The sequence below is a fragment of the Streptomyces sp. NPDC085460 genome (assembly GCF_044541975.1).
Classification (GTDB): domain Bacteria; phylum Actinomycetota; class Actinomycetes; order Streptomycetales; family Streptomycetaceae; genus Streptomyces.
Map to the genome: position 1 here is coordinate 309148 of NZ_JBITTO010000002.1, position 113715 is coordinate 422862.

General features: G+C 73.9%; 94 protein-coding genes and 2 pseudogenes (1 of these 96 only partly in view). 64 read left to right on the top strand and 32 right to left on the bottom strand.

Annotated elements, in window-relative coordinates; all coding sequences use genetic code 11:
* Positions 1-4: 4 nt before the first annotated feature.
* On the top strand, positions 5-670 hold the full coding sequence (locus tag ACIGHB_RS05710) for a hypothetical protein (protein ID WP_360308912.1): 666 nt from the start codon (positions 5-7) through the stop codon (positions 668-670).
* On the opposite strand, the gene ACIGHB_RS05715 is transcribed toward ACIGHB_RS05710, so the two are convergent.
* Positions 606-1787 (bottom strand): methyltransferase domain-containing protein, encoded by a 1182-nt coding sequence (locus ACIGHB_RS05715; RefSeq protein WP_399909771.1) that lies wholly within the window; start codon positions 1785-1787, stop codon positions 606-608. The two genes, ACIGHB_RS05710 and ACIGHB_RS05715, sit on opposite strands and share 65 nt — an antisense overlap.
* 127 nt (positions 1788-1914) lie before the next feature.
* Here ACIGHB_RS05715 and ACIGHB_RS05720 point away from each other — a divergent pair, with 127 nt between their 5' ends.
* From ACIGHB_RS05720 to groL, 4 genes are all read left to right on the top strand, one after another.
* The gene (locus tag ACIGHB_RS05720; RefSeq protein WP_399909773.1) at positions 1915-2829 is read left to right on the top strand and encodes a polysaccharide deacetylase family protein; all 915 of its coding nucleotides are present in this window, start codon (positions 1915-1917) and stop codon (positions 2827-2829) included.
* Positions 2826-2990: a hypothetical protein gene (locus ACIGHB_RS05725; protein WP_360308904.1), complete on the top strand. Its 165-nt coding sequence runs from the start codon at positions 2826-2828 to the stop codon at positions 2988-2990. The genes ACIGHB_RS05720 and ACIGHB_RS05725 overlap by 4 nt, the downstream gene beginning before the upstream one ends.
* A 177-nt stretch (positions 2991-3167) precedes the next feature.
* The gene (gene groES, locus ACIGHB_RS05730; protein WP_309053476.1) at positions 3168-3476 is read left to right on the top strand and encodes a co-chaperone GroES; all 309 of its coding nucleotides are present in this window, start codon (positions 3168-3170) and stop codon (positions 3474-3476) included.
* 105 nt (positions 3477-3581) lie between these two features.
* Positions 3582-5210 carry a chaperonin GroEL gene (gene groL / locus ACIGHB_RS05735; RefSeq protein WP_360308901.1) on the top strand — a complete coding sequence of 543 codons (1629 nt, stop codon included), beginning with the start codon at positions 3582-3584 and terminating at the stop codon, positions 5208-5210.
* Between the two features lie 102 nt (positions 5211-5312).
* On the opposite strand, the gene ACIGHB_RS05740 is transcribed toward groL, so the two are convergent.
* From ACIGHB_RS05740 to ACIGHB_RS05765, 6 genes are all read right to left on the bottom strand, one after another.
* Entirely contained in the window at positions 5313-6011 is a 699-nt protein-coding gene (locus tag ACIGHB_RS05740; RefSeq protein ID WP_399909776.1) for an ester cyclase, read from the bottom strand.
* A gap of 53 nt (positions 6012-6064) precedes the next feature.
* The gene (locus tag ACIGHB_RS05745; RefSeq protein ID WP_360308895.1) at positions 6065-7084 is read right to left on the bottom strand and encodes a hydroxyacid dehydrogenase; all 1020 of its coding nucleotides are present in this window, start codon (positions 7082-7084) and stop codon (positions 6065-6067) included.
* Between the two features lie 17 nt (positions 7085-7101).
* Positions 7102-7926, bottom strand: a complete 825-nt coding sequence (locus ACIGHB_RS05750; RefSeq protein WP_399910453.1) for a carbohydrate ABC transporter permease — start codon at positions 7924-7926, stop codon at positions 7102-7104.
* Between the two features lie 14 nt (positions 7927-7940).
* Entirely contained in the window at positions 7941-8831 is an 891-nt protein-coding gene (locus ACIGHB_RS05755) for a sugar ABC transporter permease (protein WP_360308892.1), read from the bottom strand.
* A gap of 6 nt (positions 8832-8837) precedes the next feature.
* Positions 8838-10163, bottom strand: coding sequence for an ABC transporter substrate-binding protein (locus ACIGHB_RS05760; protein ID WP_399909779.1), 1326 nt, complete (start codon positions 10161-10163; stop codon positions 8838-8840).
* A gap of 108 nt (positions 10164-10271) precedes the next feature.
* Positions 10272-11405, bottom strand: coding sequence for a substrate-binding domain-containing protein (locus ACIGHB_RS05765; RefSeq protein WP_399910456.1), 1134 nt, complete (start codon positions 11403-11405; stop codon positions 10272-10274).
* 352 nt (positions 11406-11757) lie between these two features.
* On the opposite strand from ACIGHB_RS05765, the pseudogene ACIGHB_RS05770 reads away from it, so the two are divergent.
* Positions 11758-13575: pseudogene (locus ACIGHB_RS05770) on the top strand (DUF2264 domain-containing protein); the annotation flags it as partial.
* Here the strand turns inward: ACIGHB_RS05770 and ACIGHB_RS05775 are convergent.
* The 3 genes and pseudogenes from ACIGHB_RS05775 to ACIGHB_RS05785 all read right to left on the bottom strand — a co-directional run.
* A pseudogene (locus tag ACIGHB_RS05775) lies at positions 13544-13633 on the bottom strand (hypothetical protein); the annotation flags it as partial. The pseudogenes ACIGHB_RS05770 and ACIGHB_RS05775 sit on opposite strands and share 32 nt — an antisense overlap.
* Positions 13634-13670: 37 nt before the next feature.
* On the bottom strand, positions 13671-14444 hold the full coding sequence (locus ACIGHB_RS05780; protein WP_360308880.1) for an SDR family oxidoreductase: 774 nt from the start codon (positions 14442-14444) through the stop codon (positions 13671-13673).
* A gap of 115 nt (positions 14445-14559) precedes the next feature.
* The gene (locus ACIGHB_RS05785) at positions 14560-15270 is read right to left on the bottom strand and encodes an MOSC domain-containing protein (protein ID WP_399909781.1); all 711 of its coding nucleotides are present in this window, start codon (positions 15268-15270) and stop codon (positions 14560-14562) included.
* A gap of 90 nt (positions 15271-15360) precedes the next feature.
* On the opposite strand from ACIGHB_RS05785, the gene ACIGHB_RS05790 reads away from it, so the two are divergent.
* Complete coding sequence (locus ACIGHB_RS05790) at positions 15361-16260, top strand: LysR family transcriptional regulator (RefSeq protein ID WP_360308874.1); 900 nt, start codon at positions 15361-15363, stop codon at positions 16258-16260.
* 64 nt (positions 16261-16324) lie between these two features.
* Here ACIGHB_RS05790 and ACIGHB_RS05795 read toward each other — a convergent pair whose 3' ends face one another.
* Positions 16325-16663: a WhiB family transcriptional regulator gene (locus ACIGHB_RS05795; RefSeq protein WP_360308871.1), complete on the bottom strand. Its 339-nt coding sequence runs from the start codon at positions 16661-16663 to the stop codon at positions 16325-16327.
* 437 nt (positions 16664-17100) lie between these two features.
* Between ACIGHB_RS05795 and ACIGHB_RS05800 the strand changes: the two genes are divergently transcribed.
* The 4 genes from ACIGHB_RS05800 (at position 17101) to ACIGHB_RS05815 (ending at position 21467) form a co-directional block, all read left to right on the top strand.
* Positions 17101-17712, top strand: coding sequence for a response regulator transcription factor (locus tag ACIGHB_RS05800; protein WP_003948568.1), 612 nt, complete (start codon positions 17101-17103; stop codon positions 17710-17712).
* A 278-nt stretch (positions 17713-17990) separates the two neighbouring features.
* On the top strand, positions 17991-18593 hold the full coding sequence (locus ACIGHB_RS05805; RefSeq protein ID WP_030494308.1) for a sigma-70 family RNA polymerase sigma factor: 603 nt from the start codon (positions 17991-17993) through the stop codon (positions 18591-18593).
* Between the two features lie 140 nt (positions 18594-18733).
* Positions 18734-20236 (top strand): IMP dehydrogenase, encoded by a 1503-nt coding sequence (gene guaB / locus ACIGHB_RS05810; protein WP_360308867.1) that lies wholly within the window; start codon positions 18734-18736, stop codon positions 20234-20236.
* Positions 20237-20342: 106 nt separating this feature from the next.
* Positions 20343-21467, top strand: a complete 1125-nt coding sequence (locus tag ACIGHB_RS05815; protein WP_360308864.1) for a GuaB3 family IMP dehydrogenase-related protein — start codon at positions 20343-20345, stop codon at positions 21465-21467.
* Between the two features lie 74 nt (positions 21468-21541).
* Here ACIGHB_RS05815 and ACIGHB_RS05820 read toward each other — a convergent pair whose 3' ends face one another.
* Positions 21542-22174 (bottom strand): hypothetical protein, encoded by a 633-nt coding sequence (locus ACIGHB_RS05820; RefSeq protein WP_399909785.1) that lies wholly within the window; start codon positions 22172-22174, stop codon positions 21542-21544.
* Between the two features lie 113 nt (positions 22175-22287).
* The gene (locus ACIGHB_RS05825) at positions 22288-23529 is read right to left on the bottom strand and encodes a nucleotide sugar dehydrogenase (RefSeq protein WP_360308858.1); all 1242 of its coding nucleotides are present in this window, start codon (positions 23527-23529) and stop codon (positions 22288-22290) included.
* Positions 23530-23803: 274 nt separating this feature from the next.
* Between ACIGHB_RS05825 and ACIGHB_RS05830 the strand changes: the two genes are divergently transcribed.
* From ACIGHB_RS05830 to ACIGHB_RS05855, 6 genes are all read left to right on the top strand, one after another.
* Entirely contained in the window at positions 23804-25540 is a 1737-nt protein-coding gene (locus ACIGHB_RS05830; protein ID WP_360308855.1) for a glycerol-3-phosphate dehydrogenase/oxidase, read from the top strand.
* A 197-nt stretch (positions 25541-25737) separates the two neighbouring features.
* Positions 25738-28170 (top strand): serine/threonine-protein kinase, encoded by a 2433-nt coding sequence (locus tag ACIGHB_RS05835; protein ID WP_399909788.1) that lies wholly within the window; start codon positions 25738-25740, stop codon positions 28168-28170.
* 54 nt (positions 28171-28224) lie between these two features.
* Positions 28225-31323: a protein kinase gene (locus tag ACIGHB_RS05840; RefSeq protein WP_399909790.1), complete on the top strand. Its 3099-nt coding sequence runs from the start codon at positions 28225-28227 to the stop codon at positions 31321-31323.
* A 145-nt stretch (positions 31324-31468) separates the two neighbouring features.
* Positions 31469-33184 (top strand): protein kinase, encoded by a 1716-nt coding sequence (locus ACIGHB_RS05845; protein ID WP_399909792.1) that lies wholly within the window; start codon positions 31469-31471, stop codon positions 33182-33184.
* Positions 33185-33465: 281 nt separating this feature from the next.
* Positions 33466-35130 (top strand): succinic semialdehyde dehydrogenase, encoded by a 1665-nt coding sequence (locus tag ACIGHB_RS05850; protein WP_360319816.1) that lies wholly within the window; start codon positions 33466-33468, stop codon positions 35128-35130.
* Positions 35131-35180: 50 nt separating this feature from the next.
* Entirely contained in the window at positions 35181-36986 is a 1806-nt protein-coding gene (locus ACIGHB_RS05855; protein WP_399909793.1) for a GMC oxidoreductase, read from the top strand.
* 701 nt (positions 36987-37687) lie between these two features.
* On the opposite strand, the gene ACIGHB_RS05860 is transcribed toward ACIGHB_RS05855, so the two are convergent.
* Positions 37688-37978 carry a chorismate mutase gene (locus ACIGHB_RS05860; RefSeq protein ID WP_360319820.1) on the bottom strand — a complete coding sequence of 97 codons (291 nt, stop codon included), beginning with the start codon at positions 37976-37978 and terminating at the stop codon, positions 37688-37690.
* 350 nt (positions 37979-38328) lie between these two features.
* On the opposite strand from ACIGHB_RS05860, the gene guaA reads away from it, so the two are divergent.
* The 4 genes from guaA (at position 38329) to ACIGHB_RS05880 (ending at position 42942) form a co-directional block, all read left to right on the top strand.
* Complete coding sequence (guaA, locus tag ACIGHB_RS05865; protein ID WP_360319822.1) at positions 38329-39921, top strand: glutamine-hydrolyzing GMP synthase; 1593 nt, start codon at positions 38329-38331, stop codon at positions 39919-39921.
* Between the two features lie 213 nt (positions 39922-40134).
* Complete coding sequence (locus ACIGHB_RS05870) at positions 40135-40923, top strand: class II aldolase/adducin family protein (RefSeq protein WP_360319824.1); 789 nt, start codon at positions 40135-40137, stop codon at positions 40921-40923.
* Positions 40924-41081: 158 nt separating this feature from the next.
* Entirely contained in the window at positions 41082-42332 is a 1251-nt protein-coding gene (locus ACIGHB_RS05875; RefSeq protein WP_399909797.1) for a hypothetical protein, read from the top strand.
* Between the two features lie 94 nt (positions 42333-42426).
* Entirely contained in the window at positions 42427-42942 is a 516-nt protein-coding gene (locus ACIGHB_RS05880; RefSeq protein WP_360319828.1) for a DoxX family protein, read from the top strand.
* A gap of 156 nt (positions 42943-43098) precedes the next feature.
* On the opposite strand, the gene ACIGHB_RS05885 is transcribed toward ACIGHB_RS05880, so the two are convergent.
* A complete protein-coding gene (locus ACIGHB_RS05885) occupies positions 43099-44466 on the bottom strand; it encodes a PspC domain-containing protein (protein ID WP_399909799.1) in 1368 nt (455 codons plus the stop codon).
* Between the two features lie 157 nt (positions 44467-44623).
* On the opposite strand from ACIGHB_RS05885, the gene ACIGHB_RS05890 reads away from it, so the two are divergent.
* Both ACIGHB_RS05890 and ACIGHB_RS05895 read left to right on the top strand, forming a co-directional pair.
* Positions 44624-45889, top strand: a complete 1266-nt coding sequence (locus tag ACIGHB_RS05890) for a PspC domain-containing protein (protein WP_399909802.1) — start codon at positions 44624-44626, stop codon at positions 45887-45889.
* Positions 45886-46638: a LuxR C-terminal-related transcriptional regulator gene (locus tag ACIGHB_RS05895; protein WP_399909805.1), complete on the top strand. Its 753-nt coding sequence runs from the start codon at positions 45886-45888 to the stop codon at positions 46636-46638. The genes ACIGHB_RS05890 and ACIGHB_RS05895 overlap by 4 nt, the downstream gene beginning before the upstream one ends.
* A gap of 135 nt (positions 46639-46773) precedes the next feature.
* Here the strand turns inward: ACIGHB_RS05895 and ACIGHB_RS05900 are convergent, their stop codons facing one another.
* Positions 46774-47943 carry an NlpC/P60 family protein gene (locus ACIGHB_RS05900; protein ID WP_399909807.1) on the bottom strand — a complete coding sequence of 390 codons (1170 nt, stop codon included), beginning with the start codon at positions 47941-47943 and terminating at the stop codon, positions 46774-46776.
* Between the two features lie 344 nt (positions 47944-48287).
* Here ACIGHB_RS05900 and ACIGHB_RS05905 point away from each other — a divergent pair, with 344 nt between their 5' ends.
* Entirely contained in the window at positions 48288-48641 is a 354-nt protein-coding gene (locus ACIGHB_RS05905) for a hypothetical protein (protein WP_376600519.1), read from the top strand.
* Between the two features lie 201 nt (positions 48642-48842).
* On the top strand, positions 48843-51314 hold the full coding sequence (gene pcrA / locus ACIGHB_RS05910) for a DNA helicase PcrA (protein ID WP_360319840.1): 2472 nt from the start codon (positions 48843-48845) through the stop codon (positions 51312-51314).
* A 135-nt stretch (positions 51315-51449) separates the two neighbouring features.
* Here the strand turns inward: pcrA and ACIGHB_RS05915 are convergent, their stop codons facing one another.
* Together ACIGHB_RS05915 and ACIGHB_RS05920 are read right to left on the bottom strand one after the other, a co-directional pair.
* On the bottom strand, positions 51450-53096 hold the full coding sequence (locus tag ACIGHB_RS05915) for a M23 family metallopeptidase (protein WP_399909811.1): 1647 nt from the start codon (positions 53094-53096) through the stop codon (positions 51450-51452).
* 354 nt (positions 53097-53450) lie between these two features.
* The gene (locus ACIGHB_RS05920; RefSeq protein WP_399909814.1) at positions 53451-54326 is read right to left on the bottom strand and encodes an esterase/lipase family protein; all 876 of its coding nucleotides are present in this window, start codon (positions 54324-54326) and stop codon (positions 53451-53453) included.
* Between the two features lie 303 nt (positions 54327-54629).
* On the opposite strand from ACIGHB_RS05920, the gene ACIGHB_RS05925 reads away from it, so the two are divergent.
* The gene (locus ACIGHB_RS05925) at positions 54630-55040 is read left to right on the top strand and encodes a cobalamin B12-binding domain-containing protein (protein WP_360319845.1); all 411 of its coding nucleotides are present in this window, start codon (positions 54630-54632) and stop codon (positions 55038-55040) included.
* Positions 55041-55184: 144 nt separating this feature from the next.
* Here ACIGHB_RS05925 and ACIGHB_RS05930 read toward each other — a convergent pair whose 3' ends face one another.
* Together ACIGHB_RS05930 and ACIGHB_RS05935 are read right to left on the bottom strand one after the other, a co-directional pair.
* The gene (locus tag ACIGHB_RS05930; protein WP_399909817.1) at positions 55185-56861 is read right to left on the bottom strand and encodes a DUF5691 domain-containing protein; all 1677 of its coding nucleotides are present in this window, start codon (positions 56859-56861) and stop codon (positions 55185-55187) included.
* 251 nt (positions 56862-57112) lie between these two features.
* The gene (locus tag ACIGHB_RS05935) at positions 57113-58453 is read right to left on the bottom strand and encodes an SWIM zinc finger family protein (protein WP_399909819.1); all 1341 of its coding nucleotides are present in this window, start codon (positions 58451-58453) and stop codon (positions 57113-57115) included.
* A gap of 175 nt (positions 58454-58628) precedes the next feature.
* On the opposite strand from ACIGHB_RS05935, the gene ACIGHB_RS05940 reads away from it, so the two are divergent.
* From ACIGHB_RS05940 to sucD, 6 genes are all read left to right on the top strand, one after another.
* Positions 58629-59051 carry a hypothetical protein gene (locus ACIGHB_RS05940; protein ID WP_360321643.1) on the top strand — a complete coding sequence of 141 codons (423 nt, stop codon included), beginning with the start codon at positions 58629-58631 and terminating at the stop codon, positions 59049-59051.
* A 120-nt stretch (positions 59052-59171) separates the two neighbouring features.
* Positions 59172-60413, top strand: a complete 1242-nt coding sequence (locus ACIGHB_RS05945) for an AAA family ATPase (RefSeq protein ID WP_399909823.1) — start codon at positions 59172-59174, stop codon at positions 60411-60413.
* Positions 60410-62926, top strand: a complete 2517-nt coding sequence (locus tag ACIGHB_RS05950) for a DUF5682 family protein (RefSeq protein WP_399909825.1) — start codon at positions 60410-60412, stop codon at positions 62924-62926. The genes ACIGHB_RS05945 and ACIGHB_RS05950 overlap by 4 nt, the downstream gene beginning before the upstream one ends.
* The gene (locus ACIGHB_RS05955; protein WP_399909827.1) at positions 62923-64158 is read left to right on the top strand and encodes a VWA domain-containing protein; all 1236 of its coding nucleotides are present in this window, start codon (positions 62923-62925) and stop codon (positions 64156-64158) included. Before ACIGHB_RS05950 ends, ACIGHB_RS05955 begins: the two co-directional genes overlap by 4 nt.
* Positions 64159-64576: 418 nt before the next feature.
* A complete protein-coding gene (gene sucC, locus ACIGHB_RS05960) occupies positions 64577-65755 on the top strand; it encodes an ADP-forming succinate--CoA ligase subunit beta (RefSeq protein ID WP_030750058.1) in 1179 nt (392 codons plus the stop codon).
* Between the two features lie 21 nt (positions 65756-65776).
* Entirely contained in the window at positions 65777-66661 is an 885-nt protein-coding gene (gene sucD, locus ACIGHB_RS05965; RefSeq protein ID WP_383815561.1) for a succinate--CoA ligase subunit alpha, read from the top strand.
* Between the two features lie 127 nt (positions 66662-66788).
* Here the strand turns inward: sucD and ACIGHB_RS05970 are convergent, their stop codons facing one another.
* Positions 66789-68138: a helix-turn-helix domain-containing protein gene (locus ACIGHB_RS05970; protein WP_399909831.1), complete on the bottom strand. Its 1350-nt coding sequence runs from the start codon at positions 68136-68138 to the stop codon at positions 66789-66791.
* Positions 68139-68257: 119 nt separating this feature from the next.
* On the opposite strand from ACIGHB_RS05970, the gene ACIGHB_RS05975 reads away from it, so the two are divergent.
* Positions 68258-69952, top strand: coding sequence for a DUF6350 family protein (locus ACIGHB_RS05975; RefSeq protein ID WP_399909834.1), 1695 nt, complete (start codon positions 68258-68260; stop codon positions 69950-69952).
* 30 nt (positions 69953-69982) lie between these two features.
* Here ACIGHB_RS05975 and ACIGHB_RS05980 read toward each other — a convergent pair whose 3' ends face one another.
* Positions 69983-70714, bottom strand: coding sequence for a hypothetical protein (locus ACIGHB_RS05980; protein ID WP_360312643.1), 732 nt, complete (start codon positions 70712-70714; stop codon positions 69983-69985).
* Between the two features lie 276 nt (positions 70715-70990).
* Here ACIGHB_RS05980 and purN point away from each other — a divergent pair, with 276 nt between their 5' ends.
* The 3 genes from purN (at position 70991) to ACIGHB_RS05995 (ending at position 74699) form a co-directional block, all read left to right on the top strand.
* Complete coding sequence (purN, locus tag ACIGHB_RS05985) at positions 70991-71620, top strand: phosphoribosylglycinamide formyltransferase (protein WP_360312641.1); 630 nt, start codon at positions 70991-70993, stop codon at positions 71618-71620.
* On the top strand, positions 71601-73160 hold the full coding sequence (purH, locus tag ACIGHB_RS05990) for a bifunctional phosphoribosylaminoimidazolecarboxamide formyltransferase/IMP cyclohydrolase (RefSeq protein WP_399909838.1): 1560 nt from the start codon (positions 71601-71603) through the stop codon (positions 73158-73160). The genes purN and purH overlap by 20 nt, the downstream gene beginning before the upstream one ends.
* Positions 73161-73259: 99 nt before the next feature.
* Positions 73260-74699, top strand: a complete 1440-nt coding sequence (locus tag ACIGHB_RS05995; RefSeq protein ID WP_399909841.1) for a DUF2079 domain-containing protein — start codon at positions 73260-73262, stop codon at positions 74697-74699.
* A 65-nt stretch (positions 74700-74764) separates the two neighbouring features.
* Here ACIGHB_RS05995 and ACIGHB_RS06000 read toward each other — a convergent pair whose 3' ends face one another.
* Positions 74765-75364, bottom strand: coding sequence for a hypothetical protein (locus ACIGHB_RS06000; protein ID WP_360312637.1), 600 nt, complete (start codon positions 75362-75364; stop codon positions 74765-74767).
* A gap of 284 nt (positions 75365-75648) precedes the next feature.
* On the opposite strand from ACIGHB_RS06000, the gene ACIGHB_RS06005 reads away from it, so the two are divergent.
* The 4 genes from ACIGHB_RS06005 (at position 75649) to ACIGHB_RS06020 (ending at position 79570) form a co-directional block, all read left to right on the top strand.
* Positions 75649-76509 (top strand): bifunctional methylenetetrahydrofolate dehydrogenase/methenyltetrahydrofolate cyclohydrolase, encoded by an 861-nt coding sequence (locus ACIGHB_RS06005; RefSeq protein WP_360312635.1) that lies wholly within the window; start codon positions 75649-75651, stop codon positions 76507-76509.
* A 1-nt stretch (position 76510) separates the two neighbouring features.
* Entirely contained in the window at positions 76511-76996 is a 486-nt protein-coding gene (locus ACIGHB_RS06010) for a DUF3017 domain-containing protein (RefSeq protein WP_360312633.1), read from the top strand.
* A 258-nt stretch (positions 76997-77254) separates the two neighbouring features.
* Positions 77255-78409: a DUF2690 domain-containing protein gene (locus tag ACIGHB_RS06015; protein ID WP_399909846.1), complete on the top strand. Its 1155-nt coding sequence runs from the start codon at positions 77255-77257 to the stop codon at positions 78407-78409.
* Between the two features lie 171 nt (positions 78410-78580).
* Positions 78581-79570, top strand: a complete 990-nt coding sequence (locus ACIGHB_RS06020; RefSeq protein ID WP_360312629.1) for a malate dehydrogenase — start codon at positions 78581-78583, stop codon at positions 79568-79570.
* Positions 79571-79641: 71 nt separating this feature from the next.
* Here ACIGHB_RS06020 and ACIGHB_RS06025 read toward each other — a convergent pair whose 3' ends face one another.
* Positions 79642-80145 carry a carboxymuconolactone decarboxylase family protein gene (locus tag ACIGHB_RS06025; protein ID WP_399909850.1) on the bottom strand — a complete coding sequence of 168 codons (504 nt, stop codon included), beginning with the start codon at positions 80143-80145 and terminating at the stop codon, positions 79642-79644.
* A 46-nt stretch (positions 80146-80191) separates the two neighbouring features.
* Here ACIGHB_RS06025 and ACIGHB_RS06030 point away from each other — a divergent pair, with 46 nt between their 5' ends.
* The 3 genes from ACIGHB_RS06030 to ACIGHB_RS06040 all read left to right on the top strand — a co-directional run bounded on the left by ACIGHB_RS06030 (position 80192) and on the right by ACIGHB_RS06040 (position 83600).
* On the top strand, positions 80192-81715 hold the full coding sequence (locus tag ACIGHB_RS06030; RefSeq protein WP_399909853.1) for a PLP-dependent aminotransferase family protein: 1524 nt from the start codon (positions 80192-80194) through the stop codon (positions 81713-81715).
* Positions 81712-82752 (top strand): RNA polymerase sigma factor SigJ, encoded by a 1041-nt coding sequence (sigJ, locus tag ACIGHB_RS06035; RefSeq protein WP_399909856.1) that lies wholly within the window; start codon positions 81712-81714, stop codon positions 82750-82752. The genes ACIGHB_RS06030 and sigJ overlap by 4 nt, the downstream gene beginning before the upstream one ends.
* An 89-nt stretch (positions 82753-82841) precedes the next feature.
* Positions 82842-83600 (top strand): NAD(P)H-binding protein, encoded by a 759-nt coding sequence (locus ACIGHB_RS06040; RefSeq protein WP_360312621.1) that lies wholly within the window; start codon positions 82842-82844, stop codon positions 83598-83600.
* Positions 83601-83641: 41 nt separating this feature from the next.
* Here the strand turns inward: ACIGHB_RS06040 and ACIGHB_RS06045 are convergent, their stop codons facing one another.
* The gene (locus tag ACIGHB_RS06045; RefSeq protein WP_399909859.1) at positions 83642-84508 is read right to left on the bottom strand and encodes a hypothetical protein; all 867 of its coding nucleotides are present in this window, start codon (positions 84506-84508) and stop codon (positions 83642-83644) included.
* Between the two features lie 151 nt (positions 84509-84659).
* Between ACIGHB_RS06045 and ACIGHB_RS06050 the strand changes: the two genes are divergently transcribed.
* Both ACIGHB_RS06050 and ACIGHB_RS06055 read left to right on the top strand, forming a co-directional pair.
* Positions 84660-84965 carry a hypothetical protein gene (locus tag ACIGHB_RS06050; RefSeq protein ID WP_360312617.1) on the top strand — a complete coding sequence of 102 codons (306 nt, stop codon included), beginning with the start codon at positions 84660-84662 and terminating at the stop codon, positions 84963-84965.
* 18 nt (positions 84966-84983) lie between these two features.
* Positions 84984-86165 carry a glutathionylspermidine synthase family protein gene (locus ACIGHB_RS06055; protein ID WP_360312615.1) on the top strand — a complete coding sequence of 394 codons (1182 nt, stop codon included), beginning with the start codon at positions 84984-84986 and terminating at the stop codon, positions 86163-86165.
* Between the two features lie 3 nt (positions 86166-86168).
* On the opposite strand, the gene ACIGHB_RS06060 is transcribed toward ACIGHB_RS06055, so the two are convergent.
* The 4 genes from ACIGHB_RS06060 to ACIGHB_RS06075 all read right to left on the bottom strand — a co-directional run bounded on the left by ACIGHB_RS06060 (position 86169) and on the right by ACIGHB_RS06075 (position 89854).
* Positions 86169-86864, bottom strand: coding sequence for a polysaccharide deacetylase family protein (locus ACIGHB_RS06060; protein ID WP_399909864.1), 696 nt, complete (start codon positions 86862-86864; stop codon positions 86169-86171).
* A 91-nt stretch (positions 86865-86955) separates the two neighbouring features.
* Positions 86956-88161, bottom strand: coding sequence for an ornithine--oxo-acid transaminase (rocD, locus tag ACIGHB_RS06065; protein ID WP_399909867.1), 1206 nt, complete (start codon positions 88159-88161; stop codon positions 86956-86958).
* A 249-nt stretch (positions 88162-88410) separates the two neighbouring features.
* A complete protein-coding gene (locus ACIGHB_RS06070) occupies positions 88411-89214 on the bottom strand; it encodes a hypothetical protein (RefSeq protein ID WP_399909870.1) in 804 nt (267 codons plus the stop codon).
* On the bottom strand, positions 89207-89854 hold the full coding sequence (locus ACIGHB_RS06075; protein ID WP_399909872.1) for an RNA polymerase sigma factor: 648 nt from the start codon (positions 89852-89854) through the stop codon (positions 89207-89209). The genes ACIGHB_RS06070 and ACIGHB_RS06075 overlap by 8 nt, the downstream gene beginning before the upstream one ends.
* Before the next feature lie 56 nt (positions 89855-89910).
* Here ACIGHB_RS06075 and trpS point away from each other — a divergent pair, with 56 nt between their 5' ends.
* Both trpS and ACIGHB_RS06085 read left to right on the top strand, forming a co-directional pair.
* Complete coding sequence (gene trpS / locus ACIGHB_RS06080) at positions 89911-90924, top strand: tryptophan--tRNA ligase (protein ID WP_360312605.1); 1014 nt, start codon at positions 89911-89913, stop codon at positions 90922-90924.
* Between the two features lie 208 nt (positions 90925-91132).
* Positions 91133-91714, top strand: coding sequence for a 2'-5' RNA ligase family protein (locus tag ACIGHB_RS06085; RefSeq protein WP_399909875.1), 582 nt, complete (start codon positions 91133-91135; stop codon positions 91712-91714).
* A gap of 33 nt (positions 91715-91747) precedes the next feature.
* On the opposite strand, the gene ACIGHB_RS06090 is transcribed toward ACIGHB_RS06085, so the two are convergent.
* A complete protein-coding gene (locus ACIGHB_RS06090) occupies positions 91748-92503 on the bottom strand; it encodes a decaprenylphospho-beta-D-erythro-pentofuranosid-2-ulose 2-reductase (RefSeq protein WP_360312649.1) in 756 nt (251 codons plus the stop codon).
* A gap of 39 nt (positions 92504-92542) precedes the next feature.
* Positions 92543-93904 (bottom strand): FAD-binding protein, encoded by a 1362-nt coding sequence (locus ACIGHB_RS06095; RefSeq protein WP_399909877.1) that lies wholly within the window; start codon positions 93902-93904, stop codon positions 92543-92545.
* A gap of 1089 nt (positions 93905-94993) precedes the next feature.
* Between ACIGHB_RS06095 and ACIGHB_RS06100 the strand changes: the two genes are divergently transcribed.
* Positions 94994-96022, top strand: a complete 1029-nt coding sequence (locus tag ACIGHB_RS06100; protein WP_399909881.1) for a hypothetical protein — start codon at positions 94994-94996, stop codon at positions 96020-96022.
* A 55-nt stretch (positions 96023-96077) separates the two neighbouring features.
* On the opposite strand, the gene ACIGHB_RS06105 is transcribed toward ACIGHB_RS06100, so the two are convergent.
* On the bottom strand, positions 96078-96953 hold the full coding sequence (locus ACIGHB_RS06105) for a LuxR C-terminal-related transcriptional regulator (protein ID WP_360312599.1): 876 nt from the start codon (positions 96951-96953) through the stop codon (positions 96078-96080).
* Positions 96954-97212: 259 nt separating this feature from the next.
* On the opposite strand from ACIGHB_RS06105, the gene ACIGHB_RS06110 reads away from it, so the two are divergent.
* The 16 genes from ACIGHB_RS06110 to ACIGHB_RS06185 all read left to right on the top strand — a co-directional run.
* Positions 97213-97404, top strand: a complete 192-nt coding sequence (locus ACIGHB_RS06110; RefSeq protein WP_399909884.1) for a hypothetical protein — start codon at positions 97213-97215, stop codon at positions 97402-97404.
* A gap of 61 nt (positions 97405-97465) precedes the next feature.
* Positions 97466-98806, top strand: coding sequence for a sugar phosphate nucleotidyltransferase (locus ACIGHB_RS06115; RefSeq protein WP_399909887.1), 1341 nt, complete (start codon positions 97466-97468; stop codon positions 98804-98806).
* Between the two features lie 63 nt (positions 98807-98869).
* A complete protein-coding gene (locus tag ACIGHB_RS06120; RefSeq protein ID WP_360312593.1) occupies positions 98870-99565 on the top strand; it encodes an SDR family oxidoreductase in 696 nt (231 codons plus the stop codon).
* Positions 99566-99930: 365 nt separating this feature from the next.
* Positions 99931-101172: an IS701 family transposase gene (locus tag ACIGHB_RS06125; RefSeq protein ID WP_399909890.1), complete on the top strand. Its 1242-nt coding sequence runs from the start codon at positions 99931-99933 to the stop codon at positions 101170-101172.
* A complete protein-coding gene (locus tag ACIGHB_RS06130) occupies positions 101169-102743 on the top strand; it encodes a maltokinase (protein WP_399909893.1) in 1575 nt (524 codons plus the stop codon). Before ACIGHB_RS06125 ends, ACIGHB_RS06130 begins: the two co-directional genes overlap by 4 nt.
* Positions 102744-102782: 39 nt before the next feature.
* Positions 102783-104342 (top strand): phosphomannomutase/phosphoglucomutase, encoded by a 1560-nt coding sequence (gene manB / locus ACIGHB_RS06135; protein ID WP_399909896.1) that lies wholly within the window; start codon positions 102783-102785, stop codon positions 104340-104342.
* A 131-nt stretch (positions 104343-104473) separates the two neighbouring features.
* Positions 104474-105166, top strand: a complete 693-nt coding sequence (locus ACIGHB_RS06140) for an EthD domain-containing protein (RefSeq protein ID WP_399909899.1) — start codon at positions 104474-104476, stop codon at positions 105164-105166.
* An 86-nt stretch (positions 105167-105252) separates the two neighbouring features.
* Positions 105253-106089 (top strand): type 1 glutamine amidotransferase domain-containing protein, encoded by an 837-nt coding sequence (locus tag ACIGHB_RS06145; RefSeq protein ID WP_360312583.1) that lies wholly within the window; start codon positions 105253-105255, stop codon positions 106087-106089.
* Between the two features lie 93 nt (positions 106090-106182).
* On the top strand, positions 106183-107832 hold the full coding sequence (locus ACIGHB_RS06150) for a thiamine pyrophosphate-binding protein (RefSeq protein ID WP_399909903.1): 1650 nt from the start codon (positions 106183-106185) through the stop codon (positions 107830-107832).
* Positions 107825-108424 (top strand): DJ-1/PfpI family protein, encoded by a 600-nt coding sequence (locus tag ACIGHB_RS06155; RefSeq protein WP_360312579.1) that lies wholly within the window; start codon positions 107825-107827, stop codon positions 108422-108424. Before ACIGHB_RS06150 ends, ACIGHB_RS06155 begins: the two co-directional genes overlap by 8 nt.
* A gap of 5 nt (positions 108425-108429) precedes the next feature.
* Positions 108430-110280, top strand: a complete 1851-nt coding sequence (locus ACIGHB_RS06160) for an AGE family epimerase/isomerase (RefSeq protein WP_360312577.1) — start codon at positions 108430-108432, stop codon at positions 110278-110280.
* Positions 110277-110618, top strand: a complete 342-nt coding sequence (locus ACIGHB_RS06165; protein WP_360312575.1) for an STAS domain-containing protein — start codon at positions 110277-110279, stop codon at positions 110616-110618. Before ACIGHB_RS06160 ends, ACIGHB_RS06165 begins: the two co-directional genes overlap by 4 nt.
* Positions 110615-112762, top strand: coding sequence for a glycogen debranching protein GlgX (gene glgX, locus ACIGHB_RS06170; protein WP_360312573.1), 2148 nt, complete (start codon positions 110615-110617; stop codon positions 112760-112762). The genes ACIGHB_RS06165 and glgX overlap by 4 nt, the downstream gene beginning before the upstream one ends.
* Before the next feature lie 52 nt (positions 112763-112814).
* A complete protein-coding gene (locus ACIGHB_RS06175) occupies positions 112815-113126 on the top strand; it encodes an STAS domain-containing protein (RefSeq protein ID WP_360312571.1) in 312 nt (103 codons plus the stop codon).
* A 10-nt stretch (positions 113127-113136) separates the two neighbouring features.
* Positions 113137-113646 carry an ATP-binding protein gene (locus ACIGHB_RS06180; RefSeq protein WP_360312569.1) on the top strand — a complete coding sequence of 170 codons (510 nt, stop codon included), beginning with the start codon at positions 113137-113139 and terminating at the stop codon, positions 113644-113646.
* 13 nt (positions 113647-113659) lie between these two features.
* Positions 113660-113715 carry the start of a SpoIIE family protein phosphatase gene (locus tag ACIGHB_RS06185; RefSeq protein ID WP_360312567.1) on the top strand. Its footprint extends 1255 nt past the window's final position, so 56 of the gene's 1311 nt are visible here — the first part of the coding sequence; it begins with the start codon at positions 113660-113662; its stop codon lies beyond the right edge, outside the window.

The following is a 113715-nucleotide window of genomic DNA, read 5'->3' on the forward strand; positions in this document are numbered from 1 at the left end:
CGGCATGTCTCCGCGTACGCCCCTGCCCCCGCCGCCCCCGCCCGTCGAGGTCCGGAGCTGGCCCGACCGGAGCGCGCTCCTCGCCGACCGGGCGCTGGCGCTGGAGGCGCTGGGGCGGCGGCTGCTCGGCGGCGGGCGGTTCGCGCTGTTCGCCGGCTCGGTGCTGCTGCTCCAGCTGGGCTGGGGCATGGTCGGCGTGCTGCTGATCGACGCGGGCGGGCCGCTCCTCGACCCGATCAGCCTCCTCATCGGGCTGGTCGCCGCCGTCCTCGGCCTCGGCGTGATGGTGCCGGGCGTCTGGCTCGTCGCGCGCGGGATGCGGCAGGACCGCGTGGTGCGGGAACGGTTCCTCGCCTGGGCCGAGCTGGACCGGGACCCGGCGGCGGACGCGCGGCTCCGCAGGCCCGTGCAGAGCGCCTGCTGGATGCTGCTCTCCGCCGCCCTGTGCGGCCTCGGGCTCTGGCTGGGCTTCGCCGTGCCGGCCGGGGCGACCCGGGAGGACGGGGGCTACTACTTCGTCGCGTACGGCATGGGCGTCGCGCTCATCCTCTGGATCAACGGCCTGATCGGCCTCTTCAAGGCCGTCGGGCACTACCGGACGGCGATCAGGATCGCTCCGCCCGCACGGGCCGGCCGATCAGCATCGTCGGGGCCCCCGCGACACGTGTGAGCAGCACCGTCGCCGCGTTCGGGCCCTTGGGCCGCACCCTCCGCCGGATCTCCTCCGGTTCGACGGCCGAGCCGCGCTTCTTCACCGTGAGGGTGCCCACCTCGCGTTCGCGCAGGAGGGCCTTCAGCTTCTTGAGGTTGAAGGGCAGTTCGTCGGTGATCTCGTAGGCGGAGGCGTACGGGGTGGGGGTCAGCGTGTCGGCGGTGACGTAGGCGATGGTCTCGTCGATCAGGCCGCCGTCCAGCTCCTGCGCGGCCTCGGCGACCAGGTGGGCGCGGATGACGGCGCCGTCCGGCTCGTAGAGGTAGCGGCCGACGGGGCGGACCGCCGGGTCGGGCAGGCCCCGGCCGGTGAGGGTCGCGCCGGAGGGCAGCAGGGTGGCGCGGCGGGCGCCCGGCTCCGTACCGAACCAGAGGACCGCCTCCTTGACGTCGCCGCCGTCCGAGATCCACTCCGCCTCGGCCTCGTCCGGGACGGTCTCGTGGGGGATGCCGGGGGCGATCTTCAGGGCCGCGCGCGGGGCCTTGCGGGCCGCGTCCATGGCCCAGGACAGCGGCGGCGAGTACGCCTCCGGGTCGAAGATCCTGCCCCGGCCTCCGCGTCGCGCCGGGTCGACGAAGACGGCGTCGTACGGGCTGGTGTCGATCTCGGTGACGTCGGCGCAGCGGACCTCGATCAGCTCGGCGAGGCCGAGGGCGGCGGCGTTGGCGCGGGCGACCTCGGCGGTGAGCGGGTCGCGGTCGACGGCGAGGACGGAGATGCCGGCGCGGGCGAGCGCGAGCGCGTCGCCGCCGATCCCGGAGCAGAGGTCGGCGACCGAGCCGACGCCGAGGGCCTTGAGGCGGGCCGCGCGGTAGGTGCCGACGGTGGCCCGGGTCGACTGCTCGACGCCGTTCGGCGTGAAGTACATGCGGTACGCCTCGGGCCCGAACTTCGCCACCGCGCGCTGTCGCAGCCGGGCCTGCCCGAGGGCGGCGGAGACCAGCTCGGCGGGGTGGTCGCGGCGCAGCCGGGAGGCGACCGCCAGTTCCTGGGCGGGGTCGTAGTCGCGCAGGGCGGCGAGGAGCGTCTGGCCCTCGGGGGTGAGCAGGGCGGTGAAGGCGGCGAGGTCGGTCACCGCTCCATTCTCCCTGTGGGCCGGGCGGGGGACGGTGGGGCCGGTACGGCGGTGTCGCGGCCGGACGGGCGGGGTCGCGCTGACAGGATGCGGCGCCATACAGCTCGTACGACAAAAGGAAAAAACTATGGCAAAGGGTCCTTCGCGTCGTGCCCTGGGGGCCGCACTCCTCGTCGCCGCGCTCACCTCCACCGCCGCCTGCGGGGGCGGCTCCGAGCCCGGCTCCTCCGGCGCCCCCGCCCCCGCCGCCGGCCAGCAGGCCCCGCCGAAGACCGCCGCGCAGCTGGCCGCGGAGAAGAAGGCCGCGCTGGCGGAGCGTCGGGCCGCACGGGCCGCCGCCGCGAAGAAGTGGGGGCTCAAGCAGACCCCCCTCGAAGCGCCCGCCCCGCCCAGGGTCAAGCCGAAGATCACCACCCGGAAGGGCTTCGAGACCGACGGCGAGGGGCTGCCGCCCGTCTTCACCACCGTCCCCACCAAGGAGAAGGTCGTCTTCCTGACCATCGACGACGGCGCCGAGAAGGACCCCGCGCTCATCCGGATGATGAGCGACCTGAAGATCCCGTACAGCGCCTTCCTCAGCGACTACGTCGTCAGCGACGACTACGCGTACTTCGCGCGGATGCAGAAGTCCCAGCCGGGCGGGGTCGCCCTCCACAACCACACCCTCAACCACAAGTACCTGCCCGGACTCTCCTACGCGCGCCAGAAGCGCGAGATCTGCGGGATGCAGGACGTCATCGAGAAGAAGTACGGCAAGCGCCCCGAGCTCTTCCGGCCCCCGTACGGCAACTACAACGAGGACACCCTGCGCGCCGCGAAGACCTGCGGCGTCAAGGCCGTCCCGCTCTGGGCCTCCGAGGCGTTCCCGGACCACATGGAGTGGCGCGAGTGGGACCGCGACCTGCACCCCGGCGACATCGTCCTCACCCACTTCCGCGGCGAGGAGGATTGGAAGGGCAGCATGCCGGACATGATCCGCCGGGTGATGAACGTGATCACGTCCAAGGGGTACGCGGTCGGCAAGCTGGAGGACTACGTATGAGCCGCCTCCGGCCCCTGGTGATCACGGCCCTCCTCCTCGCCCTCACCGGCTGCGCCTCCGCCGTGGACCCCCTCGAACGGCTCGGCCGCAAGGCGGTCGAGCGCGTCGGCGACGACGGTCCGGCCGGCCCCGGCGTCCGCGCGGAGGCCGCCACGGAGTGAGGAATTGGCACTCCGCTTGACCGAGTGCTAATCGCGGTCATAGTCTCGGCTCTGGCACTCCCCACTGGAGAGTGCCAACACAGCGACGGGCAGGTCCGGCACCCGCGACGACGGATCCACCTGGTCGCCACCCCAGACAGTTAACCCCGCGAGATCTCCGAAGGGGGAGGTCGGATCGTGACGACCGTCAGCTCCAAGGTTGCCATCAAGCCGCTTGAGGACCGCATCGTGGTCCAGCCGCTCGACGCCGAGCAGACCACGGCCTCGGGCCTGGTCATTCCGGACACCGCGAAGGAGAAGCCCCAGGAGGGCGCCGTCCTCGCCGTGGGCCCGGGCCGCTTCGAGAACGGCGAGCGCCTGCCGCTCGACGTCAAGGTCGGCGACGTCGTGCTCTACAGCAAGTACGGCGGCACCGAGGTGAAGTACAACGGCGACGAGTACCTCGTCCTCTCGGCCCGCGACGTGCTCGCGATCATCGAGAAGTAAGACGACGTACCTGCTTTGACCGCGCCCCTGACCCCTTGATCTCTTGGGCGTCCAGGGGCGCGGTTTGTTTTCCCACACGATTTCCGAGAGGGCTGAACCGCTCCCATGGCGAAGATCCTGAAGTTCGACGAGGACGCCCGTCGCGCCCTTGAGCGCGGCGTCAACAAGCTGGCCGACACGGTGAAGGTGACGATCGGCCCCAAGGGCCGCAACGTCGTCATCGACAAGAAGTTCGGCGCCCCCACCATCACCAACGACGGTGTCACGATCGCCCGCGAGGTCGAGATCGACGACCCGTACGAGAACCTCGGCGCCCAGCTCGTCAAGGAGGTGGCGACCAAGACCAACGACATCGCGGGTGACGGCACCACCACCGCCACCGTGCTCGCCCAGGCGCTCGTCCGCGAGGGTCTGCGCAACGTCGCCGCCGGCGCCTCCCCGGCCGCCCTCAAGAAGGGCATCGACGCCGCGGTCAAGGCCGTCTCCGACGAGCTGCTCGCCACCGCGCGCCCGATCGACGACAAGTCCGACATCGCCGCCGTCGCCGCGCTCTCCGCGCAGGACCAGCAGGTCGGCGAGCTCATCGCCGAGGCGATGGACAAGGTCGGCAAGGACGGTGTCATCACCGTCGAGGAGTCCAACACCTTCGGCCTGGAGCTGGAGTTCACCGAGGGCATGGCCTTCGACAAGGGCTACCTCTCGCCGTACATGGTCTCCGACCAGGAGCGTATGGAGGCCGTCCTCGACGACCCGTACATCCTGATCAACCAGGGCAAGATCTCCTCCATCCAGGACCTGCTGCCCCTCCTGGAGAAGGTCATCCAGGCCGGTGGCTCCAAGCCGCTGCTGATCATCGCCGAGGACGTCGAGGGCGAGGCGCTCTCCACCCTCGTCGTCAACAAGATCCGCGGCACCTTCAACGCCGTCGCCGTCAAGGCGCCCGGCTTCGGCGACCGCCGCAAGGCGATGCTCCAGGACATGGCCACCCTCACCGGTGCCACCGTCATCGCCGAGGAGGTCGGCCTCAAGCTCGACCAGGCCGGTCTGGACGTGCTGGGCACCGCCCGCCGCGTGACCGTCTCCAAGGACGACACCACCATCGTCGACGGTGGCGGCAAGTCCGAGGACGTCGTGGGCCGCGTCGCGCAGATCAAGGCCGAGATCGAGTCCACCGACTCCGACTGGGACCGCGAGAAGCTCCAGGAGCGCCTCGCGAAGCTGGCCGGCGGCGTGTGCGTGATCAAGGTCGGCGCCGCCACCGAGGTGGAGCTGAAGGAGAAGAAGCACCGTCTGGAGGACGCCATCTCCGCGACCCGCGCCGCGGTCGAGGAGGGCATCGTCTCCGGTGGTGGCTCCGCGCTCGTCCACGCCGTCAAGGTCCTCGACGACAACCTCGGCAAGACCGGCGACGAGGCCACCGGTGTCTCCGTGGTCCGCCGCGCCGCCGTCGAGCCGCTGCGCTGGATCGCCGAGAACGCCGGCCTGGAGGGCTACGTCATCACCTCCAAGGTCTCCGAGCTCGACAAGGGCCAGGGCTTCAACGCCGCCACCGGCGAGTACGGCGACCTGGTCAAGGCCGGCGTCATCGACCCGGTGAAGGTCACCCGCTCCGCCCTGGAGAACGCCGCCTCCATCGCCTCCCTGCTCCTCACCACCGAGACCCTCGTGGTGGAGAAGAAGGAGGAGGAGCCGGCGGACCACGGTCACGGCCACGGTCACGGTCACTCCCACTGACCCCTGACGTCCTGACGCCAGGAGGTCCCCGAGACCCCCTGGCGTCCTGACGCCACGAGGCCCGGTGCCCCCGTCGCGGGGGCACCGGGCCTCGCCCGTTCCTCAGCTCTCGACCGCGCCGAGCTGTCCCATCAGCCCCAGCAGGTCGTACTGCCACCAGCCCTCGACGATCTTCCCGTCGTCGCGGAAGCGGTGGATGGTGGTGCCGGTCATGGTGACCTCCATCCCCGTCGGCTGGAGGCCCATGAAGTCCCCGACGTGGGTCCCCTTCCAGGTCCACCGGGTGCACACGCGGTCACCGTCGGCGATCTGGTCCTCGATCGTGAACGCGAAGTCGAAGCCCGCGCGCCACTGCTCCACCTCGCGCCGGACCGCGTCCATCCCGAGGGTGTCCACCGGGTTGGTCGGGTCGTGGTCGTGGTACCCCTCGGCCAGCAGGTTGTCGAGCAGCGCCAGGTCGGAGCCGTCCGCCATCCGCTCGAACATGTGCCGCGCGTTCGCCTTGTACAGCGCCTCGTCCCGGACCACGTCCAGGTCGGTGAAGGTCGGCATCTCGTCACAGAGCGCGACCAGCTCGCGGAAGATCCGGTCGGTCTCCGGCAGCTGCGAGTTCCGCATGGCCACGTCGTACGAGGGGAACTCGACGATCTCCACGACGTGCTGGGCGTCGGACCGGTCGGTCCCGACGATGCTGTGGGTGGCCGTCCGTTTCCCCCGGGTCTGCTCGACCCACTGGTCCATGAGCCGGTTCAGCTCCTCGACCCGGCTCGTCCTGCAATCGATGATCTGCACGAAGGTCATGGCCGCCTCCGACCGGGCGAAGCCGCGGATGGACCCCTCCAGTCTAGGCCGGTCTACGCCGAGTGCGTCAGGTCGGCGGCCCTGACCTCCTCCGCGAAGGGCTCGCCGCGGGTGTAGCGGGCGATCTCGTCGAGCGCCTGGTCGGTCATGCGGTGCAGCTCGTTGCCGAGGGAGCCGGCGACGTGCGGGGTGAGCAGGACGTTCGGGAGCGTGTAGAGGGGGGAGTCCGGGGGCGGGAGTTCGGGGTCGGTCACGTCGAGGACCGCGTGGAGGCGGCCCGCGGTCAGATGGGGGAGGAGGGCGTCCTCGTCGATCAGGGAGCCCCGGGAGGTGTTGATCAGGGTGGCGCCGTCGGGCAGGGCGGCGAGCTGGCGGGCCCCGATCATGCGGTACGTGGACGGGAGTTGGGGCGCGTGCACGGAGACGACCGAGCTGCGGGAGCAGAGTTCGTCCAGGCCGGCGAGGACCGCGCCCGGCGGCGGGGCCGTCAGGTACGGGTCGTAGAGGAGCACCTCGACGTCGAAGGGGCGGAGGAGTTCGACGACCCGGCGGCCGATGCGCGAGGCGCCGACGATGCCGACCGTGCGGCGGTAGTTGCCCCAGGCGGCGGACTCGGCGAGCCAGGCGTGGCCGGCGCGGAGTCCGGCGTACCGCTGGGCCGAACGCAGCACCCCCTTCCCGGCGAAGAGGATCGCGGCGAGGGTGTACTCGGCGACCGGGAGGGCGTTGGCGGCGGCGGCGCTGGTGACCCGGAGGCCGCGCTCCCAGCAGGCGTCGGTGATGTGGTGCTTGACCGAACCGGCCGCGTGCACCACGGCCTTGAGGCGCGGTGCCCGGGCCAGCACCTCCGGGGTGAGCGGGGTGGCGCCCCAGCAGGTGAGGAGGAGTTCGGCCTCGGCGAGCGCGGCGGCGGTGCGCGGGTCCGGGTCGGTCAGGTCGTGGGCGACCAGGTGCGGATCGGTGCGGGTGAGGGCCGCGAGGCGGGTGCGGTGGACGTCGGCGAGGAGCCGGCCGGCCACGCCGGGGCCCATCGCGAGCAGGAGGGAGGGACGGGTGTCGGTGGCGGGACGCATGGGGGGACCGGGGCTCCTCACTTGACGCTGCCGGCGGTCAGACCGGCCTTCCAGTGGCGCTGGAGCGAGACGAAGGCGAGGACGAGGGGGATCACGGCGAGCAGCGAGCCGGTGACCACCAGGGGGTAGTAGCCGGGCTCGGCGTGGGCGTTGCTGTTCCACGCGTAGAGGCCGAGGGAGAGCGGGAAGAGCTTCTGGTCGGAGAGCATCACCAGCGGCAGGAAGAAGTTGTTCCAGACGGCGGTGAACTGGAAGAGGAAGACGGTCACGAAGCCCGGCATGACCGTGCGCAGACCGATCGACCAGAAGACCCGCAGCTCCCCGGCGCCGTCGATCCGGGCGGCCTCCAGGGCCTCGTCGGGGACGTAGGCGGCGCACAGCACCCGGGAGAGGTAGACCCCGAAGGGGTTGACCAGGACCGGGAGGAGCACGGCGGCGTAGGTGTTGACGATGCCGATCTCGCTGGCCAGCAGGTACATCGGCAGGGCGAGCGCGGTGGTGGGCATGAGGACGCCGAGGAGGACGAGGCCGAAGAGCTTCTCCTTGCCCCGGAAGTCGTAGACGTGGAAGGCGTATCCGGCGGCGACGCTGATCAGCGCGCAGGCGGCGGCGCCCACCCCGGCGTACAGGAGGCTGTTGAGGTACCAGCGGAAGTAGACGCCGTCGTTGTACTCGGCGAGCCGGGCGAGGTTGCCGCCGAGGTCGAAGCCCTCGAAGGAGAAGGCGTTCCCGGCGAGCAGTCCGCCGGCGTCCTTGGTGGCGGCGGTGACCAGCCACACGAGCGGGAAGAGCATGTAGCAGGTGGCGAGGAGGAGGACGCCGTTGACGGCGGTCTTCGACATCCAGCGGGAGGCGGTCACGCGGTCTTCTCCTTCCGGCCCCTGGTGAGGCGGGTGACGGCGAAGGAGAGCAGCGCGGCCGTCAGGGCAAGCAGGATCGAGGCGGCCGCGGCGAGGCCGTAGTCGTTGCGGTCGAAGGCGGCGGAGTACGCGTACATGTTCGGCGTCCAGGTGGAGGTGACGGCGGAGCCCGTGCCCCTGCTGAGGATCAGCGGTTCGGTGAAGAGCTGGAGGGAGCCGATGACGGTGAAGAGGCCGACCATCGCCAGGGAGCCGCGGAGCAGCGGGATCTTGACGGAGAAGGCGGTGCGCCAGGCGCCGGCGCCGTCGACGGTGGCGGCCTCGAGGACGGAGCGGTCGATGGCCTGGAGGGCGGCGTAGAAGATGATCAGGTTGTAGCCGAGCCACTCCCACAGGGCGATGTTGACGACGGACGGCAGGGCGCCCTCGGGGGAGAAGAAGTCGAAGCCGATGCCGCCGGCCTCCATCGCCTGGACGACCGGGCTGAGCTGGGGCGTGTAGAGGTAGACCCAGATCAGGGCGGCGATGATGCCGGGCACGGCGTGCGGCAGGAAGAGCGCGAGCTGGAAGAAGCGGCGGGCGCGGGCGAGGGCGCTGTCGAGGAGCAGGGCGAGGCCGAGGGCCCCGCCGAGCAGCAGCGGCAGGTAGAGCAGGCAGTAGCCGAGCAGGACGCCGAAGCCCTCGCGGAAGGCCCGGTCACCCAGCGCCGCGGCGTAGTTGCCGAGGCCGGTGAAGACGGTCTCGGAGCCGCCGAAGCCCAGTCCGGACTGCTTCTCGGTGAAGAGGCTGAGCCAGACCGCGTATCCGATCGGCACCACCAGCACCGCGGTGAAGAGCAGGAAGAACGGGGTCAGCAGGAGTGCCGCGGCACGGGTGCGGGCCTTCATGCGCTCTCAGCCCTCGACCTTCAGGCCGCGCTTGGTGAGCTCGGCGACGGTGGCGTCGTGGCCGGCCTTCACGGCGTCGGCGAGGGTGGGCCCGCCGGAGGCGACGGCGCCGAAGCGGTCCTTGATGGCGGTGTTGGTGGTGCCGGTGGTGGGGCCCCAGGACCACTGGGAGGAGATGGAGGCGCCGGCGGTCTCGAAGAGGGCGTAGATGTCCTGGCCGCCGTAGAAGCCCGCGTCGAACGCCTTCTTCGCGGCGGGGCGCAGGGCGGTGGCGGCGGGGAAGGCGCTGGAGGTGCCGGAGGCGATGCGGGCCTTGACGCCCTCCTCGGTGGTGGACATCCAGGTGGCGAACTCGACGGCCGCGGCCTTCTTCGTGCTGTTCTTCGGCACGGCGAAGGTGGAGCCGCCGAGCATGCCGGAGGCGGGCTTGCCGTCCCAGGTGGGCATGGGGGCGACGGCCCACTTGCCGGACTGCTCGGGGAGGGTGCCCTTGAGGACGCCCGCGCCCCAGGAGGCGCCGAGGTAGCCGAAGGTGGTGCCGTTCTTGAGGGAGCCGGTCCACTCGGGGCTGAAGGAGGCGTTCTTGTGGACGAGCCCGTCGTCGAGGAGGCCCTGCCAGTAGCCGGTGACCTTGGTGGTGGCCGGATCGGTGGTGTCGATCTTCCAGGTGTCGTTCTCGGCCTTGAACCACTGGGCGCCGGCCTGCCAGGCCATGGCCTCGAAGGTCGTGGGGTCGTCGGGGAAGAAGGTGGCGATCCGGGCCTTGGCGTCGGCCTTCCGCACCTGCTCGGCGGCCTTCCTGAAGCCGTCCCAGGTGGTGGGGACCTCGATCTTGTGCCGCGCGAAGAGGTCCTTGCGGTAGTAGAACGCCTGCGGGGCGGCGTCGAAGGGGACGGCCCAGTTCTTGCCGCCGAGGGTGGTCAGCTCGACGGCCTGGGGGAGCAGCCCGGCCCTGGCGGACTCGGGGAAGACGTCGCCGATCTCCTGGAGGGCGCCGGAGGAGACGAACTCGGGGAGCGAGGGGTACTCGATGGAGACGAGGTCGGGGGCGTTCCCGGCCTTCACGGCGTTGGAGATCTTGGCGTAGCCGCCGGCGTTGCCGGACGGGATCTCCTCGAACTTCACCTTGATGTCGGTGTGCGAGGCGTTGAAGGCGTCGACGACGTCCTTGGAGCCCTTGGTCCAGCCCCAGAAGGTGAGGGTCACCGGCTTCCCGGGCTCCCCGGCGGCGGAATCGGTCGCGTCACCGCCTCCGCCGCACGCCGTGAGGACGGCGAGGGCGGTGGCGGTACCGGCTATGACACGGGACGTTCTGCTCCAGCTGAGGCTCACGGCACGGCTCCTGATCGGCGGCGTGGAGGGGGTTGGCCGTGATCCTGGGACCGTTTCTGAACGAAGTCAAGAGCGAAAGATTGAATGATCGAAAAAAGATCAGATCGATCAGAGCGGGGGGACGGGCCGGGCCGCCCCGCAGGACGCCCGCACCCGCAGCCGCGGCAGCAGGCTCACGTGCCGGCTCGCCGGCTCCTCGTCCGCGCCCCCGGTCAGCCGCTCCACGAGGAGTTCCGTGGCGTGCCTGCCCACCTGGCGCTTCGGCGGGGCGACCGCCGTCAGCGGGGTGTCGGCCAGGGCGGCGACCTCGTCGTCGTACGCGATGAGGGCGAGGTCCTGCGGCACCCGCACGCCGAGCGGGGCGAGCCGCTGCGTGATCTCGATCGCGTCCACGTCGTTGTGGACGAGCGCCGCGCTCGCGAGCCCCGAGCGGACCGCCTCGTACAGCGCCCGCACGGCCCGCTCGAACCCCTCCGGATCCGCCTCGGCCGGTACGGAGTCGATCACCGGGCGCGGCGCCTCGAGGCCCAGCACGGCCAGCGCCTCCGTGTACCCGGCCCGCACCGCGAGCGCGGTCGGCGAGTCCCCGCGCGCCACGAGCAGCGGCGTCGCGTGCCCGAGCCCGATCAGGTGCCGGAGGGCGAGCAGCACCCCGTGGGCGTGGTCCGAGGAGACCCGGTCCAGCCCGTCGAGCGGGCTGCCCGGCTCGGCCCGCCGCTCCAGGAGCACGGCCGGCACCGGCAGCCCGGCCAGCCAGTCCCCGTACGCCGCCCGGTCCTCGGGGCCGCGCCAGCCCGGCGCGACGAGCACCCCCTCGGCGCCGGCCGCGAGCAGCCCCTCCGTGCGCGCCCGGTCCTCCTCCGGGCGGTAGTCCGAGATCCGCAGCACCAGCCGGGCGCCGGCCCGCGCCGCCGCCTCGTGGGCGCCCCGGATGACCTCGGCGAAGTAGTACGTGGCGGAGGGCGCGAGCAGGCCGAGCACCAGGCCCTCGCCGGCGCCGGGCCCGCCCGCGGGGGCACCCGCCGGTGCGCCCGCCGGTGCGCCCGGCCCGGTCGCGCGCGGCCAGGAGACCTGGCCGTGCACCCGGTCGAGCAGCCCCCGGGAGGCCAGCGCCTCCGCGTCGCGGCGGGCGGTGACGGGGGAGACCCCCAGGAGGCCGGCCAGCTCGGCGACGCGGACGGTGCCGCGCTCGCGCACCAGGTCCAGCAGTCGGGCGTGTCGTTCGGCGGCACTCTCGCGCACGTGCGGTTCCCCCTCGCGGTGGTGGTGGATCCCGGCCTGGGATGCACCGACCATAGACGAAATGATCGAACGGCGGGAGTTTCGATCATTCGATCCGGACCTCTTGACGATTCGATCGTCCCCCGCCGAGGATTCCGGCGACCGGCCGAAGCCGACGGAGACCCCGCCGGGGCTGGCGATTGGTCGAAGCCTGCCGGGGCCCGGTGGCGACCGGTCGAAGCCGACCGACGACCGGCGGGAAGCCAGTCGACGACCGGCCGAAGCCCGCCTACGACCGGCCCGAAGCACGCCGGACCCCGCCGGGGCCCCGGTGGCGCGGTCGTCATCCGTCCCACGGACCCCAGGGAGTATCATGCCCACGCCACCCGAGGACCGTGAGCTCAGCCCGTACACCGGCTGGACCCGCGCCCACTGGGAGGAGGCCGCCGACCGGCTCCTCCTCGCCGTCCGCCCGTACGCCTCCCCGCGCGGCGGCCGGATCGACCTCCCCGGCCCCCGCCCCAGCTGGTCCGGCGCCCGCTCCGACGGCCTGGAGGGCTTCGCCCGCACCTTCCTGCTCGCCGCCCTCCGCGTCGCCGGAGCCCACGGCGAGGACCCGCACGGCCACCTCGACCGGTACGCGGCCGGGCTCGCCGCCGGCACCGCCGCGCCCGGCACCGCCGCGCCCCGCGCCGGCCACGACCCCGACGCCTGGCCCCTGATCGCCGACATCCGCCAGGCGATCGTCGAATCCGCCTCGATCGCCCTCGCCCTGCGCCTCACCCGCCCCTGGCTCTGGGACCGCCTGACCGACCGCACCCGCCACCGCGTCGCCGACTGGCTGCGGCCCGCCCTCGCCCCGTCCCCCGTCGACAACAACTGGTGGCTCTTCGGCCTCACCGTCGCCGGCTTCCTCCAGGACGCCGGCGACGGGACCGACCGCGCCGCCGCCACCGTCGACCGCTCCCTCGCCCGCATCGAGGAGTGGTACCTCGGCGCCGGCTGGTACAGCGACGGCGACAACCGCGCCTTCGACCACTACAACTCCTGGGCCCTCCACCTCTACCCGGTGCTCCACGCCCACCTCGCCGGCGACCGCGCCCTCCTCGACCGCTACGGCCCCCGGCTCCACGCCCACCTCGCCGACCACGCCCGCCTCTTCGACGCGACCGGCGCCCCCGTCCCCTACGGCCGCTCCCTGATCTACCGCTTCGCCGCGGCCGCCGCCCCCTGGCTCGGCACCCTCACGGGCCACACCCCGCTCACCCCCGGCGCCACCCGCCGCCTCGCCTCCGGCTCCCTGCGGTACTTCCTCGACCGCGGCGCCACCGACGCCCGCGGCCTGCTCACCCTCGGCTGGCACGGCCCCCACGCCCCGCTCGTCCAGCCCTACTCGGGTCCCGGCTCCCCCTACTGGGCCGCCAAGGGCTTCCTCGGCCTGCTGCTCCCCGCGGACCACCCCGCCTGGACCGACCCCGAGGAACCCCTCCCGGCCGAACGCGCCGACTCCGTCCGCCCCCTCGGCCCCACCGGCCTGCTCGTCCAGACCACCGCCGCCGACGGCCTCGTCCGCCTCCACAACCACGGCAGCAACCACGTCGCCGCCGGCGGCGAGGACGGCGACGACCCCGGCTACGCCCGCTTCGCCTACGCCACCCGCACCGGCCCCACCGCGCCCCCCGACCCGGCCGACAACCACTTCGCGCTGCTCGGCCCCGACGGCACGGCCACCCACCGGGGCCCCGCCGAACCGCTCGCCGGCGGTCCCGACCGTGCCGTCTCCGCGCACACCCCGCTGCCCGGCGTCCGGGTCGTCTCCACCACCCTCGCCCACGGCCGCGCCGAACTCCGCGTCCACCTCGTCCTGGACGCCCCGGAGGGGACCCCCGTACGGCAGACCGGCTGGGCCACCGCCGGGGGCCCCGGCGCACCGGTCTCCCAGCTCCACCCCGTGCACGGTTACGGCCCCGAGGTCACCGACCTGGCCACAGGACCCACCCTCCAGGGCCCGGCCCCGACCCGTACCCCCGCCGTCCACGGCACCACCGGCGGCCCCGTCGCGCTCTTCGCCGCGCTCGTCTCGCTCACCGGCGAGCCCGGCCCGGCCCCGGCCGCCGCCCTCGCGGAGGTCCGGGTGGTCGACGGGACCGTACTCCACGTCAGATGGCGGGACGGCACCGTCTCCCGCGTCGCCGCCACCGGAGAACCGCCCTCCGGAGAACCGCCCTCCGGAGAACCGCCCTCCTGAGAACCGCCCTCCTGAGAACCGCCCTCCTGAGAACCGCCCTACTGAGGGCCGTACTTCCGTCCCGCCTTCGACGACACCCCGCCGAGCAGCGAGCGCGGCGCCAGCTTCACCACGCCCATCAGCGCCTTGTAGCGCGGGTCCGGGATCGACAGGGTCTTGCCCCGCGCCAGGTCCGACAGGGCCGCCGCCACCAGCTTGTCCGCGTCCAGCCACATCCAGCCGGGGATGTTGTCCGTCCCCATCCCGGCCCGCTCGTGGAACTCGGTGCGCACGAAGCCCGGGCAGAGCGCCATCAGCCGCACCCCGCTGCCCGCGAGGTCCTTGGCCGCGCCCTGGGTGAACTGCACGACCCACGCCTTCGAGGCGCCGTAGGTGCCGCGCGGCACGAAGGCCGCCACCGAGGCCACGTTCACCACCCCGCCACGCCCGCGTCCCCTCATCGCGCCGGCCGCGGCGGAGGTCAGCCGGAGCACCGCCTCGCAGTGCACGGTCAGCATCTTCAGCTCGTCGGCCATCGACACGTCGAGGAAGCGGCCCTTGTTGCCGAAGCCCGCGTTGTTCACCAGCAGGTCGACCGGGCGGCGCGGGTCGGAGAGCCGGGCCTCGACGGCGGCGATCCCCTCCTCCTCGGAGAGGTCGGCGGCGAGCACCTCGGCCTCCACCCCGTGCCGGTCGTGCAGCTCGGTGGCCTGCTCCCGAAGGCGCTTCAGGTCCCGCGCCACCAGGACGACGTCATGGCCGTCAGCCGCCAGCCGGCGGGCGAAGGCGGCCCCGATGCCGGCGGTGGCTCCCGTGATCAGTGCAGTGGTCATACCGGAACCGTAGTGCCCGGGACCGCGTCACCGGGCCGCCGTACGACGGGGGTTCAGCCGCCGTTCCCGCCCCCGCTTCCCGTACCCGGCCGCCGGTCCCGCCCCGCTCCCGTCCTCAGCCGTCGGCCCCGGCCCCGTCGCCATCCCCGTACTTCTCCGCGTACTGGCGGGCGAGCGCGAGGAGTCCGGACTCCATCCACGCGGCGGCCACCAGCGTCTCCGGCAGCAGGCGCCGCTCGGTGGTCGCCGCCCGGTGCAGGAAGGCGACCGTGACGCCGTGGTCCGGCCGGTGCACGACGGTGACCGGGTCGCCGGCCCGCACCTCGCCCGGCTCGATCACCCGCAGCAGCGCGCCGGGACCGGCCTCCGCCTGGGTGAACCGCCGGACCCAGCCCTTGGCGTCGACCCCCTTCTCCTCGAGGTGGCCCTGGAAGGTGCGGCAGGGGATCCGGCCGCCGGTGACCTCGACGACCACGTCCTCGCCGATCCGCCACCGCTCGCCGATCAGCGCCCCGTTCACGTCCAGGCCGCTCGTCGTCAGGTTCTCGCCGAAGGAGCCGTTCGCCAGCTCCCGGCCCAGCTCCCGCTCCCAGCGGTCCAGGTCCTCGCGGGCGAAGGCGTACACCGCGCGGTCGGCGCCCCCGTGGAAGCGCGGGTCGCACACGGTGTCCCCGGCGACGCCGCTCCCCCCGACCCCGCCGGGGTCCGGAGCCTGGATCCGTACGGGCCCGTCGACCGGGCGCTTGTCGATGCCCGTCGTCCCGGAGGCGGAGTCGGTGTAGCCGACGGCCTTCGCCCGGCCCGCGTTCACACTGAGTAGCGTCATGGGGGCAGCATAAGCGGACCTTTCCGACGCTTCCTCAAAGATTTGATCGAATATTCGCGCTCGCACCCAAGAATCGCTTATGCTCGATCCATGATCGAGGCACGCCACCTCCGCGTCCTGCGGGCCGTCGCCGCCACCGGCTCCTTCTCGGCCGCCGCGCGCGAGCTCGGGTGCACCCAGCCCGCCGTCAGCCAGCAGATGAAGGCCCTGGAGACCTCGGCCGGCACCCCGCTGCTCATCAGGACCGGCCGCGAGATGCGCCTCACCCAGGCGGGCGAGGTCCTCGTCCGGCACGCCGCCGGCATCCTCGCCGGACTCACCGCCGCCGAGGAGGAGGTCGCGGCCATCGCGGGCCTCCGGGCCGGCCGGGTCCGCCTGGTCTCCTTCCCCAGCGGCAGCTCCACCCTCGTCCCCACCGCGCTCGCCGCCCTGCGCGCCGCCCACCCCGGCACCCGGGTCTCCCTCGTCGAGGCCGAACCGCCGCGCTCCGTCGAGATGCTCCGCGAGGGCGACTGCGACATCGCCCTCGCCTTCCGGTACGGATCGGGCCAGACGGCCGGCGAATGGGACGACCTGGTGGTCCGCCCGCTCCTCGCCGACCGGCTCGTCGGTCTGGTCCCCGAGACGCACCCGCTCGCCGGCGCCGGCTCGGTCTCCATCGCCGAGCTCGCCGGGGACTCCTGGATCGCCGGCTGCCCCCGCTGCCGCCGCCAGCTCGTCGACGTCTGCGAGGAGGCCGGCTTCGCCCCGCGCATCGACTTCGCGACCGACGACTACCCGGCGGTGGTGGGGCTGGTCGGCGCGGGGCTCGGCGTGGCCGTCCTGCCGGAACTGGCCATCGAGTCGGTACGGCCCAAGGGGGCCAGGACCGTCGCGGTCGAGCCCGCCGTGGAGCGGGAGATCGTGGCGCTGACCCTGCCGGACCTGGCCCAGGTCCCGGCCGTCGCGGCCACCCTGGACGAGCTGACCCGGGCCGCCACGCGCGCGTAGCCCGCACCCGGACCGGGCCCTTCGGGGCCGGGGGCCGGGCCTCCGCTCGTGAGGAAACGTTCCTTCAGGCGTGCCCCACGATCGATCGGCCGGCGGACGTCGCCGGCGCCGCCGTGATCAGGCGGTTGCGCGCGCGTCCCATGAGTTCCTCGCGTTCGTCCTCGGTGAGGCCGCCCCATACGCCGTAGGGCTCCCGCACGGCGAGTGCGTGTGCCGCGCACTGCGCGCGGACCGGGCACCGCATGCAGACCTCTTTCGCCGAGTTCTCACGCGCACTCCGTGCCGCGCCGCGCTCTCCCTCGGGGTGGAAGAACAGGGAGCTGTCGACGCCGCGGCAGGCCGCGAGCAGTTGCCAGTCCCACAGATCGGCGTTGGGTCCGGGAAGGCGGGAGAAATCTGCCATTGCGCTAGTCCCCTTGAAACCGTGTCGAGACGGGTTGGTGGGTGGGCGGGAGTTGGCTGTAGCTCCGGGGTTCCTCCTGCCCCGGTCGGTCCGATCCATCCGACTACTGTCGAAGTAGATGTAAATATGACTCATTGCGAATCTAGCCACAGACACCGCGAAAAGGGAAGAAAACCCGCTAAATGGGGCATAGCTTCTGATGATGGACGACGCGGCCCGGCGACGCTCTTCTCCGTGCACGGCCCCTCACAAGGAGTGGCGAAGGTCCCGTCCGACCCGTAACTCTTTCGGGTGACCATCGTTGAGAGTGCGAGGCGGTTGAATGAACAAGCGATCGGGCAGGTGTCCGGGAGCGTCAACCGCACAGGTGACGATACGTACCAGCCCTGGAGGCTCAAGGTGACGCGCATCAGCTGCGAGAGCCGCGGAGGTCAGTCATGACGTCCGTTCTCGTCTGCGACGACTCCCCGCTTGCCCGAGAGGCGCTTCGCCGCGCGGTCGCGACCGTGCCCGGCGTGGAGCGCGTGACCACCGCGGCCAACGGCGAGGAGGTCCTCCGCCGCTGGGGCGCGGACCGCTCCGACCTCATCCTGATGGACGTGCGGATGCCCGGCCTCGGTGGTGTGGAAACCGTCCGCCGGCTGCTCTCCGCCGACCCCGGCGCCCGGATCATCATGCTGACGGTCGCCGAGGACCTCGACGGCGTCGCCCTCGCGGTCGCCGCCGGCGCCCGCGGCTACCTGCACAAGGACGCCTCGCGCGCCGAGCTGCGGGCCACCGTCACCCAGGCGCTCGCCGACCCGACCTGGCGGCTCGCCCCGCGCCGGCTCCGTTCGGCCGAGATGGGCGCCGCGCCCACCCTCACCGCGCGCGAGATCCAGGTCCTCGAAGGCATGAGCCACGGCCGGTCCAACGCGGAGATCGGGCGCGAGCTCTTCCTCTCCGAGGACACCGTCAAGACCCACGCCCGACGCCTCTTCAAGAAGCTCGGGGCCTCCGACCGGGCGCACGCCGTCGCGCTCGGATTCCGCTGGGGTCTCGTCCGCTGAACCGGCGGTCACCCGCCCGGAATCCGGTCCGCTGAACCGGCGGACACCCGCCGCTTCCCCGTCCGTACCCCCGTCCGCCGAGGGGCGGACGGGGCGGGCCTGTGTCACTTCCCCGCCCGATGCCGCATCCTTGAGGTGTGGAGTTCCTCGGGGACGAGTCGATCGAGCGGAAGGGGAGGGCGCCAGAGATGAATCCAGGCGCACCTGCTCATAACGCTTCGGTGCACAACTACGGACAGGGTGCCACGGACGGACAGGCGTCAAGGCACCATGGAGCGATGCGCGACGACGAGACCATGGGTTCCCCCATGCCTGCCGGGCAGGGGGAGATCGGTGCGCTCGTCCACCGCGCCGTCGAAGGGGACGCGCAGGCCACCCACGACCTGCTCGCGCGCGTCCACCCGCTCGCGCTGCGCTACTGCCGCACCCGGCTCAGCCGGCTGCCCGGCGACGCCCGCCACTTCGTCGAGGACCTCGCGCAGGAGGTCTGCGTCGCCGTCCTCATGGCCCTGCCCCGCTACCGGGACACCGGCCGCCCCTTCGAGGCGTTCGTCTTCGCCATCGCCGGACACAAGGTCGCCGACCTCCAGCGGGCCGCCATGCGCCACCCCGGCTCCACCGCCGTGCCCTCCGACGAGATGCCCGAGCGGCCCGACGACTCCCTCGGCCCCGAGGAGCGCGCCCTCCTCAGCGACGACGCCGAATGGGCCAAGAAGCTCCTCGCCAACCTCCCGGAGAACCAGCGCGAGCTGCTCGTCCTGAGGGTCGCCGTCGGACTGACCGCCGAGGAGACCGGCCAGATGCTCGGCATGTCCCCGGGCGCCGTCCGGGTCGCCCAGCACCGCGCCCTCAGCCGGCTGCGGGCCCTGGCCGAGCAGTAAGCCTCACCGGCCACTGTCGTCCCTTTCGTACACGTACGAATGTCCAAAGCTTCCCGCTGATCTTGATCGTGGAATGAGACACCGCTCCGGCCCGTTAGCATGGACATCCCGCACCGATCAAGGCCATTTGGGAAGGTGTCATGACTGCCAACGTCGACGGAGTGCCCGGTAAATTCGCGACACTCGGGCTGACCTACGACGACGTGCTGCTGCTGCCCGGCGCGTCCGACATGGCGCCCGACCAGATCGACACCGCCTCGTACATCTCGAAGAACGTGCGGGTGAACATCCCGCTGCTCTCCGCCGCGATGGACAAGGTCACCGAGTCGCGCATGGCGATCGCCATGGCCCGGCAGGGCGGTGTCGGTGTTCTGCACCGCAACCTCTCCATCGCCGACCAGGCGAACCAGGTCGACCTGGTGAAGCGCTCCGAGTCCGGCATGGTGACCGACCCGATCACCGTGCACCCGGACGCCACGCTCGCCGAGGCCGACGCGATCTGCGCCAAGTTCCGCATCAGCGGCGTCCCGGTGACCGACCCGGCGGGCAAGCTGCTCGGCATCGTCACCAACCGCGACATGGCCTTCGAGTCCGACCGCACCCGCCAGGTGCGCGAGGTCATGACCCCCATGCCGCTCGTCACCGGCCACGTCGGCATCTCCGGCGTCGACGCCATGGACCTGCTGCGCCGCCACAAGATCGAGAAGCTTCCGCTGGTCGACGAGGCCGGCGTGCTCAAGGGCCTCATCACGGTCAAGGACTTCGTCAAGGCCGAGAAGTACCCGAACGCCGCCAAGGACGCCAACGGGCGGCTGCTCGTCGGCGCGGCCGTCGGCGTCGCCGGCGACTCCTTCGAGCGCGCCCAGGCCCTGATCGAGGCCGGCGTCGACTTCATCGTCGTCGACACCGCGCACGGCCACTCCAAGCTGGTCGGCGACATGATCTCCAAGATCAAGTCGAACTCCTCGGTGGACGTGGTCGGCGGCAACGTCGCCACCCGCGACGGCGCCCAGACGCTGATCGACGCCGGCGTCGACGGCATCAAGGTCGGTGTCGGCCCCGGCTCCATCTGCACCACCCGCGTGGTCGCCGGCGTCGGCGTCCCGCAGGTCACCGCCATCTACGAGGCGTCCCTCGCCGCCAAGGCGGCCGGCGTCCCGGTCATCGGCGACGGCGGCCTCCAGTACTCCGGCGACATCGCCAAGGCGCTCGTCGCGGGCGCCGACACCGTGATGCTCGGCTCGCTGCTCGCGGGCTGCGAGGAGTCCCCGGGCGAGCTGCTCTTCATCAACGGCAAGCAGTTCAAGTCGTACCGCGGCATGGGCTCGCTCGGCGCCATGCAGACCCGCGGCGACCGCAAGTCCTTCTCCAAGGACCGCTACTTCCAGGAGGGCGTCGCCTCCGACGAGCAGCTGATCCCCGAGGGCATCGAGGGCCAGGTGCCGTACCGCGGCCCGCTCGCCTCCGTGGTGCACCAGCTGGTCGGCGGCCTGCGCCAGTCGATGTTCTACGTCGGCGGCCGCACCGTCCCGGAGCTCCAGGAGAACGGCCGCTTCGTCCGGATCACCTCGGCGGGCCTCAAGGAGAGCCACCCGCACGACATCCAGATGACCGTCGAGGCGCCGAACTACAGCAGGAAGTAGTCCGCGCACACGGGAGGGGGCGGTTCCGGCATGTGGCCGGAGCCGCCCCCCACGCGCGTGTCGGGGATACTGGTAGGCGCAGACATAGAGGGAAAGGCCACACATCGTGACTGAGATCGAGATCGGGCGCGGCAAGCGCGGCCGCAGGGCGTACGCGTTCGACGACATCGCCGTCGTACCGAGCCGGCGCACCCGGGACCCGAAGGAGGTCTCGATCGCCTGGCAGATCGACGCCTACCGCTTCGAGCTGCCCTTCCTGGCCGCCCCGATGGACTCGGTCGTCTCCCCGCAGACCGCCATCCGGATCGGCGAGCTCGGCGGCCTCGGCGTGCTGAACCTCGAAGGTCTGTGGACCCGGTACGAGGACCCGCAGCCGCTGCTCGACGAGATCGCCGAGCTGGACGAGGCCACGGCGACCCGCCGTCTGCAGGAGATCTACGCCGCTCCGATCAAGGAGGAGCTGATCGGGCAGCGCATCAAGGAGGTGCGCGACTCCGGCGTCGTCACCGCCGCCGCGCTCTCCCCGCAGCGCACCGCCCAGTTCTCCAAGGCCGTCGTCGACGCGGGCGTGGACATCTTCGTGATCCGCGGCACCACGGTCTCCGCCGAGCACGTCTCCGGCGCGGCCGAGCCGCTCAACCTGAAGCAGTTCATCTACGAGCTGGACGTCCCGGTCATCGTCGGCGGCTGCGCCACGTACACCGCCGCCCTGCACCTGATGCGGACCGGCGCCGCGGGCGTCCTGGTCGGCTTCGGCGGCGGCGCCGCGCACACCACCCGTAACGTGCTCGGCATCCAGGTCCCGATGGCGACCGCCGTCGCCGACGTGGCCGCGGCCCGCCGCGACTACATGGACGAGTCCGGCGGCCGGTACGTGCACGTCATCGCCGACGGCGGCGTGGGCTGGTCCGGCGACCTGCCGAAGGCCATCGCCTGCGGCGCGGACGCCGTGATGATCGGCTCGCCGCTGGCGCGCGGCACGGACGCGCCCGGCAAGGGTCACCACTGGGGCATGGAGGCCGTCCACGAGGACGTGCCGCGCGGCAAGCTGGTCGACCTGGGCATCGTCGGCACCACCGAGGAGATCCTCACCGGCCCGTCGCACACCCCGGACGGTTCGATGAACTTCTTCGGCGCCCTGCGCCGCGCGATGGCCACCACCGGCTACAGCGAGCTCAAGGAGTTCCAGCGCGTCGAGGTCACCGTCGCGGACGCGCAGCACAAGCGCTGACGCCCCCGGTACGCAGACGAGAGGGCCCCGCACCGGCCGGTGCGGGGCCCTCTCGCGTACGCGCGTGCTCCGGGTCAGCCGGAGGAGCCGGCCTTCTTGGCACCGGAGAAGGCGGCGACCGGGCCGAGCGCGAGGAAGAGGAAGGTCAGCGGATCCTTGGCCTCGCTCCACGCCTCGGTGAGCATGCCGAACTCCTCGAAGAAGAGCTCGAAGAACGGGAAGCCGTACTCCTTGGAGGCGAAGACGGCGATGCCGACGAGCTGGCCGAGGTACACGGCGCCCAGCGCGAGGATCGCGCTGACGATCGGCAGCACCGGGTTGTTGCCGCCGGCCTTGCCCGCGGCGAAGCCGACCGCGAAGCCGACGCCGACGGCGGCCCAGCCGATCTGGATCTCCACGGCGCCGAGGATGGCGCCGTAGACGCCCGCGGTGACCAGCGCGGCGACGACGGCGGCGAGGATGCCGAGGCCCACGTTGTTCCGGCGGGGGGCGGGCGCCGGCGGGTAGGCGCCGAAGGGGTTCTGGCCGCCGGGGGCCTGGCCGAAGGGGTTCTGGCCCGCCGGGGGCTGCCCGTACGGGTTCTGCCCGGCGGGAGCCTGACCGTACGGGTTCTGCCCCGGGGCGGGCTGGCCGTACGGGTTCTGGCCGGGCTGCTGGCCGGGGCCTCCGGCGTACGGGTTGTCCGGCGGCGGTACGGGCTGGCTCATGGCGGGTCCCCCTACGGTGGATGGCGCACGGGTGTGCGATCGAGAGGGCCGGAGACTAGCAGTCCGTGCGGACAGTGACCCACCCGTTACCCGTGGGCGGGGACCGGCCGGGGCTACAGGCGGTGCGCCGTGCCGGCGGGGGTGGCGCCCCGGGTGTCGAGCAGGAGCTGCGCCTTCACCGCGAGGCCCTGGAGGTCGTAGACGCGGTGGTGCTGGAGAAGGATCGTCAGATCGGCGTGGGCGGCGGCCTCGTAGAGGGAGTCGGCGCGGGGGACGGGCAGGTCCCGCACCCGCCAGTCGGGGACGTGCGGGTCGTGGAAGCTGACCGTGGCGCCGAGGTCCATGAGGCGGTGGGCGATCTCGTCGGCGGGGGAGCCCTCGCGGTCGGCGAGGTCGGGCTTGTACGTGATGCCGAGGAGCAGGATCCGGGCGGCGCGGGCGGACTTGCCGTGCTCGTTGAGGAGGGCGGCGGCGCGCTGGACGACGTACTGCGGCATCCGCTGGTTGACCTGGCCGGCGAGTTCGACGAGGCGGAGCGGGCGGTGGGTGCCGAGCCGTTCGACGGGGAGGCCGTGGCCGCCGACGCCGGGGCCGGGGCGGAACGCCTGGAAGCCGAAGGGCTTGGTCTCGGCGCAGCGGATGACGTCCCAGAGGTCCACGCCGAGTTCGTGGCAGAGCACCGCCATCTCGTTGACGAGGGCGATGTTGACGTGCCGGAAGTTGGTCTCCAGGAGCTTGACCGTCTCGGCCTCGCGGGGGCCACGCGCGCGTACCACCTTGTCGGTGAAGCGGCCGTAGAAGGCGGCGGCGGACTCGGTGCACGCGGGCGTGAGGCCGCCGATGACCTTCGGGGTGCCGGTGAGGCCGGGCAGGCGGTTGCCGGGGTCGAGGCGGCCGGGGGAGTAGGCGAGGTGGAAGTCGCGGCCGGCCCGCAGGCCCGAGCCGTCCTCCAGGAGCTCGCGGAGGACGCCCTCGGTGGTGCCCGGCGGGACGGGGGACTCCAGGAGCACGGTGGTGTGCGGGCGCAGCCGCGCGGCGAGGGCGCGGGCGGCGTCGGTGACGGCGGTGAGGTCGAGGGCGCCGTCGGGGCCGAGGGGGGTCGGGGAGCAGAGGACGGCGGTGCGGACCCGGCCGAGTTCGGCGGGGCTGGTGGTGGCCCGGAAGCCGCCGGAGAGCATGCGGCGGATCTCGGAGGCTGTGAGGGAGCCGTCCACCGGGGGACGGCCGGCGGCGAGTTCGGCGACCGGCCGGGGGTCGGTGTCGAAGCCGACGGTGGCGATGCCCGCGGCGGTCGCGGCCTGGGCGAGGGGGAGTCCGTGGTGGCCGAGGCCGATGACGGCGAGGTCTGCGGGCATGGGGGGTGGGCCGTCCTTCCCGGTAGCCGTTGTGTGGTGCGTACGCAACACGTAACCAATGTCAGACTAGGAGTAAATATGACCGATATGCGGCATTGCATGATCGAAGCTTGCCGAGTGTTATCCACAGTTCCGTGCGGGGCGGTGGCCGAAGCCCCCGGACGGGTCCAGAATCGGGACAGAGAACCGGGCCGTACCGCGGTCCGGTCCGCTTTCCGGAGCGAAGAGGGACGCGGGGACGACGGGACCACACAGGACGACGGAAGGCGGCACCGTGAGGACAGCGACACTGGGACCCGCCGAGCGCGCCGAGGCGCTGACGGCCATGGCCGAGCGCGAGCTGGACGTGCTCGTCGTCGGCGGCGGCGTGGTCGGCGCCGGCACGGCCCTCGACGCGGTCACGCGCGGGCTCTCCACCGGCATCGTCGAGGCCCGCGACTGGGCCTCCGGCACCTCCAGCCGCTCCAGCAAGCTCATCCACGGCGGGCTGCGCTATCTGGAGATGCTCGACTTCGCCCTGGTCCGCGAGGCGCTCAAGGAGCGCGGACTCCTCCTGGAGCGGCTCGCCCCCCACCTGGTGAAGCCGGTGCCCTTCCTGTACCCGCTCCAGCACAAGGGCTGGGAGCGGCTCTACGCGGGCTCCGGCGTCGCCCTGTACGACGCCATGTCCGTCTCCTCCGGCCACGGCCGCGGTCTCCCCGTCCACCGCCACCTCAGCCGCAAGGGCGCCCTCCGCGTCGCCCCCTGCCTGCGCAAGGACGCCCTCACCGGCGCCCTCCAGTACTACGACGCCCAGATGGACGACGCCCGCTTCGTCCTCACCCTCGTCCGCACCGCCGCCTCCTACGGCGCCCTCGCCGCCGCCCGCGCGCGGGTCACCGGCTTCCTCCGGGAGGGCGAGCGGGTCGTCGGCGCCCGCGTCCAGGACGTCGAGACCGGCGGCGAGTACGTCGTCCGGGCCAAGCAGATCGTCAACGCCACCGGGGTGTGGACCGACGACACCCAGGCCCTCATCGGCGAGCGCGGCCAGTTCCACGTCCGCGCCTCCAAGGGCATCCACCTCGTCGTCCCCAAGGACCGGATCCACTCCACCACCGGCCTCATCCTGCGCACCGAGAAGTCCGTCCTCTTCGTCATCCCCTGGGGACGGCACTGGATCGTCGGCACCACCGACACCGACTGGGACCTCGACAAGGCCCACCCCGCCGCCTCCAGCGCCGACATCGACTACCTCCTCGAACACGTCAACACGGTGCTCGCCACCCCCCTCTCCCGCGACGACGTCCAGGGGGTCTACGCCGGTCTGCGCCCGCTGCTCGCCGGCGAGTCCGACGCCACCAGCAAGCTCTCCCGCGAGCACACCGTCGCCCACCCGGTGCCGGGCCTCGTCGTCGTCGCCGGCGGCAAGTACACGACCTACCGGGTGATGGCGAAGGACGCCGTCGACGAGGCCGTGCACGGCCTCGGCCTCGGGGCGTCCCCCGCGCGGGGCGCCTGGGGAGGGGTCGCCCCCTGCGTCACCGAGGACACCCCGCTGGCCGGCGCCGAGGGCTACCGCGCGCTGTGGAACGCGCGGGCGCGGATCGCCGCCCGCACCGGCCTCCACGTCGTCCGCGTGGAGCACCTGCTCAACCGGTACGGCTCCCTGACGGAGGAACTGCTCGCCCTCGTCGCCGAGGACCCCTCGCTCGGCCGGCCGCTGGCCGCTGCCGACGACTACCTGCGCGCCGAGGTGGTCTACGCCGCCTCCCACGAAGGCGCCCGCCACCTCGACGACGTCCTCACCCGCCGCACCCGCGTCTCCATCGAGACCTTCGACCGCGGCACCCGCAGCGCGCGCGAGGCGGCGGAGCTGATGGCCCCGGTCCTCGGCTGGGACGCGAGCCGGATCGACAAGGAGGTCGAGCACTACGAGAAGCGGGTCGAGGCGGAGCGCGAGTCGCAGCGGCAGCCCGACGACCTCACGGCGGACGCCGCCAGGCTCGGTGCGCCCGACATCGTCCCGATCTGACGGGGGCTCCGCCTGACGGTACGTCCGGGACGGGAGGGAACCCGGGGGTGGTGGTGGCGCGTCGTCATACCGGAGTCTGGACCCGGGGGCGCCGCCCGCCGTGAGGTGAGGGACAATGGGCTCTCTTCCAGGGCGGGTTGCCGGAGCGTGCGGAGTGCGGCGGGCGCGGCGGAGATCAGGGATCGCAGAGGGGACGCATGTCGGAGTCGGAGCAGTCGCGGGACACGGCGAAGGACCCCCGGCGGGACGCCGCCGCGGGGGCCGCGACCGACGGCGGGCGGGGGACGGTTCCGGCCGCGCGCGAGGCGGAGCGGGACGAGGCGGCGCGGGCCACGGAGCCCGCGGCGGCCGGGAAGCCCCAGGACGCCGAGCCGGAGGGCGCGGAGCCCCAGGAGACGGAGCCTCAGCGGACGAAGCCTCAGGACGCCGTGTCCCCGGACACGAAGCCTCAGGACGCCGTGTTCCCGGACACGAAGCCTCAGGACGCCGTGGCTCGGGACGCGCGGGCGGGTACGGGGGCGGGGACGGGCGCGGACGCGCCGCGTGACCGCGTGCCGGGGACCGAGCCGTCCACCGGACGGGCCGGGTTCGGCGCCGGGGACGGCGACGGGCAGCGCCCCGCGTCCGACCGGCTCCGCAAGGACTCCCCGTCCACCACCGCCGAGACCGAGGGCCGGCTGCTCGCCGGCCGCTACCGGCTCGGAGCCCTGCTCGGTCGCGGCGGCATGGGCACCGTCTGGCGCGCCGTCGACGAGACCCTCGGCCGCACGGTCGCCGTCAAGGAACTCCGCTTCCCCAGCAGCATCGACGACGACGAGAAGCGCCGTCTGATCACCCGGACCCTGCGCGAGGCCAAGGCCATCGCCAAGATCCGCAACAACGGCGCCGTGACCGTCTACGACGTCGTCGACGAGGACGACCGCCCCTGGATCGTCATGGAGCTCATCGAGGGCAAGTCGCTCGCCGACGCCGTGCGCGAGGACGGCGTCCTCACCCCGCGCCGCGCCGCCGAGGTCGGCCTCGCCATCCTCGACGTGCTGCGCTCCGCGCACCGCGAGGGCATCCTGCACCGCGACGTGAAGCCCTCCAACGTCCTCATCTCCGACGACGGCCGCGTGGTCCTCACCGACTTCGGCATCGCCCAGGTGGAGGGCGACCCCTCCATCACCTCCACCGGCATGCTCGTCGGCGCCCCCTCGTACATCTCGCCCGAGCGCGCCCGCGGCCACAAGCCGGGGCCGGCCGCCGACCTGTGGTCGCTGGGCGGCCTGCTGTACGCGGCGGTCGAGGGCTGCCCGCCGTACGACAAGGGCTCCGCGATCGCGACCCTCACCGCCGTCATGACCGAGCCCGTCGACCAGCCGAAGAACGCGGGCCCCGAGCTGGAGCAGGTCATCTACGGGCTGCTCGCCAAGGACCCGGCGCAGCGGCTCGACGACGCCCGCGCCCGGGTGCTCCTGCGCGCCGTGCTCGACGCCCCCGAGCCGACGCCCGAGCCGGGCCCCGAGGTGACCCGGATCGTCCCGCTGCCGACCCGCCCCGAGCAGGAGCCGCAGACCCCGGCGACGGCCCGGGAGAAGGCCCCCGAGCCCGCCGCCGAGCGGATGCGGGGCGCCCTGGCCTCCGTGCGGAACGCGGCCGCGGCGGCCAAGGCAGAGGCGAAGGGGAAGGACCGCGCCAAGGGCAGGGACGCGGAGAAGGGCCCGGCGAAGGGCACGACGAAGGGCGCGGGCCCGTCGCCCGTGTCCCCGCAGGCCGGATCCCGTACGGCCCCTGTCCGCGCCCCGCTCACCGACGTCGTCCCCCGCCGCACCCTGGTGATCATCGCCGCGGTCGTCGTCCTCGCCCTGCTCGGCACCATCCTCGCCGTCTCCCTCAGCGGCGGTGACAAGGGCGACGAGGGCAAGGGCGGCGACACCACCGCCTCCGCCGGGGCCACCGCCGGCGGCGACGGCGGCTCCGCGGGCGACGGCGGCGCGAGCGGCTCGCCCAGCGACCCCGGCCAGCAGGGCGACGCCCAGCCCGGCGGCGACGGCGCGGCGGCCGACGGCGGCGCGACGGCGACGGGCGGTTCGACGAGCGGCTCGACCGGCTCCCCCGACACCTCCGCCGACCCGACCGGCACCACGCCCAGCACCGGGCCGAGCGGCGGCACCGACGGCGGCGCGGCCCTCCCGGCCGGCTACGCGCTGGTCACCAACGACCGCTTCCACTTCTCCATGGCCATGCCCTCCTCCTTCGTCATGCGCCCCATAGACGGGTACAGCGGCGGCGCCATATGGAGCGGGAGCGGCGGCTTCCCGCGCGTGCAGGTCGACTTCAACGGCAGCCCCAAGGACGACGCCAAGGCCGCCTGGCTCGCCGCCGTCGGAGGCGTCCGCCTCACCAGCAGCGGCTACAAGCACCTCGGCATCGACACGGTGTCGTGGAAGGGCTACCCGACCGTCGCGGACTGGAGCTTCGAGCGGAACCAGAAGGGCGAGCGGGTCCGCGTCCTCAACCGCGGCTTCAAGGTCGACGCCAGGCGCGGCTACTCGATCATGATCACCTGCAAGGCGGCCGAGTGGGACGGCGCGCAGTGCCGGACGCTGCGCGAGACGGCGTTCGCCACGTTCACGCCCAAGGACTGACCGGGGCCCGTATCGTGAGGGACGGGGGACGACCGAAGCGCAGGGGGAGGCGCCGTGGACGAGTACGCGGGAAGAGTGCTCGCTGAGCGCTACCGCCTGCCGGTGCCCCCCGCCGGCGCCGACGCCCTCGTCGACCTCGCCGAGACCCGCGCCTTCGACACGTACAGCGGGCAGGAGGTGCGGATCCGTCAGGTCCCGCTGCCCGAGGTCGTGGACGCGGAGGTCCTCGGCGAAGGACCCGCGCCCACGGGCCCGTACGGCGGCGGGGGCGCCACCCGCAGACCGGCGGAGCCGGTCGTGCGCCGGGCGATCGAGGCGGCGCAGGCCGCCGCCCAGATCCCCGACCACCCCTTACTCGACCAGGTCTTCGACGTCTTCGCGGAAGCCGGCTCGCTGTGGATAGTCAGCGAACACATCGCCGCCCGCCCCCTTTCCGCCCTCCTCGCCGACGGCCCGCTCAACCCGTTCCGGGCCGCCGAGATCGCCGCGGACGTCCTCACCGCCCTGCGCGCCCTCCACGCCCACGGCTGGGTCCACCGCAACATCACCGCCCGCACGGTCCTGGTCTGCGACGACGGCCGCGTCCTCCTCACCGGCCTCGCCGCCGGCGCCGCCGAGGAGGCCCTGTGCGGCTACGCCCCCGTCCCCGACCCCGAGGACCCCGCCTTCCGCGCCCCCGAGCCGGACGAGGAGGGGTACGGGGAGACAGGGGAGTACGAGGCGTACGAGGAGCCGGGAGAGTACGAGGAGCCGGGGGCGTACGGGACGTACGAGGCCGAGGGGACGTACGAGACCGGAGAGACGTACGAGGCCGGAGAGACGTACGAGGCCGGTGAGACGTACGAAGCCGACGAGACGTACGAGACCCAGCACTTCGAGACCCGGCACTACGAGACCGAGGTCTACGAGACCGAGGTCTACGAGACCGGCGAGTACGCGGCTCCCGAGGGTGTCGCCGCGCTGCCCGCCGGTCTTCAGCCCGCCGCGCCCGAGCCGCCGTCGCCGACGCTGCCGCCGACGCCGGGCCCGGAGCCCGTCCCGTACGGTGCCGATCCCTACGGCCGGGCGACGCCGGCGCCCCGTCCCGCGAGCCCGCCGGAGGCCCCCGCGGTGCCGCCCAGCGCCGATCTGCGGGCGGCCAGGGCCGGGGCCATCGCCGCCTACCGCGCGGCCACCCGCGCCGCCGCCGCGCGGCTCGGCGACACCGGCGCGCTCCCCGCCCCCCGCCCCTCCGAGCCCGAGGCCCGGCCCCAGCCGGAGCACGATCCCGAGCCCGAGGTCCGGACCGAACCGGGGCCGCCCGTCCGCCCGGAGGCGACCCGGCCGGGACCGGCCCCGCAGTGGTGGACGCGGACGGCGGACGACGAGGACGGCGACGAGGACGACGAGGACGACGAGGACGGCGACGCGTACGGCGGGGACCCCACCGGCCGGGACGGCCCGCGCCCGCCCCGCCTGATGCTCAAGGGCACCTGGAGCGACGGCCCGCACGCGTCCCGGGACAACGCGCCGCACGTCCCGGCCGGCGGAGGTTCCGTGCTGCCCGGTTCGGGCCGGCCCGCCCTGCCCGCCGGATACGCGCCCGCCGCCACCCCCGGCCTTCCCCGCCCGACGGCCGCCGGGGCGACCGTCCCGGCGCAGCCGGGGCCGGAGGGGGAGCGGTACCGCGGCCCCGCGACCCGGCTCGCCGCCGAGCGGGCCCGGCAGACCCGGATCGCCGTCGTCGGCGCCGTCACCGAGCGCTGGGCGCCCGAACAGGCCGGCCCCGTGCACGAGAACTGGCGGCTCGCCCCGCCCATCGGCCCCGCCACCGACCTGTGGGCGCTCGGCGCCCTGCTCTACCGGGCCGTCCAGGGCCACGCCCCGTACCCCGAGGACAATGCGGCCGAGCTGGTCCAGCTGGTCTGCGCGGAGCCGCCCGCCTTCGCCGAGGAGTGCGGCCCGCTGCGCCCGGTGGTGGAGTCGCTGCTGCGCCAGGACCCCACCGAGCGCCCGGACTTCGAGGAGCTGCGCGGCTGGCTCCGGTCGCTGGTGCGGTCCGCGCCGGAGCCTGAGGCGGACCTCGCGGCGGCGACCCCGTCCCGGTTCGACGCGAGGCGGCTGCCGATCCTGCGCCGCAGGGGCGAGCTGGTGCGCCGCCGGCGCGCCGCCGCGGGTTCCGGACGCCACCGGCACCGGCGCGGCAAGGAGCCCCGCCGCGGGCAGGCGCCGCCGCCCGCCCCCGTACCGGCGGAACAGCCCCACCCGCCGTACGAGCCCGAACGTCCCCAAGAAACCGGACAGCCGTACGAGCCCGGGCGGCCGTACGAGCCCGAACGTTCCCAGGAAACCGGGCGGCCGTACGAGCCCGAGCAGGGGTACGCGTACGAGCAGGGGTACACGTACGACCACGAGGACGCGGAGCCCGAGCCGCCGCGCACTCCCGCGCGCCCGCGCCCGCGTTCGCTCGGGCGCAGGCTGCTGATGGTGGTCCTCCTGCTGGTCGGCGCCGCCCTCGCGTACGCCGCCTTCGCGCTGCCCAGGGGCGGCGAGGCGCCCGCCGGCGCCCGCCCGTCGGCGACCACGCCCCCGTCCGCCCCCGCGCCCACCACCCCTCCGCCCGCCACCCCGACTCCGACCCCGACCCCGACGGCCCCGTCCAGCGGGCCGCAGCCCACCACCACCCCGCCCACCACCCCGCCCGCCACCGGCCCCGCCCTGGCCGCCGGTTACGCGCTGCGCGACGACCCGGAGGGCTTCCGGGTCGGCGTGCCGCGCGACTGGCGGCGCAGCTCCATCAACGACGCCGGCCAAGTCCGCTACACCGGCGGCGACTTCACGATGATCGTCGTCCCGGGCCGGGACAGCGTCCGGGACCACGGCTCGGACCCGCTGGAGTACCAGAACTCCAAGGAGCGGGAGCTGGAGCCCTACCGGCAGTCCAGCTGGTCGCAGTTGGTGAAGGCCCGGCGGGTGGACATCGGCCGCACGCCCACGGCGGAGGGGCACTACACCTGGCTGGACAGCACCGGCCGGGAGGTCTTCGTCCGCAACCTCGCGCTGATCGACGGCGGCCGCTACTACGTCGTCCAGGTGATCGGCCCGGAGAGCGAGCGGGAGAAGGTCTCGGAGATCTACGAGGAGGCCGTGAAGGGCTTCCGTCCGGGCCGCTGAGACCGTGCGCGCCCCCGTGCGCGCCCTGTTCACGCCCACACGGGGCCCCCGCGTGGTCACAACGCGGTTCCTATGAGGGCCCCGCGGTTCCGTCCGCCGTCCCCTCCTCCGTAACCTGGCATCCGAAGCAACGGGGCGGGGGCACGTGGAACACTCTCAGAGCACAGGAGCGGGGCTGCTGCTCGCCGGACGGTACCGGCTCGGCGAGTCCATCGGGTGCGGCGGCATGGGCAAGGTCTGGCGCGCGCACGACGAGGTGCTGCACCGCGTGGTGGCGGTGAAGGAGCTGACGGCGGGTCGCTTCGTCGCGGAGGCGGACCGGCTCGTGCTGCACGCCCGCACCCAGAAGGAGGCGCGGGCCGCCGCCCGGATCTCCCACCCCGGGGTGGTGACCGTCCACGACGTCCTCGAACACGACGACCGGCCCTGGATCGTGATGCAGTTCGTCGACGGTCCCTCGCTCGCCGACGCCGTCAAGGAGGCCGGGACGATCGAGCCCCGCGAGGCGGCCCGGGTCGGCCTGCACGTCGTCGGCGCGCTGCGCGCCGCGCACGGGGCCGGCGTGCTCCACCGCGACGTGAAGCCCGGCAACGTCCTGCTCGCCCGGGACGGCCGGGTCCTCATCACCGACTTCGGCATCGCGGCGATCGAGGGCGACTCCACCATCACCCGGACCGGCGAACTCGTCGGCTCGATCGACTATCTGGCGCCCGAGCGGGTACGGGGCGGCGACCCGGGCCCGGCCTCCGACCTCTGGTCGCTCGGCGCCACCCTCTACACGGCCGTCGAGGGCTCCTCCCCGTTCCGCCGCACCTCCCCGATCAGCACCATGCAGGCCGTCGTCGGCGAGGAGCCGCCGTACCCGGCGAACGCGGGACCGCTCGCCTCCGTCATCGTCGCCCTGCTCCGCAAGGACCCGGACCAGCGGCCGCGCGCGGACGAGGCCGAGCGGATGCTGCTCGACGCGATGGAGGGCCGCAGCCCGGAGACCGCCCAGGCATATGTGCCGACGCAGCGGATGAGCCTGGAGGGGGCCGGTACGACCTCCGGGGCGGCCGGCCCGGAGGACGTACCGACGCCGGTGGAGTCCCGGGCCCCCCGTACGGTCGAGTGGCCCACCCCGGCGCAGCCCTCCGCCACCACGCCGTCGCCCGCCCCGGGCCCGTCGTCCGTGCCCACCGTGGTGCCCTCCGTGGTGCCCGCCGCGCCCGCCCGGGACCCGGGGAAGGGGCGGCGGCGGTCCGCCGTCCTCACCGCGCTGCTCGCCGCCGTGCTTGCGGGCGGTGCCGTCTTCGCGGTGATGCAGTACGGCGGCGGTGGCGGGGGCGGCACGCCCGGACCCGCTCCGACGACCAGCGCCGTCGCCACCGCCGGCCCCGACGGCAAGGGCGTGGCGGCCGGCGGTGTGCCGGCGGGCTGGCACCGGGTCGAGGACCCTGCGGGCTTCAGCCTGATCGTCCCGGACGGCTGGAAGCGCCAGACGGACGGTGACACCAACATCGACTACACCCCCGACGGCGGCCGCCACCGCCTGCGGATCAGCATCGACCGCAGCCCCGACTTCGAGAACCCGTACATGCACCTCCTGGACCTGGAGAAGACGCTCCAGAAGCGCATGGACTACCGGCGGGTGTGGCTGAACCAGAACACCTACCGCGACCAGGTCAAGTCCGCGCTCTGGGAGTTCACCTGGACCGAGCGGCAGAACTTCCCCGGCCCCCGGCACGCGATCGACCAGGTGTACTTCGACGCGAACGGCACCGAGTACGCGATCTACATGGCGTCGCCGGAGTCGAGCTGGGACACGACCCGGGAGCAGTTCGACACCGTCCTCCAGCACTGGCGGCCACCCGCCTCCTGACCTCGGCCGTGAAGCCGGTCGAGCGGCCGGTCGTGGAGCCGGTCGAGCGGCCGGTCGTGGAGCCGGTCGTGGAGCCGGTCGTGGGCCGGTCGAGCGGCCGGTCGTGTGGCCGATCCACCCCCCGATCGGGCCGCCGGAAAAATCTTCCCGGCGGCCCCTGTCGGCCGTAAGCCCCTGATCAGGGCTTATGTGCCAGTGATCACTGGCGCGATGTGCGCACGGGGTGAAAACGCGTTACCGACGGGTACCCAAAGACCGGAACGACGCCTACGCTCGGGCGCATGACGGACTCGCAGGCCACCACCGCCCCCACGGTTCCCGCCGACGCCGCGCAGGCGGCCCGCCCCGCCGCCCCGGCCGGCGCGACCAACCCGGTCGCGCCCGCGCCGGTCGGCGCCCGGACCGCCGCCGACGTCGTGACGCCCGAGCTGGTCGCCCGGCTCACCCGGGGTGTCGTCGGTTCGGGCCGCACCGCCAACCACACCCCCTTCACCGGGCTGAAGCTGGCGGACCTGCCCGAGGCCACTCCCGAGGACGTCACCGAGGCGTACGCGCGCGCCCGCGCCGCGCAGGCCGCCTGGGCCGCCACCCCCGTCCGGGCCCGCGCCGCCGTCCTGCTCCGCTTCCACGACCTCGTCCTCGCCCGCCAGTCCGAGGTCCTCGACCTCATCCAGCTGGAGACCGGCAAGGCCCGGCTGCACGCCCACGAGGAGGTCCTCGCGGTCGCGCTCGCCGCCCGCCACTACGGCCGCAAGGCGTCCTCGTACCTGCGCCCCAAGCGTCACACCGGCGTCGTCCCGACCCTCACCAAGGTCACCGAGCTGCGCCAGCCGCGCGGGGTCGTCGGCCAGATCTCCCCCTGGAACTACCCGCTCGAACTCTCCGCGGGCGACGCCCTGCCGGCCTTCGTGGCGGGCAACGCCCTTGTCATGAAGCCCGACACCGAGACCGCGCTCACCGCGCTCTGGGCCCGTGACCTGCTCATCGAGGCCGGTCTGCCCGCCGAGGTGTTCCAGGTCGTGCTCGGCGAGGGCCCGGTCGTCGGCCCCGAGGTCGTCCGCCACGCCGACTACGTCTCCTTCACCGGCTCCACCCGCACCGGGCGCGAGATCGCCCAGGGCGCCGCCGCCCGCCTCGTCGGGGTCAGCCTCGAACTCGGCGGCAAGAACGCCATGCTGGTGCTGGAGGACGCCGACGTCGAGAAGGCCGCCGCCGGCGCCGCCCGCGCCTGCTTCTCCTCCGCGGGCCAGCTCTGCATCTCCATCGAGCGCCTGTACGTCCACGAGTCGATCGCCGACGCCTTCGTCGAGCGCTTCGCCGCCCGCACCAAGGCCATGCGGCTCGGGAACTCCCTCGCGTACGGCGCCGACATGGGCTCCCTCGTCGGCGAGCGCCAGCTGGAGACCGTCGTCCGGCACGTCGACGAGGCCGTCGCCAAGGGCGCCCGGCTCGTCGCCGGCGGCGTCGCCCGCCCCGACATCGGCCCGCTCTTCTACGAGCCGACCATCCTCGAAGGCGTCGAGGCCCCGATGTCCGTCTGCGCCGAGGAGACCTTCGGGCCGGTCGTCTCGATCTACCGCTTCACCGACGAGGACGAGGTCGTCGACCGCGCCAACGCCACCCCGTACGGCCTGAACTCCTCCGTCTGGACCGAGAACGCCCGCCGCGGCCACGCCGTCGCCGCCCGGCTGCGCACCGGCACGGTCAACATCAACGAGGGGTACTCGCCGGCGTACGGCAGCGTCCGCGCGCCCATGGGCGGGATGAAGGAGTCGGGTCTCGGCCGCCGCCACGGCTCCGAGGGCATCCTCAAGTACACCGAGGCCCAGACCGTCGCCCAGCAGCGCCTGATGCCGCTCGCGCCGTCCTTCGGGATGGACGACGAGACCTACGCGAAGGTGATGACCCTCTCCCTGAGGGCCCTGAAGGCCCTGCGCCTGAGCTGACGCGCGGCCCGCCCGCTTCCCACCGTTTCCGAAGTCCCGTGAGGAGAGCCATGACCGCGGTACCCCCTGCCCGAAATCAGGACGAGGAAGGCTCGTACGACTACGACGTCCTCGTGGTCGGCTCCGGCTTCGGCGGTTCGGTCACCGCCCTCCGGCTCACCGAGAAGGGGTACCGGGTCGGCGTCCTGGAGGCCGGTCGCCGCTTCACCCGGGAGACCCTGCCGAAGAACTCCTGGGACCTGAAGAACTTCCTGTGGGCCCCCACCCTCGGCCTCTACGGCATCCAGCGCATCCATCTGCTCGGCAACGTGATGGTGCTGGCGGGCGCGGGCGTCGGCGGCGGTTCCCTCAACTACGCGAACACGCTCTACGAGCCGCTCGCGCCGTTCTTCGAGGATCCGCAGTGGAAGGACATCACCGACTGGCGGGCCGAGCTCGCCCCGTACTACGACCAGGCGAAGCGGATGCTGGGCGTCCGGCTGAATCCGACGACGACCCCGTCCGACGTGCACCTGAAGGCCGCCGCCGAGGCCATGGGCATCGGCGACACCTTCCACATGGCGCCGGTCGGCGTCTTCTTCGGGGACGGCCGGGACTCCGACGGGACGGCGAGGGCGAAGCCGGGCGGGGAGGTCGCGGACCCGTTCTTCGGCGGCGTGGGCCCGGCGCGCAAGGCGTGTACCGAGTGCGGCGAGTGCATGACCGGCTGCCGCCACGGCGCCAAGAACACCCTCAACGAGAACTACCTCTACCTCGCGGAGAAGGCCGGCGCCGTCGTCCACCCGATGACGTCCGTCGTCGCCGTCACCGAGGACTCGCGCGGCGGTTTCGCCGTGAAGACGCTCCCCACCGACAACCGCAGGAAGGGCCGGGGCCGTACCTTCACCGCCCGCCGGGTGGTCATCGCCGCCGGCACCTACGGCACCCAGACCCTGCTCCACCGGATGAAGGACACCGGGCTGCTGCCCCGGATCTCCTCCCGGCTCGGCGAGCTGACCCGTACCAACTCCGAGGGGCTGGTCGGCGCCCAGACCACCGACCGCCGCTACCGCGCCCGGCACGGCGCGAAGCGGGCCGACTTCACCCGCGGCGTCGCCATCACCTCGTCCGTGCACCCCGACGCGAACACCCACATCGAGCCGGTCCGCTACGGCAAGGGTTCCAACTCGATGGGCGGCCTCACCGTCCTCCAGGTCCCCTACGGCGCCCACCGGGTCCGCGCCTGGGCCCTCAACATCGCCCGCCACCCCGTCCTCGCGCTGCGCTCGCTCTCCAACCGGCGCTGGTCCGAGAAGACCATCATCGGGCTCGTCATGCAGTCGCTCGACAACTCGCTGACGACCTACCGCAAGCCGTCCGGCGTCGGAAAGGGCCTGCTCACCGCCCGGCAGGGGCACGGGGCGCCGAACCCGACCCAGATCGAGGCGGCGACCCGGGCGGCCTCCCTGCTCGCCGAGGAGATCAACGGCTTCGCCGGCTCCAACGTCGGCGAGCTGATGGGCACCCCGCTCACCGCGCACTTCCTCGGCGGCTGCCCGATCGGCGCCGACGCGGAGTCCGGCGTCATCGACCCGTACCACCGTCTCTACGGGCACCCCGGCATCTCGGTCGTGGACGGCGCGGCGGTCTCCGCCAACCTCGGTGTGAACCCGTCGCTGACGATCACCGCCCAGGCGGAGCGGGCCATGTCCTTCTGGCCGAACAAGGGCGAGGAGGACCCGCGGCCCCGGCAGGGCGAGGCGTACGCGCGCGTGGCGGCGGTCGAGCCGAAGTCCCCGGCGGTCCCCGCCGACGCGTTCGGCGCCCTGCGGCTGCCCTTCCTCGGCATCCCGGCCGTCCCGCCGAAGAAGCCCTGACGGCCGCACGCCGGCACCGGCGGGGGACATAGGCGGCGCTTGTCGGCGGGCACGGAAAGGGCGCTGCACCCCCCTCCGAGTGCAGCGCCCTTCCGGCTTTCCGGTGTTGCTGCATAGATGACCACCGGCCCCCGCCTTTGGTTGTAGGCGTTGTACGGGATCTTTGTGTGACGCGCGTCACATACGGCGGAGGGGTATGGGGGAGGGGTGCGGAGCGGGGCGCGGAACGGGGCACGGAGAGGGCCCGTGCCGCGATTCCGGTCGCGGCACGGGCCCTGGGCCGGCACCGGTGTCAGGGCAGCGGCGGTGCCGAACGGGGGACGGAAGTCTGGGGGGACGCGGGAGGGGACGGGTACGGGGGTGAGGGATGCGGGTCGCGGGAACCGCGACCGGTGAGCCGGTTGCGGTCGATCCCGGGCGTCCCCGGGACCGACCGCCCTTTCTGGGTGACCGGGCTGCTGTCCCCTGCCGTCCGGTCACGCGCGCTGGAGCGAGGTCCCACGGCGTGCCAGAAGCACGCCACACGCTCCAGCGGAGCCACGCGTGGTTTCTACGGGCCCGCCCCTGGCTGGCACGGACACCCCGCTCAACGAAGCCCGGCGGGCGCCGGTCACGCGCCGTACGGGTGAGACCGGCACCGAACGCGGGTGCGGGCACCCACTCAGACGCGTCCCGCCCGTCTCGGACGCGTCCCGTCCGTCTCAGACGCGGCCGCGGCACAGCTCCAGCATCGTCATCGCGAGGGCCGTGCCCGGCTTGCCCAGCGCGTCCCGGTAGTGGGCGAGCACGTCCATCTCGCGCGCGAGGTTCACCCGTCGGCCGCCGGAGGAGATCCGGGCCTCCTGGATCACCGCCGAGATCGCCATCCGCTCCTGGATCAGGCCGATGATCCGGTCGTCCAGCGCGTCGATCCGCTCGCGGGCGTCGCCGATCAGGGAGGCCGCCTCGTCGGTGCGGGCGCCGGTCTTCTCGGTGGGGGTCTTCGTGGTCACGCGGGGCTCCTGTGTGGTGTGGAGGCCCTGGATCGGCACGGCCCGGGAAACGCCAGACGCCCCGGGCCTTGTCGGCCCGGGGCGCCTGGGAAGTCGCTTGTCAGTTGCTCAAGCAGCACGACCATGGCAGCCGGTGGGCCGGTTGCCATAGGTAAAGAGGAAGGTCGAGTGCTCGCGCATGGCGCCCAGTATGGACCCTGCGCTCCACCCCGGGGCAAACCGGGCCCGGATGGTGAGACGAAGACCACCCGGGTTCGGATGGTGAGACGAAAAGCGTCACGCGCGCGCCGGTAGAATCGACAAATAGCCCCCCTCCTTCGGGAACCTCCTACCGCCGGAAGGCCGCCGTAGTGTCATCAGCGTCCCCCGCTGCCGCGCCCGACGTCACCAACCCGGACGTAGTCCTCGTTGTCGACTTCGGCGCCCAGTACGCCCAGCTCATCGCCCGTCGCGTCCGTGAGGCGCGGGTCTACAGCGAGATCGTCCCGTCCACCATGCCGGTGGCCGAGATGCTGGCCAAGAACCCGAAGGCGATCATCCTCTCCGGCGGCCCGTCCTCCGTGTACGCGGAAGGCGCCCCGCGCCTCGACCGCGCCCTCTTCGAGGCCGGCGTCCCCGTCTTCGGCATGTGCTACGGCTTCCAGCTGATGGCGACGACCCTGGGCGGCACCGTCGACAACACCGGCGCCCGTGAGTACGGCCGGACCCCGCTGCACGTCTCCCGGGCGGGCTCCACCCTCTTCGAGGGCACCCCGGCCGAGCAGTCCGTGTGGATGTCGCACGGCGACGCCTGCTCCGCCGCCCCCGAGGGCTTCACCGTCACCGCCTCCACCGACGTGGTCCCGGTCGCCGCCTTCGAGAACGACGAGAAGAAGCTCTACGGCGTCCAGTACCACCCCGAGGTGCTGCACTCCACGCACGGCCAGCAGATCCTGGAGCACTTCCTCTACCGCGGCGCCGGCATCGAGCCCACCTGGACCACCGGCAACGTGATCGAGGAGCAGGTCGCGGCCATCCGCGCCCAGGTCGGCGACAAGCGCGCCATCTGCGGCCTCTCCGGCGGCGTCGACTCCGCCGTGGCCGCCGCCCTCGTCCAGAAGGCCATCGGCAACCAGCTCACCTGCGTCTACGTCGACCACGGCCTGATGCGCAAGGGCGAGACCGAGCAGGTCGAGAAGGACTTCGTCGCCGCGACCGGCGCCCGCCTGGTCGTCGTGGACGCGCAGGAGCGCTTCCTCACCGCCCTCGCCGGCGTCTCCGACCCGGAGACCAAGCGCAAGATCATCGGCCGTGAGTTCATCCGCGTCTTCGAGCAGGCGCAGCTGGAGATCCTCCAGGAGGAGGGCCCCGAGGTCGCCTTCCTCGTGCAGGGCACCCTGTACCCCGACATCGTGGAGTCCGGCGGCGGCACCGGCACCGCCAACATCAAGTCCCACCACAACGTGGGCGGCCTCCCCGACGACATCGAGTTCGAGCTCGTCGAGCCGCTGCGCCAGCTCTTCAAGGACGAGGTCCGCATGGTCGGCCAGGAGCTCGGCCTGCCGGAGGAGATCGTCCAGCGCCAGCCCTTCCCCGGCCCCGGCCTGGGCATCCGCATCGTCGGCGAGGTCACCAAGGACCGCCTGGACCTGCTCCGCGAGGCCGACGCCATCGCCCGCGAGGAGCTGACCGCCGCCGGCCTCGACCGCGAGATCTGGCAGTGCCCGGTCGTGCTCCTCGCCGACGTCCGCTCCGTCGGCGTCCAGGGCGACGGCCGCACCTACGGCCACCCGATCGTCCTGCGCCCGGTCTCCTCCGAGGACGCCATGACGGCCGACTGGTCGCGCCTGCCCTACGAGGTCCTCGCCCGGATCTCCACCCGCATCACCAACGAGGTCGCCGACGTCAACCGCGTCGTCCTCGACGTCACCAGCAAGCCCCCGGGCACCATCGAGTGGGAGTGACCCCCAACGGGGAGTGACCCCCAACGGGGAGTGACCCCCAACGGGGAGTGACCCCCCCCAGCGGGAGTGACCCCCAAGTGGGAGTGACCCCCCAAGCGGGAGTGACCCCGCACGCCGCCGAAGCCGCCGCCCTCCCGCCCGGAGGACGGCGGCTTCGGCGTGATCCCGTCCGGACTCTGGTGACTTGACCGGCCGGGCGTTACCTTCCGGCGCATGACCGAGATACCGGCCCCCGTCCCCCTCGACCGGCTCCACTTCGCCATGCCGCCCGTCCACGCGACGGCCGAGGAGGAACGCGCCCACCGCAAGCAGCGGCTCGCCGGCGCGCTCCGGCTCTTCGGACGGCTCGGTTACGAGGAGGGCGTCTCCGGCCACATCACCGTCCGCGACCCCGAGTACGACGACTGCTACTGGGTCAACCCCTTCGGCGCCCCCTTCGGCGACCTCACCGCGAGCGACCTCGTCCTCGCCGACGGAGAGGGCCACGTCCTGCTCGGCGGCCAGCACGTCAACCAGGCCGCCTTCACCGTCCACGCCCAGGTCCACCGCGCCCGCCCGGACGCCGTCGCCGTCGCCCACACGCACTCCACCCACGGCCGCGCCCTCGCCGCCCTCGGTGAACTCCTCGATCCGCTCACCCAGGAGGCATGCGCCTTCTACCAGGACCACGCGCTCTACGACGCCTACACCGGCGTCACCGTCGACGCCGAGGAAGCCCACCGCATCGCCGTCGCCCTCGGCCCCTTCAAAGGCATCGTCCTGCGCAACCACGGCCTGCTCACCGTCGGCTCCTCCGTCGACGCGGCCGCCTGGTGGTTCATCGCCATGGACCGGTGCGCCCGCATCCAGCTCTCCGCCCGCGCCGCGGGCAAACCCGTCCTCATCGACCACAAGGACGCCGTCGCCACCCGCGAACAGCTCGGCAGCGACCTCGTCGCCTGGATCAACTACCAGCCCCTCTGGCGCAGGATCAGCCGAGCGGAACCCGAACTCCTGTCGTAACACCATCGCTTCACCCTTCTGTACGTCAATGGGATGGCGCGGCAATCACTCTCCGGCGGGGCGCACGCGGCCCTCGCGAGCACCCTCGGTGCGGAACAATTCCGAGGAATCAGCGGCAGGTTGAGCTTCCAACCTCGGACTCGGGAAGTGACAGCACCGTGGCGATCCAAGAGGCGAGACAGTACGGCGGGCGCCACGGCGCCGGCGAGCACCCGACGGCCTGCGCCGGCTGCGCCCACTGCGGCGAGACCGGCCACCGCCGAGCCGTCGCCGCCTTCCTCGCCCGCCGCGAGGAACTCGCCGCCGGCCACGGCGTCCCCGCCGCCGTCGCCCACTCCCCGGTCGCCGCCCGCCAGTGGGTCTCCGACGAACTCGCCCAGTCCGCCCGGGCGGTGACCGCACACGGCCGGGAGGCCGGACTCGCCTGGCTCGCCCGCGTCCGCACCGGCAGCCTCGCCGCCGTCTGGGCCGCCGTCCTCGCCCTCCTGCTGGGCCAGGCCCTCACCGCCCTCGGCACCGGCTGGACCGCCGCCCGTACCGCCGGCCTCTGCACCGCCCTCCTCCTCGCCGTCCCGCTCACCGCCGCCGCCCACGCCCACCGCGCCCGCGGCGGCCTCCTCGCCGCCCTCACCGGCGAGGACAACCGGCTCTCCACCACCCGCGCCGTCGCCGCCGCCTGGCTCGTCTTCCTCTGCTACGCCCTCCTCTTCCTCACCTTCCGCTCGCTGACCGCCACCGCCTTCGGCCTCTCCGGCGCCGCCGGCCTCGTCACCGTCCTCGCCCTCGTCTCCGCCGTCACCGTCACCGCCCGGCTCGTCGTCTCCACCCGGATCGCCGCCCTGCGGCTCCAGAAGGTCCGCGCCGACCGGCCCCGCGCCGCCGACCTCCTCTGCGACGACAACGGCCGTGCCGACCTCGCCGACGTCCAGTACGTCCTCGTCTCCGGCGCCGTCCTCGTCTTCGCCGCCGTCCGGCTCGCCACCGACCCCGCCCGCCTCCCCGCGCTGCCCTGGTCCCTCGCCCTCCTCGTCGCCGTCTCCGCCGTCTGGCACCTCGCCGCCAAGTGCACCGAGGGCGGCCGGCCGGCCGTCCACGCCGTCGTCCGCGCCCGCGAGGCAGGCGACCTCGACGCCCCCATCCGCACCGGCGACGACATCGAGATCCGCGGCATCGGCTTCGTCCCGCCCGGCGCCGCCGCCCCCGACCCGCTCACCCGCCTCGTGGTCCGCATCGGCCCCGTCCACGCCCACGTCCCCCTGGTCCCGGTCCCCGGCGGCTTCGCCAACCCCACCGACACCGTGCTGACCGTCCCCCTCCCCGCCGACGTCGAGCCCGGCCGGGTCGAGGTCTCCGTCGTCACCGCCGCCGGCTTCGAGACCAACCGCGTCACCATCGACGTCGCCGACTGAGCACCCGATTCACCTCTTCCTGTGTCCGTTCACAGGGCTAGCGGAGACAATCAGTCCGCGAACAGTCGTACGGGGTCTGGAGAGGTGAGCGATCATGACCGACTACCGGGGCCACGCCGGCGGGACCGCCCTGAGGGGCCGCCTGGACGGGTGGAAGGCCACCGCCACCCGCTACGCCCTCCTGCCCCTGCGGATCTTCCTCGGCGTCACCTTCGTCTACGCGGGCCTCGACAAACTCACCGACCCGGCCTTCCTCGCCGACACCGGATCCGGCTCCATCGGCGAGACCATGCGCGGCGTCCGCGACTCCTCCGCCGTGCCCTGGCTCGTCGACCTCGCCCTCAACAACCCCACAGCCTTCGGCTACGCCATCGCCTTCGGAGAACTCGCCGTCGGCCTCGGCACCCTCCTCGGTCTCTTCGCCCGGGTGGCCGCCCTCGGCGGCGCCCTTCTGTCACTGAGCCTCTGGCTCACCGTGAGCTGGCAGGTGAGCCCCTACTACCTGGGCAACGACCTCGCCTATCTCATGGCCTGGCTGCCGCTGCTGCTCGCCGGGGCTCCGGTGCTCTCCGCCGACCGGCTCCTCGCCGAACGCCGCCGGATGCCGTAGGCGACCCACGTCAGCAGACCGGCCGCCCCCAGCCCGCCGCACATCACCGGGATCGCCAGCCACCACGGGACCGACCACCAGCCGGCGAGGTCCCCGCCGTAGGCGCAGGCCAGACCCAGCGCGGCCACGCCGACGACCAGCCGGCCCGGACGGAACTCATGAAGCAGCACGGGTGACCTCCACCTGTCCGAGACCGACCTCCAGCGAGAGGTCCAGCGTCCCCGCCGGATCCGTGCCGGCGGGCGGGTTCAGCGTCCGCGTCTCGTCGCGGTCCGGAGCGATGTCGATGTCGTCGGGCGCCTGCCCCGGCAGCTGAAGATCACCGAGCCCCACCTGGGCGTGCACCTTCACCACCACGTTCTCCGGCACGACCACCTCCAGCTTCCCCGCGCCCACGTCGACCGCCGTCGTCACCGTCGTCCCCTCGGGCACCGTCAGCCGGGACAGGTCCAGCGTCCCGACCCCCGCGCCCAGGTCGTACTGCGGCTGCACCGCGGTCACCGTCGCCGGCGTCCACGTCTGGCGCGACCAGTCGGTGGTGATCCGGTCCGGCAGAGCGACCGCGCCGACCAGCAGCGCCGCCGTCACGACCGCCTGGAAGATCGTCCCGAACCCGGTGCGGCCCAGGAAACTGCTGACGACAAGACCCAGACCGAACACGGCCAGCGCGGCCGACAGACCCGTCGCCAGGCTGGTGCCCAGCGGCTGCGACTCCCACGTCAGGGCCGTACCCGTGACTGCCGCGGCCAGCGCGAGCAGATGGACGAGACCGGCGATCGAGTACGGGGTGCGCCGCACCGACGGCTCCGGACGGGCCGGATCGGCCGGCGCGCCCCACCGTCTCCCGGGCTTCGGCATCTCGCCGCCGACCCGGCCCTCCTCGTCGACGATCCCGTGCGGCCCCCACATGTAGCCGAAGGCCACCTTGCCCGTCGAACCGTCCTTCACGATCGGATCGCGCCACCACGAACTCATCTGGCTCTCCAGCGGCGTCAGCGGAGGCGCCTTCGCCTCCGGCGGCACCGGGACCCGCACGTGCGGCGCCTTCGGCTTCACCTCGGGATCGCCCTCCGGCTCGCCCTCGGCCAGGTGCCGCCGCTGCGACCAGAACGCGGCCCCCGCCGTCACCAGCGACAGCAGCACCGCGAAGCCCACCAGCGAGCCCGTGCGCAGCATCGACAGGAAGATCCCGCAGCCCACCAGCGCCATGAGGATCGCCGCGAGCGCGCCACCGGACACCCGTCCGATCAGCAGGCGCCGGGCCTCGCTCTCCTCCTCGCCCGCGAGCGGGATCAGCAGCCAGGCGAAGCCGTAGAAGATCAGTCCTATGCCGCCGGTCACCGCCAGCACCGCCAGCACGATCCGGAAGATCACCGGATCCATGTCGAAGTGCCGGCCGAGACCGCCGCAGACCCCCCCGACCACCCGGCTCGTACGTGAGCGGCGCAGGTGGGCTGCGGGGGCGTCCTCGGTCGCCGGTGGGGTCGCGTGCTCCGCGGGCCGCGGAGGCGTCGAACTCGTCATGCGTCCATGGTGACCGTCCGTGTCCCCCGGACGGCACCGGGATCGACCCTGGCGCGACCCTGATATTCGGTGGCGCGCCGACCCCGAGGCGAACCCGGGGTCGAACTCAGGGCGGACCCTGATGCCCCGCGAGGGCCGGACGTGTGACGATCGGTGCATGTCCGCAACCGCTCGCGTCACCGACCTCGACGAACCGCCCGTGCGCAGGCTCTACCGGAGCGCCGACGGGCGGTGGCTCGGCGGTGTCGCCCGCGGTCTCGCCGGACACCTGGGCCTGCCCGTCGCCTGGGTCCGCGCCGTCTTCGCGGTGCTCGTCCTCACCGAGGGCCTCGGGCTGCTGCTCTACGCGGTCTTCTGGATCGTCGTCCCGCTCGGCGTCGGCGGCCGGGCCGAGCACCGCTCCGTCTTCGAGTACGCGGAGGACGGCAGACGCCGGCTCCGCAAGCCCGACCGCGGTCAGATCCTCGCCCTCATCGCCCTCGCGATCGGCGCCGCGATCTTCATCGCGAACCTGCGGATCGACGGCGAGACCGGCCGGTACGTGTGGCCGACGCTGCTCATCGGCGTCGGTGTCGTCCTGGTGTGGCGCCAGGCCGACAACGCCCGCGCCGAGACCTGGAAGGGCCGGCCGGTCAAGCACGGGCGCGGCTTCCACCTGCTGCGGGGGCTCGTCGGGGTGGCCCTGGTCGGCACCGGCCTCGCCGTCTTCGTCGTCGTGCGCGGCTCGGTCGCCCAGATCGGCACCGCGCTGACCGCCTCCGTCGCCGTCCTCACCGGCATAGCGCTGCTCGCCGGCCCCTGGCTGATACGGATGTCGCAGGACCTCACCGCGGAGCGGACCCTGCGCATCCGCGCCCAGGAGCGGGCCGAGGTCGCCGCCCACGTCCATGACTCCGTGCTCCACACCCTCACCCTGATCCAGCGCAACGCCGACGACGCCGGCGAGGTCCGCAGACTCGCCCGCGCCCAGGAGCGCGAGCTGCGGAACTGGCTGTACAAGCCGGAGGGCACCGGCAAGGACGAGGAGCCGGAGACCCTGGCGGAGGCCGTGAAGCGGGCCGCGGCCGAGGTCGAGGACAAGCACGGCGTGCCGCTGGAGGTCGTCGTCGTCGGAGACTGCCCGCTCGACGAGAAGCTGACCGCGCAGATGCAGGCCGCGCGCGAGGCGATGGTCAACGCCGCGAAGTACGGTGGCGAGGGCGGGGCGGTGCAGGTGTACGCCGAGGTGGAGGGGCGCACGGTGTTCGTCTCGGTGCGCGACCGCGGCCCCGGATTCGACCTGGACGAGGTCCCCGAGGACAGAATGGGCGTACGAGAATCGATCATCGGCCGGATGCAGCGCAACGGCGGCACGGCCCGCCTCCGGGCCGTGCCGGGCGGGGGCACCGAAGTCGAGCTGGAGATGGAGAGGGCGGACGGATGAGCGACGAGACCGGGGCGACGACCGGGGCGACGACCGGGTCCGAAGGGGCGGCGGAGCCGGGCACGGGCGGCACGGCGGGCGGGCCGGGGCGCCGGGTGAGGGTGGTCCTCGTCGACGATCACCGCATGTTCCGCACGGGCGTGCAGGCCGAGATCGGCCGGACCGAGATCACCGGGGTCGAGGTCGTCGGCGAGGCCGCCGACGTCGAGCAGGCCGTCACGGTGATCACCGCGACCCGGCCGGAGGTCGTGCTCCTCGACGTCCACCTGCCGGGCGGCGGCGGGGTCGAGGTGCTGCGCCGCTGCGCCGGCCTGATGGCCGCGCCCGAGGACCCGGTCCGCTTCCTCGCGCTCTCCGTCTCCGACGCGGCGGAGGACGTGATCGGGGTGATCCGGGGCGGTGCCCGCGGCTACGTCACCAAGACGATCACCGGTGACGACCTGGTGGACTCGATCTTCCGGGTCCAGGAGGGCGACGCCGTCTTCTCGCCCCGCCTGGCCGGCTTCGTCCTGGACGCCTTCGCCTCCACCGACGCGCCTCCGGTGGACGAGGACCTGGACCGGCTGACCCAGCGGGAGCGCGAGGTGCTCCGGCTGATCGCCCGCGGGTACGCGTACAAGGAGGTCGCCAAGCAGCTCTACATCTCGGTGAAGACCGTCGAGTCGCACGTCTCCGCGGTGCTCCGCAAGCTCCAGCTCTCCAACCGGCACGAGCTGACCCGCTGGGCCACCGCTCGCCGCCTGGTCTGAGCCGCCGCGGGCGAGCCGGAGCCCCCCGAGCCCCGAGCCGCGAGCCCGGAGCCCCGAGCCCCGAGTCCCGGGCCCCGCGTCTGGCGCCCGCACGGCGTCCGGAGCCCGCACGGCGTCCGGAGCCCGTACCGGGGCTCAGGCGACGCGGGTGGCGCCCGCGAAGGGCATCTCGTCGATCGGCGCGATCCGGATCGGGGTGCCCGGCCGGGGTGCGTGGATCATCTGGCCGCCGCCGATGTAGAGGCCCACGTGGCTGATCCCGGAGTAGAAGAAGACCAGGTCGCCGGGGGCGAGTTCGGAGCGGGAGACCCGGCGCCCGGCGTTGATCTGGGTGTACGTGGTGCGCGGCAGGGAGACGCCGGCGGCGCGCCAGGCGGCCTGGGTGAGCCCGGAGCAGTCGTATCCGGAGGGGCCGGTGGCGCCCCAGACGTACGGCTTGCCGAGCTGTGCGCGGGCGAAGGAGAGGGCGGCCGAGGCGCGCCCGGTGGCGGGCGTCACCGGGGCCTGGTCGCCGGAGGCCCGGTTGCCGGAGGCCCGGTTGCCGGAGGAGCGGTCGGCGCGGGCCGTGGCGGCTCCCGCTGGGGCGGCTGCGGAGGTGGCTGTGGAGGTGGCGTCGGAGCGGTTCGTCGCCGCGCTCGCGGGACCCGCGGTGCGGGTGGCGAGGGCCGCCTCGTACCGGGCTCGCTCCTCGGCGGTGAGCCGGGCGAGGAGTTCCCGGGCGGCGGCGAGCTTGCCGAGGACGGTGGCCTTCTGGCGGCGGAGCTCGGACTCGTGGCCGCGCAGCGCGTCGAGGCGGCCCGCGGACTCGGCGCGCAGCTGGGCGAGGGCGGCGAGTTCCCGGCGTACCGCGGTGACGGTGGCGGCCTGCCGGTCGCCGGCCTTCTCGGCGAGGGCGGCCCGCCGGAGGTACTGGTCGGGGTCCGAGGTGAGGGCGAGCTGGACGGCCGGGTCGAGGCCGCCGGAGCGGTACTGCGCGGTGGCGACGGCCCCGAGGCTCCGGCGGGCGGTGTTGAGCCGCTCGGTGCGGCGGGCGGCCTCGTCGCGGAGTTCGTCGAAGGAGGCGCGGGCGGCGGTGGCCCGTTCCTTCGCGCCGTTGTACCGCTCGGTGGCGGCCTCCGCCTGCTGGTAGAGCCGGTCGATCTCGGCCCTGACCTGCGCGGGGGTGCGGTCGGGGCGGGCCGGGTCGGCGTGTCCGGAGCCCTCGAAGAGGGTGGCGGTGGCGGCCGAGGCCAGGGCGAGCGTGGCGGCCGTGCGGGCCGCGGGGCGGCCGAGCGAGGACGGCCGGGGTTTTCGGTGAGCTGCCACGAGGGCGGGTCACATCCTCTCCCTGTGGGGGACGGTGCCGGCCGGAGCCGGCGGCGGACCGCACAGGGGAGACGGGCCGCCGCCGGGGTTTTCCGGCGGGGATGGCCGGCACCGCCGGGTGACCGGCGGGGTGGGGAGCCGGCCACCTGGGGCAGGACGCTAGACCCGGGGGTCACGCCCCGGCGGCGGGTTGACCGCTATTGGCGCGGGATGACCCTCCGGGACCGTTCGGTGTCGTCCGCGACGGCGGTCGGCGACGGTTTCCGTGGGGCGCGCGACCGAAGCGGGGGAGCGGGTGGACCCGGCCGGGGAGCGGTGCTAGGGGCCCGGTTAGGCTCCGGCCCATGGACGTCCTCATCAATGTCTTCGTTGCGCTCCACATCATCGGCATCGCCTCCCTCCTGGGCGGATTCCTCACCCAGATGAAGGCGATAGGGGCCGGCACGGCCCGCTTCAATCCGGCGATGCTGCACGGCGCGCTGACCATGCTGGTCACCGGCGTCGCGCTCGTCGGCCTCAACCAGGCCGACGACCAGACGGTCAACAACCTCAAGATCGGCATCAAGCTGGCGATCCTCGTGGTGATCCTCGGGATCGTCTACGTGAAGCGCGACGACGAGACCGCGGACAAGGCCCTCTTCGGCGCCGTCGGCGGCCTGACCATGGCGAACATCTTCATCGCCACCCTCTGGGTCTGAACCCCGGAGCGTTCCCGAGCCCGGCCCAGGACCCTTCGAGACCCGGCCCCGGACCCTTCGAGACCTGGCCCCAGCCCCTCGGGGCCCGGCCCCTGGATCCCTCGGGGCCCTGTCCCCGGACCTCCCGGTGTGCGTGCTCACACCGGGAGCACGCCGAAGGCGGGCCCGGTTGTCGGCGCGGCGTCCTAGACTCGTGAGGCGATGAGCAGCCTCTTTGACGACAGCTTCCTGGCCGGCCTCCAGTCCCACTCCCCGGAGGACGCCCCGCCCCCGCCCGAGGACCACGAGCACGGTGTCCCGGCCGCGGAGGAGGTCCCGCACGACCTGTTCGGGGAGCACTTCGACGCGCCCCCGCCCCGTGACCCGTACTACCGCGACGGCGCCCACCGCCCCGCCGTGGACCCGGCCGCCCTCCTGGACGGGCTGAACGAACAGCAGCGCGCCGCCGTCGTCCACACCGACACCCCGCTGCTCATCGTGGCCGGCGCCGGCTCCGGCAAGACCAGGGTCCTCACCCACCGCATCGCCCACCTCCTGGGCACCCGGCACGTGCACCCGGGCCAGATACTGGCGATCACCTTCACCAACAAGGCCGCCGGCGAGATGAAGGAGCGCGTCGAGCAGCTGGTCGGCCCGCGGGCGAACGCGATGTGGGTGATGACCTTCCACAGCGCCTGCGTCCGCATCCTGCGCCGCGAGAGCAAGAGGCTGGGCTTCACGTCCTCCTTCTCGATCTACGACGCCGCCGACTCCAAGCGCCTGATGGCGCTGGTCTGCCGCGACCTGGACCTCGACCCGAAGAAGTTCCCGCCGAAGTCCTTCAGCGCCAAGATCTCCAACCTCAAGAACGAGCTGATCGACGAGGAGTCCTTCGCCGACCAGGCGGCCGACGGCTTCGAGAAGACGCTCGCCGAGGCGTACCGGATGTACCAGGCGCGCCTGCGCGAGGCGAACGCGCTGGACTTCGACGACATCATCATGACGACGGTCCACCTGCTCCAGGCGTTCCCGGACGTCGCCGAGCACTACCGCCGCCGCTTCCGCCACGTCCTCGTCGACGAGTACCAGGACACCAACCACGCCCAGTACACCCTGGTCCGTGAGCTGGTCGGCACCGGCTACGAGGACCTCGGCCCGGCCGAGCTGTGCGTCGTCGGCGACGCCGACCAGTCGATCTACGCCTTCCGCGGCGCGACCATCCGCAACATCCTCCAGTTCGAGGAGGACTACCCGGACGCCACGACGATCCTCCTGGAGCAGAACTACCGCTCCACCCAGACGATCCTCTCCGCGGCCAACGCGGTCATCGAGCGCAACGAGTCCCGCCGCCCCAAGAACCTGTGGACCAACGCGGGCGCGGGAGCGCAGATCACCGGCTACGTCGCGGACACCGAGCACGACGAGGCCCAGTTCGTCGCCGACGAGATCGACCGGCTCACCGACGCGGGCGACGCGAAGGCCGGCGACGTCGCCGTCTTCTACCGGACCAACGCCCAGTCCCGCGTCTTCGAGGAGATCTTCATCCGCGTCGGCCTGCCCTACAAGGTCGTCGGCGGCGTGCGCTTCTACGAGCGCAAGGAGGTCCGGGACGTCCTCGCCTACCTGCGCGTCCTCGCCAACCCCGAGGACAACGTGCCGCTGCGCCGCATCCTCAACGTGCCCAAGCGGGGCATCGGCGAGCGCGCCGAGGCGATGATCGACGCCCTCTCGCTGCGCGAGAAGATCACCTTCCCGCAGGCCCTCAAGCGGGTCGACGAGGCGTACGGCATGGCCGCCCGCTCGGCCAACGCGGTGAAGCGGTTCAACACCCTCATGGACGAGCTGCGCACCATCGCCGAGTCCGGCGCGGGCCCCGCCGTCGTCCTGGAGGCCGTCCTGGAGCGCACCGGCTACCTCGCCGAGCTCCAGGCGTCCACCGACCCTCAGGACGAGACCCGGATCGAGAACCTCCAGGAACTCGCCGCCGTGGCCCTGGAGTTCGAGCAGGAGCGCGGTGAGGAGGAGGGGGCGGGGACGCTCGCCGAGTTCCTGGAGAAGGTCGCGCTCGTCGCCGACTCCGACCAGATCCCGGACGAGGACGAGGAGGGTTCCGGCGTCATCACGCTGATGACCCTGCACACCGCGAAGGGCCTGGAGTTCCCGGTGGTCTTCCTCACCGGCATGGAGGACGGCGTCTTCCCGCACATGAGGGCCCTCGGTCAGACGAAGGAGCTGGAGGAGGAGCGGCGCCTGGCGTACGTGGGCATCACCCGCGCGCGCGAGCGGCTGTACCTCACGCGCTCGTCGATGCGCAGCGCCTGGGGCCAGCCCTCGTACAACCCGGCCTCCCGCTTCCTGGAGGAGATCCCGGCCGCGTACCTGGAGTGGAAGCGGACGGGGCCGGTGGCGAAGCCGGCCGGTCCGACCTCGGGGATCACCTCCTCGCTGACGTCCTCGCTCTCCTCCTCGCGCGCCCGCTCCGGTCCGTCGGGCTTCGCGACGCGCCGCGCGGGCGGGGCGGAGAAGCCGGTGGTCTCGCTGGCGATCGGCGACCGGGTCACCCACGACCAGTTCGGTCTGGGTACGGTCCTCGCGGTGACGGGCGGCGGCTCGGACGCCCAGGCGACGATCGACTTCGGCGACGAGAAGCCGAAGCGGCTGCTGCTGCGGTACGCGCCGGTCGAGAAGCTGTAGGCGCGCGGGACGCGCGGAGGGCCCGGTCCGTCGGACCGGGCCCTCTCGCGTACGGGGGTGTCGGCCCGTCGGACCGGGCTCTCTTGCGTACGGGGGTGTCGGCCCGTCGGACCGGGCCCGTTCGCGTACGGGGTGTCAGCCCGTCGGGTCGAGGCCCTTGTTGAGGAACCAGGCCACCGGGTCGATCGCGGAGCCGCCGCCGGGCCGGACCTCGAAGTGGAGGTGCGGGCCGGTGGAGTTGCCGGAGTTGCCGGAGTAGGCGATGACGTCGCCGGCCTTGACCTGGCCCCAGCGGATCTTGGTGCTGCTGAGGTGGCAGTACCAGGTCTCGGTGCCGTTGGCGGCGGTCACGATCGCCATGTTGCCGTAGGCGGGGTTCCACTGGGTGCGGACGGTGCCGTCGGTCGCGGCCATCACGGGGGTGCCGTACTGCACGGGGAAGTCGATGCCGGTGTGCACGGACATCCAGTTGACGCCGGACTGGCCGAAGCGGGCGCTGAGCTGGTGCAGCTTCACCGGAAGCATGTACTTGGGGCGCATGGCCTCCTTGCGGGCCGCCTCCTCCTCGCGCTTCTTCTTCTCGGCGGCCTGGCGGGCCTTGAGGTCGATGCGCTCCTGGGTGCGGCTGGCCCGGTCGCCGAAGTCGCGGACGTCGGCGTCGAGGGCGCTGAGCTGGGTGTCCAGGGCGGTGTTGGCCGGGACCTGCTTCACGGCGGCCGGGTCGGCGGCGGCGAGCGCGGTGTTCTTCTGCTGCGGAGCCTCGGTGTCGCCGCCGGTGAGTCCGCTGACGGAGGCGGCCGCGATGCCGGCGACGCCCATGACGCAGGCGGAGGGGACGGCGACGGTCAGGAGGGCGGAGCGCTTGGCGGGCGTACGGCGCCGGGCGCGGCTGCCGCCGGAGGAGCGGCGCACGGGCCGGGCCGCGACGGCGTCGGTACGGACCTCGGTGGCGGGCGCGGAGCCGTCGGCCTCGTCGGGCCCGAGCTCGGTGGGGAGTTCGGGATCGGGGTGGGCGGCGGGGGTGAGGTCGAGGTCGAGGCCGAGGTCGTAGTCGAGGCCGGTCTCGGCGGTCTCGTGGGTGAACGACTCGGTCTCGTAGGGCCGGGACCCGTACGTCTCCGGGTGGTACGTCTCCGGCTGGTGCGTCTCCGGGTGGTGAGCCGTGGGCTCGTGCCGCGCGGGCTCGTGTGCCTCAGGCTCGTAGGAGAACGCGAACTCGGCGGTCCGGTCGATCCGTTCGGCCTCGGGGGTGTACTGCTGCGGCACGGTCGGCTCGGCGGGGCCGGACGCGTGGTTCCAGGCGGTGGCGTCGTAGGCGCCGGTGTCGGTCGCGAAGGCGGGGGCGCCCCACTGACCGGTCGCGTCGTAGGACTCGTGGCCGTACGCGCCCTGCGCCGCGTAGGCGCCGGAGTGGAGGGTCTCGTACTGGCCGGTGTGCTGGGCCTCGGTCCAGGCGGAGGCGTCCCACTGGCCGGTCGTGTCGTACTGCTGGTACCCGTCGGTGTGCTGGGTCCCGGTCCAGGCGGTGGCGTCCCACTGGCCGGTGGTGTCCCACTGGCCCGTCGTGTCGTGGCTCGCCGTGGTGGTGCTCCAAGCGCCCGTCTCGTACGCGCCGGTCGTGTCGTACGTACCGGTGGCGGCGTACTGACCGAGGTCCCACTGGCCGCTGTGGCCGGCCTGTCCGGTGTCGGACCAGGACCCGAAGAGCGGGTCGGCCGCGAAACTGCCGGTGGTGTGGGCGCCGTCTCCGGCGTACCCGGCGTGGGGGTGCTGGTCGTTCACCAACGTCTCTCTCGCCTCGGCAGCAGAACCAGTCCGGGGCGGGCCCGACAGGGGGTGTCCCGGGGGGAAGCAGTGGCGCGACTGTACCCGGCGGTATGCGGCACCGACAATCTTCGGAAGCGCCGACGGACGCAGGAAACGGGCAATCGGCCGTGTTTCGCCAGCTCATGCACAGAGCTTTGGCCTTGTGTTCGATGGACGTTCGAAGAACGGTGTCGGGGGTGTCGCCGGGGCGCCGTCGGGCGGGGTGACCCAGGGTGACTGCCGGGCCACGTGAGGCGACGGTGAGGCGGCGACGTCGACGGTCACGACGGTGAGGCGGCGGTGGTGACGGTGAGGTGGCCGAGGGCGGGTTCAGGCCACGGAGGCCGTTCCCTCGCCGGCGGGGCCCTCGCCCGCCCCGGCCTCGCCCGCGTCGAGGGCCTCCAGGATTCCGGTCGCCACCGTCGGGTGGACCGGCAGCGCGAGGTGGCCGATCCCGCTCACCCGCACGTTGTGCACGAGGAGGTCGGGGTGGGCGAGACGGGCCGTCTCGACCGGCACCATGATCTGGTCCAGGTCGCTCCAGAAGCTCACGAACCGGGTCCGGCAGCCCGGCGCCGGGGCGGCCAGCTCCCGCAGCACCTCCGATCCCGGCCGCATCTGCCGCACCAGCGGGTGCGCGTCGGCGAGCCGCGCGACCGTGGTGCCCTCGTGCGGGGTACCGAGCATGACCAGGGTCGGCACCCGCGTGTCACCGCCCAGCCGCTGTACGTAGTAGCGGGCGATCAGCCCGCCCAGACTGTGGCCGACCAGGTCCACCTCGGCCCGGCCGGTGCGCTCCCGGACCGCGTCGATCCGCCGTCCCAGGGCCTCGGCCGCGGTCCGCAGGTCACAGGTGAACGGTGAGTAGTCGAAGGACTCGACGCGGGCGCGGCCGTGCCGGGCCAGCGCCCGGCGCAGCAGCAGGAAGACGGAGCGGTTGTCGACGAAGCCGTGCAGCAGCACGACCGGACGTCCGCCGCCCCCGTCCGGGAGGGTCGCGGGCGGGTCCTCGGACGCGTCGGCCCGCGTCTCCGGGTCGCCGCGCTCGGAGCCGAGGACCGACCGGTAGAGCCCCGACCGGTAGAGGCCCGACGGGTAGAGACCCGAGGGGTAGAGACCCGACGGATAGAGGACGATGCGGCCGGTGAGGATCGCGACCTCAAGGGTGGTGGCCTTCATCAGGGCGGTGACCTTGGCGAGCTCCATCGCCGACCTCCCGTGCGGCACATGGGGCCGGGCGGTACGCCGGAAGCGCCGGGGCTCCGTGCCGTACGGACGTCGGCACGGAGCCCCGGCGACCGGCGTCGCGGCTCCTTTCGCGACCTGCCCCGCGGGCGGCTGGAGGGCCCAGGAGGAGGGCCCGGAGCGGGGCAGACAACGGAACGAACGTGTCCCACGTGTGATTTCCCCCTCCACGGGCTTCGCGAAACGGCCCATTGCGGGATGCTGTAGATAACGTTCGTTCACCTCCCCGGCACAGACGCGCGGGGGTCGCATGTGGAGGCAGTGATGGGTGTGACCGGTCCGATCCGCGTGGTTGTCGCCAAGCCCGGTCTCGACGGCCACGATCGCGGGGCCAAGGTCATCGCCCGGGCCCTGCGCGACGCCGGCATGGAGGTGATCTACACCGGGCTGCACCAGACGCCCGAGCAGATCGTCGACACCGCGATCCAGGAGGACGCCGACGCGATCGGCCTGTCGATCCTCTCGGGCGCGCACAACACGCTCTTCGCCAAGGTCATCGAACTCCTCAAGGAGCGCGACGCGGAGGACATCAAGGTCTTCGGCGGCGGCATCATCCCCGACGCGGACATCCCGCCGCTGAAGGAGAAGGGCGTCGCGGAGATCTTCACACCGGGCGCCACGACCGCGTCCATCGTCGACTGGGTGAACGCGAACGTGCGCGCGACGGCTGCCTGATCCGGCTGAGCTGCCTGTGCCGCCTGAGCTGCCTGTGCCGCCCGAGCCGCCCGAGGCGTCTGACCGCTCTGACCTCCCGTTTGCCGGAACGGCCGGGAGCCCCCTCCGACGGGCTCCCGGCCGTTCCCGTACGGCCTCCGGCGCTCAGGCGGCCTGCGCCGGGGCGCTGTCCAGTTCCGCGCGCATCCGGGCGCGGAGGTCCAGCGTGGCCACCAGGCGCTGGAATGCCTCCGCCCAGTACGTGCCCGCGCCCGGCGAGGCGTCCTCCGCCTCCGGGGTCAGGGCGGCCAGCGACTCCAGATGGCGGGCGGCCGAGGGGGAGAGGCAGCGCTCCGCGAGGCCCATCACGCCGCTGAAGCTCCACGGGTAGCTGCCCGCGTCCCGCGCGATGTCCAGCGCGTCGATCACCGCCTCGCCCAGCGGCTCCGCCCACGGCACCGCGCAGACGCCGAGCAGCTGGAACGCCTCCGACAGACCGTGCGCGGCGACGAACGCCGCCACCCAGCCGGCCCGCTCCGCCGGGTCGAGCGTCGCGAGCAGCTGGGCCCGCTCGCCCAGCGAGGACGTGCCGGGACCCGTCGCCGGCGGTGTCGACGGTCTGCCGAGCAGGGCCCGTGACCAGAGCGCGTCCCGCTGCCGTACGGCCGCCCGGCACCAGGCCGCGTGCAGCTCCGCCTGCCAGTCGTCAGCGACCGGCAGTGCCACGATCTCCTCCGGCGCGCGCCCCCCGAACCGGGCCGGCCAGCAGGACAGCGGCGCCGCCTCGACCAGTTGCCCCAGCCACCAGGACCGCTCCCCCCGTCCCGAAGGGGGCACCGCGCTCACGCCGTCCCGCCGCATGTCGTCGTCGCATTCGTGCGGGGCCTCCACGACGACCGTCGGCACGGCCGCCGTCCGGTCCAGGCCCACGCAGGTGACCGCCCGGTCCGCCATGCGGCCCGCGAGCGCCGATCCGGGCAGCGCGGACAGCAGCTCGGCGGCGGTCGCCCGTACGTTGCGGCTGCGGTCGCCGAGCGCCGCCTCCAGGAACTCCTCGTCCGCCGCCGAGAGGCCCGCGCGCAACGAGTCCAGGAACATCAGCCGGTCCTCGGCCCGCTCCCCGGCCCAGCTCCCCGCGAGCAGCGCCCGCGCCGCCGCCGGATCCCGCTCCCGTACGGCTCCGAGCAGCGCGACCCGCTCGGCGAACAGCCCCTCCTCCCACAGCTCCCGCACCTCCGCCGCGTCCTCCGGGTCCGGCAGCGGGCCGCGTGTCCCGCCGCCCCGCAGCGCGAACCGCCACTCCGGATTGAGCCCGGCCAGCCACAGCCCGCGCGGCCCGGCGAACGCCAGCGCCTGGGGCCGCAGGTCGGTCCGGGCCCTGGCCGCGTCGAGCAGCGCCGGCAGCGCGGCGGGCGGCGCCTTGAAGCCCCGCTCGCCGGCCAGGGCCAGCCACTGCGGCAGCAGCTCGGCGAGGTCCGGCGCGGTGCCCCGGCGACCGCCCGCCGGGGCGGGCGCGGCCCGCCCGGCGAGGAGCCCTTCGAGGCGGCGCCGGGCCGCCTCGGGCAGGGCCGGCCGCGGGTCCTCCGGCGCGGGCGCGGGCGGTACGGCGGCCGGGCCGGGCCGCAGCCCCGCCCGCCGCCGCAGGGTGCGCCGCGCGGCGGCGTCCAGCAGCGCCCCGGCGGCCTCGTCCCCCCGCCTCCCCGCCGACGGCCGCCGGTCCGTCCCGAGCAGCGCCGCCGACACCAGCTCCTCCCACCCCGGATCCCCCGGCACGGGGGCGGCCGGCGGGGTGGGGGTCGTGGCGGGCGGAGGGAACGCGGACTGCGGTTCGGTCGTCGGCACGGGCACTCCTCGGGCGCGATCTCGCCCGCTCGCGCGGGCATCGGACGGGGAAGGACGGCGGGGCGTCGGGGGAGCGGGGTCGCTTCCGGGGGTGGAGCGGGGTGCGGGGGCCGGAGCCTGGGTTCTCCGGGGTTCTGGGGCCGGGGCCTGGGTTCTCCTGGTGGTGGGGCGGGGTGCGGGAGCCGGGGTCCTCTCGGTGGTGGGGCGGGGTGCGGGGGCCGGGGTCCTCTCGGTGGTGGGGTGGGGGGCGTTCACAGGAGGGGGACCGTTTCCGAAGGGGTGTCGGGTGACCAGGCGGCCAGCGGGGTGAAGCCGCGGTGGCCGCATTCGCCGAAGACCGTCACGGGGGCGCCGCCCGAGAGGGCGAGGAGCCGCCACAGGCCGGGGCGGGAGCGGTCGCCGCCGGTCAGCGGCAGCGCCTCCCCGCCGTCGCCGTCGGCGAGCTGCCAGCCGTACTCCGCCCGCGCGGGCACCACCCCGGCGAGCGTCACCGGCCAGGAGTCCAGCCACGGGTCCTCCCGCAGGGCACGCCCGTACGCGTCGAGGGCCGCCCCCACCGGGCCGCCCGGCGGCGGCGCGGCGGGGACGGCGACCGGGAGCAGCGGCTCGCCGGGCTCCGCGCGGAGCTGCCCGGAACCCGCGTGCGGGGTCAGCTCGCCGTCCACCACCGCCCCGACCGGCAGCGCCAGGGCGGGCGCGCGGCCGGCGGCGCCGAAGGAGAGCAGCAGCGCCGTACGGCCGCTCTCCGCGCCGTACAGCCAGATCCGGCGGGTCGTCAGCCGGCCGTCCCCGGTGTCGTACTGGGCGAGGACGAGCCACCGGTCCCGCACCGCCGTGCCGCCCGGCACCGAGGGCAGCCCGACCCGCGTCCGTACCGTCGCCGCAAGCGGGGCGGGCAGCCGCTCGGCGGCCAGCCACGCGCGGTCCAGGAGATGGGTGAGCGCGCACTCCTCCAGGAGCCGCACCGGCCACCCCGGGCCCGAGCCCGGTATCGCGCCGAGCTCACGGACCCGGCCCGCGAGCCCCGGCGCCTGCGCGTCCACCATGCGGGCCGCCGTCTCCTCCCAGAGGCCGTACCCCCGCTGCCCGGCCTTGGCGAGCCCGCCGCGCACCAGGTCCGCGAGCCGCCGCTCCAGCTCCTCCGCGCCCGCCGTCACGCGGGCCGCCCGCCGCTCCGCCCGCCGGCGGGCGGCCTCCGGGTCGGCCGGCGCGGCGTCCTCCGGCCTCCGCGCGGCCCCGGTCGCCCGGGTCCGCCGGGCGGCCAGCCAGCGGGCCGCCCAGTCGGGCGGCTCGGCGCCGTCCGGGACGGCGGAGCCCTCCGCCGTCCACAGCAGCAGCAGCCCCAGCGCGTGCTTGCAGGGGGACTTCCGGCTCGGGCAGCCGCACGAGTACGCCGGGCCGGCCGGGTCCACGACCGTCTGGTACGGCGCGCTGCCACCGCCCTCGCACTGCCCCCAGACGATCCCCTCGCCGCTGCCCGTACCACTCCACGGCCCGGCCGCGCCGAGCCTGCTCGCCGCTCTGCGCGAGACCTCGTCAGGAGCCAGTGCCAGCACCTGCTCGACCGTCCTGCGCACCCCCATGGCATTCATGTACCTGACGGTATTCTCCGCCACTGACAATGGAGTTGACCTGCGGATTCACCCCAGGTGGGCGACCCCGGCGACCACGCCGCTTTACCGGTCATTTACCGTGCTGTGCGCGAGCTCGCGCGAACCAGCGCGCGAGCTTGCCGCGACCGCACCACCGTGCAGGGGGAGTACCACCATGAGCCGCACCGTCCGAACCGTCCGCGCCGCCGTCTCGGCACTCGCCGTCACCGGCCTCGCGCTCGGGCTCGGAGCCTGTTCCGAGGTGGCCGACAAGGCCGCCGACCAGGTCGACAAGGCCGTCGTCGAGAACTACGAGGTGACCTACGAGGTCACCGGCTCCGACCTGCTGTCCATCGACTACCACGCCGGCGACGGCACCGCGATGCAGCCGAAGGTCGAGAGCGAGAAGAAGCCCACCGCGCCGTGGAGCAAGACCGTGAAGCTGCACGGCATCATGCCGCCCGCCGTCATGCCGGTCTCCACCAAGCCCGCCGACCTCGTCTGCAAGGTCGTCTACCAGGGCAAGGTCATCAAGGAGGCCAAGGGCGAGCAGGCCATGGCGGGCGGCTGCGTCGCCGTCTCGCCGGTCTTCAACTGACCGTCCGCGCCCTGCTCTTCGGGCCCCTCGGGCCCGTCCTGACCTGCGGCGACAGTCGATTGTCAGTGGCGTGGTGCACGGTGGATCGCACAACAGGTCGAACGATCTGGAGGGGGATCCATGACCGTGCCCGCAACCACCCCGCAGCCCGGCGCCGGTGCCGTGACGGACACCGGCCCGGGCCGGCCGGGGCCCGCCGACGAGGCCCTCCGGCCCGGCGAAGAGGCCCTCCGGCCCGCCGCGGAGGCCCTCCGGCCCCACGCCGACATCCTCCGGCCCCACGCCGATGCTCTCCGGCCCCACGCCGAGGACGCCTTCGCCCACGAACTCGCCGCGCTCGCCGCCGCCGACGACCGGCCCCGCCCCGCCCGCTGGCGCCTCTCGCCCTGGGCCGTCGCCACCTACCTGCTCGGCGGCACGCTCCCCGACGGCACCGTGATCACACCCAAGTACGTCGGCCCCCGCCGCATCGTCGAGGTCGCCGTCGCCACGCTCGCCACCGACCGGGCCCTGCTGCTCCTCGGCGTCCCCGGCACCGCCAAGACCTGGGTCTCCGAGCACCTGGCGGCCGCCGTCAGCGGCGACTCCACCCTCCTCGTCCAGGGCACCGCCGGCACCCCCGAGGAGGCCATCCGGTACGGGTGGAACTACGCCCGGCTGCTCGCCGAGGGCCCCAGCCGCGCCGCCCTCGTCCCCAGCCCCGTCATGCGGGCCATGGACCAGGGCATGACCGCCCGCGTCGAGGAGCTCACCCGCATCCCCGCCGACGTGCAGGACACGCTCATCACGATCCTGTCCGAGAAGACCCTGCCCGTCCCCGAGCTCGGCGAGGAGGTCCAGGCCGTCCCCGGCTTCAACCTCATCGCCACCGCCAACGACCGCGACCGGGGGGTCAACGAGCTCTCCAGCGCGCTCCGCCGCCGCTTCAACACCGTGGTGCTGCCGCTGCCCGCCACCGCCGAGGACGAGGTCGACATCGTCGCCCGCCGGGTCGAGCAGCTCGGCCGCTCCCTCGAACTGCCCGCCCTGCCCGAGGGCGTCGAGGAGATCCGGCGGGTCGTCACCGTCTTCCGCGAACTGCGCGACGGCGTCACCGCCGACGGCCGCACCAAGCTCAAGTCGCCCTCCGGGACGCTCTCCACCGCCGAGGCCATCTCCGTCCTCACCGGCGGCCTCGCCCTCGCCGCCCACTTCGGGGACGGGGTGCTGCGCCCCTCCGACGTCGCCGCCGGACTCCTCGGCGCCGTCGTCCGCGACCCGGCCGCCGACCGGGTCGTCTGGCAGGAGTACCTGGAGACCGTGGTCAGGGAACGGGACGGCTGGAAGGACTTCTACCGCGCCTGCCGCGAGGTGAGCGCATGACGACCCTCGCCACGGGCCCCGCGACGGACCTCGCCACGGGCCCCGCGCCGATCCTCGCCACGGGCTCCGCTTCCGCCGCCGCCGTCTCCTCGGCTTCCCCGGGGGGCGCCGCCCCGGCATTCGCCGATGACCTCTCGCCGGCCTCCGCCGCGGGCGCGGCCCCGGCACACGCCGGGTCCCCCTCTCCGGCGTCCGCTCCGGCGGAGACGCCGGAGCGGTCGGCCTGGCCGTTGTTGCTCGGGGTGCGGCATCACGGGCCTGGTTCCGCGCGTGGGGTGCTGGCCGCACTGGACGCGGCGCGGCCCGACGCCGTGCTGATCGAAGGGCCCGCCGAGGCCGACGCGCTCGCCGCCCTCGCCGCCGACCCCGGGCTGCGGCCGCCCGTCGCCCTCCTCGCCCACGCCGCCGACGACCCCGGCCGGGCCGCCTTCTGGCCCTTCGCCGCCTTCTCGCCCGAGTGGGCCGCGCTCCGCTGGGCCGTCGACCGGGGCGTCCCGGTCCGCTTCGTCGACCTGCCCGCCGCCCACACCCTCGCCGCGGCCGACCCCACCTGGGACGACAGCGAGGAGGCCGACGGCTCCGCCCGGATCGACCCGCTCGCCGAACTCGCCCGTGCCGCCGGGCACGAGGACCCCGAGCAGTGGTGGGAGGACGTCGTCGAACTCCGCGGCGACACCGACCCCCTCGCCCCCTTCGCCGCCCTCGCCGAGGCCATGACCGCCCTCCGCGAGCGGTACGGACACGGCGGCCACCCGCGCGACCTCGTCCGCGAGGCCCACATGCGGCTGCGACTGCGCGCCGCCCGCAAGGAGTTCGGCGACGCCGTCGCCGTCGTCTGCGGGGCCTGGCACGTCCCCGCCCTCGCCCGGCGGACCACCGTCACCGCCGACCGCGCCCTCCTCAAGGGCCTGCCCAAGGTCAAGGCCGAGCTGACCTGGGTCCCCTGGACCCACCGCCGGCTCGCCCGCCGCTCCGGATACGGCGCCGGGATCGAGTCCCCCGGCTGGTACGGCCACCTGTACGCCGCCCCCGATCGGCCCGTCGAGCGCTGGATGATCCGTGCGGCCGCTCTGCTCCGCGAGGCCGACCGGCCCGTCTCCTCCGCCCACGTCATCGAGGCCGTCCGCCTCGCGGAGACCCTCGCCGCCCTGCGCGGCCGGCCCCGCCCCGGCCTCACCGAGACCACCGACGCCGTCCGGGCCGTCCTCTGCGAGGGCTCCGACCTGCCGCTCGCCCTCGTGCGGGACCGGCTCGTCGTCGGCGACGTCCTCGGCGAGGTCCCGGCCGCCGCGCCCGCCGTCCCGCTCCAGCGCGACCTGAACCGCCTCCAGCGCTCCCTCCGCCTCAAGCCCGAGGCCGCGGAGCGCGAGCTCGACCTCGACCTGCGCGGCGACACCGACGCCGCCCGCAGCCGCCTCCTGCACCGGCTCCGGCTCCTCGGCGTCGACTGGGGCGAACCCGCCGCGGGCCGCTCCGGCACCGGTACCTTCCGGGAGTCCTGGCGGCTGCGCTGGCAGCCCGAGCTGCACGTCCGGGTCGCCGAGGCCGGCGTCTGGGGCACCACCGTCGCCTCCGCCGCCACCGCCCGGGCCGCCGCCCGCGCCCTCGCCGCGGACTCGCTCGGCGACCTCACCGCCCTCGCCGAGCGGTGCCTGCTCGCCGGCCTCGGCGACGCGCTCCCCGCCGTCCTGGGCGCCCTCGCCGACCGGGCCGCGCTCGACACCGACGTGGCCCACCTCGCCGACGCGCTCCCCGCCCTCGCCCGCGCCCTGCGCTACGGGGACGTGCGCGGCACCGACACCGCCGCCCTCGCCGGCGTCGCCGCCGGACTCGCCGAGCGGATCTGCGTCGGCCTCCCGCCCGCCTGCGCCCACCTCGCCCCCGACGCCGCCGCCCGGATGCGCGACCGCGTCGACGCCGTCCACACCGCGATCGCCCTCCTCCCGGAACCGGAACCAGAACCGGAACCGGAGACGGGGGCTGGGACCGCTCCGGCCGCCTCCGCCGCACTCGCCTCCCGCTGGGCCGGCGCCCTGCGGCGGCTCGCCGGGGCGGAGCGGGTGCCCGGTGTCGTACGGGGGCGGGCCGTGCGGATCCTGCGGGACGAAGGGCGGCTCGGCGACGACGAGACCGCCCTGCTCATGGGGCTCGCGCTCTCGGCCGGGGCCCCGCCCGCCGACGCCGCCGGCTGGATCGACGGGTTCGTCGGCGGGGCCGGCGGCGGGCTGCTCCTCGTCCACGACGAGCGGCTCCTCGCGCTCGTCGACGGCTGGCTCACCGGCGTACCCACCGAGGCGTTCCCCGACGTCCTGCCGCTGCTGCGGCGCACCTTCGGGGCCTACGAGCCGGGGGTGCGGCGTACGCTCGGCGAGCTCGTCGCCCGGGGGCCCGAGGCCGCCGCCCCCGGCTCGGCCGACCTCGTCCCCGGCTTCGCCGCCGCCCTCGACGGGGAGCGGGCGGACGCGGTCCTCCCCCTCCTCGCCCTCGTCCTCGGCACGGAGGCACCCGCATGAGCACCAGCAGCCCCACCAGCGCCACCCAGACCCATGCCCCCACCAGCGCCAACCCCACCCCCACCCCCACCGCCTCCGCCGACGAGCGGCTCCGTCGCTGGCGGCTCGTTCTCGGCGGCGGCGCGGCCGAGGGCACCGGACGCGCCCTGTCCGGCACCGACGCCGCCTTGGACTCCGCCCTCGCCGCCCTCTACGACAGCCGGGGCGGCGGGGACGGCGGGGACGGACGGGACGGAGGCGAGCGCAGGGGCGGGCTCGGCGGCTCCGCGCCCTCCGTCGCCCGCTGGCTCGGTGACATCCGCACCTACTTCCCCACCTCAGTCGTGCGGGTCATGCAGCGCGATGCCATCGACCGGCTCGGTCTCGCCGCGCTCCTCCTGGAACCGGAGATGCTGGAGGCCGTCGAGCCCGACGTCCATCTCGTCGGCACCCTGCTGTCGCTGCACCAGGCGCTGCCGGAGACCACCCGGACCACGGCCAGGGCCGTCGTCCGCAAGGTCGTCGCCGACCTTCAGGCCCGGCTCGCGACCCGTGCCAGGGCGACCCTCACCGGAGCCCTCGACCGCTCCGCGCGGATCAGCCGCCCCCGCCACCGGGACATCGACTGGGACCGCACCCTGCGGGCCAACCTCGGGAACTACCTTCCTGATCACCGCACGGTCGTCCCCGAGCGGCTGATCGGCCACGGCCGCGCCTCCCGGGCGGTCCGCAAGGAGGTGGTGCTCTGCGTCGACCAGTCCGGCTCGATGGCCGCCTCCGTCGTGTACGCCGCCGTCTTCGGCGCCGTCCTCGCCTCCCTGCCCTCCGTCGCCACCCGGCTCGTCGTCTTCGACACCTCCGTCGTGGACCTCACCGACGCGCTCGACGACCCCGTCGACGTCCTCTTCGGCACCCGGCTCGGCGGCGGCACCGACATCAACCGCGCCCTCGCCTACTGCCAGACACGGATCACCCGCCCCGCCGACACCGTCGTCGTCCTCGTCAGCGACCTGTACGAGGGCGGGATCCGCGACGAGATGCTGAAGCGGGTCGCCGCGATGCAGGCGTCCGGGGTGCGGTTCGTCGCCCTGCTCGCCCTCTCCGACGAGGGCGCCCCCGCCTACGACCGCGAGAACGCCGCCGCGCTCGCCGCGCTCGGCGCCCCCGCCTTCGCCTGCACCCCCGACCTCTTTCCCGAGGTGATGGCCGCCGCCCTGGAGAAGCGGCCGCTGCCGATACCCGACACCGTCTGAACGGGACCCGGCGGACCGGACGCCCGGCCGTGCGGAATCCGTCGTCGCCCGGCCACCCGGACGGGCGCCCGCGGCCCCACTGAGGCCCATATCACACTCGGGGCGGGGCGCCCCTCACCCGCCGCACCGGCGTGGCGTGAGGGGCGCAACCCCCGCCTCCCGCCTGCCCCGTGGAGGCCGGAGAGGGGCGGGCCGATGCCCACGGACAGCCCTGCCGCCCCTACGTTCTGTGACCCGTATCACCGCTCGGTTGTGATCTGCGATTTAGGGACCCACGTCCCACGGGGATAACCTGCGAGACGGACATGCCGCGTCCACGGACACCGTGTACGCCTCCCTAGTGACAGCGCAGTCACGTTGCCCTCCGCGGCACGCCCACGCAGACAACGAACCGCGATCATCTAGAAAAGGGACGCGCGTGGACCTGTTCGAGTACCAGGCGAGGGACCTCTTCGCCAAGCACGGTGTACCGGTGCTGGCCGGTGAAGTCATCGACACGCCTGAGGCGGCGCGCGAGGCCACCGAGCGTCTTGGCGGCAAGTCGGTCGTCAAGGCCCAGGTGAAGGTCGGCGGCCGCGGCAAGGCCGGCGGCGTCAAGCTCGCCGCCACCCCGGACGAGGCCGTCGCCCGCGCGACGGACATCCTGGGCATGGACATCAAGGGCCACACGGTCCACAAGGTGATGATCGCCGAGCTGTCCCCGGAGATCGAGGCGGAGTACTACGTCTCGTACCTCCTCGACCGCACCAACCGCACCTTCCTGGCCATGGCCTCGGTGCAGGGCGGCATGGACATCGAGGAGGTCGCGGAGAAGACCCCCGAGGCCCTCGCGAAGGTCCCGGTCAACGCCAACGACGGCGTCACCCTGGAGAAGGCCCGCGAGATCGTCGCGCAGGCGAAGTTCCCGGCCGAGGTCGCCGAGGGCGTCGCCGAGGTCCTGGTCACCCTGTGGGACACCTTCGTCGCCGAGGACGCCCTCCTCGTCGAGGTCAACCCGCTGGTGAAGACCAAGGACGGCCGCATCCTGGCCCTCGACGGCAAGGTCTCGCTCGACGAGAACGCCGACTTCCGCCAGCCGGAGCACGAGGCCCTGGAGGACAAGGCCGCGGCCAACCCGCTGGAGGCCGCCGCCAAGGCCAAGGGCCTCAACTACGTCAAGCTGGACGGCGAGGTCGGCATCATCGGCAACGGCGCCGGCCTGGTCATGTCGACCCTGGACGTCGTCGCGTACGCCGGTGAGAACCACGGCGGCGTGAAGCCGGCCAACTTCCTCGACATCGGCGGCGGCGCCTCCGCCGAGGTCATGGCGAACGGCCTGGAGATCATCCTCGGCGACGCGGACGTCAAGTCCGTGTTCGTCAACGTCTTCGGCGGCATCACCGCCTGTGACGAGGTCGCCAACGGCATCGTGCAGGCCCTGGAGCTCCTCGCCTCGAAGGGCGAAGAGGTCACCAAGCCGCTCGTCGTCCGTCTCGACGGCAACAACGCGGAGCTGGGTCGCAAGATCCTGTCGGACGCCAACCACCCGCTCGTGCAGCGCGTGGACACCATGGACGGCGCGGCCGACAAGGCCGCCGAGCTCGCGGCCGCGAAGTAAGGGAAGAGGGACAGAACAGCCATGGCTATCTTCCTCAACAAGGACAGCAAGGTCATCGTCCAGGGCATGACCGGTGCCACGGGCATGAAGCACACCAAGCTCATGCTGGGTGACGGCACCAACATCGTCGGTGGCGTGAACCCGCGCAAGGCCGGCCAGAAGGTCGACTTCGACGGCACCGAGGTCCCGGTCTTCGGGACCGTCGCCGAGGCCATGAAGGAGACCGGCGCCAACGTCTCGGTCCTCTTCGTGCCGCCGGCCTTCGCCAAGGCCGCCGTCGTCGAGGCGATCGACGCCGAGATCCCCCTCGCCGTCGTCATCACCGAGGGCATCGCCGTCCACGACTCCGCCGCGTTCTACGCGTACGCCGTGGAGAAGGGCAACAAGACCCGCCTCATCGGCCCGAACTGCCCCGGCCTCATCACCCCGGGCCAGTCGAACGCCGGCATCATCCCGGGCGACATCACCAAGCCGGGCCGCATCGGCCTGGTCTCGAAGTCCGGCACGCTGACGTACCAGATGATGTACGAGCTCCGTGACATCGGCTTCTCGTCCGCCGTCGGCATCGGTGGCGACCCGGTCATCGGCACCACGCACATCGACGCCCTGGCGGCCTTCGAGGCCGACCCGGAGACCGACCTCATCGTCATGATCGGCGAGATCGGCGGCGACGCCGAGGAGCGTGCGGCCGACTTCATCAAGGCCAACGTCACCAAGCCGGTCGTCGGCTACGTCGCGGGCTTCACCGCGCCCGAGGGCAAGACCATGGGCCACGCCGGCGCCATCGTCTCCGGCTCCTCCGGCACCGCCCAGGCGAAGAAGGAGGCCCTGGAGGCCGCCGGTGTGAAGGTCGGCAAGACCCCCACCGAGACCGCCAAGCTGGCGCGCGCCATCCTCGCGGGCTGACACCCCACGGCGAGACCGTAAGCGAGTGGGCCCCGCCCCTCCCGGGAAACCGGGCGGGGGCGGGGCCCACTCGCGTGCACGGCGGGGGCGCGGCCCACTCGCTCACGCGGGACGGCCGGCCGGACGACTACTCGGCGGCCGGGATCAGCCGCTCCGGGCCCGGGTTCGGCTCGGACCGCAGCTTGTCGCGGAGCTCGACGTCCTCCTCGCCGAGCTTCTGCGGCCCGCCGCGCACCGGGACGCCGTTCACGACCTGCCCGGGCGCGAGCTCCGGGATGTAGCGGGTCGGCGCCGTCCACGCCGAGAGGGCCGTGACGCCGATGAGGACGGCCGTCACCCCGGCCACCGTCCGGGTCATCAGCCGGATCCGCCGCTCGCTGCCGCCGCGGATCGTGTGCGGCCCGGGGAGCGTCGCCGACGGCGCCTCCGTGACCAGCGCGGCGAGCCGGCGCTGGAGCGCCTCGGGTTCCGCGAGCTCCGGCACGGCCCTGCCGACCTCCTCGCGCGCGTACAGCAGCCGGTTGGCGGCGGCCGGGGTGCTGGCCTCCGTCTCGGCGGCCGTCTCGGGCAGGTCGAGCCCGAGCCCGTCGTAGAGCAGCAGGGTCCGCCGGTACGGCGCCGGCAGGTCGAGCAGCGCGCCGAGCAGCGCCCGCCGCCCCGGCTCGGTCGGCGGGGAGTCGGGGTGCTTGTGGGCGCGGCGCAGCCGGTGCCAGGGCGAGAGGGCGTACTCGTACGCCGCCGCCCGCACCCAGCCGACCGGGTCGGGGTCCACGGCCACCTCGGGCCAGTGCTCCCACGCGTGGTGGAAGGCGTGCTCGACGGACTCCCGGGAGAGCCGCCGGCGCCCGGTCAGCAGATACGTCTGGTGGACGAGTCCGGGGGCCGCGTACCCGTACAGCGCGTCGAACGCCTGCTCGGGGGTGAGCCCGGACGACTCCGGCGCGGTGGCCTCCGGCCCCTCCGGCTCGTGCTCCCGGTCGCGTGCCGGGCCCGCCGCCTCCGCCGGGACCCGTACCGGCACCGGATCCTGGGCCTGTCGCCGTTCCGGCCTGGGCTCCGGTTTCGAGCGCCGGCCGGAGGCGCCGATCGAGGGCGCGGGGGAGGGGCCCCTGGGCGGCTTCGCGGCCCGCTTGGCGGCCGCCTTGGGCCGCACGGGGGCCCCCGGGGCGGGGCTCGGAGCGGCGGGCCGCTCCTGTGGCCGCGGCTCCGGGGCCCGCTCCCGCTCCGCCGGCTCGGGTCCTGTGGCCGTCTCCGTGCCGGCGAGCAGCTTCGCGTACGCCTCGCGCTTGCGGCCGCGCGGGGACGAACGGCCGGTCTCCCACGCCTTGACCGTGGCCTTCGTGACGCCCATGGCCTCGGCGACCTGCTCCTCGCTCAGGGAGAGTGCCTCGCGCAGCCGGCGCCGCTCCTTCGGCGTCGGCAGCGATGGGGCGGTGGAGGGGGGCGCGGTCTCGCTGCCCCGGCTCGTCTGGCTCATCGGCGTCGACCTCCCGCAGCGCACCTCTGGGCGGAAAAGTACATAAACGTATCTTGAGCGACACAACGGATGTTTGCCTGTTACGCCGCGAAAGCGCGTGTCGTTGGCAGCATGGCCCCGTGACCCACCTGACCGAGCACTCCCTGGTCCAGGGCGGGCGTTCCACCGCGTTCGCCACCGCCTGCGTCCGTGGCGGCGTCGCCGCCGGACTCGGCGTCGGCGCGCTCGCGGTCCTGGTGATCGCGGTGTGGATCAGCTCGCCGTTCCCCGACAGCGGCGCCGGCGGCGCCCTCCACGTCGCCGCCGGGCTGTGGCTGCTCGCCCACGGCGTGGACCTCGTCCGCACGGACACGCTCAGCGGGCTGCCCGCGCCCCTCGGGGTCGTACCGCTGCTGACGGCCGTGCTGCCGGTCTGGCTGGTCTTCCGGACCGCCCGCTCCACCCTCGACCCGGCCGACACCGCCCGTTCCCGGCCCTCGCCCGCGGGCGCGCTCGGCGCGGTATCGGGGGGATATCTGCTGGTCGCGGCCGTGATCGTGGTCTACAGCGAGAGCGGCCCGCTCCCCGCCGACCTCGTCACCGCCGGGCTGTGGCTGCCGGCCGTGGCGGTCGGCGCGGCCGGGGCGGGCGTCTGGACCGCGCTCGGCCGTCCGCTGCCGGGCCGGGAGGAGACCGCCGCCGCGCTGCGCGGGGCGGGGACCGGCCTGGTGACGTTGCTCGCGGGCGGGGCGGTGCTGGCCGGAACGGCGCTGGTCTGGCACGCGGGCGCTGCGCGGGCCTCGTACGAGGGACTCGCGGGGGAGTGGTCCGGACGGGTGACGCTGGCGCTGCTCGTCCTCGCCCTGCTGCCCAACGCGGCCGTCTGGGCGGCGGCGTACGGCCTCGGTCCCGGCTTCGCCCTGGGCACGGGCGCGCTCGCGACCCCGCTGGGCCTCGCCGGCGACCCGGCGGTGCCGCCCTTCCCGCTGCTCGCGGCGCTGCCGCCGGCCGGGCCCGGTGCCTGGCCGCAGTGGGCCGCGGCGGCCGTGCCGCTGCTCGCGGCGGTCGCGCTGGGCCGTTCGGTGGGCCGCTCGACCGGTACCGGCGAGGCGCGGGAGACGGCGCTCGCGGCGCTGGGCGCGGCCTGGGCCTCCGGAGCGGCGGTCGCCGTCCTCGCGGGCGCGGCGGGCGGGCCGCTGGGCTCGGGCCGGCTGCTCGCCTTCGGGCCGGTGTGGTGGCAGGCGGGCGCGGCGGCGGTGCTGTGGGGGGTGGCCGTCGGCCTGCCGACGGCGCTCGCGGTACGGGCCTGGGGCCGCCGGGTGCCCCGCGTGAAGCGGTCCGGGGCGCCGAAGCCCCCCGAGGCGCGGAAGGCGCCCGAGGCGGCGAGCGTCCCGGAGGCGCAGAAGCGGGTGCAGGAGCCGAAGGAGCCGAAGGAGCGGAAGCAGCCCAAGCCGCCGAAGCAGGCGAAGGAGCCCAAGCCCCCCAAGCTCTCCAAGCCCTCCCAGGCCGCGAAGCCCCCCAAGCCCCCCAAGCCCCCCAAGGGATCCAGGTGGCGGAGGAAGCCCAAGCAGCCGGAAGCGGCCCTGGCCGCGGTCGTGGCCGCCCCCGAGCCGGCGGACCCCCTCCGCCTCGGATACGGCTTCTCCCTCGACCCGCTCGACCCGCTCGCCCCACTCGACGCGCTCGACCCGCTCGACTCCCTCGACGACGAGGGCTACGAGCCGTACGACTATCTCCCCGCCTCCTGGGAGACCCCGGAGGGCCGGAGCGCGACCCCGGCCCCGCACACGGAACCGCCCCGGCCGTCGGGGACGACCGGGGCGGAAGGAACGTGAGGGACGCGAGGCCCGTGCGGGACGTGAGGGCTAGTCGCGGACCCCGAAGCCGTCCCGGAGCGGCTTGGGCAGCAGGTCGTTGCAGGCCACCGCGCCCGCGTGCGTGAGGGCGTCGTCCCGGCAATCGTAGAAGTCCTTGTAGACCAGCTGCATCGTGAAGCCGACGGCCACGATCGCCAGGGCCACGGCCGCGGCCACCAGGCCGCTGATCGCCGCCGTCCGCATCGAGCGGGCCGGGTTCGGGGTGCCCGGCGCCGTGGACGGCCGTCCCGAGGGCTGGGACGCGGACTGTGATTCCGGCGACACCTCGGCGGCGGCCGTCTTCGGCTTCGCGCGCAGCGAGCTGATCGCCCAGTACAGCGAGAGGGCGCCGAGCAGCAGGGCCAGCTCCGGGATGTCGAAGATCGCGAAGAAGAAGGCCCACATGCCGCCGAGGACCGCGTACCGCGCCCGCCGCTGGGCCGGGTCCGTGGGGTCCCAGCGAAGACCGGGCCGCTCCGGGCCCTGCTTGCCGGAGCCGCCCTGGCCGCCCTGGCGTTCCGGACCGCGCCCGAAGCCGTCCGACGAACGGCCCGGCTGGCGCGGGCTCCAGCGCCCGTCGGACGAGCCCGTCACGGGCGACGAGGACGCGTCGTCCTCGGCGTCCGGGCCCTCCCGGCCGTCCCGGCCCTCGGGGCGGCGCGGCTGCCACGGCTCGTCGGGCTTGCCCTCGGGCGGCGGGGCGAACGGGTTGTTGTCGTTCGTGGACTGGCGATCCGGCATCTGCTGGACGTCTTCCCTCTGTCGTCGTGACCGTCTTCGTGACTGTCGTCGTGACCGTCTTCTCGACCGTCGTCGTGACCGTCGTGACCCTCGTGGCACCCGGGTGGCGCACCGCGTCGGACCCTGACGCTACCCCCCTGCTCCGCCCCCGTCCCGTGGGGGCCGTCCGGTGTGCCGGTATCGTTGCTGACGGTCGAGCCATTCGTAGGGTTCCCCGTATCGACGGGCACGATTCGTTCGTAGGACCGCACAAGTACCCACGGAAAGAGTGACCCAGTGGCTGCCGCCCGCCTTGTCGTCCTGGTCTCCGGGTCCGGTACCAACCTGCAGGCCCTCCTCGACGGCATCGCCGCCGACCCCGACGGGTACGGCGCGGAGATCGTCGCCGTCGGCGCCGACCGCGACGCCATCGCCGGCCTGGAGCGGGCCGAGCGCGCGGGGCTGCCCACCTTCGTCTGCCGGGTGAAGGACCACGCGAGCCGCGAGGAGTGGGACCGCGCGCTGGCCGACGCGACCGCCGCGTACGAGCCGGACCTCGTCGTCTCGGCCGGGTTCATGAAGATCCTCGGCAAGGAGTTCCTCGCCCGCTTCGGCGGCCGGATCGTCAACACCCACCCGGCGCTCCTCCCCAGTTTTCCCGGCGCCCACGGGGTGCGTGACGCGCTCGCCCACGGCGTGAAGGTGACCGGGTGCACCGTCCACTTCGTCGACGACGGCGTCGACACCGGCCCGATCATCGCCCAGGGCGCGGTCGAGGTGCGGGAGTCGGACGATGAAGCCGCTCTGCACGAGCGCATCAAGGAAGTCGAGCGCTCGCTGCTCGTCGACGTCGTGGGGCGTCTCGCCCGGCACGGCTACCGCATTGAGGGACGAAAGGTTCAGATCGGTGAACACGGACACCGTTAAGCCCATCCGCCGCGCGCTGGTCAGCGTCTACGACAAGACCGGCCTGGAGGAGCTGGCCCGCGGTCTGCACGAGGCCGGTGTCGAGCTCGTCTCCACCGGCTCCACCGCCGGGAAGATCGCCGCCGCCGGCGTCCCGGTCACCAAGGTCGAGGAGCTCACCGGCTTCCCCGAGTGCCTGGACGGCCGCGTCAAGACCCTGCACCCGCGCGTGCACGCCGGCATCCTCGCCGACCTGCGCCTGGAGTCGCACCGCGAGCAGCTCGCCGAGCTCGGCGTGGAGCCCTTCGACCTGGTCGTCGTGAACCTCTACCCGTTCCGCGAGACCGTCGCCTCCGGCGCCACCCCCGACGAGTGCGTCGAGCAGATCGACATCGGCGGCCCGTCGATGGTCCGCGCCGCCGCCAAGAACCACCCGTCGGTCGCCATCGTCACCAGCCCCGAGCGGTACGACGACGTCCTCGCCGCCGTCAAGGCCGGCGGCTTCGACCTCGCCACCCGCAAGCGCCTCGCCGGCGAGGCGTTCCAGCACACCGCCGCGTACGACGTGGCCGTCGCCTCCTGGTTCGCCGACGACTATGCGGCCGCCGACGACAGCGGCTTCCCCGACTTCCTGGGCGCCACCTACGCGCGCAAGAACGTCCTGCGCTACGGCGAGAACCCGCACCAGGGCGCCGCGCTCTACGTCGACGGCACCGGCGGCCTCGCGGAGGCCGAGCAGCTGCACGGCAAGGAGATGTCGTACAACAACTACACGGACACCGACGCCGCGCGCCGGGCCGCGTACGACCACACCGAGCCCTGCGTCGCGATCATCAAGCACGCCAACCCGTGCGGCATCGCGATCGGCGCCGACGTCGCCGAGGCCCACCGCAAGGCCCACGCCTGCGACCCGCTCTCCGCCTTCGGCGGCGTCATCGCCGTCAACCGCCCGGTGACGGTCGAGCTGGCCGAGCAGGTCGCCGAGATCTTCACCGAGGTCATCGTCGCCCCGGCGTACGAGGACGGCGCCGTCGAGGTCCTCGCCAAGAAGAAGAACATCCGCGTGCTGCGCGCCGAGGGCGCCCCCAGCAACCCGGTCGAGGTCAAGCCCGTCGACGGCGGCGCCCTCCTCCAGGTCACCGACCGCCTCCAGGCCGAGGGCGACGACCCGGCCCACTGGACCCTCGCCACCGGCGAGGCCCTGAGCGCCGAGGAGCTGGCCGAGCTCGCCTTCGCCTGGAAGGCCTGCCGCGCGGTCAAGTCCAACGCCATCCTGCTCGCCAAGGACGGCGCCTCCGTCGGCGTCGGCATGGGCCAGGTCAACCGCGTCGACTCCGCCAAGCTCGCCGTCGAGCGCGCCGGCGAGGAGCGGGCGCGCGGCTCGTACGCCGCCTCCGACGCCTTCTTCCCCTTCCCCGACGGCCTGGAGATCCTCACCGCGGCCGGCGTGAAGGCGGTCGTCCAGCCCGGCGGCTCGATGCGCGACGAGCTCGTCGTCGAGGCCGCGAAGAAGGCCGGCGTGACGATGTACCTCACCGGCACCCGCCACTTCTTCCACTGAGACCCGCCCCCGCGGGGCCTTCCCGGCGAGGGAGGGCCCCGCGGGGCGTCTCTGGTCTAATGGACGGGCCCTGGCCCGGCCGGCAGTAGTGGAGACGTGGTGTTGGACGTACTGAACAGACCGCCGGCGGACCCCGCCGACGAGCGGCCCGTCGGGGACACCGCCGCCGCGCCCGTCCCGTACCTCCCCTACGTACTGATCGCGGTCGTCCTCACCGGCCTGTACTTCCTCTACTCCTGGGTGCAGTACGACCACTTCCGCACCCCGTCCTGGGACCTCGGCATCTTCGGGCAGTCCGTCCGCTCCTACGCCGAGCTCAGGGTCCCCGTCGCCGACATCAAGGGCCCCGGCTTCCCGATACTCGGCGACCACTTCAGCCCGGTGACGGCGCTCCTCGCCCCGCTCTACTGGCTCTGGCCCTCACCGGTCTCGCTGCTCTTCGCGCAGGCCGCGCTCTTCGCGGGCTCGGCCGTGATCGTCGGCCGCACCACCCAGCAGATCCTCGGCAGCCGGGCCGCCGGCATCGCGCTCACCGTCGCGTACGGCCTCTCCTGGGGCCTCCAGGAGGCGGTGAAGTCCGACTTCCACGAGATCGCCTTCGCCGTCCCGCTGCTCGCCCTGGTCTGCCGCGCCCTGCTCCTCGGCCGCTGGACCGCGGCGGCGGCCTGGGCCGCGCCGCTGGTCCTGGTCAAGGAGGACATGGGGCTCACCGTCGCCATGGTCGGCGTCGTCCTCGCCCTCAAGGGCCAGAGGAAGCTCGGCGCCGCCCTCGCCGCCTTCGGCGCCGCCTTCTTCGCGCTGACCGTCCTCGTCCTCATCCCGGCCGCCAGCAAGCTCGGCCAGTACGACTACTGGGCGAAGATCGAGAAGACCGGCGCGGGCGCCGACACCTCCCTCGGCCAGGTCATCAGCTCCGCCCTCACCTCCGGCGAGCGCTGGGAGATGGTCCTCTACCTCCTCGCGATCACCGGCTTCCTCGCGCTGCGCTCCCCGCTGGTGCTGCTCGTCCTGCCCACGCTCGGCTGGCGCTTCGTCTCCCAGGACGCCAACCACTGGGGCATGCACTGGCACTACAGCGCCGTCCTGATGCCGGTCGTCTTCCTGGCCCTGGTCGACGGCGTCCGCGCGGTCCGCACCTCGCCGCGGCCCTGGCTCGCCGCGTACGGGAAGGTCGCCGTCGCCGCCGCCACGGCCGTCGCGCTCGTCCTCGCCGCCAACCTCCCGCTGCGGGACCTGCTGAAGTCCGAGACCTACGCCGCCGACGCCCGCGCCGAGCAGGCCCGCGCGGCCGTCGCGGCGGTCCCGGCGGGCGCCAGCGTGGAGGCCGACGTACCGCTCCTCGCCCACCTCACCGCGGACCACACGGTCTACTGGGTCGGCACCTCGAAGGGCGCGACCCCCGACTACCTCGCGCTCGACCTGCGCGGCTGGTCCGGCCAGACCTCGGACCCGGCGGCGACGGCCGCGCAGCTGCACCCGGAGGCGGCGTACGAGATCGTGCACCGCTCGGACGGCTTCGCGGTGCTGCGGAAGAAGTAGGCAGGGGTACGCCGAAGGGGCCCGGTTCCAGGGAGAACCGGGCCCCTTCGGCGTGCGCGCGGGGATCAGTAGCGGGGGCGCTTGAACCAGGCGCCGGCGTCCGCCTTCGAGAGGAAGACGATGATCAGGACGCTCAGGGCGATGCCGACGATGGCGCCGCTCCGGCCCGAACCCTCGGCCGAGCCCAGGTTCGTCAGGCAGCCCGCGGTGAGCAGCGCGCCGTAGACGATGCCGGAGATCCGGATGCCGTTGCCGCCCTTGCCGCACCGGGCGGCTATGACGACACCCCAGACGCCGAAGGCGACGATCAGCGCGCCCAGCGCGATGAACAGGCCGGTCACCGCGTCGGCGGCGGAGGAGTTGGCGCCGCCGTCCACCTCGTTCACCAGGACGCTGCCCCCGACCGCGACGAGAACGCCCACGATGATCTGGAGGATGCTCATGATCCAGAGCAGCACGCGGGCCGTCTTGACGCTGCCCGGCATGGCCATCGGCATGCCGTACGGGGCGCCGGCCGGGTACGCGCCGTACGGCGAGGCGGGCGGGGCGGCCGGGTAGCCGTAGGCGCCCTGCTGCGGGACGCCCTGCGGGGCCTGCGGGTAGCCGTAGCCCGGCTGACCCTGCGGCTGCTGGCCGTAGGGGTTGTTCGGTTCGCCGAAGCTCATCGGGGTTTTCCTCCGTGACGTTCTCGTGCGGGGACGGACGCGGCCCGCGAGGAGGAAGTTTCACGGCGTGTGAGCGGATTCCCCCCGGCACTTTCCGCGGCACTGCGCTGGTCATCGTCGTCGGAGCTCCGAGGTGTTGTCCAGTCGGTACGCACCGGAGTTGTGCGGTTGCAACCCTCCGCCGAGCGCCGCCGACGGCGGGTTGCGACCCTCCGCCGAGCGCCGCCGGCGGCCGGGGCGGACCGAATTGGGAGAAGGCGGGGGTCATCCGCGAGGATGTCCCCATGAGCGCCCAGATTCTCGATGGCAAGGCCACCGCGGCCGCGATCAAGTCCGACCTGACCGTCCGTGTGGCGGCCCTCAAGGAGCAGGGCGTCACGCCCGGTCTCGGCACCGTCCTGGTCGGCGACGACCCGGCCAGCCAGAAGTACGTCGCGGGCAAGCACCGCGACTGCGCGCAGGTCGGCATCGCCTCCATCCAGCGCCACCTCCCCGCGACCGCCACGCAGGAGGAGATCGAGGCGGTCGTCCGGGAGCTCAACGAGGACCCGGAGTGCACCGGTTACATCGTCCAGCTGCCGCTGCCGAAGGGCATCGACGAGAACCGCATCCTGGAGCTGATGGACCCGGCGAAGGACGCCGACGGCCTCCACCCGACCAACCTCGGCCGGCTCGTCCTCAACGAGCCCGCCCCGCTGCCCTGCACGCCGAACGGCGTCATCACGCTGCTCCGCGCCCACGGCGTGGAGATCAACGGCGCCGAGGTCGTGGTCGTCGGCCGCGGTGTCACCATCGGGCGCCCGATGCCGCTCATCCTGACCCGCCGCTCCGAGAACGCCACCGTGACGCAGTGCCACACCGGCACCCGCGACCTCTCGTCGCACCTGCGGAACGCCGACATCATCGTGGCCGCCGCCGGTGTGCCGCACCTGATCAAGCCGGAGGACGTGAAGCCGGGCGCGGCCGTCCTCGACGTCGGCGTCTCGCGCAACGCCGAGGGCAAGATCCTCGGCGACGTGCACCCGGACGTCGCAGAGGTGGCCGGCTGGATCTCCCCGAACCCCGGCGGCGTGGGCCCGATGACCCGCGCGCAGCTGCTCGTGAACGTCGTCGAGGCCGCGGAGCGCGCGGCCGCGGCGCTCTGAGATGACCCCGGGGAGCCCGGTTTCCCCCGCGGGCCCGGACGGCCCGCGGGAGCTGCCGCGCGGCCGGGTGTCGAAGATCCGCCGGGTACGGGGTTCACGTCGGCCGCCGACCGTCACCACCGACACCGCGCGGCCCGAGGGCGGCGGCCGGGCGGCGGGCGGCGCCGCCCCCGCGCCCGCCCGCCAGTGGCCGCTGCTCCTCGTGCTCGGCACGGCGGCGCTGGGACTGCTCGTGGTGGGGACGGACCCCTTCTTCCAGTCCTTCCGGATCGGGACGATGATGGTCGGCGCCGCGCTGCTGATGGGCATGGTGCTGCGCCGGGTGCTGCCCTCGGTGGGCATGCTCGCGGTCCGCTCGCGGTTCACCGACATGATCACGTACGGCGTGATGGGCTCGCTGATCGTGCTGCTCGCGCTCATGGTGCAGCCGAAGCCCTGGCTGAAGATCCCGTTCCTGGAGGACATCCTCCACCTGACGGTGACCTGACGCGCGCCCGGTCGTGTGTGCGACGGCGCCCGCCCTCTCCCCCGTGGGAGGGCGGGCGCCGTCCGTGATCAAGGGTCATGTACGCGCCAACGAAGGGCAAGTTCGCGCCGCCCGCTGTGGCACGGAGGTGACCATTCCGGTACATCCGCCGCCCGGGGCCGGGGTCCCGCTCTCCCGCCGGAGCTGCCATCCTTCGGGGGAACAGGGACGGCCGACGGCCGGGGACGGCCGGAGACGGCAGGGGACAAGGGGGCGCACATGTCGGCGTGGAAGTCGCTGTCCGACGAAGTCGATCCGGACGTGCGGACGTTCACCGACCGGCTGCGGCTGGTCATCGACCGCAGCGGCCTCGGCGTCGTCGCCGTCGCCGAGCGCACCGGGCACGACCGGGCCGACTGGGACGCCTACCTCCACGCCCGCCGGCCCGTGCCGAGGAGCGCCGTCGTCGCGCTCTCCGACATCACCGGCGCCGACCTCGGCCCCCTCACCGCCCAGTGGGAGCACGCGGACCGCGCCTGGAAGCGCGCCCTCCGCGCCCGCGCCGTACCGGAGCAGCCGTCACCCCAGGACGCACCGGACGCGACGGACGCCCCCGGTGGCGTACGCGACGGGGCTCGCGCCCCGGAGGGCGTACGGGACGCGACCGGCGCCCCGGAGGGCGTACGGGGCGGGGCGGACGCCCCGGAGGACGCACGCGGCGGGTGGCCGGTCGCTCCCGTCCTTCCCGGTGCCGTACGTGAGGGGGCCGGCGCCCCGGAGGGCGCGCGGGGCGGGTGGCCGGTCGTGGCCGTGCCGCAGGACGCGCGTGCCGACGGCACCATGCGCATCCGGCCCGTGCCGCCGATCCCCGCGCCCGCCCCGGCCGCCGCCCCCGCCCCCGCGCCCGAACCCGTCGCCCCGCGCAAGGCCCGGCGGGCCTCGCCGCTGCTCTACGTCGCCGGCATCGTCGGCGCGGCGCTTGTCGTCACCGCCGCCGTCCTCCTCGTCGACCTCGGCGGCTCCGACGCGCCGCCCGCCGCCGCCCCGGCCCCCTCCGCCACCACCACCCCGACGCCCACCCCCAGCCTCCCCGACGGCGTCCGGTGCACGGGCGCCGACTGCGGCGGCGAGGACCCCGAGACCATGGGATGCGGCGGCCCGCTCGCCACCACCGTCGCCCGCACCCGCGTCGGCGGCGCCCTCGTCGAGGTCCGGCACAGCGCCGTCTGCGCCGCCGCCTGGGCCCGGATCAGCGAGGCCGCCGCGGGGGACGAGGTCAGCGTCCAGGCCGGCACCGCCATCCAGGTCGCCAACGTCCCCGCCGGCGGCGACACCGACGCCTACACCGCGATGATCCCGGTCGGCTCGCCGACCGCCGCGCGCGCCTGCGCCCGAGTCGGGGACGGCACCGGCGACGGCTGCACCGGAGAGTGAAACGAGCCACGAGGTGAGCCGCACCACAAGGGGGTGGGGGTGCACAGGGGCCGTCGTCCGATAGCCTGACCGCCGGATATCTCTTCACATCGAGACATCGATCGATCAGGGAGCGATATCCAGCCTCAGGGGCAAGGGAACCCCACCGCCAGCTGTCTTACGGAGATCGCCATGACCCGCACTCCCGTGAATGTCACCGTGACCGGCGCGGCCGGCCAGATCGGCTACGCGCTGCTCTTCCGCATCGCCTCCGGCCACCTGCTCGGCGCGGACGTGCCGGTCAAGCTGCGCCTCCTCGAGATCCCGCAGGGCGTCAAGGCCGCCGAGGGCACCGCCATGGAGCTCGACGACTGCGCGTTCCCGCTGCTCAAGGGCATCGACATCTTCGACGACCCGAACAAGGGCTTCGAGGGCGCGAACATCGGCCTGCTCGTCGGCGCCCGCCCGCGCGGTCCGGGCATGGAGCGCGGCGACCTGCTCGCCGCCAACGGCGGCATCTTCAAGCCGCAGGGCGAGGCCATCGCCGCGCACGCCGCGGACGACATCAAGGTCCTCGTCGTCGGCAACCCGGCCAACACCAACGCCCTCATCGCCCAGTCCGCCGCCAAGGGCGTCCCGGCCGAGCGCTTCACCGCGATGACCCGCCTGGACCACAACCGCGCGCTGACGCAGCTGGCCCAGAAGACCGGCTCCTCGGTCACGGACATCAAGCGCCTCACCATCTGGGGCAACCACTCCGCGACCCAGTACCCGGACATCTTCCACGCGGAGATCGCCGGCAAGAACGCCGCCGACGTCGTGAACGACGAGGCGTGGCTGGCCGACACCTTCATCCCGACCGTCGCCAAGCGCGGCGCCGCGATCATCGACGCCCGTGGCGCCTCCTCCGCCGCCTCGGCCGCGAACGCCGCCATCGACCACGTGTACACGTGGGTCAACGGCACCGCCGAGGGCGACTGGACCTCCATGGGCGTCCCGTCGGACGGCTCCTACGGCGTCCCGGAGGGCCTGATCTCCTCCTTCCCCGTCACCTGCAAGGACGGCACGTACGAGATCGTCCAGGGCCTGGAGATCAACGACTTCTCCCGCGCCCGCATCGACGCCTCCGTCCAGGAGCTGTCGGAGGAGCGCGACGCGGTGCGCGAGCTCGGCCTGATCTGAGCCCTCGCGGCTGAACGCGTGACGGAGCCCCTGGTCCTCGGACCGGGGGCTCCACCCGTTTCCGGGCGCGGTCAGCGCGCCGGCGTGTAGCTGCCCGGGACCATGCGGGTGGTGACGGCGATGCGGTTCCAGGAGTTGATGACGACGATCGCGCCGATCACCCGGGCCAGCTCCGCCTCGTCGAAGTGCTCGGCCGCCGCCGCGTACACCTCGTCGGGGACGAAGCCGTCGGTCAGCACGGTGACCGCCTCGGTGAGCGCGATCGCGGCCAGCTCCCGCTCCGTGTAGAAGTGCCGGGACTCCTGCCAGGCGGCGAGCTGGACGATCCGCTCCACGGTCTCGCCCTCGGCGAGCGCGTCCTTGGCGTGCATGTCGAGGCAGAAGGCGCAGTGGTTGATCTGCGACGCGCGGATCTTGATCAGGTGGTAGAGGACCGGGTCCACGCCCGCGGCGGCCTCCTTCTCCAGGCGGCTCATCGCCTTGTAGAAGTCGGGCGCCAGCTCGAAGAACGGCATGCGCGGGGTGTGCTGGTGGGCGAGGGGCTGGGCGGGGGAGTGCTCCGTGGTGGTCGTCATGGAGCCACCGTACGGAGCGGATGGCATGCCGCTATGGTCCATTCCCATGCGGAACGACTGGGCCACTTTTGGCGCCGACCTCCATCTCGACCTGCGGGGCACCCGGCTGCGGGCCGGCCTCATGGACGCCCTGCGCGAGGCGGTGCGCGGCGGGCGCCTGGCGCCGGGGAGCCGGCTGCCGTCCTCGCGCCAGCTCGCGGCGGACCTCGGCGTCGCCCGGAACACCGTCGCCGACGCGTACGCCGAGCTGGTCGCCGAGGGCTGGCTCACGGCCCGCCAGGGCTCCGGTACCCGGGTCGCCCGCCGCGCCGAGCCCCGGCCGGCCCCGGAGCCCGCGGCCCCCCGCGCGGCCCCGGCGGGCCCCGCGCCCGGCGGTACCCCGTGGCAGCCGTCCGCGGGACCGGTCGTGCGCACCTCCCGGCGGGCGGCGCCCACCCCCGCGTACGACCTCCGCAGCGGCACCCCGGACCTCGCCTCCTTCCCGCGCGCCGAATGGCTCAGGGCGTACCGGAAGGCCCTGACCGCCGCCCCCAACGAGGCGTTCGGGTACGGCGATCCGCGCGGCCGCGCCGAACTGCGCACCGTCCTCGCCGAGTACCTGGCGCGCGCCCGCGGGGTGCACGCCCGGCCCGAACGGATCGTGATCTGCGCGGGGTTCGCGCACGGCCTGATGCTCCTCGGCCAGGTCCTGCGGGCGCGCGGCACGCGGGCCGTGGCGGTGGAGTCGTACGGGCTCGGCCTGTACGCGAAGCTGCTGCGCAACGCCGGTCTCGACACGCCCGCGCTGCCCTTCGACGCACGCGGCACCCGCGTCGACACGCTGACGGGGACGGGCGGGCGGGAGCCCGGCGCGGTGCTCCTGACCGCCGCCCACCAGTTCCCGCTCGGCGGGGCGCTGCCGCCCGACCGGCGGGCGGCGGTCGTCGACTGGGCGCGGGCGACCGGCGGGTTCGTCCTGGAGGACGACTACGACGGCGAGTTCCGCTACGACCGGCAGCCGGTCGGCGCCCTCCAGGGCCTCGACCCCGAGCGGGTCGTCTACCTCGGCACCGCCAGCAAGTCCCTCGCCCCGGGGCTGCGGCTCGCCTGGATGGTGCTGCCGGAGGGTCTGGTGGACGAGGTGGCCGCCGCGAAGGGGGAGGTCGTGGACTGGATGTGCGGCACCCCCGACCAGCTCGCCTTCGCGGAGTTCCTCGCCTCGGGGGCGCACGACCGGCACGTACGGGGCATGCGGCTGCGCTACCGGCACCGCCGCGACCAGCTCGTCGCCGCGCTCGCCGCGCACGCGCCCGGCATCCGGGTCGGCGGGATCGCGGCCGGCCTGCACGCGGTGCTGGCGCTGCCGCCCGGCACCGAGCGGGCGGCGCTCCGCTCCGCCGCGTGGCACGGCCTCGCCGTGCAGGGCCTGGGCCAGTTCCGCCAGCCGGACGCCTCCGGCCGCCTTGAGGGCCTCGTCGTCGGCTACGGCACCCCGCCGGACAGCGGCTGGCAGGGCGCCCTCCAGGCCCTCTGCCGGGTCCTGGAGGGCCTCGGGGAGGACGGCGGAGCCTCTGAGAGGGTGGGGACGTGACGTCGCACCCCACCCCGGACGACCGCCCTACCCCGGACGACCACCCCACCCCGGACGACCGCCCCGACCCCGACGCGGAGCCCGACGCGAAGGCCGCCGCGGAGGCCGCGGCGCGGGAGTTCACCGCGTACCGGCCGCGGCTCTTCGGGCTCGCCTACCGCATGCTCGGGTCCGCCGAGGAGGCCGAGGACACCGTCCAGGACGCCTATCTGCGGTGGAGCGGCGCCGACCGGCCGTCCCTCGTCCGTCCGGCCGCCTGGCTCACCCGGGTCGTCACCCACCTCTGCCTCAACCGGCTCACCTCCGCCCGAGCCACCCGCGAGCGGTACACGGGGACCTGGCTGCCGGAGCCGGTGCTCACGGACGGGCGCGGCCCGCTCGGCCCGCCCGGCACGGGACCGCTGGAGTCCGCCGAGCGGCACGACGACGTCTCCATGGCGATGCTCCTGCTCCTGGAACGGCTCACCCCCGCCGAACGCGCGGTGTACGTGCTCCGCGAGGCGTTCGGCTACCCCTACCGGGAGCTCGCCGGCGTCCTCGACCTCGGCGAGGCCAACTGCCGCCAGCTGTACGGGCGGGCCGCCCGCCGCGTCGCGGAACCGGGCGACGACCGAGCCGCCGCCCGCTTCGAGCCGCCCGCGCCGGAGCGGCGGCGGGAACTCGTCGAGTCCTTCGTCTCCGCCGCCCGCGACGGCGACCTCGCGGGCCTGGAGAGGGTCCTCGCGCGGGACGTCGTCTGGTGGGGCGACGGCGGCGGCAAGGTCAGGTCGGCGCTCCGGCCCGTCCGGGGCCGCGACCACGTCCTGCGCTTCCTCGCGGGCGTCGCGGGCCGCCAGGAGGCGGGCGCGGCGCTCACCGTCGCGGAGGTCAACGGCGCGCCCGGTGTCGTCCTGCACGTGGGCGCGCGGGTCATCGGCGTCGCCGCGGTGGAGCTCGGCGCGGACGGCCGGGTCACCGACGTGCGGATGGTGATGAACCCGGACAAGCTCGGCTTTGTGTCCCGGCAGTTCGCCGCGCGCCCGGAAGCCGCTCGCTGAGGCTGTCACATCCGCGCGGTCCCGTCGGTCACAGGGGGGTGAGCGGCGCTCCACGGGGAGCGCCCGCGTCGGGAAGGAGAACCCCGGAGATGACGACGGAGACGAGGACGATCCTGGTGACGGGGGCCACCGGCACCCTCGGCCGGCCGCTGTGCGCCCGGCTCGCGGCGGCCGGGCACGAGGTGCGCGAGCTGAGCCGCCGCTCGCCGCGGTACCCGGTGGACCTGCGGAGCGGCGCCGGTCTCGACGAGGCCCTGGCGGGCGTCGACACCGTCGTCCACTGCGCCTCCTCCCCGCGCGGCGGCGACGAGGAGGCGGCCCGCACGCTGATCGCGGCGGCCCGCCGCGCCGGGGTCCGGCACCTCGTCTACATCTCGATCGTCGGCGTCGACCGGGTGCCGCTCGGCTACTACCGCGCCAAGTACGCGGTGGAGCGGCTGGTCGAGGCGTCCGGGATCGGCTGGACCGTGCTGCGGGCCACCCAGTTCCACGACCTGGTGGAGCGGGTCCTGGCGGCCGCCGGGAAGGTCCCGCTGGTGCTGCCGCTGCCCGCCGGTGTCTCGGACCAGCCGGTGGAGGTGACCGAGGTCGCCGAGCGGCTGGCCGCGCTCGCGGCCGGAGACCCCGCGGGCCGCGTCCCCGACATGGGCGGCCCCGAGGTCCGTACGCTCGCCGAGCTGGCCCGTGCCCACCTCGCCGCCACGGGCCGCCGCCGCCGTCTGCTGCCCGTCCCGCTGGCCGGCCGGACCTACCGCGCCTTCCGCGCCGGCGGCCATCTGGCACCCGGCCACGCCACCGGCCGGGTCACCTTCGAGCAGTACCTGAAGGCTCGCTCCACACCGGCCTGAGGGGCGCTCAGGGGCGGGGCCGCTCCGCGCCGGCCCGGGGGTCACTCCGGGGCGGCGGGCTTCTCCCCGGGCCCCGCGGGCGGCGGGGCCTGTTCCGGGGCGGGCGGGGGCGGTTCGCCGAAGCGGGCCAGGGTGAGGGAGGCCGCCACGGCCAGGGCGAAGCCGGTGGCGGCCAGGCCGCCGAGGCCCTCGCGGGTGCGGTCGCCGAGCCAGCCGACCCCCGCCGCCGCGGGGCCCAGCGTCTCGCCCAGGACCATGCCCGCCGTCGCCGTCGTCACCGCGCCCCGCTGGAACGCCGAGGTCAGCAGCAGGAACGCCGCCCCGCCGCCGAGCAGCAGCGCCCACAGCGCCGGGTCGCCGAGGTCGACGCCGTCCAGGAGCCGTACCGCCACCTCGACCACCCCGAAGCCGATCCCCGAGCCGAGGCCGAGGACCAGCGCCCGGGGCCGGTCCGGCAGCCGCCCGGCCGCCGCGCCGAGCAGCAGCACCCCCGCCGCGATCCCCAGCAGCGCCCAGGGCAGCCACGGAGGACCGGGCCGGTGGCCCTCCCGGCCCGCCGCGAGCGCCAGCAGGGCGAGGCCCGCGCAGACCGCCGCCACCGCGCCCCACTCGACCCGGCTGAGCCGCGTCCCGAGCATCCGGGAGGCCAGCGCCGCCGTGACGGCGAGGCTCGCGGCGAGCGCCGCGCCGACCGCGTACAGGGGGAGGGTGCGCAGGGCCACGACCTCCAGGAGGAAGCCGAGCCCGTCGAGGGCGAGGCCGACCACGTACCGCCACTGCCGCAGCGCCCGCCACAGCAGCCCGACGTCGACGCCGCTGCCCGTCCCCGGCGCGGCCGCGCGGGCCGCGGCGGCCTGGAAGACGGTGGCCGCGCCGAAGCACAGCGCCGAACCGAGAGCGCAAACCATCCCGAAGAGCACAAAGTGACTCTAGGTGACGAGGCCGGAAAGCGGCGGCCTACACTGTGCGGTCGCGAGGCTCGCGGTCATACGAACGGCCGCGCGGACGTGCCACGCGCACACGACGGTGCGCGGCCACGCGAAGGGGAGGGCGAGGGACATGCGGAGGCTCAGGTCGAGCACGGTGGTGCTCGGCGGTATGGGCGTGCTCGCGGCGACGATCACCGCCTGCGGCGCCGAACCCGACCGCCGGTGCGCGGACCCGGTGACGCTGGAGGAGCTGCCGGGCTACCGGTGCGAGACCGGCGGCTCCGACGACGACGATGACGACGGCACGCCCGTCCGCGGCGCCTACTACTACGGCGGCTCGGTCAGCAACGCGCGCGTGTCCGGCGGCAGCTTCGACCGGAAGGCCGTCGACACCGGCGGCTTCGGCTGCTCGTCCTCCGGGTCGAGCGGCGGCTGAGACGGGCGGACCGGCACCATGGAACGGCACACCATCGAGCCCCGTCCGGGCTGGCAGGAGACGGTCGAGGAGCAGGGGCTCGTCTATCCGCTGACCCGCTACCCGGACGGTTCGCTGCGCCCGTACTGGGACGAGAGCGCGTACTACTCCTTCACGCTGCCCGAGGTCGAGGCGCTGGAGGAGGTCGTCGAGGAGCTGCACGCCATGTGCCTCGCGGCGGCCGCGCACATCGTCGAGCGGGATCGTTTCGCCGACCTCGGGATCACCGATCCGAGGGTCGCCGGACGGGTCGCCGAGTCCTGGCGCCGCCGTGCCGAACTGCCCTCCCTCTACGCCCGCTTCGACCTCGTCTACGACGGCACCGGCCCGGCGAAGATGCTGGAGTACAACGCGGACACCCCCACCTCCCTGGTGGAGGCGGCGAGCCCGCAGTGGTTCTGGATGGAGGAGCGCTTCCCCGGCGCGGACCAGTGGAACTCGCTCCACGAGCGCCTGGTGGACGCCTGGAAGCGGCAGGCGCCGCTGCTGCCGCCAGGACCCGTCCACTTCGCCCACTCCGAGACCGACGAGCTCGGCGAGGACCTGATGACGGTCGCGTACCTGCGCGAGACCGCCGAACAGGCCGGCCTCGCCACCGAGGCGCTGTCCGTGGAGCGCATCGGCTGGGACCGGCTCTCCCGCCGCTTCGTCGACGAGAAGCTGCGGTTCATCCGCAGCTGCTTCAAGCTCTACCCGTGGGAGTGGCTGGTCACCGACCGCTTCGGGAAGCACGTCCTGTCCACCCTGGACAACGGCGGCGGCTCCGGCACCACCTGCTGGATCGAGCCCGCCTGGAAGATGCTGCTCTCCAACAAGGCGCTGCTCGCCATCCTCTGGGAGCTCTACCCCGGCCACCCCAACCTGCTGCCCGCCTATCTCGACGGGCCGCGCGAGCTGGCCTCCACCACCGGCTGGGCGGCCAAGCCGCTGCTCGGCAGGGAGGGCGCGGGCGTCACGCTGCACGAGCCCGGCAGCGAGGTCGTCGTCCGCGACGAGCCCTGCTGCTACCAGGGGCTCGCCCCGCTCCCCGACTTCGACGGCAACCGCACGCTGCTCGGCGCGTGGGTCGTCGAGGACGAGGCCGCGGGGCTCGGCATCCGGGAGTCGGCGGGCCCCGTCACCGACGAGTACGCCCGCTTCCTCCCGCACGTCATCCTCTGACCGCTACTCCGGTACGTACTCCCGCAGCGGGGCCGGCTTCAGGCCGGCCGCGTCGGCGAGGGCGAGGGCCCGCTCCAGGTCCTGCTCCAGCGTCTCGTTGAAGTGCAGCAGGATGATGTCGCCGGCCTTCAGGTCCGGCGACGGCGGGGTCCACTGGCCCCAGGTCGTCAGGTCGTACGTCCACGTCACCACGGCCTTCGCCCCGCAGGCGCGGGCGGTGCTCCGGGTGGTGGCGTCGAACACCCCGTACGGCGGGCGCAGCAGCCGCGGCCCGTCGCCGAACTCCGCGAGGTGCGCGTCCCGCGCGCCGCAGACCTCGGCCTTCTGGCCGGCCGCGTCGAGCGTCGTGAGGTCCGGGTGGCCGACGGTGTGGTTCTCGACCCGCACCCGCCCGTGGTCGAGCAGCCGGTGGAAGTACTCGGAGTCGTACGAGTACGCCCCCGGGAGCAGGAAGAGCGAGGCGGGCACCCGGCGGTCCAGCAGCAGCCGCGCGGCGGCGGGGTCGTGGAACCAGCCGTCGTCGATGGTGATGAAGACGACCGGGTCCGTGGTCTCCACCCGGGAGACGACGGGCGCGGGCTCGGGCCAGGCCGCCTGCGGAGCGGCGTGCGCGGGGCCGCCGACGGCCCCGAGCAGGGCGAGCGGGACGAAGGCGGCGAGCGCGCCACGCAGCGCGCGGCGCAGACGGAGTCTCGGCATGGCCGCATCATTGGCCTAGACCAACTCCGGTGTCAATGCTTCCCGTTGGCCGGGGCGGCGGGCCCGCCCGCCGCCCCGGAACCGGACCCGCTCAGTCCGACAGCACCGCCCGCAGCTGCTCCAGACCCCAGTCCAGATCCTCCTTCGAGATCACCAGCGGCGGCGCGATGCGGATCGTCGACCCGTGGGTGTCCTTCACCAGCACCCCCCGCTCCATCAGCCGCTCCGAGATCTCCCGGCCCGTGCCGCGCGCCGGGGCGATGTCCACGCCGGCCCACAGCCCGCGGCCCCGCACCGCCTCCACCGCGCCGCCGCCGACCAGCAGCCCCAGCTCCGCGTGCAGGTGCTCGCCCAGCTCCGCGGCCCGTTCCTGGTACTCGCCGGTCCGCAGCATCGCGATCACCTCCAGCGCCACCGCGCAGGCCAGCGGGTTCCCGCCGAAGGTCGAACCGTGCTCGCCCGGCCGGAACACCCCCAGCACGTCGGCGTCCGCGACCACCGCCGACACCGGGACCACACCGCCGCCGAGCGCCTTGCCCAGGAGGTACACGTCCGGCACCACGCCCTCGTGCTCGCAGGCGAAGGTCCGGCCCGTCCGGCCCAGACCGGACTGGATCTCGTCCGCCATGAACAGCACGTTCCGCCGGGTCGTCAGCTCCCGCACCCCGCGCAGATAGCCGTCCGGCGGGACCAGGACACCCGCCTCGCCCTGGATCGGTTCGAGCAGCACCGCCACCGTGTTCTCGGTGACCGCCGCCTCCAGCGCCGTCAGGTCGCCGTACGGCACGATCTCGAACCCGGGGGTGTACGGACCGAAGTGGTCGCGGGCCTCGTGGTCCGTGGAGAACGACACGATCGTCGTCGTCCGCCCGTGGAAGTTGTTCGCCGCGACCACGATCTTCGCGTGCCCGTCCGGCACGCCCTTCACCTCGTACCCCCACTTCCGGGCCGTCTTCACGGCCGTCTCGACCGCCTCCGCCCCGGTGTTCATCGGCAGCACGGTCTCCTTGCCGCACAGCTCCGCGAGGCGGGCGCAGAACTCGGCGAAGCGGTCGTGGTGGAAGGCCCGCGAGGTCAGCGTCACCCGCTCCAGCTGGGCCTTCGCCGCCTCGATCAGCCGGCGGTTGCCGTGCCCGAAGTTCAGCGCCGAGTAGCCGGCGAGCATGTCCAGGAACCGGCGCCCCTCGACGTCCGTCATCCAGGCCCCCTCCGCGGAGGCGACGACGACGGGCAGGGGGTGGTAGTTGTGGGCGCTGTGCGCGTCCGAGGCAGCGATCTCGTCTTGCGTTCTCGACACGGGATCTCCGATCGTCCTGCGGGCGGGGTGGATGGTGGCCCCTTCTTATCGTCGCTCGCATCCCGGACGAAGAAACCTCGGGAGACGGCGCGCCCGCCGATCCGCGCGCACACGCGGCGCCCGGCGTACGGGAAACCGGCCCCCCGGGCGAGCCGCGCGTGGGCCGGCGCAGGGGCGAGCCGCGCGTGGCCCGGCGTACGGGAACCGGCTCCCGGGTGAGCCGCGCCCGCCCCGGCGCAGAGGCCGCCGCTACCGGACGGAGGCCGCGACCCGCAGCGCCTCCGCCCGGTCCGGTATGCCCTCCAGGCGCAGCGTCAGCCCCGCCGACGGGCGGACCCACAGCAGCGTCGGGCCCGCCGCCCGCACCTCATGGCTCCACACCGCGCCGTCCGCCGCCGCCAGCGGCACCGCGAGCCGGTGCGGCTCCGCGAACCAGTACGCCCGCGTCCCGTCCGGCAGCACCGCGGGCTCGGGCGCCTCCCGCACCGTCTTCTCGAAGGCCGGATCGAGCCGCGCCGGGAACTGGTCGAGCCGCACCGCCACCCCGTCCGCCGTCCGCCAGCACACGCCGACCACCAGCCGCGGCCCCGACCCCGCCACCGACACCACCGGCGCGGCCCCCGCCGGCTCCGGCAGCAGCGGCGCGAACCCCGCCCGCCGGGCCGCCTCCGCCGGCGACACCGGATCCGGGCACCCCGGCACCCCGGCCGCCTCCACCGGCGGCGCCCCCGGCGCGTACTCCACCGCGACCCCGCCCACCCCGAGCCACTCCACCACGGCCGCCCGCACCGGCGGCGTCAGCACCGCGACCACCAGCACCCCGGAGAGCGCCGCGAGCAGCGCCCGCCACCGCCGCCGCAGCCACCCCCACCGCCCGGCCGGCTCCACCGGCCCGGGATCCGGCTCCACCACCGGCACCGGCACGTGCTCGGCGAGGAGCCGGGCCAGCACCCGCTCGGCCATCGACTCGCCGTCCACGTCCGGCACCCGCAGCGACCGCCCGAGCTCCCGCAGCTCCTCCGGCAGCCCCCCGGGCCGCTCCTCCTCACGCACGCTCCCCACCTCCCTTCGCCTCTCCGGCCCCGTCGGCCCTTCCGGGCCCTCCCGCCCCGCTCGCCGCCGGCGCCCCCAGCGCGAGCCCCAGCTTCTTCAGCGCCCGGCTCAGCCGCGACTTCACCGTCCCCCGCGGCCACCCCAGCGCCTCGGCCGTCTCCGCCTCGTCCAGCTCCAGCAGATAGCGGTGCACCACCACCCTCCGGTGCTCCTCCGCCAGCCCGTCCAGCGCGGCCCACAGCCGGCGCCGCCGCTCGCCGTCCACCGCCGCCACCGCCGGATCCGCCGACTCCGGTATCAGCGGCTCGCCCGCCAGCAGCTCCGCCTCCCGCCCGGCCACGGCCCGCTGCCGGCCCGCCGAGCGCAGTGTGTTCCTCGTCTCATTGGCCACGATGCTCAGCAGCCACGGTCGGAAGGACGACCCCTCACGGAAACTCCCCAGCGAGCGGTACGCCTTGAAGAACGCCGCCTGCACCACGTCCTCCGCCTCCGCACCCGCCCCGCACGCCACCGCCGCCCGCAGCGCCACCGCCGTGTGAGCGCGGACCAGCTCCGCGTACGCCTCCGGCTCTCCGGCGCGCACCCGGGCGATCACGGCGCTCTCGTCGACGACGGCCGAGCCCCCCTCCCGTGTCCTCACACTCTTGGTACACCGGAAGTCCGGGATCGGTTCCCACACCTGAGAGAATGATGTGCATGGCCTCTGATGCTCCCCGCGTGCTCTCCGGGATCCAGCCCACCTCGGGCTCGTTCCACCTCGGCAACTACCTCGGCGCCGTCCGCCAGTGGGTCGCCCTCCAGGAGTCGCACGACGCGTTCTACATGGTCGTCGACCTGCACGCGATCACCGTGCCGCAGGACCCCGCCGAGCTGCGGGCCAACACCCGCCTCGCCGCCGCGCAGCTCCTCGCCGCCGGCCTCGACCCGGAGCGCTGCACCCTCTTCGTCCAGAGCCACGTCCCCGAGCACGCTCAGCTCGGCTGGGTCATGAACTGCCTCACCGGCTTCGGCGAGGCGTCCCGCATGACCCAGTTCAAGGACAAGTCCGCCAAGCAGGGCGCCGACCGCGCCACCGTCGGCCTCTTCACCTACCCGATCCTCCAGGTCGCCGACATCCTGCTCTACCAGGCCGACCAGGTCCCGGTCGGCGAGGACCAGCGCCAGCACATCGAGCTGACCCGCGACCTCGCCGAGCGCTTCAACGGCCGCTTCGGCGAGACGTTCACCATCCCGGCGCCGTACATCCTCAAGGAGACCGGGAAGATCTACGACCTCCAGGACCCGTCGATCAAGATGAGCAAGTCGGCGTCCACGCCGAAGGGCCTCATCAACCTCCTCGACGACCCCAAGGTCACCGCCAAGAAGGTCAAGAGCGCCGTCACCGACACGGACACGGTGATCCGCTTCGACCCGGAGAACAAGGCGGGCGTCTCCAACCTCCTCACGATCATGGCCACCCTCACCGGGACCGGCGTGGCGGAGCTGGAGCAGAGCTACGAGGGCAAGATGTACGGCGCCCTCAAGACCGACCTCGCCGAGGTCGTCGTGGACTTCGTCACGCCCTTCCGGACCCGCGTCCAGGAATACCTGGACGACCCGGAGACGCTGGACTCGATCCTGGCGACGGGCGCCGAGAAGGCCCGCGCGGTCGCCGCCGAGACGCTGGCCGCGACGTACGAGCGGATCGGCTTCCTGCCCGCGAAGCACTGACGGAAGCCGCGCGGAGCACTCCCGGCGGCAGCGCCGGAAGCACCGCGCGAGCACCGGCGCGGCACGGACGCGGCGCAGGGTCCGAGGACCCTGGCCATGAGGGTGGTGCAGGCCGCACACTGGCGCTGCACCACCGCACACCGGGCCGTACACGACCCGTACACCGGACCCGTACACCGACCCGACCGACACGACGGAGGAGAACGACGTGGGGACCGTAACGCTCGGCGTTTCGATCGCGGTCCCGGAGCCTCACGGCAGCCTGCTCCAGGAGCGGCGCGCGGGCTTCGGCGACCCCGCCGCGCACGCCATCCCCACCCACGTCACCCTCGTCCCGCCCACCGAGGTCGACCAGGACCGGCTGCCGGAGATCGAGGCGCACCTCACCGGCGTCGCCGCCGACTGGCTCCCCTTCGAGATCCGGCTGAGCGGCACCGGCACCTTCCGCCCGCTGTCACCGGTGGTCTTCGTCACCCTCGCCGAGGGCGTCGCGGGCTGCGACCGGCTCCAGGCCCGCCTCCGCGAGGAGGCCGGCCCGCTCGTCCGCGAGCTCCAGTTCCCGTACCACCCGCACGTCACCGTCGCCCACGGCATCGCCGAGGAGGCGATGGACCGGGCCTACGAGGAACTCGCCGGCTACGAGGCCGCCTGGACCTGCTCCTCCTTCGCCCTCTACGAACAGGGCGCGGACGGCGTGTGGCGCAAGCTGTACGACTACGAGTTCGGCAGCGGGCGCCCCATCTCCGCCGTCCCCGCCCAGGGCGGCACGCCGGTCCGCTCGACGTCCTAGGGCGGCCTCCGGACCGCCGGGACCGCCGGCGGCTCACACCGGGAGCCGCCGGTGCAGCGGGCGCGGTACGTGCCGGAGCGCCGACGCCACCAGGCGGAGCGGGCCCGGTACCCACACGGTCTCCGAGCGGCGCCGCAGCCCCAGTTCGATCGCGCCCGCCACCGCCTCCGGCGTCGTCGCCAGCGGCGCCTCCGGCCGGCCCGCCGTCCTCGCCGAGCGCACGAAACCGGGCCGCACCACCATCACGTGCACCCCCGTCCCGTGCAGCGCGTCCCCCAGCCCCTGCGCGAAGACGTCGAGCCCGGCCTTCGACGAGCCGTAGATGAAGTCGGCCCGCCGGCCCCGCTCGCCCGCCACCGACGACAGCACCACCAGCGAGCCGTGCCCCTGCGCCTGGAGGGCGCCCGCGCACACCAGCGACGCCGAGACGGCGCCCGTGTAGTTGGTCTGCGCGACCCGCACCGCCGCCGCCGGGTCCGACTCGTCGCGCGCCTGGTCGCCGAGGACCCCGAAGGCCAGCAGCACCAGATCGACGTCGCCCTCGGCGAAGACCTTCCCGAGCCGTTCCGCGTGCGCGTCGGTGTCCAGCGCGTCGAACGGCACCACCCGCACCTCCGCCCCCAGGGCCCGCAGCGATGCGGCCGCCGCGGCCAGTTCGGGCGAGGGGCGGCCGGCCAGCCAGACCGTCCGGGTGCGCCGGGCGATCAGCCGGCGCGCGGTGGCGAGCCCGATGGCGGACGTGCCGCCGAGCAGCAGCAGGGACTGAGGGGCACCGAAGGCGTCCTTCACGACATCACTCCTGATCACTCCTGAACGGTTGGAACGGTGTCAGAGGCCGAGGCGGCGGGAGAGGTCCGAGCGGAAGACGGACCGCGGATCGGCCGAGGCCCGCAGCTCGCGGAAGGCGTCGAGCCGCGGATACATCACGGGGAGGAGCGCGGGCCGCAGCCGGGCGTCCTCGGCGAGGCAGACCCGCCCGCCGGCCGCCGTGACCCTCTCGTCCAGGACGTCGAGGAACCGCCCGAGCCCCGGCGCTCCGGCCGGCACGTCGAGCTCCAGGCACCAGCCGCGCAGCGGGAACGCCAGCGGCCCCGTCCCGTCCGCGTCCACCCGCTCCACGCGCGCGTGCCGGGCGCCCCGGGCGGGCGAGCGCCGGTGGGCGAGCAGCCCGAGGATCCCGCGCAGCGCCTCCTCCCGTCCTTCCGGCACGGCGCAGCGGTACCGCACGAAGGGGCCGGGGAGCCCGGGGACGGGCACGACGCCGGAGCGGCCGAGGGAGGCGAGGAAGCGGGGGAGGAGGGCGGAGCCGGGGGCCGCGGGGAGACCGCCGGACGCGCCGGGGCCGTACGGCGTGAGCGGACGGGTGCGGGTGAGCCCCGGCAGCGGCCGCAGCCCGCCCGCCGGGCCGCGACCGGACGGGAGGCCGAGCGGGGCGCGGCGGGCCCGGTGGCCCCGGGGGAGTCCGGCGTACGGGACGGGCTCGGCGGTCGTCAGGACGGCGCGGCCCCGGCCGGACAGCTCGACCCACGCGCGCGCGTGCCGCCCCCGGGGCGGGTCGGCGCCGGTCCAGTGGGCGAGCAAGGCGTCGGCGTCGCGGAACCGGAGGGACCGCTCCCGTACGTAGGCGGTCTCGACGGGCCGCAGGGCGAGGGCGACGGAGAGGATCACGCCGGTGAGGCCGAGCCCGCCGGTGGTCGCGTCGCACAGCGGATCGCCGGGCCGCACCGTGGTCACGGCCCCGTCGGCGGTGAGGAGTTCGAGCGAGCGGACCGCGCCGGTGAGGTCGCCCCGGGAGATCGCGCCGCCGACGGTGCCCGCGCGGCGGCGGGCCGGACGGGGGCCGGCGACGAGGTCGAGCGGAGGCTGCCAGCCGTGCGGCAGCAGGGCGCGGGCGAGCCGGTCGAGACCGGTTCCGGCCTCGCACACCACCACGCCCTCCCGCGGGTCGAGGCCCTGGATCCGGTCGAGCCCGGTGAGATCGAGGACGGTCCCGCCGGCGTTCTGCGCCGCGTCGCCGCAGGCGCCGCCGCGACCGCGGGCCACGACGCCGCGCGCGCCCCGGCCGAGCACGGAGCGGGCGGCCTCGGGCGCGGAGCGGGGGCGGACGAGCAGCGCGAGGGAGGGGGCGGTGCCGCCGGAGCCCGTGAGCGCCACGCAGTCGTCGTCCGGGAGGAAGGTCTCGACAGCCATGGGGGTGACGGTAGCGCCCCATCTGTCTCTTATGCGGCTCTTGTGGCTCGATGTGTCGCTGCGTCGCGGCCTCCCTCCCGCCGCGCGGCGGGGCCCGTCTCACCATGGCGACAAACCGGCCTGCCCGAAAGCGGGTTGGCTATGATCTGCGCAGCCGTCCGGGCGGCTTCTCCGTACTTGTCCGGGACGGTGGCATCCGCGGCACAGCTGTCATGGGCCGCGGGACCGACACGGGGGTAGTCACATGGCGCGAGCGCACGGACACGAGAGTCCTCGCCCCGACGGGGCCGGACCGGGACGCGTCGCCGTCCCCGCCGCTCCCCGGCCCGTCATCTGCGGGAACCCCGAGCCCTGACCGGGCCGCGCGGGCCGGCCCGCGCCGTCACCGTTCGTCACCGCCTCCGCCCGGCCGGCCCGGGATCCCTTCGGATCCCGCCCGCCGGCAGAACCTCCGCCACCGCCCTCCCGCGCTCGCCGCAGTCGTCCCGGGACGGGTCACGCCCGCCGTGACCCGCCCAGGGGAGGCCGCGCGGGCGGGGCGACCTGACAGAGTCCGCGGGACTTTTCCGTACCGATGCCCCGATGTCGTCCGGGCTGCGCTCTTCGGCGGCACCTCCGCGCCGGTCCGGCCCGTCCGGCCCCGGCCGGTGGTGCCGTGCCCGGCGCTTCCCCGTACCCCGTCGCGTCATGGCCCGCCCGGATCCACCGGCGGAATCCCGGCGCCCGTCGAACCACGAAAGAGGTTCACATGCACCGCTCCGCCGCATCCGCCGCTCGCTTCGTCGCCCGGTACGGGTACGAGGAGGGCACGTGGTTAGACCGGGCCCGCGACCGCGCCGGGCGCACCGCCGTTCGTGGCGCCGCCGTTCGTGGCGCGGCCGTCCGTGGAACCGCCGAGCGCGGTACCCCCGTTCGTGGCACCGCCGTTCGTGGCACCGCCGAGCGCGGCGCCCCACCGCGTACCCCCGTCCGCTTCCCGGAGCGCCCGCCCGCTCCCCGGGCCGCTTCCCCAAGGGCCGGTGCTCCCCGGGCCGGTGTCCCGCGTGCCCGGGTCGCCTGCCCGCCCGAGCCAAGACCCGTGAGCGCCTCATGAGGCGCTCGGGCTGCGAGGCGTACGTGGACGAGCTGACCAGGATCGCCGCGCGGGACCGGCGTGTGGTGTGCCTGGCCGGGAAGGCCGACGGCCGGGGGCATCCCTTCGAACTCGCCCACGCGGACCGCTTCTTCGACCTCAACGGTGTCGAGGCGGCCATGGCCAGCATGGCGCGGGGGCTGGCCGTCGCCGGCTTCCGGCAGTTCGTCTGCGTCAGACCCGGGCAGGGCTTCCGTCCGATGGAACAACTCCGCGCCGTCCGGGCCTTCCTGGCCGCCGGCGCCACCGTGGTGACCCCGGCCGCCCGGTGGGACGAGGCCGAGACGGTCCTGCGGGGGCTGCCGGACATCTCCTTCGCCGTCCCGTGCGGAGAGGAGGAGACCCGGGCGGTGATCCGGGAGGCGGCCCGCACCGGGCGCCCGCACTACATCCGGGTCGGCGCGGAGGTGACCGCCTGGACCGGCGCCGCCGGCCGCCCCGGCGGCCCGCCGGACGACGGCCGCCCGTCCCCCCTGGTCCTCGACGACCCGCCGTACGGACCCCCGGAAGGGACGGGGGCCACGGCGGGGACGGAGGCGCCCGGCGGTGAACCGACCTGCCTGGTCTCCGTGGGGGAGCGGGGTACGGCGCTCGCGGCCTCGCTCGTGCGGATGCCGGGCGCGCGCCGGGCGCACGCCCATCTCGTCTACCTCGGGGACGAGGACCTCGCCGTCGCGGCCGCCGCACTGACGGAACGCCGACACCGTCAGTTCGCGCTGGTCGGGGCGGTCGGCGAGGTGGATGTGGACAGCCTCGCCGCCGAGTTGGCCCGACTCCTCCCCGGCCGCCGCGTGACGGGCGTACCGCTGCCAGCCCGAGCCCGAGCCCGAGCCGGAGCCGGAGCCGGAGCCGGAGCCGGAGCCGGAGCCGACGCCGAAGCCGGAGCCGTCCCCGGAACCGGCGAGGAGAGCGGTGCCGACGACGGGGCGGTCGGCGCGGTGCTCGCCGTGCTCGCCGGCCTGGAGGCCACGGACGCCGGAGCCTGACCTCCGGTCGGGTGCGGGCCGCGGGGCCCGCACCCGACCGGGCCCGGGGCTTCGCTCAGGGAGTGTCCTCCGGCAGGATCTCCGACTGCGCCAGCATGTAGGCGAGATGGGCGCGGCTGCGGCTGCCGAACTGCTCCGCCGCCTTCTTGATGTGGTGCGAGACCGTGCGGGAACTGATGCCGAGGCGGGAACCGATGGTCGAGTCGGTGTACCCCTCCACCATGAGCCGCAGCACGGAGCGCCGGGTCTCGTTCGTCATCAGCGGCGGACGGGCCCGCTCCTGGGTGATGCTCACCGGTTCCGCGCGCTGCCACGCGTGGTCGAAGACCGTGGCGAGGTAGTGGACGATGCCCGGGTGCTCGATCACGAGCGCGTGGCTGTCCCGTTCGAGGCGGGGGTCGGGGATGAACGCGATGGTCCGGTCGTAGACGATGAGCCGGTCGAAGATCTCGTCGAGGGTGCGGACCTCCGCGCCGGCCGCGGAGACCCGCTCGATGTAGGCGAGCGTGGGCCCGTGGGTGCGGACGGTGTGCTGGTAGAGCGTGCGCTGCTTGACCCCCCGCCCGGACATCTCCAGATCACGCGGCAGCACCGACGCCAGCACGTCCGGGCTGCGGCTGCCGCCCGGCTGGGCGGCGAGCATCTCGTGCCGGCAGCCGTCGGCCGCGCGGCGCAGCGCCGCCGCGATGACCTCCCCGCCGTGCAGCGCCCGGGTGGGCGAGATGGAATTGCGCTGCTCGGCCCGGTAGACGTCCTCGGCCGCGGAGACCGCGTCGTACAGGGCGGCGATGGTGTGCTGCTGGACGAGGACGGCCCGCTCGATCGGACGGGACAGCTCGCTCGCCGCGATGTCGGGCGGGACGGCCGCGAATATCGCCGGGTTTTCGGCCAGCGGGCGGAGCAGGCCCAATTCGAGAAGACACTCGGGCATTTCTCCGGAAATGGGGCCTGTTCGCAGCGCGCCGCGATACGTCTCCAGACCGCGGTCGCAGACCCTCGCCACGTTCGTTTGGTGTGATATGTCCTTGTTTCTACACATTGGCTCCCCCTTCTGCTTCTCGCAATGCGTGATCACGATGCTACCGAAACCTCGTCCGGCGAGTTTTCTCCGGCATGATTTCGGATGTCGAGAGGCGCCGCTCCCGCTCAGGTGGCGGCGAATGATTCCAGACAATCCACAGGGGGAAGAAATGAGTTTCTTGAATTCCGCGAATGTAAGCGCTATCAGTGCCGCTCTCCTCGTCGGCGCCCTGGCCGTGGGCCTCCAGGCGGGCCTCGGCTCCGCCGCCGCCGACCCGGCCGGCGTCGTCAGCGCCGACGACGGCTGGGGCGTCGGCCCCCGCTCCGTGATCGCCAAGCCCGCCGACGACGGCTGGGGCTGACCGCCCCCGGCACCCGGGACCGTCAGTCATGCCCGCCATGGTCGACCACGAGGGGGACGCAGTGAGCACGGACGGGGAGACGGTCGGCATCATCCTTGCCGGCGGCCGGGGGGAGCGGGCGAAGCCCATCACCCTCAAGTCCACGGACTACATCCGGAGCAAGGCGCTCATCCCGCTGGTGGGCAGACGGCTCGTCGAATGGGTCGTCGACGCCTGCCGCGACCAGGGGATCCGCCGCTTCTACGTGGTCACCCACGGCCTGGAGAACCGGAACCAGATCAAGCTCCTGCTCGGACACGGCGAACGCCACGGCGTCGACGTCACCTACTCCCGGTCCCGCTTCGACCGCTACAACGTCGGCTCCGCCGGGGCCACCCTCCACAACCTCGAACAGTGGGACCTGCGCGGCAGGGCGCTCGTGCTGCCCGTCGACTCCCTCTTCGACTTCGACCTGAAGGCGATGGAGCGGGAGCACCGCCGGCGCGGCGCGGTGGTCACGGTGGCCGCCGTCGCCCGTACGGCGGCCGAGATCGCCGGCAAGTACGGCGTCATGCGGACCGACGGGGCCGGGCTCGTCCGGGGCTTCGTCGAGAAGCCGGGAGCGCGCGAACTCGCCGTCCTCTTCCCGGGCACCGAGGCGGACCCCGCCCTCACCCTGCCCACCAACGCCGGCATGTACCTGGTGGACTGCGACCGGCTGCGCGTCCTCGCCCGGGACCCGGGACTCTTCCGCCAGTCGCACCAGCGGCTCGACTGGGGCGGCGACCTGCTGCCCTGGCTCGCGGACCGCGGGCTCCCGGTGGCGACCCACACGATCGGCCGCCTCGGCGACCTCGGCAACGTCCCGGACTACCTGGACACGGTACGGCTCGTGCTCGACGGCGCGTACGAGCAGATGAACCGGCTCATGGACGCCCCGGACGGCCTCCGTCCGCGGCACTGGATCCACGAGACCAGCCTGCGGACCAAGGACGACGTCACCGGAACCACCCTCGCCCAGAAGATCGAGGAGGGCTCGGTCGTCGTCGGACCCGGCGTCAGGATCGGCCGGGGGGTCGAGATAGGCCCGGGGGTCCGGCTGGAGCACGCGGACGTCGGCGACGGTGCCGAGGTCAGGGAAGGCGCGACGCTGATCGACTCCGCCGTCGGCGACTCCGCCGTCATCGGCCCGTACGCCCACGTCGCCGACAGCTACGTGGGCCCCATGGCCGAGGTGCGGTCGGAGCGCGACCGGCCCGTACGGCTCGAAGGCCACTCGGCCATCGGCGACGGGGCCGTGCTGTGGCCGGGATCCCGCTTCTTCGGGATCACCGTCTACCCGCGCCTGAGCGTGCCGGCCCTGTGCGGTGTGCCCGCGCAGACGGAACTGAGAAGCGCCGAGGACATCCTGCGCTGGGCCTGAGGCCCGGCGCCGCCGGGAGACCGGCGTGTCGCCCCGGGGAGGCCCGGGGAAAGGGGGAGAACGATGAACGGTCCCATCGCGGTGATCGGCGGTGCCGGACGGGTCGGCGGTCTGGTGGCCCGTCGCCTGCACCGGCTCGGCACCCCGGTCAGGGTGGTCAGCCGGCGGCCCGAGCACGGCCCCGTGCCGCCGCCGGAGGGGGTCGAGACGTACCGGGCGGACGTCCGGTACGCCGACACCCTGGGCCCCGCGCTCGACGGCTGCGCCGGTGTGGTGTTCAGCGTCGAGCCGGGCACCGCCGAGAGCGGCCCCGACTGCCCGGAGAGCACGGTGTACGACGGCGTGCGCAATGTGCTCGCCGCGGCCGCCGCGAACGGGGCGCGCCCGCACGTCGTCCTGGTCAGCCAGATCTTCGTGACCCGCCGCGACCACCCGATGAACGCCTATGGGCGGCTGCTGGACTGGCGGCTGCGCGGCGAGGAGGCGGTACGGGGGTCGGCGCTCCCGTACACCGTGATACGGCCCAGCTGGCTCACGGACGACACCACCGCCGGCAGCCGCGTCCGGCTCGAACAGGACGACCGCGGCAGCGGCTGGGTCTCCCGGTCGGCCGTCGCCGAGGCGTGCGTGCGCGCGCTGCGGACGCCGGAGGCGGCCGGCCGCACCTTCGAGATCTACAACGAACCCGGCGCCGCGCCGGTGGACTGGGCCCCGCTCTTCCGCCGCCTCGCCCCGGACCGTGTCCTGACGACGCGATAAACCGCGACACGGGGCCCTGACCACGGGTCCCGACCCCGGGGCCCCGACTCCGGGCCCCACCACAGGACCCCCCACCACAGGCCCCGGACCCCGGGGCCGCCCACCCGCGGCGCCTTCACCGGCGCCCCCACCCACGACGAGGCCGGCCGGTTCAGCCGCCCGGTCCGTCCATGACGCCCGCCGGCAGGTACCCCCCGTTGCTCCGGCGGGCTCCGGACCCGGGGATCGGCGCAGGCAGCGGCCCGCCGACCCCGGTGTCCGGTGTGCCCGCGTCCCCGCGCGGCCCCGTCCGCGCCGGCCGGGCGACCGTCCCGCCCCGCGCGCCCCCGGATTGCATCCGTACGACCTCAGGAGAGGGCCGAGCCATGTCCAACGAGCGTCACCGGGACCTGCCCGAGGCGGTCGCCGAGGAGACGGTCGCCGAGATCGTCTCCCGGACCTTCACCTCCATTCCCCGCAGCGACCAGCGCCGCTGGGGCGAGATGTACATGCGCGGCCTCCTCTCCGTCGAGGGGAAGAAGACCATGCGGGCGCTGGCCGCCGGGGCCGGCGGCGGCGTCGAGCAGAGCCTCTACCAGTTCATCACCAAGTCGCCCTGGCACACCGCCCCGGTCCGCCGCGAACTGGCCCGGCTGCTCCAGCGCACCGCCCCGCGCGCCTGGGTCGTCCAGCCGCTCGTCATCGTCAAGGTCGGACAGCACTCGGTCGGCGTCCACCGCCAGTGGGTCCCGCAGATCGGCCGGTACGTCAACTGCCAGCGCGCCATGGGCGTCTGGCTCACCTCCGACCGCGCGAGCTGCCCCGTCGACTGGCGCCTGGCGCTGCCGGACTCCTGGGTCGCCGAGCCGGGGCTCCGCCGCCGCGCCTCCATCCCGGAGGACGTCGGCTCCTGCCCGCCCGAACAGTGCGCGATCGACGCGGTCGCCCGGATGACCGAGGAGTGGGACCTGCCGACCCGGCCCGTCGTGATGGACCTGCGCGAGTCCGACGCCACCCGCGTCTGCACCGAACTCCTCCGCCGCCGCACGCCCTTCGTCGTCCGCGTCGACCCGTCCCTGCTGCGGCGCGGCTCCGGCGACCTGCTGCGGGCGCTGAGCCGGCGGTGCCTGCCCGTCGAGTGGTACGACCACACCGCCGGGGCGCTCCGCGCGACCTCGGTCGGCACCACGACGGTACGGCTCCCGCTGCCGGACGCGCCCGGCGGCGACGGCTCCGACCGGGCCGACCTGGTGCTCCTCGGCGCGTGGACCGACCCGAACCGGCGCGCCCCGGGGGAGTACTGGCTCTCCAACCTCACCCGGACCCGGGTCGGCACGCTCTACCGCACCGCCGCCCTCGCCCGGAAGGCCGAGCGGGACATGGCCGAGATCGCGGACCCGCTGGGGCTGCGCGACTTCGAGGGGCGCTCCTTCCGGGGCTGGCACCACCACATGACGATGGTGTCGCTCGCCCAGGCCGCCACCGTCCTGTCCGCACCGCCCGCCGACGCCGCCCCGCCGGCCCCGCTCCGGCTGCCGCCGGTCCCGGCGCGCCCGCCCGTCCCCGCGCGCCCGGTCGGACCGGCGCGCCCGGTGGGCCACGGCACCCTGGGGGCGTCCGCCGCATGACGAGAACCGACCCCGCCGCGCGGCCCGCCGGCCCGTACCCGGCTCCTCCGCCGCCCGCCGGCCCGTACCCCGCCCCGTCACCGGCCGGTCAGCCCGGCCCGTACACCACCTCGCCGCCGCCCGCCGGTTGCACCGTCCGCGATCTGCCCGCGCTGCGGGACGCGCTCTGCGACCGGGTGCCCGGCTGGCTGCGGGGACGGCGGTGGTTCGCCGGGAAGGACACCCCGCTCGCCGCCGTCACGCCGGTCCTCGCCGAGCTGGTCGTCGAGGGCCCGGCGGCGCTGCTGCTCGCCGTCGTCCGCGCCGGCCACGACGAGCTGTACCAGCTCCTCGTCGGCGTCCGCGACGCACTGCCCCCGGGCCTCGGCGACGACGTGCGGATCGGCCGCGCCGAACTCCCCGGCGACCGGCGGCCCGTGCTGTACGAGGCCACCGGCGACGCCGAGCTGATGGGCCGGCTCCTGGAGCGGATCGCCCGAGGCGACCGCGTGGGCGTCCTGCGCTTCGAGCACGGCGGCGGCCCGCTGCCCACCGGGCTGCCCGCCCGCGCCGGAACCGCCGAGCAGTCGAACAGCTCGGTGCTCTACGGCGACCGGGCCCTCCTCAAGGTGCTGCGCCGCCCCACCCCGGGACCCAGCCCCGAACTCGAACTGCTCGCCGCGCTCGACCGGGCCGGCGGCGTCCGCGCCGCCGCCCCGCTCGGCTGGATCCGGTCCGCCCCGGGCGGGCCCGGCGGCGGCACCACGCTCGCGATCCTCCAGGAGTTCGTCCCCTCCCGGGGCGACGGCTGGCAGCTCGCCGTCGAGGCGGCCCGCGCGTGCGTGGCCGGCGAGTGCGAGACGGTCGCCCCGCTCGGCGGCTTCGCCGAGGAGGCGCGCGCCCTCGGGCGGGCGACCGCCCGCGTCCACGCCGCGCTCGCCGCGCAGCTAGGCAGCCGCGCCCCGAGCCCCGCCGAGGCCGGCGCGCTCGTCGCCGCGCTCGGCGACCGGCTCACCGAGGCCCTGCGCGAGCTGCCCGAACTCGGGCCGTTCGAGCGGCCCCTGCGGTCGGTGCAGCGGAGCCTCGCCGAAGCGGTGCGGCGCGGTGACGCGCCGCCCGTGCAGCGCGTCCACGGCGATCTGCACCTCGGCCAGGCCCTGCGCGCCGAGGACGACTGGGTCCTCATCGACTTCGAGGGCGAGCCGGGCCACTCGGTGGGGGAGCGCCGCCGGCCGCAGCCCGCGCTCCGGGACGTGGCCGCGATGCTGCGGTCCTTCGACTACGCCGCCCACCACGCCCTCGCCGGGCTGCTCGGCGCACCGCCCGGCGCGCAGTCCCCGCAGGACCTGCGCGGCACCCGGCTGGCCCGCCGCGCCTCCGCCTGGGCCGTCCACAACAGGCGTGCCTTCTGTGCCGGTTACGCCGAGGCGGGCGGCGCGGACCCGCGCCGCGCGCCCGTGCTGCTGCGCGCCTTCGAGGCGGACAAGGCCGTGTACGAGGCGGTGTACGAGGCCCGGAACCGGCCCGAGTGGCTGCCCATCCCGCTCGCGGCCGTCCGGCGGCTCGCCCACGGCCGGCTCCCGGCCGGCTGACCCGCCCCCGATCCCCCGACGACGAAGGAAGCAGGAGCGATGAGCACGACTCCCGGCACCGCGCCGGACCGCTACGCAGGACAGGACCGCCACGCAGGACAGGACCGCCACGCAGGACAGGACCGCCACGCAGGACAGGACCGCTACCCAGGACAGGACCGCTACGCCGGACTGGTCAAGGCATACGACATCCGGGGCCTCGCCCCCGAACTGCTCGACGCGGAGGCGGCCCGCCGGATCGGCGCCGCCTTCACGGAGCTGACCGGGGCCTCCCGCATCGCCGTCGCCCGCGACATGCGCGCGACCTCGCCCGCCCTGGCCGCCGCCTTCGCGGACGGCGTCCGCGACCGGGGCGCCGACGTGCTGGACGCGGGACTCGGCTCGACCGACTACCTGTACTACGTGTCCGGCAGTCTCGGCGTGCCGGGCGCCATGTTCACCGCGAGCCACAACCCGGCCCGGTACAACGGCGTCAAGCTCTGCCGGGCCGGCGCGGTCCCGGTCGGCGACGGCACCGGCCTGGAGCGGATCCGGGCCGCCCTCACCGAGCCCTCGCCGCCGCCGGTCGCCGCCCGGGGCGGCCTGGCCGCGCTCGACCTGCTCGACGGGTACGTGGCCCACCTGCGCTCGCTCGTCGGCCTCGACGGCATCCGCCCGCTCAAGGTCGTCGTCGACGCGGGCAACGGCATGGCGGGACTGACCGCGCCGAAGGTGCTCGACCACCCGCTGCTCCGGGTGGTGCCGCTCTACTTCGAGCTGGACGGCGAGTTCCCGAACCACGAGGCCGACCCGATGAAGGCGGCCAACGTCGCCGACCTCAAGGCGCGGGTGGTTGCGGAGGGCGCGGACCTGGGCCTGGCCTTCGACGGCGACGCCGACCGCTGCTTCGTGGTGGACGAGCGCGGCGAGGGCGTCAGCCCGTCCCAGGTCATCGGCCTCATTGCGGCCCGCGAACTGGCCCGCCGCCCCGGCCGGGCGGTGGTGCACAACCTGATCACCTCCCGCGCCGTCCCGGAGCTGATCGCCGAGGCCGGCGGCAAGCCGGTCCGCTCCCGCGTGGGGCACTCCTTCGTCAAGGCGCTGATGGCGGAGCACGACGCGGTCTTCGGCGGCGAGCACTCCGGCCACTATTACTTCCACGACTTCTGGTTCGCGGACACCGGCATGCTCGCCGCCCTGCACGTCCTCGCCGCCCTCGGCGAACAGGACCGGCCGCTGTCCGCGCTGATGGCCGGATACACGCGGTACGCGGCCTCCGACGAGATCAACGTCCGGGTGAGCGACCCGGAGGCGGCCGTCGAGGCGGTCCGGGCCGCCTTCGCCGCCGGCGCGGACGACGGCGCCGGGAGCGGCGTCCCGGTGAGCCACCCGGCCGCCGCCGTCCAGGCGGTCCGCGCGGCCTTCGCCGCCGCCGAGACCGACCTCCTCGACGGGCTCACCGTCGAGCTGCCCGGCGGTGCCTGGTTCAACCTGCGCGCCTCCCAGACCGAGCCCGTCCTGCGGCTCAACGCGGAGGGCGCCGACGCGAACGAGGTCGCGACCGTACGCGGCCGGGTGCTCGACGTACTCGCCGTGCACGGCGGAATCGACCCCTCCTGAATTCCGCTCCGCACACCCGGGAGAACGCGTGTGCGGACAGTTCAGGAAGTCCCAGGACGATCTTTGACCGGCCGAGAAGCACCCGGTGAAGATGACACGAGTTCACGGAATGTGAAAGAGGGAGAATCCCGATGATTCACCAGTTCATTCTGGCGGCGCCGAAGCCCGGTATGACCGCCCAGGAATTCCAGGACTACTGGGTGGACGTGCACGCGGTGAAGTACGCCGCGAAGATCCCGCAGATCCGCAAGTACATGGTCGACACCGTCGTCGACATCGAGGAGAACCTCGGCACGCCGGCCCTGCCGCACCAGGGCATCGCCGAGATCTGGCTCGCGAACGGCGAGGAGCAGCTGGCCTCCCTCCAGACCGAGGAGTTCCTCCAGGGCGCCCGCCTCGACGAGCCCCACTGGGCCGCGTTCTGGCAGACCCTGGTCGTCGACACCACGGCCCACGAGCTGGTGCCCGGCCCCGAGCAGGGCGGCGGCGTGAAGCTCACGGTGCTGCTCAAGCGCCGGCCCGGCCTCGGCCTCGCGGAGTACCGCGAGGCGAGCCTCGGCGCGTACGCCGACGCCGTGAAGGAGATCCCGGGCCTGCGCCGGCATCTGCACGCGCACACCGTGGACGGCGCCTACGTCTTCGGCGAGGCCGCCTTCGACTCCGTCGAGCAGCTGTGGTTCGACGACGTGGACGCGCTCCGCGAGGCGCTGCGCGCGTACTCCACCGGCGAGGTCCGGGCGGCCCGGGACGCGATCGTCGACCCGAAGTACGTCTTCTCGCTCGCCGTGAAGGAGAACTGGATCATCGGCCCCGAGGCCCGCTGATCCGCCCACCGAGGTGGCTGCGACGCCGGCGCCCGGCGCCCGCGGACGCGGCCACCCCTTCCGCACCCACCACCCAAGGAGAAGGCGTGGCCAGGAAGAACGCCAAGAAGATCCTCGTCGTGCTCTCGGAGTACGGCTACTGGGGCGAGGAGCTCGTCGGCCCGCTCCACCACTTCGACCAGCGCGGCTACGAGGTCGACTTCGCGACCCCGACCGGCAAGCGGGCGCACGCCCTGCCGCCGTCGATGGACCCCGGGTACATCGACCCGCCGCTGGGCCGCTCGGTCACCTCCGAGGAGGTCGCGCGGCTCACCCGCGAACTGGACGCGTCCGACCGGCTCGACGACCCGATCGACATCTCGGGCTGGCTGCCGCAGCGCCCGTACACCTCGGACGACGACTACCTGCGCCGCCTGGAGGAGTACCACCGGGCCGTCGCCCTGGTCGAGCAGGAGCTCGACGCCTACGACGCGCTCCTCATCGTCGGCGGCAGCGGCCCCATCGTGGACCTCGGCAACAACGAGCGGCTGCACGAGATCGTGCTCGCCTTCCACCGCGCGGACAAGCCGATCGCGGCCGAGTGCTACGGCGTGACGCCGCTCGCCTTCGCCCGCGACTGGGAGGACCGCGCGTCGATCATCCGCGGCAAGCGCGTCACGGGCCACTGCAAGGAGTACGACTACAAGGACGGCACCGGCTTCCTCGGCACCGACTTCGTCATGGGCCCGCCGCCGTACCCGCTGGAGTACATCCTGCGCGACGCCACCGGACCCGACGGCCGTTACATCGGCAATTTCGGCAAGGAGACCTCGGTCATCGTCGACTACCCGTTCATCACCGGGCGTTCGACCCCCGACTCCTACCTGACCGGCGAGAAGGTCGTCGAGGTTCTCGAGGACGGTCTGCGCCGCTTCGGCTGGTGACGCCGGCGCGTTCCGTACGGCCGCACTGAACTTCTTACGGCCGCGCGGAATTCCGTACGGCAATCCGAAGAGATCCGACGAGAGAAGGAGAACATGGCCAGGCAGGGCAATGCCGCGATCATCGAGCAGTTCATCGCCGACGGAATTCCCTTTATGTTCGGCAACCCCGGGACGGTCGAGCAGGGGTTCCTGGACGCGCTGGAGGACTACGACGAGCTCCAGTACATCCTGACCCTCCAGGAGACCGTCGCGGCCGGCATCGCGGACGGCTACGCCCGCGCCACGGGCCGCCCCGCGCTCCTCCAGCTGCACAGCGGAGTCGGTCTCGGCAACGCGATCGGCATGCTCTACCAGGCCAAGCGCGGGCACTCGCCGCTCCTCGTCATCGCGGGCGAGGCCGGTGTGAAGTACGAGGCGATGGACGCGCAGATGGCCGCCGACCTGGTGGCCATGGCCGAGCCGGTGACCAAGTACGCCACCCGCGTCACCGACCCGGACTCGGTCCTGCGGGTGCTGCGCCGCGCCATGAAGACGGCCATGACGCCGCCCCGGGGGCCGGTCTTCGTCGCCCTGCCGATGGACGTGCTCGACGCGCTCAACTCCGAGCCGGTCGTCCCGACCACCTTCCTCGACACCCGGTCGGTGCCCGTCCCCGAGCTCGTGGAGCGGGCCGCGGAGCTGCTCGCCGGAGCCGAACGCCCGCTCGTCCTGGTGGGCGACGGCGTCTCGGCCTCCGGCGGCCAGGAGGAGCTGGTCCGGGTCGCCGAGCAGCTCGGCGCGGACGTGTGGGGCGTCGACTTCTCCGAGGTCAACCTGGACGCCCGGCACCCGCTCTACCGCGGTCAGCTGGGCCACATGTTCGGCGAGGTCAGCCACGAGGTCGTGAAGGACGCCGACGCCGTCCTGATCGTCGGCACCTACGTCTTCCCCGAGGTCTTCCCGGTCACCGGCGGGGCCTTCCGCGAGGACGCCAGGATCGTCCACATCGACCTCGACGGCTACGAGATCGCCAAGAACCACCCGGTGAGCCTCGGTCTCGTCGCCGACCCCAAGCACACCCTGGCCGCGCTCGCCGAGCGGCTCGACGCGCGGCTGACGGACGCCGACCGCGCGGCCGCCGCCGCCCGCCTGGAGGCCCGCCGGGCCGCACAGCCGGCCGCCCCCGCGCCCGACGGCTCGCTCCTGGACGCCTTCATGCGCGAGCTGGCCGCCCAGGTCCCCGAGGACGTCGTGATCTTCGACGAGGCGCTGACCTCCGGCGGACCGCTCAACGCCCATCTGCCCGGCCGGATCCCCGGCCACTGGTTCTCCACCCGGGGCGGCTCCCTCGGCGTCGGCATCCCGGGCGCCATGGGCATCAAGCTGGCCCACCCGGAGAAGACCGTCATCGGCTTCACCGGCGACGGCGGCTCCATGTACACCATCCAGGCGCTGTACACGGCGGTCCGGCACGGCATCGGCGCCAAGTTCGTGATCTGCAACAACCGCAGCTACAAGCTGCTCGACCTCAACATCGAGCAGTACTGGCGCGAGCGCGGCGTCCCGCACCACGCCCACCCCACCCCCTTCGACCTGTCCCACCCCGACCTCGGCTTCGCCGAGATCGCCCGGGGCTTCGGCGTCGAGGCGGTCCGGGTGGACGCGCCGGAGCAGGTGGCCGACGCCGTCAAGCGGATGCTCGCCGACGACGCGCCGTTCCTGATCGACCTCCGGACCACCGCCGAGGAGCGGAACGATGACTGACCTACCGGTCCGCCCCGGCGTCCTCACCGGCCGCCGGATCGCGATCCTGGCCGAGAGCGACTTCTACGAGCCGGAGATCTCCTACTACCAGCGGCGGTTCGCCGAGGAGGGCGCCCAGGTCGAGCTGTTCAGCCGGCTGTGGGGCAACCGCTCCCTCACCTTCACCGGCCACGAGCACCGCGCCCCGCTCACCGTCACCCGCGACCTCTCCGAGCTCGACGACCGGCGGCTGCGCGAGTACGGCGCGCTGATCGTGCCCTCCGGCATGGTCGCCGACCGACTGCGCTACACCGAGGACATCGAGCGCCTCGCCCCCGCCACCGACCTGCTGCGCCGGGCCTTCTCCCGGTCCGGGCTGGTCAAGGGGATCATCTGCCACGGCATGTGGCTGGCCGCCTCCGTCCCGTACACCGTCCGCGGACGCAAGGTCGTGTGCCACAACAACCTGATCGGCGACGTGCGCAACATGGGCGCCTCCTACGTGGACCAGGACGTCGTCGTCGACGGCGACCTGGTGACCGCGCGCACCGGCGACCACTGCCATCTCTTCGCCAGGACCATCATCGACGAGCTCGTGCTCCGAGGGGCGTGACGATCATGACGAGCAACGCGGCAACGGTGGACTTCACGTTCTCCGACACCATCGCCGGCCGGATCACCGGCTTCGACCGGGAGGCCCGGGTCCTCACCCTCGCCACCGCCGACGGCCGGAGCTTCGACGTCGCCCTGGACGGCGGCCCGAGCGCGGAGCTGCTGCACAACCTGGGCGAGCCCTACCAGGACGCCTCCGGCCACATCGACGACCTCGCCGAGGAGGGCCGCTTCGTCCTCGCGTACGGCGTCTTCTACCCGCGCCCCGGCGGCGGGCTGCGCTTCGAGGCCAAGCGGCTGGTCTTCGTGGGCCGGCAGGCCGACGACTACCGCTTCGAGGAGGGCGGCTGGTGGGTCCGGCAGATCGAGGAGATCGCCGCCTTCTACCGCAAGGCCCAGTTCGGCGACGGGCCGGTCGACTTCCGCGAGTACCGGACCGAGATCCGGCTCAGCGGCGAGAAGACCGCGAGCCACGTCCAGGAGACCGACACCATCTCCCGGCTGGTGTACGGCATGGCCTCGGCCTTCCTCCTCACCGGCGAGGACGAGTACCTGGAGATCGCCGAGCGCGGCACCGAGTACCTCCGCGAGCACATGCGCTTCGTCGACGGCGACGAGAACGTCGTGTACTGGTACCACGGCCTCAAGGTCGACGGGGACGTCGAGTCGAAGCTCTTCACCTCGGAGTTCTCCGACGACTACGACGCGCTCCCCGCCTACGAGCAGATCTACGCCCTGGCCGGCCCCGTGCAGACGTACCGCATCACCGGGGACCCGCGGATCAAGGCCGACGCGGACGCCACCCTGCGGCTCTTCGACCGCTTCTACCTGGACCCCGAGCACGGCGGCTACTTCTCGCACATCGACCCGATCCTGCTCAGCCCGGACCACGAGTCCCTGGGCGCCAACCGGGCGCGGAAGAACTGGAACTCGGTCGGCGACCACGCCCCCGCGTACCTGATCAACCTGTACCTGGCGACCGGCGAGAAGAGCTACGCCGACATGCTGGAGTACACCTTCGACACGATCGTCGAGCGCTTCCCCGACACCACGCACAGCCCCTTCGTGCAGGAACGTTTCCACCGGGACTGGTCGCACGACACCACGCACGGCTGGCAGCAGAACCGCGCCGTCGTCGGCCACAACCTCAAGATCGCCTGGAACCTCATGCGGATGCAGGCGCTCCGGCCCAAGGACGCCTACCTCGACACCGCCGTCTCCATCGCCGAGACCATGCCCGAGGCCGGCGCCGACCGGCAGCGCGGCGGCTGGTACGACGTCGTCGAGCGGGTCAAGGCCGACGGGGAGGACCGCTTCCGCTTCACCTGGCACGACCGCAAGGCGTGGTGGCAGCAGGAGCAGGCCATCCTCGCCTACCTCATCCTGCACGGCCACACCCGCCGCGAGGACTTCCGCACCGAGGCCCGGGACGCCCAGTCCTTCTACAACGCCTTCTTCCTCGACCACGACGAGGGCGCCGTCTACTTCAACGTCCTCGCCAGCGGCCTGCCCTACCTCCTCGGCGTCGAGCGCCACAAGGGCAGCCACTCGATGTCGATGTACCACTCGGCCGAGCTCTGCTACCTGGCCGCCGTCTACAACAACCTGCTGATCAACGGCAAGGCGATGGACTTCTGGTTCAAGCCCGACCCCGCCCTCGTCGACGACGGCCTCCTGCGCGTCGCCCCCGACCTGCTCCCCGCCGGCTCCGTCCGCATCGAGTCCGTCGAGATCGAGGGCGAGCCGCACGCCGACTACGACGCCGACGCCCTCACCGTCCGGCTCCCCGAGACCTCCGGCCGCGTCAAGGTCAGGGTCCGGCTCGCGCCCGTCCCCCGTCCGGAGGTGACCGGATGACCGTCAAGATCACCACCCGCACCGAGGGCGCCGCGACCGTCGTCGCCCTCCAGGGCGAGATCAACTCCACCACCTCCGGCGGACTCCAGGCCCAGCTCCTGCCGCACGTCGGCGAGGGCTGCGAGGTCCTCATCGACCTCACCGCCGTCTCCTACGTCTCCAGCGCCGGCCTGCGCACCCTCCTGATCGTGCACCGCCGCGCCCAGCAGGTCACCGCCCGGGTCACCCTGGTCGGGCTCTCCGAGGAGGTCCACTTCGTGATGTCCGCGACCGGCTTCCTCGACTTCTTCGACATCGCCGAGAACCTCGACGCGGCCCTGGAACGCGCGGGCCGATGACCACCCCCGACACCCGCGAGCGCGTCGACGCCTTCCCCACCCGCCGGATCGGCGGCCACCGGGTCAGGGCCGGCCGGCCCTTCCCGTACGGCGCCCATCCGGTGCCCGGCGGCATCAACTTCTCCGTCTACTCCGACCGCGCCACCGCGATGAGCCTGGTGCTCTTCGAGCGCGGCGCAGCCATGCCCATGGCCGAACTGGAGTTCCCGCCCGAGTTCCGCACCGGCAGCGTGTACGCGATGACCGTCTTCGGCCTCGACCCGGAGAACATCGAGTACGGCTTCCGCGCCGAAGGCCCCTGGAACCCCCGCGAGGGCGACCGCTTCGACAGCCGCAAGGTCCTCGCCGACCCGTACGCCCGGCTGGTCTCCGGCCGTGACGTGTGGGGCCGGGAGCCGGACTGGGACGACGTCTACCCGTACCGCTCGCAGGTCCCCGACGAGGACTTCGACTGGGGCGACGACACCCCGCTGGGCATCCCCACCGAGGACCTCGTCATCTACGAGACCCACGTCCGCGGCTTCACCCGGCACCCCTCCTCCGGGGTGTCGGCCCCCGGCACCTACGCGGGCCTGCGCGAGAAGATCCCGTACCTCAAGGAGCTCGGCGTCAACTGCGTCGAACTCCTCCCCGTCTTCGAGTTCGACGAGCTCGACAACCCCCGCACCGACCCCGCCACCGGCGAACGGCTCCACAACTACTGGGGCTACAACACCGTCTCCTTCTTCGCCCCCAAGGCCGGCTACGCCGCCACCGGACGCTTCGGCATGCAGGCCGACGAGTTCAAGTCGCTCGTGAAGGAGCTGCACAAGGCCGGCATCGAGGTCATGCTCGACGTGGTCTTCAACCACACCGCCGAGGGCAACGAGCACGGCCCCACCATCTCGTTCCGCGGCCTCGACAACGCCACGTACTACATGCTCACCCCCCAGGGGGAGTACTACAACTTCAGCGGCACCGGGAACACCGTCAACTGCAACCACCCCGTCGTCCGCGACTTCGTCCTCTCCTGCCTTCGCTACTGGGTGGCCGAGTACCACATCGACGGCTTCCGCTTCGACCTCGCCGCCATCCTCGACCGCGCCCCCGACGGCACCCCGCTGCCCAACCCGCCGCTCCTGGAACAGCTCGCCCACGACCCGGTCCTGCGGCACACCAAGCTCATCGCCGAGGCATGGGACGCCGCCGGCCTCTACCAGGTCGGCGCGTTCCCCAACTACGGCCGCTGGTCGGAGTGGAACGGCAAGTACCGCGACACCGTCCGCCGCTTCATCAAGGGCGAACCCGGCCTCGTCGGCGAACTCGCCACCCGCATGGCCGGCTCGCCCGACCTCTACCAGGGCCGCACCTCCTCCGCCTCCGTCAACTTCGTCACCGCCCACGACGGATTCACCCTCGCCGACCTCGTCTCCTACAACGACAAGCACAACGAGGCCAACGGCGAGTCCAACCGCGACGGCGCCGACGACAACCACAGCTGGAACTGCGGCGAGGAGGGCCCCAGCGCCTCCGCCCACGTCCGCGAACTCCGGCTGCGCCAGATGAAGAACATGCTGGCCATCCTCCTCACCAGCCAGGGCGTCCCGATGATCCTGGCCGGCGACGAGGTCGGCCGCACCCAGCTCGGCAACAACAACACCTACTGCCAGGACAACGCCCTCTCCTGGTTCGACTGGGGACTCGTCGAGGCCAACGCCGAACTCCTCGCCTTCACCCGCGGCCTCATCGCCTTCCGCCACGCCCACCCCGTCCTCCGCTCCACCGACCACCCCCTCGGCGTGGACCGGGTCGGCAGCGGCTACCCCGACGTGAGCTGGCACGGCGTCCTGGCCTGGTCCCCCGACTGGGCCGAACACAGCCGCGTCCTCGGCATGATGCGCTGCGGCCGGCACGCCAAGGGCGGCACCGCCCCCGACGACCACGTGTACGTCGCGGTCAACGCCCACTGGGAGGCCCACGACCTGGAGCTGCCCGGCCTCCCCGACGGGCACCGCTGGCACCTCCACGCCGACACCGGCGTGCCCCTCCCGTACGGGCTCCACGCCGTCGGCGAGGAACCCCCGCTCGAACACCCCGGCCGCTACCACCTCGGAGCCCACTCCGTGGTGATCCTCGTCGGCCGCCCCGCCGGGGAACCCCGCTGACCCGCCGCCCGCCCGCGCACCCACCCACCGGACCACCGAGAGGAAGCCCACCGTGTCCTTCGACGCCACCCTCAGCTTGACCGGCGAGGTCGCCACCATCGAGCTCAAGGGCGAGCTCGACGCCTCCACCGCCTCCCGCTTCCACGACCTCATCGAGGACGCCGCCGGAGCCGGCGCGCTCCGCCTCGACATCCACGTCAGGCTCCTCACCTACCTCTCCAGCGCCGGACTGCGCTCCCTCGTCTTCGCCCGCCAGAAGATGGGCGACGAGGTGCGCATCAGCGTCGTCGGCGCCACCGAACCCGTGAGCCGGACCATCCGCCTCGCCGGCTTCGACCACAGCATCGACCTGATCGACGCCTGAGGAGGCGGCCATGGCGATCGACTTCAGCACCGCACCCGCGGGGGCCGCCGCGCCCTGCGCACCGCTCCCCGGCGACCCCGCCGACCCGGCGGCCGGCCCGGCCCCCGCGCCCATCGGCGTCCCGGCCGAGCTGGAGGCGCTGGACCGGATCGCCCGGTTCACCCTGGACCTCGGGGAGCGGGCCGGACTGCCGGCGGGCCGGCTGTACCGGCTGCGCCTCGCCGCCGACGAACTCGCCACCAACATCGTCATGCACGGCTACCGGGGCGCCCCCGGCTGCATCCTCGTCGACGGCGGCATCGAGCCCGGCCGCGTCTGGATCCGCTTCGTCGACGACGCCCCGGCCTTCGACCCCCGGAAGGGCCTGCGCGCCCCCGAGCTCGACGTGCCCCTCGCCGACCGCAAGGTCGGCGGGCTCGGGGTCTTCCTCGCCCTGACGGCCGTCGACTCCTTCGACTACGCGCTGGTGGCGGGCCGCAACGTCTGCACCCTGGCCATCGCCCGGCACGACAACGGATAGACGAGACGAAGACATGTCACAGACGCAGACGCAGACGGAGACCCCGGCCGACTCCCGGCCGGAGAACCG

What these genes read in the sequence shown, in the direction of transcription:
- ACIGHB_RS05710 (WP_360308912.1), top strand. Translation starts at nt 5, where the DNA reads ATGTCTCCGCGTACGCCCCTGCCCCCGCCGCCCCCGCCCGTCGAGGTC.
- ACIGHB_RS05720 (WP_399909773.1), top strand. Translation starts at nt 1,915, where the DNA reads ATGGCAAAGGGTCCTTCGCGTCGTGCCCTGGGGGCCGCACTCCTCGTC.
- ACIGHB_RS05725 (WP_360308904.1), top strand. Translation starts at nt 2,826, where the DNA reads ATGAGCCGCCTCCGGCCCCTGGTGATCACGGCCCTCCTCCTCGCCCTC.
- groL (WP_360308901.1), top strand. Translation starts at nt 3,582, where the DNA reads ATGGCGAAGATCCTGAAGTTCGACGAGGACGCCCGTCGCGCCCTTGAG.
- ACIGHB_RS05740 (WP_399909776.1), bottom strand. Translation starts at nt 6,011, where the DNA reads ATGACCTTCGTGCAGATCATCGATTGCAGGACGAGCCGGGTCGAGGAG.
- ACIGHB_RS05745 (WP_360308895.1), bottom strand. Translation starts at nt 7,084, where the DNA reads ATGCGTCCCGCCACCGACACCCGTCCCTCCCTCCTGCTCGCGATGGGC.
- ACIGHB_RS05750 (WP_399910453.1), bottom strand. Translation starts at nt 7,926, where the DNA reads ATGTCGAAGACCGCCGTCAACGGCGTCCTCCTCCTCGCCACCTGCTAC.
- ACIGHB_RS05755 (WP_360308892.1), bottom strand. Translation starts at nt 8,831, where the DNA reads ATGAAGGCCCGCACCCGTGCCGCGGCACTCCTGCTGACCCCGTTCTTC.
- ACIGHB_RS05780 (WP_360308880.1), bottom strand. Translation starts at nt 14,444, where the DNA reads ATGACCACTGCACTGATCACGGGAGCCACCGCCGGCATCGGGGCCGCC.
- ACIGHB_RS05785 (WP_399909781.1), bottom strand. Translation starts at nt 15,270, where the DNA reads ATGACGCTACTCAGTGTGAACGCGGGCCGGGCGAAGGCCGTCGGCTAC.
- ACIGHB_RS05790 (WP_360308874.1), top strand. Translation starts at nt 15,361, where the DNA reads ATGATCGAGGCACGCCACCTCCGCGTCCTGCGGGCCGTCGCCGCCACC.
- ACIGHB_RS05795 (WP_360308871.1), bottom strand. Translation starts at nt 16,663, where the DNA reads ATGGCAGATTTCTCCCGCCTTCCCGGACCCAACGCCGATCTGTGGGAC.
- ACIGHB_RS05800 (WP_003948568.1), top strand. Translation starts at nt 17,101, where the DNA reads ATGACGTCCGTTCTCGTCTGCGACGACTCCCCGCTTGCCCGAGAGGCG.
- ACIGHB_RS05805 (WP_030494308.1), top strand. Translation starts at nt 17,991, where the DNA reads ATGCGCGACGACGAGACCATGGGTTCCCCCATGCCTGCCGGGCAGGGG.
- guaB (WP_360308867.1), top strand. Translation starts at nt 18,734, where the DNA reads ATGACTGCCAACGTCGACGGAGTGCCCGGTAAATTCGCGACACTCGGG.
- ACIGHB_RS05820 (WP_399909785.1), bottom strand. Translation starts at nt 22,174, where the DNA reads ATGAGCCAGCCCGTACCGCCGCCGGACAACCCGTACGCCGGAGGCCCC.
- ACIGHB_RS05825 (WP_360308858.1), bottom strand. Translation starts at nt 23,529, where the DNA reads ATGCCCGCAGACCTCGCCGTCATCGGCCTCGGCCACCACGGACTCCCC.
- ACIGHB_RS05835 (WP_399909788.1), top strand. Translation starts at nt 25,738, where the DNA reads ATGTCGGAGTCGGAGCAGTCGCGGGACACGGCGAAGGACCCCCGGCGG.
- ACIGHB_RS05850 (WP_360319816.1), top strand. Translation starts at nt 33,466, where the DNA reads ATGACGGACTCGCAGGCCACCACCGCCCCCACGGTTCCCGCCGACGCC.
- ACIGHB_RS05855 (WP_399909793.1), top strand. Translation starts at nt 35,181, where the DNA reads ATGACCGCGGTACCCCCTGCCCGAAATCAGGACGAGGAAGGCTCGTAC.
- ACIGHB_RS05870 (WP_360319824.1), top strand. Translation starts at nt 40,135, where the DNA reads ATGACCGAGATACCGGCCCCCGTCCCCCTCGACCGGCTCCACTTCGCC.
- ACIGHB_RS05880 (WP_360319828.1), top strand. Translation starts at nt 42,427, where the DNA reads ATGACCGACTACCGGGGCCACGCCGGCGGGACCGCCCTGAGGGGCCGC.
- ACIGHB_RS05885 (WP_399909799.1), bottom strand. Translation starts at nt 44,466, where the DNA reads ATGACGAGTTCGACGCCTCCGCGGCCCGCGGAGCACGCGACCCCACCG.
- ACIGHB_RS05890 (WP_399909802.1), top strand. Translation starts at nt 44,624, where the DNA reads ATGTCCGCAACCGCTCGCGTCACCGACCTCGACGAACCGCCCGTGCGC.
- ACIGHB_RS05895 (WP_399909805.1), top strand. Translation starts at nt 45,886, where the DNA reads ATGAGCGACGAGACCGGGGCGACGACCGGGGCGACGACCGGGTCCGAA.
- ACIGHB_RS05905 (WP_376600519.1), top strand. Translation starts at nt 48,288, where the DNA reads ATGGACGTCCTCATCAATGTCTTCGTTGCGCTCCACATCATCGGCATC.
- pcrA (WP_360319840.1), top strand. Translation starts at nt 48,843, where the DNA reads ATGAGCAGCCTCTTTGACGACAGCTTCCTGGCCGGCCTCCAGTCCCAC.
- ACIGHB_RS05920 (WP_399909814.1), bottom strand. Translation starts at nt 54,326, where the DNA reads ATGGAGCTCGCCAAGGTCACCGCCCTGATGAAGGCCACCACCCTTGAG.
- ACIGHB_RS05925 (WP_360319845.1), top strand. Translation starts at nt 54,630, where the DNA reads ATGGGTGTGACCGGTCCGATCCGCGTGGTTGTCGCCAAGCCCGGTCTC.
- ACIGHB_RS05935 (WP_399909819.1), bottom strand. Translation starts at nt 58,453, where the DNA reads ATGAATGCCATGGGGGTGCGCAGGACGGTCGAGCAGGTGCTGGCACTG.
- ACIGHB_RS05940 (WP_360321643.1), top strand. Translation starts at nt 58,629, where the DNA reads ATGAGCCGCACCGTCCGAACCGTCCGCGCCGCCGTCTCGGCACTCGCC.
- ACIGHB_RS05945 (WP_399909823.1), top strand. Translation starts at nt 59,172, where the DNA reads ATGACCGTGCCCGCAACCACCCCGCAGCCCGGCGCCGGTGCCGTGACG.
- ACIGHB_RS05950 (WP_399909825.1), top strand. Translation starts at nt 60,410, where the DNA reads ATGACGACCCTCGCCACGGGCCCCGCGACGGACCTCGCCACGGGCCCC.
- ACIGHB_RS05955 (WP_399909827.1), top strand. Translation starts at nt 62,923, where the DNA reads ATGAGCACCAGCAGCCCCACCAGCGCCACCCAGACCCATGCCCCCACC.
- sucD (WP_383815561.1), top strand. Translation starts at nt 65,777, where the DNA reads ATGGCTATCTTCCTCAACAAGGACAGCAAGGTCATCGTCCAGGGCATG.
- ACIGHB_RS05970 (WP_399909831.1), bottom strand. Translation starts at nt 68,138, where the DNA reads ATGAGCCAGACGAGCCGGGGCAGCGAGACCGCGCCCCCCTCCACCGCC.
- ACIGHB_RS05980 (WP_360312643.1), bottom strand. Translation starts at nt 70,714, where the DNA reads ATGCCGGATCGCCAGTCCACGAACGACAACAACCCGTTCGCCCCGCCG.
- ACIGHB_RS06000 (WP_360312637.1), bottom strand. Translation starts at nt 75,364, where the DNA reads ATGAGCTTCGGCGAACCGAACAACCCCTACGGCCAGCAGCCGCAGGGT.
- ACIGHB_RS06005 (WP_360312635.1), top strand. Translation starts at nt 75,649, where the DNA reads ATGAGCGCCCAGATTCTCGATGGCAAGGCCACCGCGGCCGCGATCAAG.
- ACIGHB_RS06010 (WP_360312633.1), top strand. Translation starts at nt 76,511, where the DNA reads ATGACCCCGGGGAGCCCGGTTTCCCCCGCGGGCCCGGACGGCCCGCGG.
- ACIGHB_RS06015 (WP_399909846.1), top strand. Translation starts at nt 77,255, where the DNA reads ATGTCGGCGTGGAAGTCGCTGTCCGACGAAGTCGATCCGGACGTGCGG.
- ACIGHB_RS06020 (WP_360312629.1), top strand. Translation starts at nt 78,581, where the DNA reads ATGACCCGCACTCCCGTGAATGTCACCGTGACCGGCGCGGCCGGCCAG.
- ACIGHB_RS06025 (WP_399909850.1), bottom strand. Translation starts at nt 80,145, where the DNA reads ATGACGACCACCACGGAGCACTCCCCCGCCCAGCCCCTCGCCCACCAG.
- ACIGHB_RS06030 (WP_399909853.1), top strand. Translation starts at nt 80,192, where the DNA reads ATGCGGAACGACTGGGCCACTTTTGGCGCCGACCTCCATCTCGACCTG.
- ACIGHB_RS06040 (WP_360312621.1), top strand. Translation starts at nt 82,842, where the DNA reads ATGACGACGGAGACGAGGACGATCCTGGTGACGGGGGCCACCGGCACC.
- ACIGHB_RS06045 (WP_399909859.1), bottom strand. Translation starts at nt 84,508, where the DNA reads ATGGTTTGCGCTCTCGGTTCGGCGCTGTGCTTCGGCGCGGCCACCGTC.
- ACIGHB_RS06050 (WP_360312617.1), top strand. Translation starts at nt 84,660, where the DNA reads ATGCGGAGGCTCAGGTCGAGCACGGTGGTGCTCGGCGGTATGGGCGTG.
- ACIGHB_RS06055 (WP_360312615.1), top strand. Translation starts at nt 84,984, where the DNA reads ATGGAACGGCACACCATCGAGCCCCGTCCGGGCTGGCAGGAGACGGTC.
- ACIGHB_RS06060 (WP_399909864.1), bottom strand. Translation starts at nt 86,864, where the DNA reads ATGCCGAGACTCCGTCTGCGCCGCGCGCTGCGTGGCGCGCTCGCCGCC.
- trpS (WP_360312605.1), top strand. Translation starts at nt 89,911, where the DNA reads ATGGCCTCTGATGCTCCCCGCGTGCTCTCCGGGATCCAGCCCACCTCG.
- ACIGHB_RS06095 (WP_399909877.1), bottom strand. Translation starts at nt 93,904, where the DNA reads ATGGCTGTCGAGACCTTCCTCCCGGACGACGACTGCGTGGCGCTCACG.
- ACIGHB_RS06100 (WP_399909881.1), top strand. Translation starts at nt 94,994, where the DNA reads ATGAGGCGCTCGGGCTGCGAGGCGTACGTGGACGAGCTGACCAGGATC.
- ACIGHB_RS06105 (WP_360312599.1), bottom strand. Translation starts at nt 96,953, where the DNA reads ATGCCCGAGTGTCTTCTCGAATTGGGCCTGCTCCGCCCGCTGGCCGAA.
- ACIGHB_RS06110 (WP_399909884.1), top strand. Translation starts at nt 97,213, where the DNA reads ATGAGTTTCTTGAATTCCGCGAATGTAAGCGCTATCAGTGCCGCTCTC.
- ACIGHB_RS06120 (WP_360312593.1), top strand. Translation starts at nt 98,870, where the DNA reads ATGAACGGTCCCATCGCGGTGATCGGCGGTGCCGGACGGGTCGGCGGT.
- ACIGHB_RS06125 (WP_399909890.1), top strand. Translation starts at nt 99,931, where the DNA reads ATGTCCAACGAGCGTCACCGGGACCTGCCCGAGGCGGTCGCCGAGGAG.
- ACIGHB_RS06130 (WP_399909893.1), top strand. Translation starts at nt 101,169, where the DNA reads ATGACGAGAACCGACCCCGCCGCGCGGCCCGCCGGCCCGTACCCGGCT.
- manB (WP_399909896.1), top strand. Translation starts at nt 102,783, where the DNA reads ATGAGCACGACTCCCGGCACCGCGCCGGACCGCTACGCAGGACAGGAC.
- ACIGHB_RS06140 (WP_399909899.1), top strand. Translation starts at nt 104,474, where the DNA reads ATGATTCACCAGTTCATTCTGGCGGCGCCGAAGCCCGGTATGACCGCC.
- ACIGHB_RS06150 (WP_399909903.1), top strand. Translation starts at nt 106,183, where the DNA reads ATGGCCAGGCAGGGCAATGCCGCGATCATCGAGCAGTTCATCGCCGAC.
- ACIGHB_RS06155 (WP_360312579.1), top strand. Translation starts at nt 107,825, where the DNA reads ATGACTGACCTACCGGTCCGCCCCGGCGTCCTCACCGGCCGCCGGATC.
- ACIGHB_RS06160 (WP_360312577.1), top strand. Translation starts at nt 108,430, where the DNA reads ATGACGAGCAACGCGGCAACGGTGGACTTCACGTTCTCCGACACCATC.
- ACIGHB_RS06165 (WP_360312575.1), top strand. Translation starts at nt 110,277, where the DNA reads ATGACCGTCAAGATCACCACCCGCACCGAGGGCGCCGCGACCGTCGTC.
- glgX (WP_360312573.1), top strand. Translation starts at nt 110,615, where the DNA reads ATGACCACCCCCGACACCCGCGAGCGCGTCGACGCCTTCCCCACCCGC.
- ACIGHB_RS06180 (WP_360312569.1), top strand. Translation starts at nt 113,137, where the DNA reads ATGGCGATCGACTTCAGCACCGCACCCGCGGGGGCCGCCGCGCCCTGC.